The sequence below is a fragment of the Nocardioides sp. genome (genome assembly GCF_030149505.1).
Lineage (GTDB): Bacteria > Actinomycetota > Actinomycetes > Propionibacteriales > Nocardioidaceae > Nocardioides.
The window spans coordinates 1-108,802 of sequence record NZ_JASBRN010000082.1 but is presented as its reverse complement, the minus strand read 5'-3'; the positions used below and the strand labels follow the sequence as shown (position 1 = coordinate 108,802).

General features: G+C 72.7%; 101 protein-coding genes and 1 pseudogene. 61 read left to right on the top strand and 41 right to left on the bottom strand.

The genetic code is table 11. From position 1 onward, the window contains the following. Positions 1–124: 124 nt before the first annotated feature. On the bottom strand, positions 125–934 hold the full coding sequence (ddaH, locus tag Q1V71_RS19250; RefSeq protein ID WP_300645949.1) for a dimethylargininase: 810 nt from the start codon (positions 932–934) through the stop codon (positions 125–127). Then, complete coding sequence (locus tag Q1V71_RS19245) at positions 931–1,404, bottom strand: Lrp/AsnC family transcriptional regulator (RefSeq protein WP_300645948.1); 474 nt, start codon at positions 1,402–1,404, stop codon at positions 931–933. Before Q1V71_RS19245 ends, ddaH begins: the two co-directional genes overlap by 4 nt. 158 nt (positions 1,405–1,562) lie before the next feature. On the opposite strand from Q1V71_RS19245, the gene Q1V71_RS19240 reads away from it, so the two are divergent. From Q1V71_RS19240 to Q1V71_RS19215, 6 genes are read left to right on the top strand one after another with little or no spacing between them, the layout of a single operon-like run. Then, complete coding sequence (locus tag Q1V71_RS19240) at positions 1,563–2,762, top strand: spermidine/putrescine ABC transporter substrate-binding protein (RefSeq protein ID WP_300645947.1); 1,200 nt, start codon at positions 1,563–1,565, stop codon at positions 2,760–2,762. Further along, the gene (locus Q1V71_RS19235) at positions 2,746–3,951 is read left to right on the top strand and encodes an ABC transporter ATP-binding protein (RefSeq protein ID WP_300645945.1); all 1,206 of its coding nucleotides are present in this window, start codon (positions 2,746–2,748) and stop codon (positions 3,949–3,951) included. The genes Q1V71_RS19240 and Q1V71_RS19235 overlap by 17 nt, the downstream gene beginning before the upstream one ends. Continuing rightward, entirely contained in the window at positions 3,948–4,859 is a 912-nt protein-coding gene (locus Q1V71_RS19230; RefSeq protein WP_300645944.1) for an ABC transporter permease, read from the top strand. The genes Q1V71_RS19235 and Q1V71_RS19230 overlap by 4 nt, the downstream gene beginning before the upstream one ends. Continuing rightward, positions 4,856–5,656 (top strand): ABC transporter permease, encoded by an 801-nt coding sequence (locus tag Q1V71_RS19225; RefSeq protein WP_300645943.1) that lies wholly within the window; start codon positions 4,856–4,858, stop codon positions 5,654–5,656. The genes Q1V71_RS19230 and Q1V71_RS19225 overlap by 4 nt, the downstream gene beginning before the upstream one ends. Beyond that, positions 5,653–7,077 (top strand): FAD-binding oxidoreductase, encoded by a 1,425-nt coding sequence (locus tag Q1V71_RS19220; protein ID WP_300645942.1) that lies wholly within the window; start codon positions 5,653–5,655, stop codon positions 7,075–7,077. The genes Q1V71_RS19225 and Q1V71_RS19220 overlap by 4 nt, the downstream gene beginning before the upstream one ends. A gap of 43 nt (positions 7,078–7,120) precedes the next feature. Continuing rightward, a complete protein-coding gene (locus Q1V71_RS19215) occupies positions 7,121–8,617 on the top strand; it encodes a CoA-acylating methylmalonate-semialdehyde dehydrogenase (RefSeq protein WP_300645940.1) in 1,497 nt (498 codons plus the stop codon). Between the two features lie 94 nt (positions 8,618–8,711). On the opposite strand, the gene Q1V71_RS19210 is transcribed toward Q1V71_RS19215, so the two are convergent. Then, positions 8,712–10,097, bottom strand: coding sequence for an aspartate aminotransferase family protein (locus Q1V71_RS19210; protein WP_300645938.1), 1,386 nt, complete (start codon positions 10,095–10,097; stop codon positions 8,712–8,714). A gap of 125 nt (positions 10,098–10,222) precedes the next feature. Between Q1V71_RS19210 and Q1V71_RS19205 the strand changes: the two genes are divergently transcribed. The 9 genes from Q1V71_RS19205 to Q1V71_RS19165 all read left to right on the top strand — a co-directional run bounded on the left by Q1V71_RS19205 (position 10,223) and on the right by Q1V71_RS19165 (position 21,347). Further along, the gene (locus Q1V71_RS19205) at positions 10,223–11,851 is read left to right on the top strand and encodes an amidohydrolase (protein ID WP_300645937.1); all 1,629 of its coding nucleotides are present in this window, start codon (positions 10,223–10,225) and stop codon (positions 11,849–11,851) included. Between the two features lie 91 nt (positions 11,852–11,942). Further along, positions 11,943–13,379 carry a gamma-aminobutyraldehyde dehydrogenase gene (locus tag Q1V71_RS19200; RefSeq protein ID WP_300645935.1) on the top strand — a complete coding sequence of 479 codons (1,437 nt, stop codon included), beginning with the start codon at positions 11,943–11,945 and terminating at the stop codon, positions 13,377–13,379. A gap of 28 nt (positions 13,380–13,407) precedes the next feature. Then, complete coding sequence (locus Q1V71_RS19195; protein WP_300645934.1) at positions 13,408–14,622, top strand: saccharopine dehydrogenase C-terminal domain-containing protein; 1,215 nt, start codon at positions 13,408–13,410, stop codon at positions 14,620–14,622. Beyond that, on the top strand, positions 14,619–15,935 hold the full coding sequence (gene gabT / locus Q1V71_RS19190) for a 4-aminobutyrate--2-oxoglutarate transaminase (protein ID WP_300645932.1): 1,317 nt from the start codon (positions 14,619–14,621) through the stop codon (positions 15,933–15,935). Before Q1V71_RS19195 ends, gabT begins: the two co-directional genes overlap by 4 nt. A gap of 33 nt (positions 15,936–15,968) precedes the next feature. After that, on the top strand, positions 15,969–17,072 hold the full coding sequence (gene dxr, locus Q1V71_RS19185; protein WP_300645930.1) for a 1-deoxy-D-xylulose-5-phosphate reductoisomerase: 1,104 nt from the start codon (positions 15,969–15,971) through the stop codon (positions 17,070–17,072). 47 nt (positions 17,073–17,119) lie between these two features. Next, complete coding sequence (locus tag Q1V71_RS19180) at positions 17,120–18,481, top strand: RIP metalloprotease (protein ID WP_300645928.1); 1,362 nt, start codon at positions 17,120–17,122, stop codon at positions 18,479–18,481. A gap of 383 nt (positions 18,482–18,864) precedes the next feature. Beyond that, positions 18,865–20,016 carry a flavodoxin-dependent (E)-4-hydroxy-3-methylbut-2-enyl-diphosphate synthase gene (gene ispG / locus Q1V71_RS19175; RefSeq protein WP_300645927.1) on the top strand — a complete coding sequence of 384 codons (1,152 nt, stop codon included), beginning with the start codon at positions 18,865–18,867 and terminating at the stop codon, positions 20,014–20,016. Between the two features lie 86 nt (positions 20,017–20,102). Then, a complete protein-coding gene (locus Q1V71_RS19170; RefSeq protein WP_300645925.1) occupies positions 20,103–20,948 on the top strand; it encodes a GNAT family N-acetyltransferase in 846 nt (281 codons plus the stop codon). 33 nt (positions 20,949–20,981) lie between these two features. Beyond that, positions 20,982–21,347 (top strand): hypothetical protein, encoded by a 366-nt coding sequence (locus Q1V71_RS19165; RefSeq protein ID WP_300645924.1) that lies wholly within the window; start codon positions 20,982–20,984, stop codon positions 21,345–21,347. 16 nt (positions 21,348–21,363) lie between these two features. Here Q1V71_RS19165 and Q1V71_RS19160 read toward each other — a convergent pair whose 3' ends face one another. Together Q1V71_RS19160 and Q1V71_RS19155 are read right to left on the bottom strand one after the other, a co-directional pair. Next, positions 21,364–22,227 carry an LLM class flavin-dependent oxidoreductase gene (locus tag Q1V71_RS19160; RefSeq protein WP_300645923.1) on the bottom strand — a complete coding sequence of 288 codons (864 nt, stop codon included), beginning with the start codon at positions 22,225–22,227 and terminating at the stop codon, positions 21,364–21,366. 35 nt (positions 22,228–22,262) lie between these two features. Further along, positions 22,263–23,318 carry a hypothetical protein gene (locus tag Q1V71_RS19155; RefSeq protein ID WP_300645922.1) on the bottom strand — a complete coding sequence of 352 codons (1,056 nt, stop codon included), beginning with the start codon at positions 23,316–23,318 and terminating at the stop codon, positions 22,263–22,265. A 63-nt stretch (positions 23,319–23,381) separates the two neighbouring features. On the opposite strand from Q1V71_RS19155, the gene Q1V71_RS19150 reads away from it, so the two are divergent. Beyond that, complete coding sequence (locus Q1V71_RS19150) at positions 23,382–25,166, top strand: proline--tRNA ligase (RefSeq protein WP_300645920.1); 1,785 nt, start codon at positions 23,382–23,384, stop codon at positions 25,164–25,166. A 64-nt stretch (positions 25,167–25,230) separates the two neighbouring features. Here the strand turns inward: Q1V71_RS19150 and Q1V71_RS19145 are convergent, their stop codons facing one another. Together Q1V71_RS19145 and Q1V71_RS19140 are read right to left on the bottom strand one after the other, a co-directional pair. Continuing rightward, entirely contained in the window at positions 25,231–25,935 is a 705-nt protein-coding gene (locus tag Q1V71_RS19145; protein ID WP_300645918.1) for a TetR/AcrR family transcriptional regulator, read from the bottom strand. A 289-nt stretch (positions 25,936–26,224) separates the two neighbouring features. Next, the gene (locus tag Q1V71_RS19140; RefSeq protein WP_300645916.1) at positions 26,225–27,229 is read right to left on the bottom strand and encodes a DUF4439 domain-containing protein; all 1,005 of its coding nucleotides are present in this window, start codon (positions 27,227–27,229) and stop codon (positions 26,225–26,227) included. A 123-nt stretch (positions 27,230–27,352) separates the two neighbouring features. On the opposite strand from Q1V71_RS19140, the gene rimP reads away from it, so the two are divergent. The 10 genes from rimP to Q1V71_RS19090 all read left to right on the top strand — a co-directional run bounded on the left by rimP (position 27,353) and on the right by Q1V71_RS19090 (position 37,237). Next, positions 27,353–27,940, top strand: coding sequence for a ribosome maturation factor RimP (rimP, locus tag Q1V71_RS19135; protein ID WP_300645915.1), 588 nt, complete (start codon positions 27,353–27,355; stop codon positions 27,938–27,940). Next, on the top strand, positions 27,940–28,920 hold the full coding sequence (gene nusA, locus Q1V71_RS19130; RefSeq protein ID WP_300645914.1) for a transcription termination factor NusA: 981 nt from the start codon (positions 27,940–27,942) through the stop codon (positions 28,918–28,920). The genes rimP and nusA overlap by 1 nt, the downstream gene beginning before the upstream one ends. 9 nt (positions 28,921–28,929) lie before the next feature. Continuing rightward, positions 28,930–29,391: a YlxR family protein gene (locus Q1V71_RS19125; protein ID WP_367280166.1), complete on the top strand. Its 462-nt coding sequence runs from the start codon at positions 28,930–28,932 to the stop codon at positions 29,389–29,391. A 119-nt stretch (positions 29,392–29,510) separates the two neighbouring features. After that, positions 29,511–32,330, top strand: coding sequence for a translation initiation factor IF-2 (infB, locus tag Q1V71_RS19120; RefSeq protein ID WP_300645911.1), 2,820 nt, complete (start codon positions 29,511–29,513; stop codon positions 32,328–32,330). A 93-nt stretch (positions 32,331–32,423) separates the two neighbouring features. Continuing rightward, positions 32,424–32,915, top strand: a complete 492-nt coding sequence (gene rbfA / locus Q1V71_RS19115) for a 30S ribosome-binding factor RbfA (RefSeq protein WP_300645910.1) — start codon at positions 32,424–32,426, stop codon at positions 32,913–32,915. Next, entirely contained in the window at positions 32,912–33,784 is an 873-nt protein-coding gene (truB, locus tag Q1V71_RS19110) for a tRNA pseudouridine(55) synthase TruB (RefSeq protein ID WP_300645908.1), read from the top strand. The genes rbfA and truB overlap by 4 nt, the downstream gene beginning before the upstream one ends. Positions 33,785–33,988: 204 nt before the next feature. Continuing rightward, the gene (locus Q1V71_RS19105; protein WP_300645906.1) at positions 33,989–34,948 is read left to right on the top strand and encodes a sensor histidine kinase KdpD; all 960 of its coding nucleotides are present in this window, start codon (positions 33,989–33,991) and stop codon (positions 34,946–34,948) included. Next, positions 34,945–35,124, top strand: coding sequence for a DUF1059 domain-containing protein (locus tag Q1V71_RS19100; protein WP_300645905.1), 180 nt, complete (start codon positions 34,945–34,947; stop codon positions 35,122–35,124). Before Q1V71_RS19105 ends, Q1V71_RS19100 begins: the two co-directional genes overlap by 4 nt. A 71-nt stretch (positions 35,125–35,195) precedes the next feature. Further along, on the top strand, positions 35,196–36,167 hold the full coding sequence (locus Q1V71_RS19095) for a bifunctional riboflavin kinase/FAD synthetase (RefSeq protein ID WP_300645904.1): 972 nt from the start codon (positions 35,196–35,198) through the stop codon (positions 36,165–36,167). Between the two features lie 2 nt (positions 36,168–36,169). Beyond that, positions 36,170–37,237, top strand: a complete 1,068-nt coding sequence (locus Q1V71_RS19090) for a hypothetical protein (protein ID WP_300645903.1) — start codon at positions 36,170–36,172, stop codon at positions 37,235–37,237. Here the strand turns inward: Q1V71_RS19090 and Q1V71_RS19085 are convergent. Next, positions 37,170–39,389 carry a molybdopterin-dependent oxidoreductase gene (locus Q1V71_RS19085; RefSeq protein WP_300645901.1) on the bottom strand — a complete coding sequence of 740 codons (2,220 nt, stop codon included), beginning with the start codon at positions 39,387–39,389 and terminating at the stop codon, positions 37,170–37,172. The two genes, Q1V71_RS19090 and Q1V71_RS19085, sit on opposite strands and share 68 nt — an antisense overlap. A gap of 157 nt (positions 39,390–39,546) precedes the next feature. On the opposite strand from Q1V71_RS19085, the gene Q1V71_RS19080 reads away from it, so the two are divergent. The 4 genes from Q1V71_RS19080 to Q1V71_RS19065 all read left to right on the top strand — a co-directional run bounded on the left by Q1V71_RS19080 (position 39,547) and on the right by Q1V71_RS19065 (position 44,273). Next, entirely contained in the window at positions 39,547–39,792 is a 246-nt protein-coding gene (locus Q1V71_RS19080; RefSeq protein WP_300645898.1) for a DUF6458 family protein, read from the top strand. A 201-nt stretch (positions 39,793–39,993) separates the two neighbouring features. Continuing rightward, complete coding sequence (gene rpsO / locus Q1V71_RS19075; protein ID WP_300645896.1) at positions 39,994–40,269, top strand: 30S ribosomal protein S15; 276 nt, start codon at positions 39,994–39,996, stop codon at positions 40,267–40,269. A 258-nt stretch (positions 40,270–40,527) separates the two neighbouring features. After that, positions 40,528–42,774, top strand: coding sequence for a polyribonucleotide nucleotidyltransferase (locus Q1V71_RS19070; RefSeq protein ID WP_300645894.1), 2,247 nt, complete (start codon positions 40,528–40,530; stop codon positions 42,772–42,774). Positions 42,775–42,956: 182 nt separating this feature from the next. Then, a complete protein-coding gene (locus Q1V71_RS19065) occupies positions 42,957–44,273 on the top strand; it encodes a pitrilysin family protein (protein WP_300645892.1) in 1,317 nt (438 codons plus the stop codon). Between the two features lie 26 nt (positions 44,274–44,299). On the opposite strand, the gene Q1V71_RS19060 is transcribed toward Q1V71_RS19065, so the two are convergent. The 3 genes from Q1V71_RS19060 to Q1V71_RS19050 are packed head-to-tail and all read right to left on the bottom strand — an operon-like array spanning position 44,300 to position 46,082. Continuing rightward, positions 44,300–44,854, bottom strand: a complete 555-nt coding sequence (locus Q1V71_RS19060) for a hypothetical protein (RefSeq protein WP_300645890.1) — start codon at positions 44,852–44,854, stop codon at positions 44,300–44,302. Continuing rightward, positions 44,851–45,513, bottom strand: coding sequence for a transposase (locus Q1V71_RS19055; protein ID WP_300645888.1), 663 nt, complete (start codon positions 45,511–45,513; stop codon positions 44,851–44,853). Before Q1V71_RS19055 ends, Q1V71_RS19060 begins: the two co-directional genes overlap by 4 nt. 53 nt (positions 45,514–45,566) lie before the next feature. Further along, entirely contained in the window at positions 45,567–46,082 is a 516-nt protein-coding gene (locus Q1V71_RS19050) for a trans-aconitate 2-methyltransferase (protein WP_300645887.1), read from the bottom strand. Between the two features lie 139 nt (positions 46,083–46,221). Between Q1V71_RS19050 and dapB the strand changes: the two genes are divergently transcribed. Then, on the top strand, positions 46,222–46,989 hold the full coding sequence (gene dapB, locus Q1V71_RS19045) for a 4-hydroxy-tetrahydrodipicolinate reductase (RefSeq protein WP_300645961.1): 768 nt from the start codon (positions 46,222–46,224) through the stop codon (positions 46,987–46,989). A gap of 299 nt (positions 46,990–47,288) precedes the next feature. Here dapB and Q1V71_RS19040 read toward each other — a convergent pair whose 3' ends face one another. The 4 genes from Q1V71_RS19040 to Q1V71_RS19025 all read right to left on the bottom strand — a co-directional run bounded on the left by Q1V71_RS19040 (position 47,289) and on the right by Q1V71_RS19025 (position 49,760). After that, entirely contained in the window at positions 47,289–47,588 is a 300-nt protein-coding gene (locus Q1V71_RS19040) for an AzlD domain-containing protein (protein ID WP_300645885.1), read from the bottom strand. Further along, positions 47,585–48,289, bottom strand: a complete 705-nt coding sequence (locus Q1V71_RS19035; protein WP_300645883.1) for an AzlC family ABC transporter permease — start codon at positions 48,287–48,289, stop codon at positions 47,585–47,587. Before Q1V71_RS19035 ends, Q1V71_RS19040 begins: the two co-directional genes overlap by 4 nt. A gap of 263 nt (positions 48,290–48,552) precedes the next feature. Further along, positions 48,553–49,134, bottom strand: a complete 582-nt coding sequence (locus Q1V71_RS19030; RefSeq protein WP_300645882.1) for a GNAT family N-acetyltransferase — start codon at positions 49,132–49,134, stop codon at positions 48,553–48,555. Then, complete coding sequence (locus Q1V71_RS19025; RefSeq protein ID WP_300645881.1) at positions 49,131–49,760, bottom strand: DUF3043 domain-containing protein; 630 nt, start codon at positions 49,758–49,760, stop codon at positions 49,131–49,133. Before Q1V71_RS19025 ends, Q1V71_RS19030 begins: the two co-directional genes overlap by 4 nt. 155 nt (positions 49,761–49,915) lie before the next feature. Here Q1V71_RS19025 and Q1V71_RS19020 point away from each other — a divergent pair, with 155 nt between their 5' ends. The 4 genes from Q1V71_RS19020 to Q1V71_RS19005 all read left to right on the top strand — a co-directional run bounded on the left by Q1V71_RS19020 (position 49,916) and on the right by Q1V71_RS19005 (position 53,699). Next, the gene (locus Q1V71_RS19020) at positions 49,916–50,698 is read left to right on the top strand and encodes a PspA/IM30 family protein (protein WP_300645880.1); all 783 of its coding nucleotides are present in this window, start codon (positions 49,916–49,918) and stop codon (positions 50,696–50,698) included. A 143-nt stretch (positions 50,699–50,841) separates the two neighbouring features. Next, entirely contained in the window at positions 50,842–51,756 is a 915-nt protein-coding gene (gene htpX / locus Q1V71_RS19015; RefSeq protein ID WP_300645879.1) for a zinc metalloprotease HtpX, read from the top strand. Between the two features lie 10 nt (positions 51,757–51,766). Beyond that, positions 51,767–52,345 carry a hypothetical protein gene (locus Q1V71_RS19010; RefSeq protein ID WP_300645878.1) on the top strand — a complete coding sequence of 193 codons (579 nt, stop codon included), beginning with the start codon at positions 51,767–51,769 and terminating at the stop codon, positions 52,343–52,345. Positions 52,346–52,493: 148 nt separating this feature from the next. After that, a complete protein-coding gene (locus tag Q1V71_RS19005; protein WP_300645877.1) occupies positions 52,494–53,699 on the top strand; it encodes a GAF domain-containing sensor histidine kinase in 1,206 nt (401 codons plus the stop codon). A 2-nt stretch (positions 53,700–53,701) separates the two neighbouring features. On the opposite strand, the gene nadA is transcribed toward Q1V71_RS19005, so the two are convergent. Then, positions 53,702–54,877, bottom strand: a complete 1,176-nt coding sequence (gene nadA, locus Q1V71_RS19000) for a quinolinate synthase NadA (RefSeq protein WP_300645876.1) — start codon at positions 54,875–54,877, stop codon at positions 53,702–53,704. Positions 54,878–54,950: 73 nt separating this feature from the next. Beyond that, complete coding sequence (locus Q1V71_RS18995) at positions 54,951–56,699, bottom strand: VWA domain-containing protein (protein WP_300645875.1); 1,749 nt, start codon at positions 56,697–56,699, stop codon at positions 54,951–54,953. 423 nt (positions 56,700–57,122) lie between these two features. Between Q1V71_RS18995 and Q1V71_RS18990 the strand changes: the two genes are divergently transcribed. Further along, positions 57,123–60,017, top strand: coding sequence for a collagen binding domain-containing protein (locus tag Q1V71_RS18990; protein ID WP_300645873.1), 2,895 nt, complete (start codon positions 57,123–57,125; stop codon positions 60,015–60,017). On the opposite strand, the gene Q1V71_RS18985 is transcribed toward Q1V71_RS18990, so the two are convergent. Next, positions 60,018–60,956 (bottom strand): GNAT family N-acetyltransferase, encoded by a 939-nt coding sequence (locus Q1V71_RS18985; RefSeq protein WP_300645871.1) that lies wholly within the window; start codon positions 60,954–60,956, stop codon positions 60,018–60,020. It abuts the gene before it with no gap. Between the two features lie 34 nt (positions 60,957–60,990). Between Q1V71_RS18985 and Q1V71_RS18980 the strand changes: the two genes are divergently transcribed. Together Q1V71_RS18980 and erpA are read left to right on the top strand one after the other, a co-directional pair. Beyond that, positions 60,991–62,079, top strand: coding sequence for a glycerate kinase (locus tag Q1V71_RS18980; protein WP_300645869.1), 1,089 nt, complete (start codon positions 60,991–60,993; stop codon positions 62,077–62,079). 67 nt (positions 62,080–62,146) lie between these two features. Continuing rightward, positions 62,147–62,503, top strand: coding sequence for an iron-sulfur cluster insertion protein ErpA (erpA, locus tag Q1V71_RS18975; RefSeq protein WP_179531472.1), 357 nt, complete (start codon positions 62,147–62,149; stop codon positions 62,501–62,503). A gap of 172 nt (positions 62,504–62,675) precedes the next feature. On the opposite strand, the gene Q1V71_RS18970 is transcribed toward erpA, so the two are convergent. After that, positions 62,676–62,891, bottom strand: coding sequence for a hypothetical protein (locus Q1V71_RS18970; protein WP_300645868.1), 216 nt, complete (start codon positions 62,889–62,891; stop codon positions 62,676–62,678). A gap of 133 nt (positions 62,892–63,024) precedes the next feature. Between Q1V71_RS18970 and Q1V71_RS18965 the strand changes: the two genes are divergently transcribed. Next, the gene (locus Q1V71_RS18965; protein ID WP_300645960.1) at positions 63,025–63,957 is read left to right on the top strand and encodes a carbohydrate kinase family protein; all 933 of its coding nucleotides are present in this window, start codon (positions 63,025–63,027) and stop codon (positions 63,955–63,957) included. Between the two features lie 43 nt (positions 63,958–64,000). On the opposite strand, the gene Q1V71_RS18960 is transcribed toward Q1V71_RS18965, so the two are convergent. Both Q1V71_RS18960 and Q1V71_RS18955 read right to left on the bottom strand, forming a co-directional pair. Then, positions 64,001–64,252: a sulfurtransferase TusA family protein gene (locus Q1V71_RS18960; RefSeq protein ID WP_300645866.1), complete on the bottom strand. Its 252-nt coding sequence runs from the start codon at positions 64,250–64,252 to the stop codon at positions 64,001–64,003. Beyond that, positions 64,249–65,397 carry an aminotransferase class V-fold PLP-dependent enzyme gene (locus Q1V71_RS18955; protein WP_300645865.1) on the bottom strand — a complete coding sequence of 383 codons (1,149 nt, stop codon included), beginning with the start codon at positions 65,395–65,397 and terminating at the stop codon, positions 64,249–64,251. The genes Q1V71_RS18960 and Q1V71_RS18955 overlap by 4 nt, the downstream gene beginning before the upstream one ends. Before the next feature lie 109 nt (positions 65,398–65,506). Between Q1V71_RS18955 and coxB the strand changes: the two genes are divergently transcribed. The 4 genes from coxB to Q1V71_RS18935 all read left to right on the top strand — a co-directional run bounded on the left by coxB (position 65,507) and on the right by Q1V71_RS18935 (position 69,967). Then, entirely contained in the window at positions 65,507–66,433 is a 927-nt protein-coding gene (gene coxB / locus Q1V71_RS18950; protein ID WP_300645864.1) for a cytochrome c oxidase subunit II, read from the top strand. Then, positions 66,430–68,184 carry a cytochrome c oxidase subunit I gene (gene ctaD / locus Q1V71_RS18945; RefSeq protein ID WP_300645862.1) on the top strand — a complete coding sequence of 585 codons (1,755 nt, stop codon included), beginning with the start codon at positions 66,430–66,432 and terminating at the stop codon, positions 68,182–68,184. The genes coxB and ctaD overlap by 4 nt, the downstream gene beginning before the upstream one ends. Next, positions 68,181–68,597: a cytochrome c oxidase subunit 4 gene (locus Q1V71_RS18940; protein WP_300645861.1), complete on the top strand. Its 417-nt coding sequence runs from the start codon at positions 68,181–68,183 to the stop codon at positions 68,595–68,597. Before ctaD ends, Q1V71_RS18940 begins: the two co-directional genes overlap by 4 nt. Positions 68,598–68,758: 161 nt before the next feature. Further along, on the top strand, positions 68,759–69,967 hold the full coding sequence (locus Q1V71_RS18935) for an Ig-like domain-containing protein (RefSeq protein WP_300645860.1): 1,209 nt from the start codon (positions 68,759–68,761) through the stop codon (positions 69,965–69,967). A 167-nt stretch (positions 69,968–70,134) separates the two neighbouring features. Here Q1V71_RS18935 and Q1V71_RS18930 read toward each other — a convergent pair whose 3' ends face one another. From Q1V71_RS18930 to Q1V71_RS18915, 4 genes are all read right to left on the bottom strand, one after another. After that, on the bottom strand, positions 70,135–71,778 hold the full coding sequence (locus Q1V71_RS18930; RefSeq protein WP_300645959.1) for a ubiquinol-cytochrome c reductase cytochrome b subunit: 1,644 nt from the start codon (positions 71,776–71,778) through the stop codon (positions 70,135–70,137). 98 nt (positions 71,779–71,876) lie between these two features. Beyond that, a complete protein-coding gene (locus Q1V71_RS18925) occupies positions 71,877–72,992 on the bottom strand; it encodes a ubiquinol-cytochrome c reductase iron-sulfur subunit (protein WP_300645858.1) in 1,116 nt (371 codons plus the stop codon). Then, the gene (locus tag Q1V71_RS18920) at positions 72,989–73,861 is read right to left on the bottom strand and encodes a c-type cytochrome (protein ID WP_300645857.1); all 873 of its coding nucleotides are present in this window, start codon (positions 73,859–73,861) and stop codon (positions 72,989–72,991) included. The genes Q1V71_RS18925 and Q1V71_RS18920 overlap by 4 nt, the downstream gene beginning before the upstream one ends. A 58-nt stretch (positions 73,862–73,919) precedes the next feature. Next, positions 73,920–74,540 carry a heme-copper oxidase subunit III gene (locus tag Q1V71_RS18915; protein ID WP_300645957.1) on the bottom strand — a complete coding sequence of 207 codons (621 nt, stop codon included), beginning with the start codon at positions 74,538–74,540 and terminating at the stop codon, positions 73,920–73,922. A gap of 149 nt (positions 74,541–74,689) precedes the next feature. Between Q1V71_RS18915 and Q1V71_RS18910 the strand changes: the two genes are divergently transcribed. From Q1V71_RS18910 to trpD, 3 genes are read left to right on the top strand one after another with little or no spacing between them, the layout of a single operon-like run. Further along, the gene (locus Q1V71_RS18910; RefSeq protein WP_300645855.1) at positions 74,690–75,640 is read left to right on the top strand and encodes a cytochrome c oxidase assembly protein; all 951 of its coding nucleotides are present in this window, start codon (positions 74,690–74,692) and stop codon (positions 75,638–75,640) included. A gap of 35 nt (positions 75,641–75,675) precedes the next feature. Then, a complete protein-coding gene (locus Q1V71_RS18905) occupies positions 75,676–76,098 on the top strand; it encodes a hypothetical protein (protein ID WP_300645854.1) in 423 nt (140 codons plus the stop codon). 7 nt (positions 76,099–76,105) lie between these two features. Beyond that, complete coding sequence (gene trpD / locus Q1V71_RS18900; RefSeq protein ID WP_300645853.1) at positions 76,106–77,131, top strand: anthranilate phosphoribosyltransferase; 1,026 nt, start codon at positions 76,106–76,108, stop codon at positions 77,129–77,131. Between the two features lie 17 nt (positions 77,132–77,148). On the opposite strand, the gene Q1V71_RS18895 is transcribed toward trpD, so the two are convergent. From Q1V71_RS18895 to Q1V71_RS18885, 3 genes are read right to left on the bottom strand one after another with little or no spacing between them, the layout of a single operon-like run. Further along, positions 77,149–78,546: a hypothetical protein gene (locus Q1V71_RS18895; protein WP_300645852.1), complete on the bottom strand. Its 1,398-nt coding sequence runs from the start codon at positions 78,544–78,546 to the stop codon at positions 77,149–77,151. Positions 78,547–78,556: 10 nt separating this feature from the next. Next, positions 78,557–78,835 (bottom strand): Lrp/AsnC ligand binding domain-containing protein, encoded by a 279-nt coding sequence (locus tag Q1V71_RS18890; protein WP_300645851.1) that lies wholly within the window; start codon positions 78,833–78,835, stop codon positions 78,557–78,559. 37 nt (positions 78,836–78,872) lie between these two features. After that, the gene (locus Q1V71_RS18885) at positions 78,873–80,651 is read right to left on the bottom strand and encodes a DEDD exonuclease domain-containing protein (protein ID WP_300645849.1); all 1,779 of its coding nucleotides are present in this window, start codon (positions 80,649–80,651) and stop codon (positions 78,873–78,875) included. 146 nt (positions 80,652–80,797) lie between these two features. On the opposite strand from Q1V71_RS18885, the gene Q1V71_RS18880 reads away from it, so the two are divergent. Continuing rightward, entirely contained in the window at positions 80,798–82,090 is a 1,293-nt protein-coding gene (locus tag Q1V71_RS18880) for an NYN domain-containing protein (protein ID WP_300645847.1), read from the top strand. On the opposite strand, the gene Q1V71_RS18875 is transcribed toward Q1V71_RS18880, so the two are convergent. After that, complete coding sequence (locus Q1V71_RS18875; RefSeq protein ID WP_300645845.1) at positions 82,058–83,416, bottom strand: hypothetical protein; 1,359 nt, start codon at positions 83,414–83,416, stop codon at positions 82,058–82,060. The genes Q1V71_RS18880 and Q1V71_RS18875 overlap by 33 nt on opposite strands. A gap of 142 nt (positions 83,417–83,558) precedes the next feature. On the opposite strand from Q1V71_RS18875, the gene Q1V71_RS18870 reads away from it, so the two are divergent. The 4 genes from Q1V71_RS18870 to Q1V71_RS18855 all read left to right on the top strand — a co-directional run bounded on the left by Q1V71_RS18870 (position 83,559) and on the right by Q1V71_RS18855 (position 87,442). After that, positions 83,559–83,807: a hypothetical protein gene (locus Q1V71_RS18870; protein WP_300645844.1), complete on the top strand. Its 249-nt coding sequence runs from the start codon at positions 83,559–83,561 to the stop codon at positions 83,805–83,807. A 209-nt stretch (positions 83,808–84,016) separates the two neighbouring features. Beyond that, the gene (locus Q1V71_RS18865; RefSeq protein ID WP_300645843.1) at positions 84,017–85,012 is read left to right on the top strand and encodes an NlpC/P60 family protein; all 996 of its coding nucleotides are present in this window, start codon (positions 84,017–84,019) and stop codon (positions 85,010–85,012) included. A gap of 34 nt (positions 85,013–85,046) precedes the next feature. Further along, on the top strand, positions 85,047–86,246 hold the full coding sequence (locus Q1V71_RS18860; protein WP_300645841.1) for a hypothetical protein: 1,200 nt from the start codon (positions 85,047–85,049) through the stop codon (positions 86,244–86,246). Continuing rightward, positions 86,243–87,442 (top strand): M48 family metalloprotease, encoded by a 1,200-nt coding sequence (locus Q1V71_RS18855; protein WP_300645840.1) that lies wholly within the window; start codon positions 86,243–86,245, stop codon positions 87,440–87,442. The genes Q1V71_RS18860 and Q1V71_RS18855 overlap by 4 nt, the downstream gene beginning before the upstream one ends. 84 nt (positions 87,443–87,526) lie before the next feature. Here Q1V71_RS18855 and Q1V71_RS18850 read toward each other — a convergent pair whose 3' ends face one another. From Q1V71_RS18850 to Q1V71_RS18810, 9 genes are all read right to left on the bottom strand, one after another. Then, positions 87,527–87,742 carry a Flp family type IVb pilin gene (locus Q1V71_RS18850; protein WP_300645839.1) on the bottom strand — a complete coding sequence of 72 codons (216 nt, stop codon included), beginning with the start codon at positions 87,740–87,742 and terminating at the stop codon, positions 87,527–87,529. 151 nt (positions 87,743–87,893) lie between these two features. Next, positions 87,894–88,550 carry a response regulator transcription factor gene (locus tag Q1V71_RS18845; RefSeq protein ID WP_300645838.1) on the bottom strand — a complete coding sequence of 219 codons (657 nt, stop codon included), beginning with the start codon at positions 88,548–88,550 and terminating at the stop codon, positions 87,894–87,896. Further along, positions 88,547–90,130 (bottom strand): sensor histidine kinase, encoded by a 1,584-nt coding sequence (locus Q1V71_RS18840; RefSeq protein ID WP_300645837.1) that lies wholly within the window; start codon positions 90,128–90,130, stop codon positions 88,547–88,549. Before Q1V71_RS18840 ends, Q1V71_RS18845 begins: the two co-directional genes overlap by 4 nt. 16 nt (positions 90,131–90,146) lie before the next feature. Next, positions 90,147–91,067 carry a type II secretion system F family protein gene (locus tag Q1V71_RS18835; RefSeq protein ID WP_300645836.1) on the bottom strand — a complete coding sequence of 307 codons (921 nt, stop codon included), beginning with the start codon at positions 91,065–91,067 and terminating at the stop codon, positions 90,147–90,149. A gap of 1 nt (position 91,068) precedes the next feature. Further along, the gene (locus tag Q1V71_RS18830) at positions 91,069–92,985 is read right to left on the bottom strand and encodes a type II secretion system F family protein (RefSeq protein WP_300645835.1); all 1,917 of its coding nucleotides are present in this window, start codon (positions 92,983–92,985) and stop codon (positions 91,069–91,071) included. Next, positions 92,985–94,469, bottom strand: a complete 1,485-nt coding sequence (locus Q1V71_RS18825) for a CpaF family protein (RefSeq protein ID WP_300645834.1) — start codon at positions 94,467–94,469, stop codon at positions 92,985–92,987. Before Q1V71_RS18825 ends, Q1V71_RS18830 begins: the two co-directional genes overlap by 1 nt. 5 nt (positions 94,470–94,474) lie before the next feature. Then, positions 94,475–95,674 (bottom strand): AAA family ATPase, encoded by a 1,200-nt coding sequence (locus Q1V71_RS18820; RefSeq protein ID WP_300645832.1) that lies wholly within the window; start codon positions 95,672–95,674, stop codon positions 94,475–94,477. A gap of 5 nt (positions 95,675–95,679) precedes the next feature. Continuing rightward, a complete protein-coding gene (cpaB, locus tag Q1V71_RS18815) occupies positions 95,680–96,438 on the bottom strand; it encodes a Flp pilus assembly protein CpaB (RefSeq protein WP_300645830.1) in 759 nt (252 codons plus the stop codon). A gap of 188 nt (positions 96,439–96,626) precedes the next feature. Beyond that, positions 96,627–98,417, bottom strand: a complete 1,791-nt coding sequence (locus Q1V71_RS18810; protein WP_300645828.1) for a long-chain fatty acid--CoA ligase — start codon at positions 98,415–98,417, stop codon at positions 96,627–96,629. 184 nt (positions 98,418–98,601) lie between these two features. Between Q1V71_RS18810 and Q1V71_RS18805 the strand changes: the two genes are divergently transcribed. From Q1V71_RS18805 to Q1V71_RS18785, 5 genes are read left to right on the top strand one after another with little or no spacing between them, the layout of a single operon-like run. Next, positions 98,602–99,039 carry an SRPBCC family protein gene (locus tag Q1V71_RS18805; protein WP_300645826.1) on the top strand — a complete coding sequence of 146 codons (438 nt, stop codon included), beginning with the start codon at positions 98,602–98,604 and terminating at the stop codon, positions 99,037–99,039. 8 nt (positions 99,040–99,047) lie between these two features. Further along, entirely contained in the window at positions 99,048–100,274 is a 1,227-nt protein-coding gene (locus Q1V71_RS18800) for an ArsA family ATPase (protein WP_300645824.1), read from the top strand. Beyond that, entirely contained in the window at positions 100,271–100,750 is a 480-nt protein-coding gene (locus Q1V71_RS18795) for a hypothetical protein (protein WP_300645822.1), read from the top strand. The genes Q1V71_RS18800 and Q1V71_RS18795 overlap by 4 nt, the downstream gene beginning before the upstream one ends. Next, on the top strand, positions 100,747–101,688 hold the full coding sequence (locus Q1V71_RS18790; RefSeq protein WP_300645820.1) for an ROK family glucokinase: 942 nt from the start codon (positions 100,747–100,749) through the stop codon (positions 101,686–101,688). Before Q1V71_RS18795 ends, Q1V71_RS18790 begins: the two co-directional genes overlap by 4 nt. A 10-nt stretch (positions 101,689–101,698) precedes the next feature. Further along, positions 101,699–102,760: an ROK family protein gene (locus Q1V71_RS18785; protein WP_300645819.1), complete on the top strand. Its 1,062-nt coding sequence runs from the start codon at positions 101,699–101,701 to the stop codon at positions 102,758–102,760. A 107-nt stretch (positions 102,761–102,867) separates the two neighbouring features. Here the strand turns inward: Q1V71_RS18785 and Q1V71_RS18780 are convergent, their stop codons facing one another. Beyond that, a complete protein-coding gene (locus Q1V71_RS18780) occupies positions 102,868–103,305 on the bottom strand; it encodes a hypothetical protein (protein ID WP_300645817.1) in 438 nt (145 codons plus the stop codon). Between the two features lie 32 nt (positions 103,306–103,337). After that, a complete protein-coding gene (locus Q1V71_RS18775) occupies positions 103,338–104,123 on the bottom strand; it encodes an alpha/beta fold hydrolase (protein ID WP_300645815.1) in 786 nt (261 codons plus the stop codon). A gap of 92 nt (positions 104,124–104,215) precedes the next feature. Here Q1V71_RS18775 and Q1V71_RS18770 point away from each other — a divergent pair, with 92 nt between their 5' ends. From Q1V71_RS18770 to Q1V71_RS18750, 5 genes are read left to right on the top strand one after another with little or no spacing between them, the layout of a single operon-like run. Further along, positions 104,216–104,956, top strand: a complete 741-nt coding sequence (locus Q1V71_RS18770) for a 1-acyl-sn-glycerol-3-phosphate acyltransferase (RefSeq protein ID WP_300645814.1) — start codon at positions 104,216–104,218, stop codon at positions 104,954–104,956. After that, a complete protein-coding gene (macS, locus tag Q1V71_RS18765) occupies positions 104,953–106,146 on the top strand; it encodes a DUF5931 domain-containing protein (protein ID WP_300645954.1) in 1,194 nt (397 codons plus the stop codon). Before Q1V71_RS18770 ends, macS begins: the two co-directional genes overlap by 4 nt. Then, positions 106,143–106,676, top strand: a complete 534-nt coding sequence (locus tag Q1V71_RS18760) for a flavin reductase family protein (protein ID WP_300645813.1) — start codon at positions 106,143–106,145, stop codon at positions 106,674–106,676. Before macS ends, Q1V71_RS18760 begins: the two co-directional genes overlap by 4 nt. 20 nt (positions 106,677–106,696) lie before the next feature. After that, complete coding sequence (locus Q1V71_RS18755) at positions 106,697–107,326, top strand: response regulator transcription factor (RefSeq protein WP_300645952.1); 630 nt, start codon at positions 106,697–106,699, stop codon at positions 107,324–107,326. Next, positions 107,323–108,252 (top strand): hypothetical protein, encoded by a 930-nt coding sequence (locus Q1V71_RS18750; protein ID WP_300645812.1) that lies wholly within the window; start codon positions 107,323–107,325, stop codon positions 108,250–108,252. Before Q1V71_RS18755 ends, Q1V71_RS18750 begins: the two co-directional genes overlap by 4 nt. A gap of 123 nt (positions 108,253–108,375) precedes the next feature. Here Q1V71_RS18750 and Q1V71_RS18745 read toward each other — a convergent pair. Continuing rightward, positions 108,376–108,802 (bottom strand): annotated as a pseudogene (locus Q1V71_RS18745) (hypothetical protein); the annotation flags it as partial.

The window sequence follows — 108,802 nt, the reverse complement described above, 5'->3', positions numbered from 1 at the left end:
GCGCACCCGGGGGCGGGGCACCTGCGGGGGGCCCCGCGCGCCGGTGCGCCATCTATTTACCCGACACGGAGTCGCCGAGCCGGCGCGTCCTTCGGTAATGTTGCGCGGGCTCGGCGGGGGAGGGTCAGCCGCGCAGCCGCACCGACAGGCAGGTCACGCAGCCCTCGAGCTTCTCCAGCTCGGAGATGTCGACGGCCACCACGCGCAGGCCACGGGCCTCGAAGGAGCGGATCGTCTCCGGTGCCGCCGAGGACATCAGCACCGTCTGCTCGTCGAGGCAGACCACGTGGCAGCCAGGCTCCTCGGGCACCGGCTCGTAGCGCTCCCACACCGTCGGGTCGTCGACGACCGGGTCCCACCCGACCACGGTGCCGTCGGGGAGCGCGGTCACGGCCGACTTCAGGTGCAGCACCTTCGCCAGGGGTACGCCGACGACGACCGCCCCGAGCGGCGCGAGGTGCGTGCGGAGCTGCTCGACGGCACCGGGCGTCGTGCGTCCGCCGAGGCCGACCCAGACGGTCCCGTCGTGCTTGAGCACGTCGCCGCCGTCGAGGGTGTCGGGCGCCTGGATCCGCTCGACCCGGTAGCCCAGGTCGCGCAGCGCGGCCTCGGTGCCCGCGGTCTCGGGCTTGCGCTCGTCGGCGCCGGGGCGGCTGATGACCGCGACGTCACCGAGCACGACCACGGTGTCCTCGACGAAGACCGCGTCGGGGCAGTCGTCGGCGGGCTCGACCTCGACGGTGCGCCAGCCCTCGGCGTGCAGCGCGTCGACGTACCCCTGCCACTGCGCCAGCGCCAGGTCGGCGTCGACCGGGGATCGCCCGATGTGGGTCACCAGGCCCTCGGCGACACGGGGGCCGGGGCGGCGGACCAGCGCAAGCCTCCGGCCGGAGCCCAGGGCCCCGGCCAGCGCCCCGGAGCTGGCCCCGCTCACCGCACGCCCCAGGAGTAGGTCTGCTTGCGCAGCTGGAGGTACATGAAGGTCTCGGTGGCCACGACGCCCGGCACGGTGCGGATCTGGCTGGAGAGCAGCTCGAGCAGGTGCTCGTCGGACTCGCAGACCAGCTCCACGAGCAGGTCGAAGGAGCCGGCGGTGATGACGACGTAGTCGACGGCGTCGAGGGCGGCGAGCGCGTCGGCGACCGGCTCCAGCGGCCCGGTGGCCCGGATGCCGACCATGGCCTGGCGGGCGAAGCCGAGCTGCATGGGGTCGGTGACGGCCACGACCTGCATGACCCCGGCCTCGACGAGTCGCTGGACCCGCTGGCGCACCGCGGCCTCGGAGAGGCCCACGACCTTGCCGATGGCGGCGTAGGAGCGGCGGCCGTCCTGCTGCAGCTGCTCGATGATCGCCTTGGAGACCTCGTCGAGGTGGGGGAGCGCCCCCTCGCTCTTCCTGCTCATGGACGGACCGTACCGGTCGGCGAGCCTGCACGACGCCGATCCCACTCGGGAGTGCCAACGAGCGATTTCGTTGCCAACAGGTTTCGGTTCAACCGGATCCCTTGTCGGGGGCGGTCGTCAGTGGCACGATCCGAGGACCCGCTGACCGGAGGAGGCCCATGGCACCCGACGACCAGGCGCCTGCGCGCCGCTCGACCCTGTCCCGGCGCGGGCTGCTCCGCGGCGGTGGCGCGGTCGCCGCCGCCGGCCTGTCGGTGGCGGCGCTGAAGCTGCCGTTCTTCAGCGTGGCCGGTGCTGCCCAGGACCCCGCGTCCTGCCGGGCCACCGACCTGTCCGAGCGCGAGCGACGGTTGGTCATCTCCAACTGGACCGGCTACATCGACCCCCGGCGCAACCCGCGCGGGACCTACAACACCTTCCAGGACACGACCGGCATCACCGTCGAGTACAACGACGACGTCAACGACAACGCGGAGTTCTACGCGAAGGTCCGCAACCAGCTCGGCTCCTGCGAGCCGATCGACCGCGACATGATCGTGCTGACCGACTGGATGGCCGCCCGGATGATCGGCCTGGGCTGGATCCAGCCGCTGGAGCGCGAACGGGTCCCCCGGCTGCACGAGAACCTCATCGACTCCCTGCGCGACAAGGCCTGGGACCCCGACCGCACCTACAGCGCGCCGTGGCAGTCCGGCCTCACCGGGATCGCCTACAACGCGGCGTACGTCGACGAGGTGGGCAGCTTCTCCGAGCTGCTCACCCGCTCGGACCTCAAGGGCCGGATCACCCTGCTCACCGAGATGCGCGACACGATGGGGTTCATGCTCAAGGTCGTCGGGGCCGAGCCGGAGGACTTCACCGAGGACGAGTGGTACGACGCCATCGACGCGCTCAACCGGGCGGTCTCGGACGGGCAGCTGCGGCAGTTCGCCGGCAACAACTACCTCCAGCAGCTGGCCAACGGCGACATCGTGGCGTGCGAGGCCTGGTCGGGCGACGTCATCCAGGCGCAGTACGACAACCCCGACATCAAGTTCGTGGTGCCCGAGGAGGGGCTGTCGCTGTGGAGCGACAACATGCTGGTGCCCAACCTCGCCACGCACCAGGCCAACGCCGAGGCCTGGATCGACTACTACTACGAGCCCGAGGTCGCCGCCCGGCTGGCGGCCTGGGTCAACTACATCTGCCCCGTCGAGGGAGCCCGCGAGGCGATGGAGCAGGTCGACGCCTCGCTGGTCGACAACCCCCTGATCTTCCCCGACGAGGAGTTCCTCGCCGACACCTGGGACTTCATGCCGCTCGACGACCGGCAGTCCCAGCAGTACGAAGGAGACTGGTCCGATGCCACCGTCGGCTGACACCGCCGCGACCGGGGCGCCCGCGCCCGCCGCCCCCGGACCCGGCTCCGGCGCCCACGATGGCCCGGACGGGGGGCTGCGGCTGAGCAGCCTCACCAAGCGCTACGCCAACGGCTTCACCGCCGTGCACGACCTGGACCTCGACGTGCCACGGGGCTCCTTCATCGCCCTGCTCGGTCCCTCGGGCTGCGGCAAGACCACGACGCTCCGGATGGTCGCGGGCCTGGAGGTGCCGACGTCCGGGCGGATCACGCTGGCCGGCCAGGACATCACCGACCGGCGCGCCCACCAGCGCCCGGTCAACACCGTGTTCCAGAACTACGCGCTCTTCCCCCACCTGGACATCTACGAGAACGTCGCCTTCGGGCTGCGCCGGCGCAAGGTGCGCGACGTGGAGTCGAAGGTCCGCGCGATGCTCGAGCTGGTCGAGCTCGACAGCCAGGCCCGCAAGCGCCCGGCCCAGCTCTCCGGCGGGCAGCAGCAGCGCGTCGCGCTGGCCCGCGCGCTGATCAACGAGCCGGAGGTGCTGCTGCTCGACGAGCCGCTGGGAGCGCTGGACCTGAAGCTGCGGCGCTCGATGCAGATCGAGATCAAGCGGATCCAGGTGGAGGTCGGGCTGACCTTCATGCACGTCACCCACGACCAGGAGGAGGCCATGACGATGGCCGACACCGTGGCCGTGATGAACGGCGGGGTCATCGAGCAGCTCGGCGCACCCGCCGAGCTCTACGAGAACCCCCGCTCGACCTTCGTGGCCAACTTCCTCGGTCAGTCCAACCTGATCGAGGGGCGGGTGCTCTCGCGCTCGGCCGACGTCACGACCCTCGACATGCACGGCATCACCGTCTCGGTGCCGACCGCGCGCACCCACACCGACGGGGAGGGCGGCTGGATCGGCATTCGCCCGGAGAAGGTGCTCATCGGCGAGGAGGGCGCCGACCTCGACGCCCCGGGCAACACCGTCCCGGGCGGGGTGGTCAGCGACGTCTCCTTCGTGGGTGTCTCCACGCAGTACCTCGTGCGGATGCCCTGGGGCCAGGAGCTCCAGGTCTTCTCCCAGAACACCGGCCGCACCCGGATGTTCACAGTGGGGGAGAAGGTCGAGCTGTCGTGGCGTCCGGAGTACGCCTTCTGCCTCGACATCAACCAGGACGCCGCAGCCGGCGTCGACGACGGGGAGACCCGGTGACCCAGGCGGCGCAGGCGGTCCCGGAGACCGCCACGCTGGCGGCGGAGCCGTCCGGGTCGCGGCGCCGGCGGGGCCGCACGGGCTACCTGCTGATGCTGCCGGCCACCCTGTGGCTGCTGCTCTTCTTCGTCGTCCCGTTCTACTCCCTGGTGGCCACCAGCCTCTTCGACGCCTCGGGCTCGGACTTCCGCGGCTACGAGATGACCTACGCCTGGGGCAACTACGTCGACGTGGTCGAGGCCTACTGGCAACCCTTCCTGCGCTCGCTCTGGTACGCCGCCCTCGCGACCGGGATCTGCCTGGTGCTCGGCTACGTGCTGGCCTACGCGATCGCCTTCAAGGCCGGTCGCTGGAAGTGGCTGCTGCTGGTGCTGGTGATCGCGCCGTTCTTCACCAGCTTCCTCGTGCGCACGCTGTCGTGGCAGCTGATCCTCTCCGACGAGGGGTTCGTCGTGGACGCCCTGCAGTTCCTGCGGGTGCTCGGACCCGACGACCGGCTGCTCGCGACGCCGGTGGCGGTCGTGGCCGGCCTGGCCTACAACTTCCTGCCCTTCATGGTGCTGCCGCTCTTCGCGAGCCTGGACAAGATCGACCCCCGGCTCGTGGAGGCCTCCAGCGACCTCTACGCCCACCCGTTCGTCGGCTTCTGGAAGGTCACCTGGCCGCTCTCGCTGCCGGGCGTGGTCTCCGGGACGCTGCTCACCTTCATCCCGGCCGCCGGTGACTACATCAACGCCGAGTTCCTCGGCTCGACCAACCAGCGCGTCATCGGCAACGTCATCCAGGGCCAGTTCATCGACGCCAACAACTCCCCGGTGGCTGCGGCGCTGTCGGTGCTGCTGATGGTGCTCATCGTCGCGATGGTGCTGGTCTACGTCCGCCGCGCCGGGACGGAGGAGCTGCTGTGACCGCCTGGCTGCGCGAGCGAATGGTCCTCCTCCTGGGACTGGGCGTGCTCGCCTACACCTTCGTGCCGATCGCCGTCGTGGTGCTGATGAGCTTCAACGAGCCCGCGGCCCGCAACGTCTACTCCTTCGACGGCTTCACGCTGCACAACTGGGCCAACATCTGCGAGGACGCCGCCATGTGCGAGGCCCTCGGGCTCTCGTTGCGCATCGGGTTCCTGGCCACGCTCGTGGCCACGGTGCTGGGCACCCTCGCGGGCTTCGCCCTGGTGCGCCACGACTTCGCCGGGCGCTCCTCGGCCAACCTGCTGATCTTCCTGCCGATGGCCGCGCCCGAGATCGTGCTGGGCTCCTCGCTGCTGACCCTCTTCGTGGCCGCCGGCGCCTCGGGCCTGCTGGGCTTCTGGACGATCCTCATCGCGCACATCATGTTCTGCCTATCGTTCGTGGTCGTGACCGTGCGCTCGCGGCTGGCCGGGCTCGATGACACCCTGGAGCAGGCAGCCGCCGACCTCTACGCCACGCCGGCGCAGACCTTCTGGCGGGTCACGTTCCCGCTGGTGCTGCCCGGCATCCTCGGCGCGGCGCTGCTGAGCTTCTCGCTCTCCTTCGACGACTTCATCATCACCAACCTCAACTCCGGCAACGAGACGACCTTCCCGATGTACGTCTGGGGCGCCTACCGCGTGGGTGTCCCGATGCAGGTCAACGTCATCGGCACGCTCATGCTGCTGTTCTCGCTGGCGGTGGTCGTCACCGGCGAGCTGGTGAGCCGGCGCCGGCGCCGGGCCCTGGTGTGAGGCGGACCCGGAGCGACGCGGCGGCACGGGCGCTTGCCGACGCGGCGCCGCGCACGGCCTGGCTCGACGACCCCGACCGACCCGACCCGCTGCCGCCGCTCGTCGGGGACGTCGAGGCGGACCTGCTGGTCGTGGGCGGGGGCTACACCGGGCTCTGGGCCGCGCTGCTCGCCCGCGAGCGGCACCCCGGCCGCTCGGTCGTGCTGGTCGAGGCCGGGGAGTGCGGCGGTCAGGCCTCGGGGCGCAACGGCGGCTTCGCCTCGGCCTCGCTGACCCACGGGTTCGCCCACGGCCTGGACCGCTGGCCCGAGGAGCTGGCCGAGCTCGACCGGCTCGGGGCGCAGAACCTCGCGGCGATCGGGGAGGTGGTCGCCGACCGCGGGATCGACTGCGACTGGCGACCCACCGGCGAGCTCACGGTGGCCACCCGGCCGCACCACGTCGAGGAGCTCACGGAGCTCGCCGCCGAGATGGGGCGCCACGGCGCGGAGGTGGAGCTGCTCGACGAGGCAGCCGTCCGCGCGCGCGTCGACTCGCCGTCGTACGTCGGGGGGCTGCTGGACCGCCACGGCACGGCGCTCGTCGAGCCGGCCCGGCTGGCGTGGGGCCTGCGGCGGGCCTGCCTCGAGGACGGCGTGGCCATCCACGAGCAGACCCGGGCGGTCTCCCTGGAGCGGTCGGCCGGCGGCGTACGGGTGGGGACGCGGGGGCCGGACGGGCCCGGCTCGGTGCGAGCCGCGCAGGTGGTGCTGGCGACCAACGCGTTCCCGTCGCTGCTGCGGCGGCTGCGGCTGATGACGGTGCCGGTCTACGACCACGTGCTCATGACCGAGCCGCTCTCGCCGGAGCAGAGGGCGGCGATCGGGTGGGAGGGGCGCGAGGGCGTGGGCGACGCGGCCAACCTCTTCCACTACTACCGCCTGACCCGCGACGACCGGATCCTGTGGGGCGGCTACGACGCGGTGCACCACTTCGGCGGCCGGATCGACGCCTCGCTGGAGCAGCGCGACGCCACCCACGAGCTGCTGGCCGAGCACTTCCTGGAGACGTTCCCGCAGCTGGAGGGCATCCGCTTCACGCACCGCTGGGGCGGGGTGATCGACACCTGCACGCGCTTCGCCGCCTTCTTCGGTACGGCGCTGGGCGGCCGCGTCGGGTACGCGCTGGGCTACACCGGGCTCGGTGTCGCGGCCACCCGCTTCGGCGCCCAGGTCACCCTCGACCTGCTCGACGGCGCCGACACCGAGCGCACCCGGCTGCGGATGGTGCGCGAGCGGCCGCTGCCCTTCCCGCCCGAGCCGCTGCGCTCGGTCGGCATCAACCTGACCCGCTGGTCGCTGGCCAGCGCCGACCGGCACGGCGGCCGCCGCAACCTGTGGCTGCGCACGCTCGACCGGGCCGGCCTCGGCTTCGACTCCTGACCCCGTCCGACCCCACATCCATCCCAGAGCAGAGGACCCCATCGTGAGCACCCTGATCCCGCACTGGCGCAGCGGCGAGCGCTGGCCCGGCGCCGCGGCCCGCACCGGCGACGTGCACGACCCCGCGACGGGCCGGGTCGCCGCGCAGGTGTCGTTCGCCTCCGCCTCGGAGGTCGACGCGGTGGTGCGCGAGGCCCGCGCGGCGGGGCGGGAGTGGGCGGAGGCGTCGCTGACCCGGCGTACCTCGGTGCTGTTCGCGTTCCGCGAGGTCCTCGCCCGGCGGCGCGAGGAGGTCGCGGCGGCCATCACCGCCGAGCACGGCAAGGTCCTCGACGACGCGCTGGGGGAGGTGCAGCGGGGGCTGGAGGTCGCGGAGTTCGCGTGCGGCGCCCCGCACCTGCTCAAGGGCTCCTTCTCCGACGGGGTGTCGACGGGGGTCGACGTGCACTCGGTGCGCCAGGCCCTCGGCGTCGTGGCCGTCATCTCGCCGTTCAACTTCCCGGCGATGGTGCCGCTGTGGTTCGTGCCGGTGGCGATCGCCTGCGGCAACGCGGTGGTGCTCAAGCCGAGCGAGAAGGACCCGTCGGCGTCGCTGCTGCTGGCCGAGTGCTGGGCGGAGGCCGGCCTGCCGCCGGGCGTGCTCAACGTCGTGCACGGAGACAAGCAGGCGGTCGACGCGCTGCTGGAGCACCCGGAAGTCGCCGCGGTCTCGTTCGTCGGCTCCACGCCGATCGCCCGCTACGTCTACGAGAACGGCACCCGGCACGGCAAGCGGGTCCAGGCCCTCGGCGGCGCCAAGAACCACATGGTGGTGCTGCCCGACGCCGACCTCGACGAGGTGGCCGACGCCGCGGTCTCGGCGGGCTTCGGCTCGGCGGGGGAGCGGTGCATGGCGATCTCGGTCGTCGTCGCCGTCGACCCGGTCGCGGGCGAGCTCGTCCCGCGGATCGCCTCCCGGATGGCCGGCCTGCGCACGGGCGACGGGCGCCGCGGCTGCGACATGGGCCCGCTGGTCACCGGCGAGCACCGCGACAAGGTCGCGTCGTACGTCGCCGCCGGGGTCGCGGCCGGCGCGACCCTGGTCGTGGACGGCCGCGAGGTGGTGCCGGACGGCGAGGCCGGTGGCTTCTGGCTGGGTCCCACGCTCTTCGACCGGGTCGAGCCCGGCATGCCGGTCTACGACGAGGAGATCTTCGGGCCGGTCCTCTCGGTCGTGCGCGTGGCGTCGTACGACGAGGCGCTGGCGCTCGTGAACGCCAACCCCTACGGCAACGGCACCGCGATCTTCACCGGCGACGGCGGTGCGGCCCGGCGGTTCCAGCGCGAGGTCGAGGTCGGCATGGTCGGCGTCAACGTCCCCATCCCGGTCCCGATGGCCTACTACTCTTTCGGCGGCTGGAAGGCCTCGCTCTTCGGCGACACCCACGCCCACGGCATGGAGGGCGTGCACTTCTTCACCCGCGGCAAGGTGATCACCACGCGCTGGCCCGACCCGGCCTCCCGGCCCGGCATCGACCTGGGGTTCCCGCAGGGCCGCTGATCTGGAGGTCCTGCACGGAACCAGGTCGCGTGCAGGACCTCCAGATCGCCCGCGGGACGCAGGAGACCGGTGTCGAGGCACCCTCGCGGGTGGCTCAGAGCATCGAGGACGCCTTGTCCAGCACCACCCGCAGCACCTGCTCCATCTCGTCGAAGTGCGACTGGTCGCAGATGAGCGGCGGGGCCAGCTGCACGACCGGGTCGCCGCGGTCGTCGGCGCGGCAGTAGAGGCCCTCGGCGAAGAGCTGCTTGGAGACGAATCCGTAGAGGATCCGCTCGCACTCCTCGGCGGAGAACGACTCCTTGGTGGCCTTGTCCTTCACCAGCTCGATGCCGAAGAAGTAGCCCTCGCCGCGGACGTCGCCGACGATCGGCAGGTCCAGCAGCCGCTCGAGGGTGGCGCGGAAGGCGCCCTCGTTGGCACGGACGTGCTCGAGGACCTTCTCCTCCTCGAAGATCTGCAGGTTCTTCAGGCCCACCGCGGTGGAGACGGGGTGCCCGCCGAAGGTGTAGCCGTGGGCGAACATGCCGGTCCCGTGCAGGAACGGCTCCATCAGCTTGTCGCCGGCGATCATCGCGCCGAGCGGGGAGTAGCCCGAGGTCAGACCCTTGGCGCAGGTGATCATGTCGGGCTGGTAGTCGAAGCGCTCCGCGCCGAACATGTGCCCGAGCCGGCCGAAGGCGCAGATGACCTCGTCGGAGACCAGCAGCACGTCGTACTCGTCGCAGATCTCGCGCACGCGCTGCCAGTACGACGGCGGGGGCGGGAAGCACCCGCCGGCGTTCTGCACCGGCTCCAGAAAGACCGCGGCCACGGTGTCGGGCCCCTCGTCCTCGATCGCCACGGCGATCTGGTCCGCGGCCCACCGGCCGAACTCCTCCAGGCTGCCGCCGCCGAAGCCGGGGTGCTGGTCGGCGCGGTAGTAGTTGGTGTTGGGCACCCGGAAGGTCGAGGGCACCAGCGGCTCGAACTGCTGCTTGAGCAGCGGCAGCCCGGTGATCGACAGCGCGCCCTGGGTGGTGCCGTGGTAGGCGATGGCCCGCGAGATCACCTTGTGCTTCATCGGCTTGCCGACGAGCTTGAAGTAGTTCTTCGCCAGCTTCCAGGCGGTCTCCACGGCCTCCCCGCCACCGCTGGTGAAGAAGACCCGGTTGAGGTCGCCCGGCGCGTACGACGCGACCTTCTCGGCCAGCTCGATCGCGGTCGGGTGCGCGTAGGACCACAGCGGCATGAAGGCCAGCTCGGAGGCCTGCTTGGCCGCGGTCTCGGCCAGGTCCGTGCGACCGTGGCCGAGCTGGGAGACGAAGAGCCCGGCCAGCCCGTCGAGGTAGCGCCGTCCGTGGGAGTCGTAGAGGTAGGCGCCCTCGCCCCGGACCATCACCGGCACGTCGGCGTGCTCGTACTGCCCGTGGCGGGTGAAGTGCATCCACAGGTGGTCCTTGGCGGCCCGCTGCAGGTGGTCGTGGTCGAGGTGCTCCATGGCACCATGTTCACGCGCGAGGATGCAGAAAGGCAAGCGAATCCGTTGCGTCGAGGGGGCAACTGTCGCGGATTCCGTGGTGATGTCTCTCGCGGGACACCCGTCCCGCCTGGTAGCAAGAACCCATGACCTCCACGACGCTGCTGAGCGGCGGGAGCCTCTTCGACGGCGAGCGTCACCGCGGGCCGGGCGAGGTCCTGCTCCGGGACGGGCGCATCGCCGCGGTCGCCACCGGCGGCGAGCGTCTCGAGGCCCCGCCCGGGACGCGACGCGTCGACCTCGGCGGCGGGCTGCTGCTGCCGGGCTTCACCGACGCCCACGTCCACGCCGTCCAGGGCGGCCTCGAGCGGATCCGCTGCGACCTGAGCGGCGGGGAGACGCGCGAGGACTACCTCGCGCTGGTCGCGACGTACGCCGCCGGGCACGACGGCCCGTGGATCCTCGGCGGCGGCTGGGCGATGGCCGCCTTCCCCGGCGGCACCCCGACCGCCGCCGACCTCGACGCGGTCGTCCCGGACCGGCCTGTGCTGCTGCCCAACCGCGACCACCACGGCGCCTGGGTCAACAGTCGCGCCCTGGAGCTGGCCGGCATCACGCGCGAGACGCCCGACCCTCCGGACGGCCGGATCGAGCGCGACGCCACCGGGGCTCCGACCGGAACGCTGCACGAGGGCGCGATGGACCTCGTCGCCCGACTGCTGCCCCCGACCAGTCCCGCGGAGCTCGACCGAGCCCTGGCTGCCGGGCAGGCGCACCTGCACTCGCTGGGAGTGACCGGCTGGCAGGACGCGATCGTCGGTGCCTACGCCGGCATGGAGGACCCCGGCCCCGCCTACGTCCGAGCGGCCGCCTCCGGCACGCTGCGCTCCCACGTCGTGGGTGCGCTGTGGTGGGACCGCGACCGCGGCCTGGAGCAGGTGGCCGACCTGGTCGCGCGGCGCGCGGAGTACACCCACGGACGGTTCCGGGCCACGAGCACCAAGGTCATGCAGGACGGCGTGGCCGAGAACGGCACCGCCGCGCTGGGGTCGCCCTACCTCGACCGCTGCGGCCACCCCACCGACAACGCCGGGCACTCCTTCGTCGACCCGCACGTGCTGCGCGAGGCCGTGCGGCGGCTGGCCGCCGAGGGCTTCCAGGTGCACGTGCACGGCATCGGGGACCGCGGCGTGCGCGAGGCGCTGGACGCCTTCGAGGGCCTCGACGACGCCGGTCGCGCGCTGCGGCACCACGTGGCGCACCTCCAGCTGGTCGACCCGCGCGACGTGCCGCGCTTCGCTGCGCTCGGCGTCGCGGCCAACATCCAGGCGCTCTGGGCCTGCCACGACGAGCAGATGACCGAGCTGACCCTGCCGTTCCTGGGTCCGGAGCGCGCCCGCTGGCAGTACCCCTTCGGCGACCTCCACCGCACCGGCGCCCGCCTGGTCGCCGGCAGCGACTGGCCCGTGAGCAGCGCCGACCCGCTGCAGGCGGTCCACGTGGCCGTCAACCGCACCGAGCACGGTGCCGACGGGCCGGCCGGCCACGAGCCGTTCCTGCCGGAGCAGTCCCTGGCCGTCGAGACCGCGCTGGCGGCGTACACCTCGGGGAGCGCGTGGGTGAACGGTCGCGACGACGCGGGCAGGATCGGCCCCGGCGCGGTCGCGGACCTCGTGCTCCTCGACCGTGACGTCGTGACGGGCGACCCGGGAGAGATCGGTGCCGCGCGGGCGGTCGCCACCTGGATCGCTGGCGGGCTCGTGCACGAGTCGTGATCGTCGGACAATTGGCGGACTAGCGACGGATTTCGTCATCGATCGGGCCTACGGCCTACCGGATCCGTCGTCGGCTCACTACGCTCCCGCCATGGCCGACACCACGTTCCGCAACGTCATCAACGGCGAGCTCGTCGACGCCGCCTCCGGCGCGACGTACGACGTCATCGACCCGACCACCGGCGAGGTCTACGCGCAGGCACCCGCGTCGGGCGCGGAGGACGTCGACCGGGCGTACGCCGCCGCCGACGCCGCCTTCGAGGGCTGGGGCTGGGGGACGACGCCCCAGGACCGGGCTCGCGCGCTGCTGAGGCTGGCCGACGCCATCGAGGACCGGGTCGAGGAGATCGCCCGGGTCGAGTGCCGCGACACCGGCAAGCCGTTCGGACTGACCATGGACGAGGAGATGGGCTACGCCCACGACCACTTCCGGTTCTTCGCCGGAGCATCCCGGGTGCTCGAGGGCCGCTCAGCTGGGGAGTACATGGCCGACCACACCTCGTGGGTGCGCCGCGAGCCGATCGGCGTCGTGGGCCAGGTGACGCCCTGGAACTACCCGCTGCTGATGATGATCTGGAAGATCGCCCCGGCCCTGGCCGCCGGGAACACCGTCGTGCTCAAGCCCAGCGACACCACCCCGGCCAGCTCGACGCTGCTCGCCGAGATCGCGCAGGAGTTCCTGCCGCCCGGCGTGCTCAACGTCGTGTGCGGCGACCGCGACACCGGCCGGGCACTGGTGTCGCACCCGACCCCGCAGATGGTCGCCATCACCGGGTCGGTCCGCGCGGGCATGGAGGTCGCCGGCGCCGCCGCGACCGACCTCAAGAAGGTCCACCTGGAGCTGGGGGGCAAGGCGCCGGTGATCGTCTTCGACGACGCCGACCTGTCGGCTGCGGCCGAGGGGATCGCCGGCGCCGCTCTCTTCAACGCCGGGCAGGACTGCACCGCCGCCACCCGCGTGCTCGCCGCCCCCGGCATCCACGACGACCTGGTCGCCGCCCTCGCCGAGGCCGCGCGGGGCATGCCGACGGGCATGCCGGACGTCGAGGGCGTCTACTACGGCCCGCTCAACAACGAGAACCAGCTGGCGCACGTCTCCGGCATGGTCGACCGGCTCCCCGACCACGCCGAGGTCGTCACCGGTGGCACCCGCCATGGCGACCGCGGCTACTTCTACGAGCCGACCGTCCTCTCCGGCCTGCGCCAGGACGACGAGCAGGTGCAGACCGAGATCTTCGGTCCCGTCATGACCGTCCAGCGCTTCTCCGACGAGGCCGAGGCGCTGCGCTGGGCCAACGGCGTGAAGTACGGACTGGCCTCCAGCGTCTGGACGACCGACCACGCGCGGGCCATGCGGGTCTCGAGGCGCCTGGACTTCGGGGCGGTGTGGATCAACACCCACATCCCGTTCGTCTCCGAGATGCCGCACGGCGGCTTCAAGCACTCCGGCTACGGCAAGGACCTGTCGATGTACGGCCTCGAGGACTACACCCGCATCAAGCACGTGATGAGCGCGATCGGTGGTTGAGGTGCGAGCGGAGCGAGCCTCGAAGCCCATGAGGATCCTGCTGGTCGGCGCCGGCGGCGTGGGGGCGGCCTTCTGCTCCATCGCCGCCCGCCGCGACTTCTACGAGACGATCGTCGTCACCGACTACTCCCTCGAGCGCGCCGAGCGGGCCTCCGCCCAGGACGCGCGGTTCACCGCCGCGCAGGTCGACGCCTCCTCGGCCGAGGCTGTCACGGCCCTGTGTCGCGAGCACCGCATCACCCACGTCATGAACGCCGTGGACCCGGTCTTCGACATGCCGGTCTTCGAGGGCGCGCTGGCCGCGGGCGCGGACTACCTCGACATGGCGATGTCGCTGTCCAAGCCGCACCCCGAGCGCCCCCACGAGGTCCCCGGGGTGAAGCTCGGCGACGACCAGTTCGCCCGGGCGGCCGCCTGGGAGGAGGCCGGACGGCTCGCGCTGGTCGGCATCGGCGTGGAGCCGGGCCTCTCCGACGTCTTCGCCCGGTACGCCGCCGACCACCTCTTCAGCGAGATCGACGAGCTCGGCACCCGAGACGGCGCCAACCTCGTCGTCCGCGACGAGGACGGCAACGAGGTGTTCGCCCCGTCGTTCTCGATGTGGACCACGATCGAGGAGTGCCTCAACCCGCCCGTGGTCTGGCAGGACGGGGACTGGCACACCACCGCCCCGTTCTCCGAGCCGGAGGTCTTCGACTTCCCTGAGGGGATCGGCCCCGTCGAGTGCGTCAACGTCGAGCACGAGGAGGTGCTCCTCATGCCGCGCTGGGTCGACTGCCGCCGCGCGACCTTCAAGTACGGCCTGGGTGAGGAGATGATCACCATCCTCAAGGTCCTGCACCAGCTCGGCCTCGACTCCACCGAGAAGGTCCGCGTCAAGGGCGTCGAGGTGTCCCCGCGCGACGTCGTGGCAGCCGTGCTCCCCGACCCCGCCACGATCGGCCCCCGCATGACCGGCAAGACCTGCGCGGGCCTGTGGGTGACCGGCAAGGACAAGGAGGGGAGGCCGCGCTCGACGTACCTCTACCACGTGGTCGACAACGAGGAGACGATGCGCGAGTACGGCCACCAGTGCGTGGTCTGGCAGACCGCGATCAACCCGGTGGTGGCCCTCGAGCTGCTGGCCACGGGGGTCTGGCAAGGCGCCGGGGTGCTCGGGCCCGAGGCGTTCGACGCCGTCCCGTTCCTGGACCTCCTCACGGCGTACGGCAGTCCGTGGGGTGTGCGAGAGTTGACCCCATGACGCAGCAAGTCCGCCGGTTGGTGACCGATGTGCCAGGACCTCGTTCGCTGGAGATGCTCGAACGCAAGAAGTCCTACGTCGCCGACGGGGTCGGCACGACCCTCCCGGTCTTCGTCGTCGAGGCCGGGGGAGGGGTGCTCGTCGACGCCGACGGCAACCACCTCATCGACCTCGGCTCGGGCATCGCGGTGACCACCGTCGGCAACAGCGCCCCCGCGGTCGTGCGCAACGTGGCGGCCCAGCTCGAGGCCTTCACCCACACCTGCTTCATGGTCACGCCGTACGCCGGCTACGTCGACGTCGCCGAGAAGCTGGCGCAGCTGACTCCGGGCGACCACGCGAAGAAGTCCGCGCTGTTCAACTCCGGCGCCGAGGCGGTCGAGAACGCCGTGAAGATCGCCCGGGTCGCGACCGGCAAGGACGCGGTCGTCGTCTTCGACCACGCCTACCACGGCCGCACCAACCTCACGATGGCGATGACCGCCAAGAACATGCCGTACAAGCACGGGTTCGGGCCGTTCGCAGGCGAGGTCTACCGCGCCCCGATGTCCTACCCCCTGCGTGACGGGCTCTCCGGCGCCGAGGCCGCGGCCCGGGCCATCGACGTGATCGACAAGCAGGTCGGCGCGACCAACCTCGCGTGCGTGGTGATCGAGCCGATCCAGGGCGAGGGCGGCTTCGTCGTCCCCGCTGACGGCTTCCTGCCCGCGCTCGCCGCGTGGTGCCGCGACAACGACGTGGTGCTGATCGCCGACGAGATCCAGTCCGGCTTCTGCCGCACCGGTGACTGGTTCGCCAGCGACCACGAGGGTGTCGTGCCCGACCTGGTCACCACGGCCAAGGGCATCGCCGGCGGCCTGCCGCTCGCAGCCGTCACCGGCCGCGCCGAGCTGATGGACGCCGTCCACGTCGGAGGCCTCGGCGGCACGTACGGCGGCAACCCGCTCGCGTGCGCCGCGGCGCTCGGGGCCATCGAGGAGATGGAGACCCACGACCTGCTGGGTCGGGCCCGTGAGGTCGAGGCGCTGGTGCGCCGGCGGCTGGAGAAGATCGCCGCCGACCACCCGGTGGTCGCCGAGATCCGCGGACGCGGGGCGATGCTGGCGATCGAGCTGTGCCGACCCGGCACGCTCGAGCCCGACGCCGCCCGTGCGACGGCCGTCTCGGCGTACTGCCACCGGAGCGGCGTCGTCACGCTGACCTGCGGCACCTGGGGCAACGTCTTCCGCTTCCTGCCGCCGCTGTCGATCTCCGACGAGCTGCTCGAGGAGGCCTTCGACGTCGTCGCGGAGGCGTTCGCGGCGACCGCCTGAGACCGGCCACCGACCGGCTGGGAGACTCGCCGCGTGCAGCGTCGTGACGTCGTCATCCTCGGCTCGACCGGGTCCATCGGCACCCAGGCCCTCGACCTCGTGCGGGCCCACCCCGACCGGTTCCGGGTCGTCGGGCTGACCGCCGGCGGGTCCCACCCCGACCTGTTCGCCCAGCAGGTCGAGGAGTTCGCCCCTGCGGTCTCCGGGCTGGGGGAGGAGGCCTCGGTCGAGGCCGCCGCGCACCCCTGCGACGTGGTCCTCAACGGCATCACCGGCGCGGTCGGCCTGCGCCCCACGCTGGCGGCGCTGGAGGCCGGTACGACGCTGGCGCTGGCCAACAAGGAGTCGCTCATCATCGGCGGTCCCCTGGTCAAGGAGCGGGCGCGCCCCGACCAGATCGTCCCCGTCGACTCCGAGCACTCCGCCATCGCCCAGTCGCTTCGCGCCGGCCGCGCCGACGAGGTACGCCGTCTCGTGCTCACCGCGAGCGGGGGGCCGTTCCGCGGCCGGACCCGCGACCAGCTCGAGCAGGTCACCCCTGCCGAGGCGCTGGCCCACCCCAACTTCGCCATGGGCACGGTCATCACCACGAACTCCGCCACCTTGGTCAACAAGGGCCTGGAGGTGATCGAGGCGCACCTGCTCTTCGACGTGCCCTTCGACCGGATCGACGTGGTGGTCCACCCCCAGCAGCTGATCCACTCGATGGTGGAGTTCGTCGACGGCGCGGTCGTCGCCCAGCTGGGGCTGCCGACCATGCTGGTGCCGATCTCGCTCGGCATGGGCTGGCCCGACCGGGTGCCGGACGCCGAGACCCCGATCGACTGGACCAAGGCCGCCGACTGGCGCTTCGAGCCGCTGGACGACGAGGCGTTCCCGGCCGTCCGGTTGGCGCGGGAGGCGGGTGAACGCGGTGGCACGGCCCCGGCGGTCTACAACGCCGCCAACGAGGCGTGCGTCGCGGCCTTCCACGCCGGTGGTCTGGCCTTCCCCGCGATCGTCGACGTGATCGGCGAGGTCCTCGCGGCACACGACGTACCCTCTGAGAAGAGGGACCTCACCGTGGAGGACGTCCTCGGGGCCGACGCGTGGGCCCGCGAGGAGGCCGCACGGCTGATCGCCCGCTCCACCGCCTGACGCCACCGCCCGACGCCACCGCCGCCACTGCTCGACCGAGGGGACCCATGACCGCGCTGCTCTACCTGCTCGGGGTGGTGCTGTTCGTCCTGGCCATCCTGGTCTCGATCGGGCTGCACGAGCTGGGTCACATGATCCCGGCCAAGAAGTTCGGCGGGAAGGTGACGCAGTACTTCATCGGCTTCGGACCGACCGTGTGGAGCAAGCAGGTCGGCGAGACCGAGTACGGCCTCAAGGCGATCCCGCTCGGCGGCTACGTGAAGATCGTCGGGATGCTGCCGCCCGGCGCCGAGCAGCTCGGCGAGGTCACCGTCGACGAGCAGGGCAACCAGGTCACCCGGGTCCGCAAGTCCAACACCGGCATGTTCACCCAGCTGGTCTCCGACGCCCGCGCGGCGGAGTGGGAGCTGGTGCAGCCCGGCGACGAGGACCGGCTGTTCTACAAGCTGCCGTCGTGGAAGAAGATCGTGGTGATGGCGGGCGGACCCACCGTCAACATCGCGATCGCGTTCGTCCTGTTCTGGGGCATCTACGCCACCTACGGCAACGTCGTGGACGTCGAGGCCGAGGCCGGTCCGCCGGTGATCGACACGGTCTCGGAGTGCGTGATCCCCTTCGACGAGGAGGGTCGCGCCTGCACCGCGCAGGACCCGCCCGCCCCCGCCTTCGAGGCGGGCCTGCGGCCCGGTGACGTCGTCACCTCCTTCAACGGCACGCCGGTCACGGGCTGGGACCAGCTGCGCGAGCTGATCCGCGACAACGCCGACGGCGACGCGGTCATCGGCTACGAGCGCGACGGCGAGCAGCTCGTGGGGGAGACCTCGACCACGGTGCAGGCCCGACCCACCGACGACGCCGCCGAGACCCTGACCCAGGTCGGCTTCCTCGGCGTCACCCCGACCGTGCGGCTGGTCACCGAGACCGGCGGCCCGATCTACACCGCCGAGCGGATGGCGGTCATGACCAAGGACACCGTCGTCGCCCTCGGGGAGCTGCCGGTGAAGGTCTTCGGCGTCGCCAAAGCCATCGTCGGCGTCGAAGAGCGCGCGATCGACAGCCCGGTCTCCATCGTCGGCGGCGGCCGGATCGCCGGCGAGGTCTCGTCCACGGACTCCCTGGAGCTGGAGGAGAAGGCGGTCTCCCTCGCCGGACTGGTCGCCGGCTTCAACCTCTTCATCGGCCTGTTCAACTTCCTGCCGCTGCTGCCCCTCGACGGCGGCCACATCGCCTCCGCGACGTGGGAGTGGGTACGCCGCGGCTGGGCCCGCCTGCGCCGTCGGCCCGACCCCGGGTACGTCGACGCCGCCAAGCTGCTCCCCGTCGCGTACGTCGTCGCCTCGGCGCTGCTCGTGATGGGCGTCGTGCTCATCATCGGCGACCTCGTCGTGCCCGTGCAGTTCGACGCCTGACCCTCGGCCGGCGCCCCGCGCCGGCGGGACGTCATACGGCCGAGAGCGTCGTCGGCGACGCACTTCGCCAGAACGCCCTGACACTGCAGGGCGACCGGGTCCTCCGGCTGCCGCTGCTCGGCTTTCGGCTCGATCGGGAGGCGTTCCTCGACCAGGTCGAGCTGGCCATGGTGGCTGGAGGCCTCCGCCGCGCAGCGTGATGAGCCTGTGCCCGGCCCTTCTCCGACCCGCGGGACGTCATCCGGGCTACATCGACGGACCTCCCGCCCGTATGACGTCCCGCCGAGGAGGCGGCCCCTGCCCCGGGAGGTCATGCGTCCGACTGCAGTGGACCTCCCCTCCGTATGACGCCCCACCCACCTGGGCTGAGTAGCCTTGGGGGCATGACAGGGATCAGCCTCGGCATGCCCGCAGCACCCCCGCCGGTCCTGGCCCCGCGCCGCCGGACCCGGCAGATCCAGGTGGGCAAGGTGGGGGTCGGATCCGACCACCCCATCTCGGTGCAGTCGATGACCACCACGCTGACCTCCGACGTCAACGCCACGCTCCAGCAGATCGCCGAGCTGACCGCGTCCGGCTGCGACATCGTGCGGGTCGCCTGCCCCAGCCAGGACGACGCCGACGCCCTGCCGGCGATCGCGCAGAAGTCGCAAATCCCGGTCATCGCCGACATCCACTTCCAGCCGAAGTACGTCTACGCCGCCATCGAGGCCGGCTGTGCCGCGGTCCGGGTCAACCCGGGCAACATCCGCGCCTTCGACGACCAGGTCAAGCAGATCGCGAAGGAGGCCGCCGACCACGGCACCTCCATCCGGATCGGCGTCAACGCCGGCAGCCTCGACAAGCGCCTGCTGGAGAAGTACGGCAAGGCCACGCCCGAGGCCCTGGTCGAGAGCGCCAAGTGGGAGGCCAGCCTCTTCGAGGAGCACGGCTTCCGCGACTTCAAGATCTCGGTGAAGCACAACGACCCGGTCGTGATGGTCCGCGCCTACGAGATGCTCGCCGCCGAGGGCGACTGGCCGCTGCACCTGGGCGTGACCGAGGCCGGTCCGGCCTTCCAGGGCACCATCAAGTCCGCCACGGCGTTCGGTGCGCTGCTCTCCCAGGGCATCGGTGACACCATCCGCGTCAGCCTCTCCGCGCCGCCCGTGGAGGAGGTCAAGGTCGGCCTGCAGATCCTGGAGAGCCTCAACCTGCGCCCCCGCCGGCTCGAGATCGTCTCCTGCCCCAGCTGCGGCCGGGCCCAGGTCGACGTCTACAAGCTCGCCGACGAGGTGACCGCCGGGCTCGAGGGTCTCGAGGTCCCGCTGCGGGTCGCGGTCATGGGCTGCGTGGTCAACGGGCCGGGAGAGGCCCGTGAGGCCGACCTCGGCGTGGCCTCCGGCAACGGCAAGGGACAGATCTTCGTCAAGGGCGAGGTCATCAAGACCGTCCCCGAGAGCAAGATCGTGGAGACCCTCATCGAGGAGGCCATGCGGATCGCCGAGGGCATGGAGGCCGTCGACGGTGCCGGCGTCGAGGTCACGGCCGGCTGACGCGCAGCGGCGCCCGGCCTGCGACGGCCCGACCACGGCTGCGTGATCACCCTTCCTCGCTCCGGCCACGGGCATAGGCTTCCCGCGTGCTGACCACCCGCGACGGCGTGCGGCCCCTCGGGGTCGCCGACCTCCAGGACTTCCTGGAGCTCGCGGGGCGCGACCCGGTGGTCAACGTCTTCGCCGACTACCGCGCCCGCACCACGAGCCTCGAGCCGCGCTGGCTCGGCGGCGAGGTGTGGGGCAGGTTCGAGGAGGGCCGCCTCCGCGCGGCCTGCCACGTCGGCGCGAACCTCGTGCCGGTCCAGGCCGACGAGGACGACGCCCGCGCCTTCGCCGAGCGGGCCCTGGCCCGCGGCCGGACCGTCTCCACGATCGTCGGGCCGCACGCCGCGGTCCGGGCGTTCTGGGACGCGGTCTCGCCCGTGTGGGGCACTCCGCGCGAGCTGCGCTGGGAGCAGCCCCACCTCGAGATCGCCACGGACCCGCTGGTCGCCCCGGACGCCCTGGTGCGGCGTACGACGCGGGACGACATGGACCAGCTCTACCCCGCCTGCGTCGCGATGTACACCGAGGAGGTCGGGCTCTCCCCGGAGCTCGGCGGCGGCAGCGACCTCTACCGCGCCCGGGTGACCCAGCTGGTCGGCCGCGGCTGGTCCTTCGCCCGCTTCGACGAGGGCCGGCTGGTGTTCAAGGCCGAGGTCGCCTGCGCGTCGCCGTCCGCCGCGCAGGTGCAGGGCGTGTGGGTGCCGCCGGACCGTCGTGGCGAGGGCCTGGCAGCGGCGGGGATGGCCGCGGTGGTCGACCTCGTGCGCCGCGACATCGCACCGGTCGTCTCGCTCTACGTCAACGAGTGGAACCACGCCGCCCGCCGGGCCTACGAGCGCGTCGGCTTCGTGGAGACCGCGCGCTTCTCGACCATCATGTTCTAGGGGTCGGCTCCGCGCCTCTGGCAGGCTCTGCGCGTGGCCCTCTCCCGCACCGCGCGTCTCGTCGCCGGCGTCCTGACCGTCAACGGCGTGCTGCACGTCGTCAAGCCGTCGCTCTACGACCCGATCATGCCGCGCTGGGTGCCGGCGCCCCGCGAGGTCGTCGTGTGGAGCGGGTACGCCGAGCTGGCGATCGCGGCCGGCCTGGTGGCGCCCCCGACCCGGCGTGCGGCGGGCCTGGCCGGCGTCGGGCTGCTGCTGGGGGTCTACCCCGCCAACGTGCAGATGACCGTCGACGCCCTGCGCGGCGACAACCGCGCCCTCCAGGCGGTCAGCGTCGCCCGGCTGCCGCTGCAGTGGCCGATGGTCCGCGCCATGTGGCGCACCTGGCGCGAGGCCTGACGACAGCGCGCCCCGCTCACAGCTGCGGCAGGAGCGCCGCCACCTCCTCGAGCACCCGCTCCGACGCGGCGTACGGCGCCGTCGGCCGCGGCCAGTGGGTGACCGCGTCGGTGAACCCGAGCTCGCCCACCCGTCCCACGAGGTCGGTGAAGAACGACGCGCTCGACAGCGCGGTGCGACCCGCGCTCCCGTGCAGGGTGCCGGCCGAGTCGAGGAGGACGTAGCGGGGGAGCGACCGCCCGTCGAGCGCCTCGTCGAGCACGCGGCTGGACTCCGCCAGCCCCGCGAGCCAGTCCTCCAAGGAGTCGGTGGCCGGCCCGGTCGTGACCCAGCCGTCGCCGACCCGGGCGGCGTACCGCACCGAGCGCGGTCCGTTGCCCGCGACGACCAGTGGCGTGCGCACCAGGCCGGGCAGGGTGCGCGCCCCGGCGACCGAGAACCACCGGCCCTCGGAGTCGACGTGGTCGTCCTCGCGCAGCCGCACGAGCAGGTCCACGCTCTCCTGGAACCGGTCGACGCGCTCGCGCACCGTCAGCGGCGCCTCCCCGAGCACGCGCGAGTCGAGGTCACCGCCGGTGCCGACGCCGAGGATGAACCGCCCGTCGCTGAGGTCCTCCAGCGCCTGGGCGTCGCGGTGCAGCAGGTAGGGGTGGCGCAGGTTGGGGGAGGCGACGAGCGTCCCGAGCCCGATCCGTGACGTCGTCGCCGCCGCAGCCGCCAGCACCGGGATGCCCGAGCGCCACGGTGAGTCGGGCAGCCCGCCCCAGACCAGGTGGTCGTAGGTCCAGGCGTGGGCGAAGCCCATCTCCTCCGCGGCCCGCCAGCGCGGCGCCGCCTCCGCCCAGGGAAGGTCCGTCAGGAGCGTGATGCCGATCCGCATGGTCCGAGAGTCTGGCACCCCTCAGGCGTCCGGGCTCACAGGTAGGGCGACCCCTTCCCGAGCTCCGAGGCCAGCTCGCAGTCCGGCCCGTCGCAGCGCACCAGGCCCGAGGAGTCCTCGGTCGCGACCTCGAGCAGCGCGGTGTCGGCGTCCTCGAAGAGCAGCTGGCCGAGGAAGCCGTCGACCCGGTAGCGGCCGACCTCCGTGCCCTCGACCGTGCGCACCCGGGCCTCTCGGGGCCCGAGGCCGTCGGCCAGCTTGAAGACGGTCAGCACGTGGCTGCCGTCGGGCGAGAACTCCAGGACCGCCTCCTCGCACGAGCGCCACAGCTCCGCGCCCGGGTCGGACAGCGTGCTCACCACGGTGCAGCCGCCCTGGTAGGGATCCTTGGTGAAGACCGCGAGCCGGTCGCCGAGCAGGTCGGCGCGGTAGCCGTAGCGGCGCGAGACCCGGGTGTCCTCGTCGGTGGCGAGGTCCCAGGAGACGACGGGGCCGTTCTCGCCGGCGTGCACGACGGTCGTGGAGGACGCATCGAGCACGGTGGTGTAGCCCTGGCGCTTGCGCTGACCCAGCAGCTCGCCGGTGGTGGCGTCGTACGCGCGGAGCACGGTGTGCCGACGCGGCCGGCTGCGGAACCGCTCGGTCACCACGGTGGTGCCGTCGGTGCCCAGCAGCGCCGTCGCACCGCGGACGTCGTCGAGCAGCACCCGGCTCGAGCGGCCTCCCGGCGCGATCGTGCGCACCGAGTGGTCCTCGCCGCGGACGGCGAGCACGACGTAGCGACCGTCGGGGCGGGTGCCGAGCAGCTGGAACCAGTCGGCGCGCACCCGGGTGACGATGCCGTCCTCCACGATGCCCCTGCCGTCGAGCCCGGCGCGGTAGGGCACGCTCGCGTCGGGCCCACGCTCCAGGCGCTCGGGGTCGAGCCGGGTGGGCCGTTCCTGGGGGGCGTCAGCGCGTGCGACGTCGGCACGGGCGGCCTCCACCGCGACACCGGTGCTGGTGGCCGCGGCGAGGAGGGCGAGGGCCGCGAGAGCGGCGCGGGCGACCCGGCTGGGCCGGGCGGAGAGGGTGCGAGAGGGAGTGGTCATGCCTCTGTGACGCAGCGGATACCCGTTCGGTTGTCATCGGCGCGGCGCCGTACCCTGAGCGCCATGTCTGCCCGTCACCCCCGCGTCCTGCGGATGTCGTCCCTGTTCGTGCGCACGCTGCGAGAGGACCCCGCCGACGCCGAGGTGCCGAGCCACAGACTGCTGGTCCGCGCGGGCTACATCCGCCGCGCCGCCCCCGGCATCTACACCTGGCTGCCGCTGGGCCTGCGGGTCCTGCGCAAGATCGAGGGCATCATCCGCGAGGAGATGGACGCGATCGGTGCCCAGGAGCTCAGCTTCCCCGCGCTGCTGCCCCGCGAGCCCTACGAGGCGACCAACCGCTGGACCGAGTACGGCGACGGCATCTTCCGGCTCAAGGACCGCAAGGACGCCGACTACCTCCTCGGCCCCACGCACGAGGAGATGTTCACCCTCGTGGTGAAGGACCTCTACTCCTCCTACAAGGACCTCCCGCTCTCGATCTACCAGGTCCAGACGAAGTACCGCGACGAGGCGCGTCCCCGCGCCGGCCTGCTGCGCGGGCGCGAGTTCGTCATGAAGGACTCCTACTCCTTCGACATCGACGACGCGGGCCTGGAGGAGAGCTACCAGAAGCACCGCGACGCCTACGTCCGGATCTTCGACCGGCTCGGCTTCGAGTACGTCGTCGTCAAGGCCACCTCGGGCGCCATGGGCGGCTCCCGCTCCGAGGAGTTCCTCGCCAAGGCCGAGGTCGGCGAGGACACCTACGTCAGCTGCTCGACCTGCGACTACGCCGCCAACGTCGAGGCGGTCGAGGTCCGCGCACCCGCCGCGCTGACGTACGACGCCGCGCCGGCCGCGCACGCCGAGGCGACCCCCGGCACCCCCACGATCGACACCCTGGTCACCCACCTCAACGAGGCCTTCCCCCGCGAGGACCGTGCGTGGACGGCGGCCGACACCCTCAAGAACGTGCTCGTGCAGCTGGTGCACCCCACCGGCGAGAAGGAGCCCCTGGCGATCGGCGTGCCCGGTGACCGCGAGGTCGACCTCAAGCGCCTGGAGGGCCAGCTCGAGCCGATCCAGGTCGAGCCGATGGACGAGGCGGCCCTCAAGGAGCACCCCGCCCTGGTGAAGGGCTACATCGGTCCGGGGGGCATCGCCGCGGCCGGGATCCGTTACCTCGTCGACCCCCGGGTCGTGGAGGGCACGGCGTGGGTCACCGGCGCGGACGTCGAGGGCAGCCACGTGCTGGACCTCGTCGTGGGCCGTGACTTCACCCCCGACGGCACCATCGAGGCCGCCGAGGTCCGCGAGGGCGACCACTGCCCCCGCTGCGACGACGGCACCCTGCACGCCGCCCGCGGCATCGAGATGGGCCACGTCTTCCAGCTCGGTCGCAAGTACGCCGAGGCGCTGGACCTGCAGGTGCTGGACGAGAACGGCAAGCTCGTCACGGTCACCATGGGCTCCTACGGCGTGGGCGTCAGCCGGGCCGTGGCCGCGGTCGCCGAGGGCACCCTCGACGAGATCGGCCTGTGCTGGCCCCGCAACGTGGCGCCGGCCGACGTGCACCTGGTCGCCGCCGGGAAGGACGAGGCCGTCTTCAACGCGGCGGACCGGATCGCCCACGAGCTGGCGGAGCAGGGCGTCGAGGTGCTCTACGACGACCGCACCGGCAAGGTCAGCCCCGGGGTGAAGTTCAAGGACGCCGAGCTGATCGGCGTGCCGACGATCGTCGTGGTGGGCAAGTCCCTGGCCGAGTCCGGCACCGTCGAGGTCCGCGACCGGCGTACCGGCGAGAAGGCCGAGATGGCCGCTGACCACGTCGTCGACCACCTGGTGCGGCTGGTCAACGCCGGCTGACCCGCCCGCACCGAGCGCACCGGCCCCGGCCCCCTGTGGGTCCGGGGCCGGTCCGGCTCGTGGGTCAGGTCCGTCCGGACCGCCCGTCGGTCGCGCTGCCGGGCTCGCCGCCGGACCCGCGCCCGAGCCCCTCCAGCAGGCCGATGACGGCGCGGTGCGCCTCCTGGCGGGCCGCGGCCGGGTCCGCGGCGGCAGCGACGAAGAGCGCGGCCTCGCCCAGGGCGCCCATCAGCACGTGTGCCAGCGCCTCGACCGGGGCCCCCGCGGGCGCGTACGCCGCCACGGCCTGCTCGACCAGGCCCAGCCCGTGCCGGTGCCCGACCTCGCGCCACGCGCTCCAGCCGAGCGCCGCCGGACCCTCGACCAGGGTGATCCGGTGGATCGTGGGGTCGGCGCAGGCATCGAGGTAGGCGTCCAGCCCGGCCACGAGTCGCGCCGCGGGGTCCTCGGCGCCCTCCATCGCCTGCGCCACGCGGTCGACGACCTCGGCCTCGACGGCCTCGAGCACCGCCGCGAAGAGGCCCGCCTTGCCGTCGTACTGGTGGTAGAGCGCGCCGCGCGTCACCCCCGCGGCCCGGGCCAGCTCGTCGGTGGCCACCTCGGCGAAGCCCTTGGTGCTGAACAGCGCACGACCGGCCTCGACGAGGGCCGCGCGGGTCGTCGCGTTGCGCTCGGCCTGCGTACGCCGGCCGCCGGTGGACGCGGCGGGACGACCCTCCGACACCGTGGCGTCGGGGGTCGTGGGGAGGTCCGTGGGGGAGACGTTCATGCCGGGGCCCATGGTGCCCTCTCGCGCGTCAGGGCCGGTGCGGGCGTCCGACTGCACATTTCTGCATTGCAGAAATGTGGGGCAGTCGACAGGTGTGAGGAACCGGAGCCTGTGGGCAGGATGACGACCGGCTCGCCCCGACGACGTCCCTCGTCCGGCGCGGGCCACCGACCTGCACGCAGGTCGTCCGGCGCGCGGCTCCGGCCCCTCGGGGAAGATCTCGGGACTTCCCACGGGGGGCCGGTCCGCGTCACGCGCGTCACCGGTCCGCTCGACAGGTCGCGCCGGCTCACCTCGACAGGTCGCCAGCGCCGGGCAGCGGCTCGGAGTCGCCGCCCAGACCCACCGCCGAGACCGCGACCGAGGTCAGCACCTGGGCGGCCCACCGACGGGTGGCGCCCGTGCTCGAGGCGACCAGGAAGGCCCAGGCGGTCGCGCTCGACCGCTCCACGCGCACCGCGGCCTCGGCTGCGGTCCCCGGCGAGGACAGGTCCTCCGGCACGGCGTACGCCGCCTCGCTCTGCACCGGCTCGGCCCCCTGCGCCAGCAGCGCCGCGGCCAGCCGGTCGCGGCGGGAGCGGTGGGACTCGTGTGCCCCGGACAGGCGCTCGAACAGCTCGGGCGTCGCCGACATCGACGTCGCCGCCCCCGCGGATCCCAGGACCCAGACGGCAGCGTGCTCGAAGGCGAGCACCCGCTGCAGCGCGTCGAGGCCCTCCGGTCCCGCTGCCCGACCGGTGCCGTCCAGCCGTTCCACCCAGGCTCGGTCGGCGCCGTCCCCCGGGGCGAGCAGGGCCACCTGCTGGGCGCTCCCGGCGGCGACCGACGCGAGCAGCCGGGCCAGGGGACCGCTGTCCGCGGCCACGCACCACGTCACCATCCGGCGCTGCAGCCGCTCCTCCTCGCGCAGCAGCGAGGCCAGGGCAGCCGCCGGGTCCGCCCCGACCCGCGGCCGCCGCGCGGGTGGCGTAGCGGCCCCGTCGGGGTCGAGCTCCGCCAGCTGTGCCCGGTGGGTGCGCTGGAGGTCGGCGAGGCGTCCCCGGAGCGGGCGGTGCCGCCGTCTGGTCGCGGCCACCAGCAGGTCGAGGGCCAGCAGGTCGGTGCGGGCGCCGGCGACGACGGCCTCGTCGTCCGCGGCGACGGACGGGCCCCTCGACGACCTGCTCGACGACCCGGCGTGCGACCCACGGGGGTCGCCCTCGTCACGTCCGCACGACACGGTCGTGATCCCGGCCACCAGGCCCCCCGCGGCCAGCGCCGCCCGGCGGCTCGGAGCGGGTCGGACGGAGGGCACCGCACGACCCTAGGACATGCGCGATCGGGCTAGGGTGTGCGGACCGACGGGCCCGCCCGTCGCCCGGCAGGCAGCCGGCACCACCCCAGCACCGCCCCAAGTGAAGATCGAGAGGACCACCTCGTGGAGAACGCCAAGCAGGACGCGACGAGGGAGAAGGTCGAGGCCGCGCTCGTCGGCCCGCTCGCAGCCCTCGGTCTGGACGTCGAGGCGGTCGAGCTCACCCCCGCCGGCAAGCGACGGGTCCTGCGGGTCGCCGTCGACAAGGACGGCGGGGTGTCCCTGGACGACGTCGCCGAGGCCACCCGCGAGGTCGACCGGGTCCTGGAGGAGGGTGACGCCATGGGCGAGCACCCCTACACGCTCGAGGTCACCTCGCGCGGCGTGGACCGTCCCCTGGTCGCGCCGCGGCACTGGCGCCGCAACGCCGACCGCCTCGTCAAGGTGACCCTCGAGCCGCCGCTGAGCGGCGAGGTCACCGGGCGGATCATCGACTGCGACGAGGACGCGAACGGCGGCGGGGTGCGGCTCGACGTCGACGGCGAGGTGCGCCGCATCGCCTACGCCGACGTCAAGAAGGCCCTGGTGCAGATCGAGTTCAACCGCCGCCCCCAGGCCACCGAGCCGGGCGAGGACGGTCAGGGCGACGACGAGCCCGACGCGCTGGACGAGCACGACACCGAGATCGACGAGGACGGGGAGGACCACTGATGGACATCGACATGAGCATCCTGCGGATGCTGGAGCGCGAGAAGGAGATCTCCTTCGAGGTCCTGGTCGAGGCGATCGAGCAGGCCCTGCTCACCGCCTACCTCAAGACCCCGGGCGCCTACGAGCAGGCCCGGGTCGAGCTGGACCGCAAGACCGGTCACGTCACCGTGATGGCTGCCGAACTGGACGACGACGGCGAGAAGATCGGGGAGTTCGAGGACACCCCGGCCGGCTTCGGCCGGATCGCCGCCACGACGGCGAAGCAGATCATGCTGCAGCGCCTGCGCGAGGCCCAGGACGACATCACGTTCGGGGAGTTCTCCGGCCGCGAGGGCGACATCGTCTCCGGGGTCATCCAGCAGGGCCGCAACCCCGACGACGTGATGGTCGACCTCGGCAAGCTCGAGGCGCTGCTCCCGGTGAGCGAGCGCGTCCCGGGGGAGAGCTACGAGCACGGCACCCGGATCAAGTGCCTGGTCGTCTCGGTCCGCAAGGGGATGCGCGGCCCGCAGGTGACGCTGTCGCGGTCCCACCCCAACCTGGTCAAGAAGCTGTTCGCACTGGAGGTGCCCGAGATCGCCGACGGCTCGGTCGAGATCGCCGGCATCGCACGCGAGGCCGGGCACCGCACCAAGATCGCCGTCGCTCCCCGCGCGCAGGGCGTCAACGCGAAGGGCGCCTGCATCGGACCCATGGGCCAGCGGGTGCGCAACGTCATGGCAGAGCTGCACGGCGAGAAGATCGACATCGTGGACTGGTCCGACGACCCGGCCACCCTGGTCGCCAGCGCGCTCTCCCCGGCGCGGGTCACGTCGGTCGAGGTCGTCGACGCCGCGGCGCGCTCGGCGCGGGTGGTCGTGCCCGACTTCCAGCTGTCGCTGGCGATCGGCAAGGAGGGCCAGAACGCCCGGCTCGCCGCGAGGCTGACCGGCTGGCGCATCGACATCCGCTCCGACGAGGCACCGGCCCCGCAGGACTGACCGGGCGCCGTGCCCGACGTCGTACGACGTGGCGCCGGGCCGCCTGACGCCGGACACGCCCGACCGCGGGGGCGAGCTCCCCGGTTCGGCCGAGGAGCTGCCGAGGGGCTATGGTGTTCCGCGGTGGCCCACCAAGACACAACCCCTGCGCGCCCGGTTCTCCCGTCCTCGGACGGCCCGGTCCGGACGTGCATCGGATGTCGGCAGCGGGCCGCCAGACGCGAGCTGTTGCGCCTCGTCGTGGGCTCGGTGGACGACCGCCCGGTCGTCCTCCCCGATCCCACCGGCAGCGCGGCCGGCCGCGGGGCGCACCTGCACCCCACGACCGCGTGCTACGAGCTGGCCGTCAAGCGGAAGGCCTTCGCCCGAGCCCTGCGAGCAGCAGGTGGGCAGGGACTCCCGACCGACGCGGTCGCCCAGCACCTCGCCCGCGTCCCCGCACACCGCGACCGGACCGATCCGGACGCATGACCAGGAACTGGAGCAGCAGCTCATGAGCACTCGATGAGTACTTCCCGATGAGTTTGCACCACCACTAGACGGTCTCGAGCAGCACCCGGACACGGGTCTCGGGGCCAAAGAGGAGAATTGTGGCCAAGACCCGCGTTCACGAGCTCGCCAAGGAGTTCGGAGTCGAGAGCAAGTTCGTTCTCGAGAAGTTCAAGGAGATGGGTGAGTTCGTCAAGTCGGCGAGCTCGACCGTCGAGCTGCCCGCCGAGATGCGTTTCCGCAAGGAGATCGGCGAGAAGCTGAAGGCCGAGCAGGCCGGTGGCGGTGCCCCTGCCGAGAAGCCTGCTCCCGCCAAGAAGGCCGCTGCGAAGCCGGCCGCTCCCGCTGCCCCCGCCGCCGAGTCGGCCCCCGAGGCCCCTGCTGCTGCCGCGCCGGCCGCCCCGGCGCCCGCCAAGCCGGCCGCCACGCCGGGCCCTCGCCCTGGCCCCAAGCCCGCGCCCGCCGCGACCCCGGAGCCGCAGGCCCCCGAGGCCCCGGCCGCCGCTGCCCCGGCACCCGCTGCTCCCGAGGCGCCCGCCGCCTCGGCCGCCCCCAAGGCCCCGGCCCCGCGTCCGGTCGGACGTCCCGGCGCTCCGCGTCCGGGCAACAACCCCTTCGCGCCCAGCCAGGGCATGGGCCAGCGCCCCGCGCCCCGCCCCGGTGGCGGAGCCCCCGGCGCTCCCGGTGCCCCTGGCGCCGGTGCCGGTGACCAGCGTCCGCCGCGTCCGCCGGCCGGCCGCGACGGCGCGCCCGGTCGTCCGGGCATGCCGCGCCCCAACCCCGCGATGATGCCCAAGTCCCCGGCCGCGTTCGGCCAGGGCCCCGGCGGCCGTCCCGCCCCGGGTCGCCCCGGTCCCGGCGGTCGCCCCGGCGCCCCCGGCCGCGGCGGTGCTCCCGGTCGTCCGGGCGCCCCCGGTGGCGGTGCCCCCGGTCGTCCGGGCGGCGGCTTCGCCGGTCGCCCCGGCGGTGGCGGTCGTCCCGGCCAGCGCGGCCAGACCCAGGGTGCCTTCGGTCGCCCCGGTGGTCCGTCGCGTCGCGGTCGCAAGTCGAAGCGGGCACGTCGCCAGGAGTTCGAGGCCATGGAGGCCCCGACCCTGGGCGGCATGCGCGTCCGCAAGGGCAACGGCGAGGTCGTCCGGTTGGCGCGTGGCGCTTCGCTGACCGACTTCGCCGAGAAGGTCGGCGTCGACGCAGCCCAGCTCGTGCAGATGCTGTTCCACCTCGGCGAGATGGTGACCGCGACCGAGTCGGTCAACGACGAGACGCTGGAGCTGCTCGGCGAGGAGCTCAACTACGTCGTCCAGGTCATCTCCCCGGAGGACGAGGACCGCGAGCTCCTCGAGACCTTCGACCTCGAGTTCGGTGCCGACGAGGGCGACGAGGACGACCTGGTCGTCCGTCCGCCGGTCGTGACCGTCATGGGTCACGTCGACCACGGAAAGACCCGCCTGCTCGACGCGCTGCGCAACGCCAACGTCGTCGACAAGGAGGCCGGTGGCATCACCCAGCACATCGGCGCCTACCAGGTCACCGCGGACGTCGACGGCAACGAGCGCCGCATCACCTTCATCGACACCCCGGGTCACGAGGCGTTCACCGCCATGCGTGCTCGTGGTGCGCAGGCCACCGACATCGCGATCCTCGTGGTGGCGGCCAACGACGGCGTGATGCCGCAGACGGTCGAGGCGCTCAACCACGCCAAGGCCGCCGGCGTGCCGATCGTGGTCGCGGTCAACAAGATCGACCTCCCCGAGGCCGACCCGACCAAGGTCCGCGGCCAGATGGCCGAGTACGGCCTGGTGCCCGAGGAGTACGGCGGCGACACGATGTTCGTCGACGTCTCGGCCAAGTCCGAGCTCCACCTCGACAAGCTGCTCGAGGCCGTCGTCCTCACCGCCGACGCCTCGCTCGACCTGCGGGCCAACCCCACGCAGGACGCGCAGGGTCTCGTGGTCGAGGCGCACCTCGACCGTGGCCGCGGTCCCGTCGCCACCGTGCTGGTCCAGCGCGGCACGCTGCGGGTCGGCGACTCCCTGGTCGCCGGTCCGGCCTACGGTCGTGTCCGCGCGATGCTCGACGAGCACGGCGAGAACATCGACGAGGCCGACCCGTCGCGCCCCGCGATGGTCCTGGGCCTGACCGCCGTCCCCGGCGCCGGCCAGAACTTCATCGTGGTCGACGACGACCGGATGGCGCGCCAGATCGCCGAGAAGCGCGAGGCGCGCGAGCGTGCGGCCATGCAGGCCAAGCGTCGCGTCCGCCGCTCGCTCGAGGACTTCATGGCCTCCATGGAGAAGGGCGAGAGCCAGGAGCTCAACCTCATCCTCAAGGGCGACGTGTCCGGTTCGGTCGAGGCGCTCGAGGACGCCCTGTCGCAGATCGACGTCGGCGACGAGGTCAGCCTGCGGGTCATCGACCGCGGTGTCGGTGCGATCACCGAGACCAACGTCGACCTGGCCGCTGCCTCCGACGCGATCATCATCGGCTTCAACGTCCGCCCGCAGGGCAAGGCGACCGAGATGGCCGACCGCGAGGGCGTCGAGATCCGCTACTACTCGGTGATCTACCAGGCCATCGAGGAGATCGAGGCGGCGCTCAAGGGCATGCTCAAGCCGGAGTACGAGGAGGTCTCGCTCGGCCGCGCCGAGATCCGGGCCATCTTCCGCTCCAGCAAGATCGGCAACATCGCCGGCTGCATGGTCACCGAGGGCCTCATCCGCCGCAACGCCAAGGTGCGCCTCGTGCGCGACGGCGCCGTGGTGGCCGACAACCTCGACCTCGCCTCGCTCAAGCGCGAGCGTGACGACGCCTCCGAGGTCCGCGAGGGCTTCGAGTGCGGTCTGGTCCTGCGCAACTTCCAGGACATCAAGGAAGGCGACTTCGTCGAGGCCTTCGAGATGCGCGAGATCCCGCGCAGCTGATCACCACCTGCAGCACCTGACGCACCACGCCGGGTCGGCCCACGGGCCGGCCCGGCGTGGTGCGGTTCCAGCCGGAGGAGTAGGAAGAACACCATGAGCAGCCCCCGCGTCCGCAAGATCGCCGACCGGATCCAGGTCGTCGTCGCCGAGATGCTCGAGCGGCGGATCAAGGACCCGCGCCTCGGCTTCGTCACCCTCACCGACGTGCGGGTCTCCGGCGACAACCAGCAGGCCACGATCTTCTACACGGTCCTCGGCTCGCCCGAGGACCAGGAGGCGCAGCTGGCCTCCACGGCGGCCGCGCTGGAGTCGGCCAAGGGCCTGCTGCGCTCGGAGGTGGGCAAGCAGCTCGGCATGCGCCACGTGCCGACGCTGACGTTCGTCCCCGACGCGCTGCCGGAGACCGCCCGGCACCTCGAGGACGTCCTGGCCCGCGCGAAGGCCCAGGACGAGGCGGTCGCGGCCATCCGCCGCGAGGAGTACGCCGGCGACCCGGACCCCTACAAGAAGCCCCGTGCCGCGGACGAGGACGACCTGGACCTCGACGACCTCGACGACCTCGACGACGCGGACGAGCAGGCGTGACCCGGCCCGGGCTGGTCGTCGTCGACAAGCCCGCCGGCATCACCTCCCACGGCGTCGTCGCGCGGGTCCGCCGGCTGGTCGGCACCCGCAAGGTCGGCCACGCCGGGACCTTGGACCCCATGGCCACCGGCGTGCTGGTGCTCGGGGTGGACCGGGCGACCCGGCTCCTGGGACACCTGATGCTGACCGAGAAGGGGTACGACGCCACGATCCGCCTCGGCGTGGCCACCACGACCGATGACGCCGAGGGCGAGGTGACGGCGACAGCGGTCGCCTCGCACCTGGACGAGGCGACCGTGCGTGCGGCACTGGCCGAGTTCGTCGGCGACATCGAGCAGGTCCCGACGGCCGTCTCGGCGATCAAGGTCGACGGCAAGCGGGCCTACCAGCGGGTCCGCGACGGCGAGGAGGTCGCGCTCGTAGCCCGACCGGTGACCATCCACTCCCTCGACGTCCACGACGTGCGCCCCTCGGGGCAGCCGGGCGAGCACCTCGACGTCGACGTCTCCCTGCGCTGCTCCAGCGGCACCTACGTGCGCGCCGTCGCCCGTGACCTCGGTGCCGCACTGGGCGTCGGCGGGCACCTGACCGCCCTGCGCCGGACCGCCGTCGGCCCCTACGGGCTCGACGTGGCCCGGACGCTGGAGGAGCTCGAGGAGGACCCGTCGGTGCTGCCCCTGGCGGTCGCGGCACGAGCCGCGTTCCCGGCGCTCGACCTGGACGCTGCCGACGCCGGCCACGTGCGCGTGGGCCGGGCCCTGGAGGTGCCGCTGGCGGGTCTGACCGGTCTCTTCGACCCCGACGGGGAGTTCCTGGCGCTCTACGAGCCGCGCGACGGTCTCGCCCGGCCCGTGGCCGTCTTCGTCTGATCGAGGCCGAGCACGCGTCGCCACGGTGCGGCGCGTGCGGGGTCGCCAGGGCTTCCGGGACCCGGCGAGCGTGGCAGGTCCGCCCGGTCCCCCCTCGCTGGCCCGAACGGGCCATGCCGCGCGCCGAGCGTGCAGAAGTCGCATCCGGTCCTCGGAGTCGGGGGGCGCGGCGTACTAGCCTGGCGTGGACAGAGAGGGGTCGAGATGACACGCACGCGTTTCCGGGGCCCTCGCGTCGTCGCGGGGGGACGCCTGGGGGAGCAGACCGATGCCCGCGTGGCCGCCGTCCTGGACGTGCTGGCCGGTGAGCGCGTGGGTGCGGTCGCCGAGCGCCGTGACCTCGACCCTGCACTCCTGCACCGCTGGACCCAGTCCTTCGTCGACGCCGGCACGGCCCAGGTCACCCACCGGCCGCCGCCGGACCTGGCGCGGCAGCGCGACCGCTTCCTGTCGGTCTTCACCCACGGTCTCCGCTCGCCGCTGGCGGTCGCCCAGGCGTGGGTGGGCCTGTTGGGCGACATGTCCGGTGACCCGGGTGCGCGAGCGCAGGCGCTGGCCCGCCTCCAGTCCGCCCTCGACCTCCTCGACGAGCGCACCGCGGAGGTCGAGCTGCTCACGGCGGCGATGCTCGGGCGGGTCGAGCCGGAGCCGCACCCGGTGACGGTCGGGCAGCTGAGCGCCTCGCTCGTGCTGCCGGAGGAGATCGGTGGCGCGGGCGCCGACACCGTCCTGCACGTCGACCCCGACCTGGTCACCCGCGTCCTGCGGGACCTGTGGCGCGCGGCGACCGCGACCCGACCGGCCCCGCACCAGGTGGTGCTCGAGGTCGAGCGGGTCGAGCCCTGGACGGAGGTCCGGGTGGTCCGCGCAGGCGATCCGATCGACCCGGGCACCGCCAGGGCGCTCTTCGAGCCCTTCGACACCCCCGACGGCACCCACTCCGGCATCACCGTCGGGCTCTACCTCGCGCGGGCGCTCGTGGTGGTGCACGGTGGCACCCTCGGGATGGAGCAGGACGACGCCCAGGCCGTCCTGTGGGCGCGCTTCCCCGACCCGCCCCCGCTCGACGCCCCCCACGACCACCCGACCGACCACGACCCGACCGACCACCCGCACCACCACGACGACCCGGCCCCCGGGGGCCAGGACGAGGAGACCCGATGAAGTTCCAGCTCGCCTGCGGCGACGTCATGCCCGGCTGTCCCACCACCTTCAGCGAGAGCAGCCGCGACGCGCTCATGAGCGCCGTGGCCGGTCACGCCGCGCAGGAGCACGGGATCACCGAGATCACCCCGGAGGTCGCCGAGGCCGTCTCCGCGCAGGTCCGCCAGGTCGACTAGGACCGCTGGCGACCGACCTGCCGCCCGACCTGCCGACCGGCCGGGCGTGGGTGCGCCAGTAGGGTGCTGACGTGCAGATCTGGCGCTCCTGGGACGACGTCCCGGACGACCTCGGCCGCACCGCGGTCGTCATCGGCAACTTCGACGGTGTCCACCTCGGCCACCGCCGGGTGCTCTCACGCGCCCGTGCGGTCGCCGACGAGCGTGGCCTGCAGCTGGTCGCCGTCACCTTCGACCCGCACCCGATGGCGGTGCTGCGCCCCGAGCACGCACCGGTCTCGCTGACCTCGCTGGAGACCCGGGCGGCGCTGCTGGGCGACGCCGGGGCCGACGCGGTCCTCGCGCTGCCCTTCGACCGGGACGTGGCCGCCTGGACCCCGGAGCAGTTCGTCCAGCGGGTGCTCGTCGACTCCCTGCACGCCGACGCCGTCGTGGTCGGCGCCAACTTCCGCTTCGGCCACCGCGCCGCGGGCGACGTCGCCGCCCTCGCCGAGGCGGGGCAGCGGCTCGGCTTCAGCGCCGAGGGCATCGAGCTCGACGGCGGTCCCCAGGTCTGGTCGTCCACCTACGTCCGCACCTGCCTGGCGGCCGGCGACGTCACCGGCGCCGCGCAGGCCCTCGGCCGGCCCTACGTCGTCCGCGGCACCGTGGTCCAGGGCGACCAGCGCGGCCGCGAACTGGGCTACCCCACGGCCAACGTGCCCACGGACCCCCGCACCGCCGCCCCCGCCGACGGCGTGTACGCCGGCACGCTGACCCGCCTCGACATCGGCGAGACCCTTCCCGCCGCCATCAGCGTCGGGACCAACCCGACCTTCCACGGCGAGCGCGAGCGGCGCGTGGAGTCCTACGTCCTCGACCGCACCGACCTCGACCTCTACGGCGTCGAGGTCGAGGTCGCCTTCCTCGAGCGGCTGCGCGGGATGACCACCTTCGACTCGGTGGACGAGCTGCTGGTGCAGATGGCCGAGGACGTCGACCGCGCGCGTGCCCACCTGGCGCGACAGGGCCAGGCAGCCGACGAGCCGGGGCGGACGGACTAGGCGTGCCGCACCAGGGGCGCCCCGACCGCTCGGGTGAGCGGGTCGACCCGGTGGCCGCCGCGGACGCCTGGTTCCTGGCCAACGGGCTGTCCTACTTCGTGCCCGAGCGGCGCCGCGAGGCGCGCGCCGCGCTCTCGCCGCGCCGCACGGTGCCGACGCTCCTCCTGGTCGCGCTGCTCGCGGCGGTGGCCGGAGCAGCCCTGGCCTGGGCGACCGGCCAGGTTTCGGCTGCACCCGCGGTCGTCCTGACCCTCGTGCTGCTGGCGGTCGGGTGGTACGCCCTCACCGTCCTGCACGTGCGCCCGATCCTGTCCTGGGCGCTGGGCCGCACGGTCAGCTCGCTGCCCTCGCTGCTGCCGCAGATGACCCGGGCGCTGCCGCTGCTGCTGATCTTCGTGACCTTCCTCTTCATCAACGCCGAGGTCTGGGAGCTCGCGGCCTCCCTGCAGACCGGACAGCTGTGGCTGGTCGTCCTGCTCTTCGCCGGGCTGGCCGTCGCCTTCCTCCTGGCGCGGCTGCCGGAGGAGGTCGACCGGGCCGACGACGAGGTCGACGAGGAGTTCCTGCGCCGCGCCTGCCGTCGTACGCCGCTGGAGGCCGCGTGCGAGGAGGTGCTGGCCGACCCCGGGGCCGATCCCGCGGCGCACGCCACGGTGAGCGGCTTCGAGCGCGGCAACCTGGTGCTCTTCCTCGTGGTGGTGCAGTTCGTCCAGGTGGTGCTGCTGGCGACGACCGTCTTCGGCTTCTTCCTCCTCTTCGGTGCGCTGACGATGGGCCAGGAGGTCCAGGCGGGCTGGACGGGGATGGGCGAGGGCGAGATCCGCGCGCTGCCCTACCTCGGGCAGGTGTCGGTCCCGCTCGTCCAGGTCTCGCTCTTCCTGGGCGCCTTCTCGCTGCTCTACCTCACCGTCTCGACGGTGACCGACGAGGCGTACCGCGCCCAGTTCTTCGGGTTGGTGACGCGCGAGCTGGAGCGCGCCGTCGGCGTGCGCGCGGTCTACCTCACGTTGCGCGAGCAGCGCCGGCAGGGCCAGCAGCAGCCGCAGTCCCCGGAGCCGCCGCGATCCTGACCGGGGTGCCGTTGAGCGCTGCGTTCCCCGACAGGTCCAGCCGGTCGGGGTCGGTGAGGTCGTTGATGGAGACCCCCGGCACGCCCGTGGCGACCGAGAGGCGCACGCCCGGGAGCGCGTGCCCGTAGCCGTGGGGGAGCGAGACGACACCGCGCATGACGTCCTCGGTGGCCGTGCACTCGACCTCGACCGAGCCGACCCGGCTGGTGACCGTGAGCAGGTCGCCGTCGCGCAGGCCGCGGGCGGTGAGGTCCTCGGGGTGCACCATGAGGTGGTGCCGCGCCCGGCCGCGGGTCAGCCGCGTGGTGTTGTGCAGCCAGGAGTTGCAGTCCTGCTTGTGCCGACGCCCGATGAGGAGCAGCTCGTCGGGGTCGGGTGCGGGGCTGTCGTGCAGCGAGGCGCGCAGCCGCTCGAGGTCGGCGACGACGAGCGCGGGGGTCAGGTCGACCCGCTTGCCCTGCGTCTGGAGCCGTCCGGGCAGGCACGGGCGCAGCGGGCCGAGGTCGACGCCCTCGGGGGCGCCGCGCAGTCGTCGCCAGGTCAGGCCGTAGCGGTTGCCGCGCAGCAGCAGCGGCAGCAGCAGGCGCGGGCTGGCGGTGAGCCGGGCGCGCTGCTGGAGGCGGGCGCGCAGCGGCAGCCGGTCACCGGTGCGGGCCGCCAGCCGCAGCGCGAGGGCGCCGAAGACCTCCCAGTCGTGCTTGGTCCCCTTCTCCTTCGGCAGCAGCGCCGGCACGAAGCGGGCGGTGTTGCGCACAGCCAGGCCGTGGAAGACCAGGTCGTACTGGTCGCGCTCGAGCGCCGTGGTCACCGGCAGCACCACGTCGGCGTGCCGCGTGGTCTCGTTGAGGTAGATGTCGATGGAGACCATGAAGTCGAGCCTGTCCATGGCCGCGGCCAGCCCGCGCCCGTCGGGGGTGGACAGGACGGGGTTGCCCGCGATCGTCACGAGCGCGCGCACCTGTCCCTGGCCCGGGGTGGTGATCTCCTCCTGCAGCGCCGAGACCGGCAGCTCCCCGGCGAACTCCGGCAGCCCACGCACCCGGCTGCGCCACTTGTCGTGGTGGCCGGGGGAGACGATGCGTCGACCCACGGTGTCGATCGCGGGCTCGGGGAACATCACCCCGCCCTCGCGGTCGATGTTGCCGGTGAGGATGTTGAGCACGTTGACCGCCCACTGGCACACCGAGCCGAAGCCGTGCGTGGAGACCCCGAGGCGTCCGTAGACCGCGGCTCGGTCGGCGGCGGCCAGCTCCCGGGCCAGCCGCTCGACGTCGGCCGCCGCGACACCGGTCGCGCGCTCGGCCAGCTCCGGCGTGAAGTCGGCGACCAGCCCCGCGAGCTCGTCGAGGTGGTCGACGTACGCCGGCGGGGTGGCGAGGCCCTCGCGCAGCAGCACGTGCACCATTGCGAGCAGCAGCGCCGCGTCGCTGCCCGGCCGCACGAACAGGTGCTCGTCGGCGACCTTCGCGGTCTCGGTGCGCCGGGGGTCCACCACGACCATTCGGCCACCGCGCTCGCGCAGCGCCCGCGCCCGCGCGGGGAAGTCCGGGACGGTCATGAGCGAGCCGTTCGAGGCCATCGGGTTGCCCCCGACGACGAGGAACAGGTCGGTGCGGTCGATGTCGGGCACGGGGATGAGCAGCTGGTGGCCGAACATCTGCCAGGCGAGGAACTGGTGGGGCCACTGGTCGACCGAGGAGGCGCTGAACCGGTTGCGCGTGCGCAGGCTGCGCACGAGCGCCGTGCCGTGCGTCGCCGAGCCGAGGGAGTGCGCGTTGGGGTTGCCGAGGTAGACCGCCACCGCGTCGCGTCCGTGCTCCGTGGCCACCGCCGCCAGCCGGTCGGCCACGAGGTCGAGCGCCTCGTCCCAGTCCATCTCCTCCCACGTCGCCTCCGCGCCGGTGCCGACCCGGCGCACGGGGCGGCGCAGCCGGTCGGGGTCGGAGTAGACGTCGGCCAGGGAGGTGCCCTTCGGGCACACGTAGCCGCGGGAGAGCGGGTCCTCGGGGTTGCCGCGGATGCCGGTGACCTCACCGGCGGTGAAGGTCACCTGGAGCCCGCAGATGGCCTCGCACAGGTTGCACACCCCCACCCGCGTGCCGGTGAAGCCGGGAGGGACGGGGGAGTCGGCGAGCAGGCCCATACGGGGCATCGTGCCACCTCCTGCGCCGCAGGTGGGCGGGTCGGTTCGACACCCCTCTCACCTGGTCGGGTGAGAGGGTCGCGGTCCCAGGCGGGCACACGTCCTGCGGGCACCCCCACGCCCCCGGACGCGCCACCCGCGTCCGCTACCCCAGAAGGAGAACACCATGGGTTACGGAGCCGGAGGCTTTCTGATCGTCGTCGGGCTGGTCCTGGCGCTGGCGGTGCAGGACGCCGTCGAGGGCGTCGACCTGGTCATGATCGGCTGGATCATGACGATCGTCGGCGTCGTGCTGCTGCTGCTCACCGCGATGACCCTCAACCGTCGCGGCGGTGCGGGCTCGGTGCAGACCACGACCCATGCCGACGGCTCGGTCACCGAGCGTCGTACCACCACCCAGCACGACATCTGAGCGACACCTGAGCAGTGCCCGGGGTGGTCCCCAGGGCGACGGGCCCCGCGCCCCGCGGATTTCGATCCGCGGGTGCGGGGCCTTAGTCTTCTCCGGATGCCGTCCAACGGCCGCGGAACCAGAGTGCCCGGGTGAACAGGCCCCGGCGCGCCGCGCAGCGAACAGGCCAGCTGGGAGACCAGGGCCGGGAGGAGAACCCGTATGTCGATCGGTACCGACGCGGAGACCAAGAAGAAGATCATCGCCGAGTACGCCACGACCGAGGGCGACACCGGCTCGCCGGAGGTCCAGATCGCGCTGCTCTCGCACCGCATCGCCCACCTGACCGAGCACCTCAAGCAGCACAAGCACGACCACCACAGCCGTCGTGGCCTGCTGCTCCTCGTGGGTCAGCGCCGCCGGCTGCTGAACTACCTCAACAAGAGCGACATCGAGCGCTACCGCTCGATCATCGAGCGTCTCGGCCTGCGCCGCTGACGCACCCTGCACGCAGGGCGGAGCGGTCGCCCCGACCAGGGCGGCCGCTCCGACGCATTTCCCCCTCCGAGCACTAGGCTCGGAGCCGCACCACCGAAATAACCACACACCAGGAGCGACCCGCTCGCCTCGGCCCGGTCCTCGGTAGTGGCTCTCAGAACGTGACCCGCCCACGGCGGGACGTCGCTGCGGGCCTCGATCGAAGATCGGCACTGACGCGGGACGCAGCGGAGAGCTCCGCAAGCAGAAGGACCCCTCTTGACCGAGACCCACACCGAACCCGTGATCTCCGCCGTCGAGACCGTCATCGACAACGGCTCGTTCGGCACCCGCACCGTCAAGTTCGAGACCGGGCTGCTGGCCCGCCAGGCGGCCGGTTCCGTGACCGCCTACCTCGACGACGACACGATGCTGCTCTCGGCGACCACCGCCGGCAAGCAGCCCAAGGACCACTTCGACTTCTTCCCCCTGACGATCGACGTCGAGGAGCGGATGTACGCCGCGGGCAAGATCCCCGGCTCGTTCTTCCGCTCCGAGGGTCGTCCGGGCGAGGACGCGATCCTCACCTGCCGCCTCATCGACCGCCCGCTGCGCCCGACCTTCAAGAAGGGTCTGCGCAACGAGGTCCAGGTCGTCATCACCGTGCTGGCCCTCGAGCCCGACACCCCCTACGACGTGCTGGCGATCAACGCCGCGTCCATGTCCACCCAGCTCTCCGGCCTGCCGTTCTCCGGCCCCGTCGGCGGCGTGCGCGTGGCCCTCATCGACGGCCAGTGGGTCGCGTTCCCGACCCACTCCCAGCTCGAGGACGCCGTCTTCGACATGGTCGTGGCCGGCCGCGTCACCGACAGCGGCGACGTCGCGATCATGATGGTCGAGGCGGAGGCGACCGAGACCGCCTTCGGCAAGATCCAGTCCGGCGCGCAGGCGCCCGACGAGACCGTCGTGGCCCAGGGGCTCGACGCCTCCAAGCCCTTCATCAAGCAGCTCTGCGAGGCCCAGTCCGAGCTCGCCGCCGTCGCGGCCAAGCCGGTCCAGGACTTCCCGGTCTTCCTCGACTACCAGGACGACGTCTACGCCGCCGTCGAGGCCGCTGCGCGCGAGGACCTCGCCGCCGCGATGAAGATCGCCGACAAGCAGGAGCGCGAGGAGCGCACCAACGAGCTCAAGGACGCCCTGCTCGACCGTCTCGCCGGCCAGTTCGAGGGCCGCGAGAAGGAGCTCGGTGCCGCGTTCCGCTCGCTCAACAAGTCGCTCGTGCGGGAGTCGATCCTGCGCGACAAGGTCCGCATCGACGGTCGCGGCCTCGCCGACATCCGTCCCCTGCACGCCGAGGTCGGCCTGATCCCGCGCGTGCACGGCTCGGCGCTGTTCGAGCGTGGCGAGACCCAGATCCTGGGCGTGACCACCCTCGACATGCTCAAGATGGAGCAGCAGCTCGACACGCTGTCCCCGGAGAAGCACCGCCGCTACATGCACAAGTACGTCTTCCCGCCGTTCTCCACCGGCGAGACCGGTCGCGTAGGCTCGCCCAAGCGCCGCGAGGTCGGCCACGGGGCGCTCGCGCGCCGCGCGCTGCTGCCGGTGCTCCCGGACCGCGAGGAGTTCCCCTACGCCATCCGCCAGCTCTCGGAGGCCATGGGCTCCAACGGCTCGACCTCGATGGGCTCGGTCTGCGCCTCGACCCTGTCGCTGCTGCAGGCCGGCGTGCCGCTGAAGGCCTCCGTCGCGGGCATCGCGATGGGCCTGGTCTCCGGTGAGGTCGACGGCCAGACGACGTACGTCGCGCTGACCGACATCCTCGGCGCCGAGGACGCCTTCGGCGACATGGACTTCAAGGTCGCCGGCACCCGCGAGTTCGTCACCGCCCTGCAGCTGGACACCAAGCTCGACGGCATCCCCGCCGAGGTGCTCGGTGCCGCGCTGAAGCAGGCCCGGGACGCCCGCCTGACCATCCTCGACGTCATGGCCGAGGCCATCGACGCCCCGGACGAGATGTCGGAGACCGCGCCGCGGATCATCACCATCAAGATCCCGGTCGACAAGATCGGCGAGGTGATCGGTCCCAAGGGCAAGATCATCAACCAGATCCAGGACGACACCGGCGCCTCGATCTCCATCGAGGACGACGGCACCATCTACATCGGTGCCACCGTCGGCTCGGCCGCGGAGGCCGCCCGGTCGGCGATCAACGCGATCGCCAACCCGACGATGCCCGAGGTCGGCGAGCGCTACCTCGGCACCGTCGTCAAGACGACCAACTTCGGTGCGTTCGTCTCGCTCATGCCGGGCAAGGACGGGCTGCTGCACATCAGCAAGCTCCGCTCCCTGGCCGGTGGCAAGCGCGTCGACGCGGTCGAGGACGTCGTCTCGGTCGGCCAGAAGCTGCAGGTCGAGATCGCCGAGATCGACGACCGCGGCAAGCTCTCCCTGGCCCCCGTGGTCGAGGAGGACGGCGCCGAGGCCGACACCGCCCCTGCCGAGGAGACCGCCACCGAGGAGTGATCCTCCGCGTCCCGGCCGCACGCGCGCCACGGACGCACCCACGCGCCGACCCGTCCGAGCACCTCGGGCGGGTCGGCCGCGTCAGGGGCCCGGTCATCCGGGTCCGCCACCGGCACCCGGCAGCCACCACCCCCGGCCGCCGGGCCGCACCGCACCTCACGTCACCGCCGAGGAGGCCACCCGTGCTGCACGACCGCACCGAGCCCGTCACCACCACCCTCTCCGAGACCGCCGACGACGACGGCCTCGTCACCTCCACCGTGCGACGCACGGTGCTGCCCTCGGGCCTGCGCGTGGTCACCGAGCAGATGGCCGGGGTCCGCTCGGCCAGCATCGGGGTGTGGGTCGGGGTCGGCTCGGCGGACGAGGACGAGACCCTGCACGGCTGCTCGCACTTCCTCGAGCACGTGCTCTTCAAGGGCACCGGCAGCCGCACCGCCCTGGACATCTCCGTGGCGCTGGACGCGGTGGGCGGGGAGTTCAACGCCTTCACCGCCAAGGAGTACACCTGCTTCCACGCTCGGGTGCTGGACCAGGACCTGCCGCTGGCCGTGGACGTGCTCGGCGACATGATCACCGACCCGCTCATCACGCCCGAGGACGTCGAGGCCGAGCGCGACGTGATCCTCGACGAGATCGCCATGCACGACGACGACCCCGAGGACGTCGTGCACAACCTCTTCGCCGCGCAGGCGTTCGGCGCCGACACCCCCTGGGGACGGCCGATCGCCGGCACGGAGGACTCCATCGCGGCGCTCACCCGCGACCAGGTCGCGGCCTTCCACCGCGACCACTACCGACCCGCGACCATCGTCGTGGCGGTGGCCGGAAACCTCGAGCACGACCGGGTCGTGGCGATGGTCGAGGAGTCCTTCGCCCGCAACGGCTTCCTCGACCGGGTCGAGGCGCCCGTCTCACGGCTGGGCGGCGGCACGCTGGTCCCGGTCCACGGGGGTACGGCGCAGGCCACCCGCCCCTTCGAGCAGGTCAACCTGGTGCTGGGCATGGAGGGCATCGGCCGCAACGACCCCCGTCGCTTCGCCCTCTCCATCCTCAACACCGCGCTGGGCGGCGGCACGTCCTCCCGGCTCTTCCAGGAGGTGCGCGAGCACCGCGGTCTGGCCTACTCCGTCTACTCCTTCGCCGCCCACCACGCCGACACCGGACTGGTCGGTGTCTCGGTCGGCTGCCTGCCCGCCAAGGCCGAGGAGGTGCTGCAGGTCGTGCGCGCTGAGCTGGCGCTGGTCGCGCGTGACGGCATCACCGCCGAGGAGCTGGCCAGGGGCCAGGGGCAGCTGCGCGGGGGACTGGTGCTCGGCCTGGAGGACTCCGGCTCGCGGATGTCGCGGCTGGGCAAGTCCGAGCTGGTCCACGACACCCTGCTGACGATGGACGAGGTGCTCCAGCACATCGAGGACGTCACCGTGGAGGAGGTCCGTGCGGTCGCGGCGGAGGTCCTCACGCGTCCCGAGGTGCTCGCGGTGGTCGGTCCGGCCTGACCTGGTCCCGCGGCCGGCGTCTCGGCTCAGGCCAGGACGACGCACGCGGCGCAGGCCGCGGCCCACAGGACGCTGGAGAACGTGCCGATGATGAACCGCTCGGCGACCGCCCCGGTGCCGGCGTTGCGCAGCTCGGGGTAGCGACCCAGCCCCTTGAGAGCCAGCACGGCCGCGGTGCCCTCCGGCCACCCCGCGACGAGCGCGGCCACCACGCCGGCCCGCTCGAGGGCGCCGATCCAGGCTCCGCCGCGCAGCAGCTCGCCCGCGTTCTCCAGCGAGTCGTCCTCGTCACCGCCCGTGGTGTCGCCCTGGTCGACGACGTCGAAGAGGGCCGCGGTCACCGGTCCGCCGCCGACGACGGCCAACGCCCCGGCCAGCGCGACCAGCAGGGTGCGGGGAGCATCGCCCGCCAGCTGCAGGTCCGCGGCCCCGGCCCAGGCCAGCGAGACCAGCAGCAGGAGCAGCGAGATCGGGGTCCAGGTGCGACCGCCCGCTCGGGTCCAGGCCCAGCAGGACGACAGCAGACCTGCACCCAGGAGCACCAGCAGCATGGCTCCCGCGGGGTCGACGTCCCACGTCACTGCTGCTCCTCGCCCCCGGCGTCGACCTCGGCGTCTGCCTCGGACCGGGCGGCCTCCAGCGCCAGGGCGGCGAGGTGGGCGACCAGCTCGCGGGCACGCCTGCCCTCGGCGAGGCCGGCGGCTGCGGCGCGTTGGCTCACCGCGCTGGGGGAGATGCCCAGCTGGTGCGCGGCCTGGTCGTAGGTCGCTCCGGAGTCGACGAGGTCCACGACCTCCCACCCGCGCCGGGTCCGGCGCTCCAGCAGCGAGGCCCACAGCCACAGCGCGCTCTCCAGGGCCCTGGCCGGCGTCTCGGCCTGCTCCGGCGCGTGCACCCGCAGCCCGGCGGGCGAGGTGCGGGCCGCCTCGACGCCCGCGCGGGCTCGGACGAACGCGGGACCGCGCGCCTCCCGCACGTCCGCCGGGAGCGGCGCCTGGACCGCGCCGAGGCCCAGGCCCAGCCGCCAGTCGCCGCTGCGCAGCACCCGCTCGACCAGGGCGGGCAGGTGCCCGGCCTCGGTGACCAGGGCCTGCACCTCGTCGCCCGCGGTGCGCTGGAAGGCCAGGCGCGTGGGCGCGTCGGCGAGGGCGGCCAGCAGCTCGCCCACCCGGTCGGGGGCGCGCCGGCTGCCGCGCTGGTCCACGGTGAGCACGAGGCCGACCAGTGAGGGCACCGCCATCACGCACCTCCTCCAGGTCCTGGCCTAATGTAGACCTACCTGAAGGTCATGGCCTAACGCTTGCCGATGATGCCGACGACGGCAGGGACCTTGCGCTGCACCACCGAGACCCGGAAGCCGGCGTCGGCGAGGGCCTTGGAGGCGCCCTCGACGATCTGCGGGACCTGGTCGGGGCGGGCCACCTCGAAGAAGAGGTAGACCGCGCCGCCGGGCAGGACCCGCTCGTGCAGCAGCGCCACCTCGTCGGCGCAGTCGCGCACCCAGAAGAGGTTCACGTTGAAGGCGTAGACCTTGTGCAGCCGCTTGACGGGGACCCGCAGCGTGGCCAGGTCGATCTGGCGCACGGTCAGCCGGCCGGACTCGAGGTACTTCGCGCAGCGGCGCTTGGTGCGGTCCACCCCCGACTCCGAGCGGTCGATGGCGAAGAGCTTCCCGGTCTCCAGACGGCTGCAGATCAGCTCGGCGCTGTAGCCGGGCCCGCACCCGATCTCGAGCACGTGGTCACCCGGCTGGACGTCCATGAGGTCGACCGACCAGCGGATCCGGGCCGGGATGGTCTGCAGCACCATGGGGGCAAGACTGCCAGAAAGCAGACCGCCGTGGTCGGCGGGCCGGTCGTGGCGACCACCACGCGCGACCCCGGTCACCTCCCGGGCCCGGGTGTGGAACGCTGGGCGCGTGGGCGAGACACGGCACGGGCACGGACGGATGAGGGTGGGCGTCCTGGGCGCTCGGGGGAAGGTGGGACGCGAGGTCTGCCGCGCGGTGCTGGAGGCCCCGGACCTCGAGCTGGTGGCCCAGGTCGACGTGGCCGCGGACACCGACGACCAGGACGCCGACGACCTCGACGCGCTGGTGCCCGCCGGGGTCTCCGCCGTCGTCGACTTCACCCATCCCGACGTGGTGATGGACAACCTGCGCCACTGCATCAGCCACGGGATCCACGCGGTGGTCGGCACCACCGGCTTCGACGAGGCACGCCTCGACACGTTGCGCGGCTGGCTCGCCGACTCCCCGGGCACCGGGGTGCTCATCGCGCCCAACTTCTCCATCGGGGCGGTGCTGATGATGCGCTTCGCCGCAGAGGCCGCCCGCTTCTACGAGTCGGTCGAGATCATCGAGCTGCACCACCCCGACAAGGCCGACGCGCCGAGCGGCACGGCCCGTCGCACCGCCGAGCTGGTCGCGGCCGCCCGCCGCGAGGCCGGGCTGGGGCCGGTTCCCGACGCGACGAGCACGTCCCTGGACGGCGCCCGCGGGGCGGACGTCGACGGCGTACGCGTCCACGGGCTGCGGATCCGGGGGATGGTCGCCCACCAGGAGGTCGTGCTCGGCGGCACGGGGGAGACCCTCACCATCCGCCACGACTCGATGGACCGGGCCTCCTTCACCCCCGGTGTCCTCGCCGCCCTGCGGGCGATCGAGGGGCGTCCCGGCCTGACCGTCGGGCTCGAGCAGCTGCTCGACCTGGGCTGAGGCCCCTCCGTCCGGCGCAGGGTCCCGCACCCGCGCGCCCTCCCGGGCGCGTGCGCCGGCTCGGGCTTGCACCTTTTCGCAGTGCAGGAACCTGCAGCACCCCGGTGGTTCCCCTGGTCCCGAGCACGCGTCACGCTGGGCGCGTGACCGGGCCGCACCGCGGCCCGCGCCCGTGCCGGACGGAACGGCACGGACCCCTCCGGGCGTCGGTGGTCCTCCGTGGGGGAGGGAACGCGGACGCCCGCGGCCCCGCCCCTGACCCGGGGCGGGGCCACCGGGTCGGTTCGATCGGAGCCGCGTCAGAGCCGGAGGAGCGCTGCGGTGAGCGCCGCTCCGACGACGACCACGAGGAACGGCGCGCGCAGCAGGAGCAGGACGACCGCGGCCCCGAGACCCGCGGCGCGGGCGTCGAGGACCAGGTCCTGGTCGTTCCCGAGCACCTGGACCGCCACGAGCCCGGCGAGCAGCGCCACCGGCAGCCGGTCGGCGACCGCCCGGACCGCCGGCCGCTCCAGCACCCGGTGCGGGACCGAGAGACCGGCGAGCTTGAGCGCGTAGCAGGCCAGACCCGCCGCGAGCACCGCCCACCACGTGCTCATGCCGTCCCTCCGGGCCGCGACCGGTCGCGGGCCAGCAGCCCCACGAGCAGCGCCGTCCCGCCCGCGGCCAGCACGGGTACGCCGGCAGGCGCGAGCGGCACGACCAGCAGCGCCACCGCGGCAGCGGCGAGGGCGAGCGCCAGGCCCCCCGGCTCACGCAGGCGCGGCCAGAGCAGGGCGAGGAAGGCGGCGCCGACGGCCGCGTCGAGGCCGTAGGTGCGCGGGTCGCCGAGCACCGTGCCGCCGATCGCGCCGAGGAGGGTGAAGAGGTTCCAGAGGACGAAGACGCTCACCCCGGTCCAGGTGAAGCCCGTGCGGGCCGCGGCGGTGCTGCCGCGGGTCACCGCCATGGCCGTGGACTCGTCGATCACCAGGTGGGCCGCGCCCAGGCGTCGTGCTCCTCGCCAGGCGAGCAGGGGTGCCAGCCGCAAGCCGTAGAGCGTGTTGCGGGTGCCGAGGAGGGCCGCAGTGAGGACGGCCGAGACCGCGGAGCCCCCGGCGCCCAGCACCCCGACCAGCGCGAACTGCGAGGCCCCCGTGAACACCAGCAGGGACAGGGCGCAGGTCTGGGCCACGTCGAGGCCGGAGGCGACGGACACGGCGCCGAAGGAGGTGCCGTAGAGCCCGGTGGCGATCCCGACGCCGAGGCTGTCGCGGACGATCGGTCCCCTCTCGTCCGGGGAGAGGGCCGGCTCGCTCACGCGCGCCAGGCTAGGTGACGTCCGCCTTCCAGCGGCCCCCGGGCTGCCGGGGGCCCGCCGGTGCTCAGCCGCCGAGGGTGCCCGACGGGCCGACGAGGACGAGGAGCAGGAAGAGCCCCGTGATCGAGGTGAGGAGCCAGGTGACGACCAGGCGGTGCAGACGGGGGAGCGGACCGAGCATGGCTGGTTCGTGCCCCGGCCGGTCGGGTCGCACACCGCCCAGGAGGGTGAAGGTAAAGAGAGGTGCTCGGTCGACGCGGTGCTCAGCCGAGGTCGGTGTGCAGCCGCACCTGCTTGACGCGCACCGCCCCGGTGCCGTCCAGGTCCAGCTCGCGGTGCGCTCCGTCGGGCGCCCACCCGGCCCCGTCCAGGAAGCCCCGCAGGGCGTCGTCGGAGGCCACCACCCAGGTGACGGCGCGCTGGAACCGGTCCGCGCGCAGCGTGTCGGCCGCCGCCTGGAGCAGCCGGCTGCCGTGGCCCAGGCGTCGCTCGGCGGGGTCCAGCACCAGCTCGGAGAGCTCGCCGTCGGCGACGGGGTCGCGGTCGGGGTCGGTGCTGGGGCCGGTGAGGGCGAAGCCGACCACCCGGTTGCGCTCGAGCGCGACCAGGGCCCGGCTCCGGGCGTCGCGCGGTCGGGCCAGCGAGTCGCGCCACGCCGCGGTCGCGGCCTCGACCGCGTCCGGGCCGCTGGGGAAGGCCTCGGCAGGCACCAGGCCGGCGTACATCTCCGGCCAGGCGCGCAGCTGCAGGGAGGCGATGGCGGGGGCGTCCTCAGCCCAGGCGACGCGGACCGAGACGTCGGCGGAGGGGCGGCGTCCCTGCGAGGACGTGTGGTCGCCGCTCACCGGTAGTGCTCGGGGAGCTTCTGGCCGATCTTGACCTGGGCCTTGGGCATCCGCATGAACTTCATCTGCATGGCCCGGCTGATGGCGTACCAGGTGGTGCCCTTGGTCGCGGTGCTGTCGTCGGGGAACCGGCGGCCGAGCTCGCGGCGCACGCGGAACCGCAGCTGGACCATGTCGATGACCACCAGCAGCACGGTGAGCAGGAGCACGGTGCTGCCGATGCCGGCCAGCGTCGGGTTGCCGGAGTAGCTCAGGACCATCGTGACCAGCAGCACCGGGATGATCACGTCGATGAAGGAGAAGCGCGAGTCCACGAAGTCGCGCACGAACCGGCGGACCGGGCCCTTGTCGCGGGGCAGCAGGAAGCGCTCGTCGCCGGACTTCATGCCCGCGCGCACGCGGGCGGAGTTGTCGGCCCGGGCCGCGCGAGCGGCAGCCGCCTGCTCCTTGCGGGTCCGCGGGACCTTGGCGCGCGCCCGAGCGGCGGCCTCGGCCTCCTTGCGGGTCGGCGTCGGCCGGCCCTTCTTGCCCGGCGCCGCCGTCGTGGACGTCCCCCCGGCGTCGGCGCCGGTGGTGAGGGTGCCGGCGGGGTCGGTGGCCTGGTCGGACTTGCTGCGACGGAACAACGTGGGCCTTCTCGCGAGGGGGCGGGGCGTCGGCGCGACGCCGGCGGACGGGGTCAGGGTACCGGGGGTGCCGGGACCCCTGCCCATGCGTTGCCCCTGCGCCGTAGGGTGAGCGCGTACCGACCTGCCACCGTGCGAGAGGGATCCCCACCACCATGAGTCTCTGGAAGCGCTTCACCCTGATCTTCAAGTCGAAGGCCAGCAAGGCGCTGGACCGTGCCGAGGACCCCCGCGAGACCCTGGACTACAGCTACCAGCGCCAGCTGGAGCTGCTCACCAAGGTCCGCCGCGGCGTGGCGGACGTGGCGACCAGCCGCAAGCGCGTGGAGCTGCAGATCAACCAGCTCGAGCAGCAGGCGGCCAAGCTGACCGACCAGGCCCAGAAGGCAATCGACATGGGCCGCGAGGACCTCGCCCGCGAGGCGCTGACCCGCAAGTCGGCCCTCACCGGCCAGATCTCCGACCTCCAGGTGCAGCTCTCGCAGCTGCAGGGCGAGGAGGAGAAGCTCGTGCTGGCGCAGCAGAAGCTCCAGGCCAAGGTCGAGAGCTTCCGCACGCGCAAGGAGACGATCAAGGCGACCTACACCGCCGCCGAGGCGCAGACCCGGATCAACGAGGCCGTCTCCGGCATCGGCGACGAGTTCGGCGACGTGGGCGCCGCGATCGCCCGCGCCGAGGACAAGACCGCCCAGATGCAGGCGCGTGCGGGTGCCATCGACGAGCTCATCGCCTCCGGCGCGCTCGACGACGCCTCCTCGCTCAACGCCGGCGACGACATCGCCCGCGAGCTCGCGGCGATGAGCAGCCAGTCCGACGTCGAGGCCGAGCTGGCCCGGATGAAGGGCGCCTCGGCTCCCGAGGCGATCGAGGCTGCCGACAGCGGCCCGATCCTCGAGGCCTCCCCGGAGAAGGCGGAGCAGCCCGAGGACCGCGCCTGAGCCTCGATCCACCGACCTGCTGACCGAGGCCCCCGCCTGCTGCTGCCGGCGGGGGCCTCGGTGCGTTCCGAGCACCGCACGGTCTCGGACGAGTCTCGGCGCCCTCTTGGCCGAATCTTGGCTCGGGCAGGGAGGATGGCCCCATGGCTCGCACGCGCTTCATCGGTGACCCCGGGCTGACCGCCCGGATGACCACCGTCATGTTCCTGCTCGGTGGGCTCTTCGTCGTCCTCATCGTCTCGTTGATGGCGGTGGGCGGTCGCGGGCTCGCCCCGATCATCGGCATCGTCGGGATCGGCATCGCCGTCTACCAGTGGTGGCGCAGCGACACGGTGGCCATGAAGGCGATGCGGGCCCGGGAGGTGACTCCCGAGCAGGCGCCCGAGCTGCACGCGATGGTCGACCGGCTCTGCGTCCTGGCCGACATGCCCAAGCCGCGGGTGGGGGTCGCGGACACCCCGATGCCCAACGCCTTCGCGACCGGCCGCTCCCCGGACCGCGCGGTGGTCGTGGTCACTACGGGCATCCTGAAGACCCTCACCGCCGAGGAGCTGGAGGGGGTGCTGGCGCACGAGCTCGCGCACGTCGCCCATCGCGACGTCCTGGTGATGACCGTGGCGTCGTCGGCAGGCATCGTCGCGGGCATGGTGACCCAGGGGGCGCAGTACGGGGCGATGTTCGGCGGCAACCGCCGCGAGGGCAACAGCGCACTGCCCGTCTGGCTGATGATGCTGCTGGTCAGCATCGTGGTGTACGCCGTCAGCTTCGTCCTCCTCAAGCTGCTCTCGCGCTACCGCGAGCTCTCGGCGGACCGGGCGGGCGCGTACCTCACCATGAAGCCCCAGGCCCTGGCCTCGGCGCTGCAGAAGATCTCCGGGGAGATGGACGCCGTCCCCGACCGCGACCTGCGCGCCAGCCAGCCGATGAACGCCTTCTTCATCGCCCCGGCGGTGAAGGGCCTCTCGATGCGGACCCTGACCTCCACCCACCCCACCCTCGAGCAGCGCCTCGAGCAGCTCGCGCGCATCCAGGCCGAGCTCGGCCGGCCGACGGGCTGAGGCGGGCACCGTGGGACTCCTCGACTCCATCCTGGGCCGCAGCAAGCCCAAGCAGGCCAACCTCGACGCGCTCTTCGCCGTGCCGGCCGCGGCGATCAGCCTGCAGGCCGGCGCCGGGCTGCGCCCCACCGGTCTGGGGGCGGTCTGCTACCGCCCGGCCGGGGGAGCGGCCTTCGCCCAGGCGGAGCAGGAGATCCTCGAGCTGCTCCGCGGCGCCGCCGACGCGCCCGAGGTGCGCCTGGAGCACGACGAGTTCGGCTTCACCTGGCTGGTCGTCGACGACGACCCCGAGGACGTCGAGGGCCTGGTGACCGACCTGCACGCCGTGAACACGACACTGGAGGCCCACGGCTTCGGGCCGGGCCTGCTCTGCTCCCTGCTGCCCTTCACCGACGGCGCCGGTCGCACGGTGGGCCTGCTCTACCTCTACAAGCAGGGGACCTTCTACCCGTTCGCCCCGCGCCCGCAGGGCGGCAAGCAGCGTGACACGCTGTTGGAGATCACCCTGCGCGACCTGCTCGAGGGCGAGCTCCCGGTCGAGGTGGAGCGCTCGCGCTGGTTGGCCGTCTGGGGCGCCCCGGGCCTGTGACCGCCGGTCGTCCCCGAGGGTGACAGCCGCCTGCCACGTCGACCGCCGTCGTACGACGGGTCGACCGGTTCCGGACACCAACGACCCTGCGGCTCCTACGATGGGCGCGAGCCCGAGACTGTCGGGACGTCCCACGGAGGAGCTGGTGGTGTCCACCACGGAGTTCGACGCGGAGCGCGTCGTCGAGATCGACCGCTACCGCGTGCTGGTGGAGCCGCCGCGCAAGGACCTCACCGCGCTCGTCGACGTCGCCGCGCAGGTGGCCCAGGTGCCGCTGGCGACGATCAACCTGATCACCGACACCGAGCAGCACCAGATCGCGACGACCGGGTTCGAGCCGTCGATCTGCGCACGCGAGGACTCGATGTGCAACCTGGTGCTGCACGAGAAGGCGCCGGTGATCGTGCCCGACGCCAGCCAGGACCCGCGCTTCAAGGACAACCCGTTCGTCACGGGTGAGATCGGGAACGTGCGGTTCTACGCCACCCACCAGCTGAAGACCCCTGGCGGCGTGGTCATCGGGACCCTCTGCGTCTTCGACGAGGAGCCTCGAGAGCTCAGCGACGAGCAGGAGGAGGGTCTGGTCAAGCTCGCCGACCGGGTCGTCGACCTGCTCGAGCTCGAGCTGCGCACCCGCGAGCTGACCACCGCCGTCGAGCAGGTCGAGCGGGCCCGGACCGAGCTGGAGCGCTCCAACCAGATGCTCACCGCCTTCGCGGGCCAGGTGGCACACGACCTGCGCAACCCGCTGTCGGCGGTGAAGATGTCGCTGGAGCTCCTCGAGGACCAGATGGCCTCCCCCGAGCTGGACGCGGACACGCTGGCCTACGTGGCGGCTCGGGCCAACAGCGGCGCCGAGCGCATGCAGAGCCTCATCGACGACCTGCTGGCCTACGCGAGGGTCGGTGGCCAGATGAAGCGGGAGCCGGTGGACCTCGGTGCCCTGGTCGCCGACGTACGGGCGGACCTGGCCGTGCAGCTCTCCGAGGCCGACCTCGTCGTCGAGGACCTGCCGACGGTGGAGGGGGACCCGGTGCAGCTGCGGGCCGTGCTGCAGAACCTCATCGCCAACAGCGCCAAGTTCGTCCCGCACGGTCAGCGACCTCGGATCGAGGTGCGGGGACGCGCGGCCGGTGCCGTGTGGCGCATCGAAGTGGTCGACCACGGGCTCGGTGTGCCGGCGGAGGACCGCGAACGTGTCTTCGCCCCGCTGGCGCGCGCCCACGAGGACGTCGACGGGCACGGCATCGGGCTGGCCACGGTGCGCCGGATCCTCGACGCCCACCGCGGCCGGATCGGGATCGAGGAGACCCCCGGTGGTGGCGCGACGGTGTGGGTCGAGCTGCCCCGCTGAGCTCAGTCCTTGGCGGTGCGCCCCGGCAGGGCCAGCATCCGCTCGAGCGCGACCAGCGCCCACCGCTCGGTCTCGGCGTCGACCTCGATCCGGTTGACCACCACGCCGTCGACGAGTGACTCCAACGCCCACACCAGGTGCGGCAGGTCGATGCGGTTCATCGTCGAGCAGTAGCAGACGTTGCGGTCCAGGAACGCGATCCGCTTGTCGGGGTGGGAGTCGGCGAGCCGCTTCACGAGGTTGAGCTCGGTGCCGATGGCCCACGAGGAGCCGGCCGGAGCGGCCTCGATCGTCTTGATGATGAACTCCGTGGACCCGACGAGGTCGGCCTTGAGGACGACGTCGTGCGAGCACTCGGGGTGCACCAGGATGTTGATCTCGGGGTCGGCCTCGCGCAGTGCGTCGACGACGTCGGCGGAGAAGCGGCCGTGCACCGAGCAGTGGCCCTTCCACAGGATCATCCGGGCGTCCTGCAGCTGCTGCGGGGTCAGGCCGCCGTCGGGGCGGTGCGGGTCCCAGACGACGCAGTCGTCGAGGGAGAGGCCCAGCTGCAGGACCGCGGTGTTGCGACCGAGGTGCTGGTCGGGCAGGAAGAGGACCTTGGTGTCGGGGCCGTGCTGCTCGTAGGCCCACTCCAGCGCGGTCTGGGCGTTGCTGGAGGTGCACACGACGCCGCCGTTGCGGCCGCAGAAGGCCTTGATGTCGGCGCTGGAGTTCATGTACGTCACCGGGACGACCTGACCCTGTACGCCGGCGGCGGCCATGGCCTCCCACGCGGTCTCGACCTGGGTCAGGCGGGCCATGTCGGCCATCGAGCAGCCGGCGGCGAGGTCGGGCAGCACGACCTGCTGCTCGGGGCCGGTCAGGATGTCGGCGGACTCGGCCATGAAGTGCACGCCGCAGAACACGATGAACTCCGCGTCGGGGCGGGCCGCGGCGTCGCGCGCCAGCTTGAAGGAGTCACCGGTGACGTCGGCGAACTGGATGACCTCGTCGCGCTGGTAGTGGTGGCCCAGCACGAAGACGCGGTCGCCCAGCGCGGCCTTGGCCGCCTCGGCGCGCGCCACCAGGTCGGGGTCGGAGGCCGCGGGCAGGTCGCCCGGGCACTCGACGCCCCGCTCGGCGGAGAGGTCGCGCCCGCGTCCGAGAGGCAGCAGCGGCAGGTCCACGGTGGTCATGGCTCCAGCGTAGGCCGCTCCGGGTGAGTCCCCAGCACCGGCGGGTGGGGTCACCCGTGCGTGCGGTCGTGCGTCAGGGCGTGCGTCGGCGGCGTACGACGAGGGCGAGCGCGGCCAGCAGCACCAGGGCACCGGCGCCGACGGCCGCCGGCACGAGCCAGCCCGGCGCACCCGATGCCCCGTCGTCACCCTCCGCCGCCTCGGCCTCCTCCGCGGGGTCCGGTGTGGTCCCTGCGTCGGCCTCGTCGGACGGGGTGGCCTCGGTGGCGGTGAGGGGCTCGCCGGTGGTGATCAGCTCGCCGGGGCTCGCGTAGGCGGGCTCCCCGGACTCCTCGCCCTGGACCTCGACGGTGATCGTGTAGGGCAGCTCCACCGAGGTCGCGCTGTCGACGTCGGCGCCGTAGAGGACGTAGTAGTCCCCGGCGAGGAAGTGCGCGTCGTCGCGCTCCCGGTTGGTCCACGCCACGGACGAGATGCCGGTCATCTGGACCGTCGGCCCGGTGTCGACGCGGCTGGTGCTCTCCGCCGCGTCGAGGTCGTCGCCGAGGGAGGCACGCAGCGGGCTCATCAGCTGCAGGTCGAAGAACGAGGAGTAGCTGGAGATGGCCTCGTCCTGGGCGGGGGTCAGACCCGGGCGGTCCACCCGGACGGCCAGGCTCTGCCCCCAGCCGACCGGCACACGGAAGGCGTTGACCTCTCCCGGGACGATCGTGGCGGCGTACGTGGTCCCCGGCTCCAGGGCGGGTGCGTCCTCGAAGGAGGTGCCGGCGATGACCGGCTCGGCCCGACCGCGCGCTCGAGCCGGCTCGGTGAGGACGGAGCTGTCGACCTCCGAGGGCAACGAGTCGAAGTTCTCGACCGGCGGCTCCTCGACGATCGAGAGGCCGAAGGGCAACGGGCCGGTCTCGTCACCGAGCCGCGTGACCCGGACGTGCACGGGGTCACCGCAGGAGAAGCCTCCCTCGGCGGGGGCCAGGTCGCTCTTGCCGGTGAACAGCGGCACGATCGTCGAGAAGGTGCTGGTGCCGCAGCCGCCGCCGTCCGGCTCGACCACGTCGACCTGGAGGTCGCTCAGGCCACCGGGCTGGAGCTCGTAGGAGCTGGCGATGACCGTGGAGCCCGGCACCTGGCGCTCGTAGACGTACCAGCGCTCCTGCTCCCTCCCCGCGAGGCGGTCCGCGTAGCGTCCGGCGCCCAGGGGCAGCGCCTCGGCCTGGCTCGGCCCGCCGACGACCGGCTCACCATCGATCTCGAAGGGGCGCAGGGCACGCTCGGTGGCCGTCGACAGGCTGGTCACGATCTCCTCGGCGGACGAGGCGTCGTAGTAGCGGCCCTCGGCCACGCCCGCGATGCAGCGCAGCTGTGCCCGAGCCTCTCCGTCCACGGCCAGCCCGACGACGTCGATGCGCAGGTCGACGCCCTGCTCCGTGAGCTCCTGGGCCACCTCGCACGGGTCGGGCTCGCACGTGGCGACCCCGTCGGAGACCAGCACGATGCTGCGGACCGTGTCGGGGTCGAGGTCCTCGGCGGCCTGGCGCAGCGCGTAGCCGATCGGTGTCTCGCCGTAGGGCCGGTAGCGCTCGATCTCGCGCAGCAGCGCGTCGCGGTTGTCGGTGCCGGCTGCGACGACCTGCTGGCTGTCGGTGCAGGCGCCGGGCTGGTCGCGGGAGAAGACCTCCGCACCGAAGACCCGCATCCCCACCGCGGCGTCGTCGGGCAGAGCGCCCACGACGTCGCGCAGCGCCTGCTTGGCCGCCTGGATCTTGGTCTCGCCGCCACCGGCCGGCTCGGCCATCGAGCCGCTGGAGTCGAGCACCAGCATCGTGGAGGTGTCCGGCTCGGCGGAGCCAACTGGACGCTCTTGCGCTCTGGCCGTCGACGCGACTGGCGCCAGCGCGGCGAGAACCAGCAGTAGGAGAAGTCTGACGGCAGACAGGCCCAGACGGGCGGTCAGCGAACGCACGCGCTCACTCTTCCCCCAGGTCGTCCATCCATGCCTCGTTCGCGGCCTTCTGCCTGTCAAGCGTTGGTGTGCCTGCAGTGAGACCTCCTCAGTTCACGCTGCACCCGTCCGAACTGACGGGTCGACTGGTCTGGTCCACCGTTCGGGTTTGTCCGGGAGGGTGCGGCCGCCGTGTTCGGACTCGTTCGGAGAGGTGCCGCGCAGCCGCGGATTGCCGCCTCAAGGTGCTCTGCTTCGCGCACCCCGGTCGCCGAGGCCGGTGGACGAAGACATGGGGATCAGATGCGCAGGATCACGAAGACACAGAACAGGAGGGCGGCAGCATTCGTCGCCATTCTGGTCGTTGGGGCAGTGGCAGTGCTGGGGGCCCCCTCGCCAGCCGCTTTGGCAGCTCCCAGCGCAGCGATAAGTGAGCCCGTCACAACTGACGGGTTTGCGAAGCGGGCCGCAGGTGACCTGGAGATCTCAGATGATTCACCGGCTTCTGGGGACACGATCAAGTTGACTGGCGTTCTGGGGGAACAGAAGCGTCCCGTCATTCTTCGCGAGTATCGAAACGCATCCTGGCGGGACGTGCAGGAGAAGAATTCCCGCCCGAACGGCTCGTTTGTCTTCCGCGTCGTGGTCCCCGATCGTGAGGCAGTCCGATATCGCGTCGTAGCGCCCCCTGTTCGTCGAGGTGGCGTCGCGCTGCCGGGTCTCTACAGCGGGTCGACGCGAGTCGAGGTGGCCCCGGAGCCGGTGGAGACACCGATGCCGACGCCGTCGCCCACCGCTTCGCCCACTTCAGGTGTCCCGACGACCGCCCCGACTCCCACGGCGACCTCGACTCCGACGGCGACCTCGACTCCCACGCCGACCCCGACTCCCACGCCGACCCCGACCCCCACGCCCGGAGGAATTGATGGGTTCGTCGGAGGACCTGAAGGTGGCGATGGAGTCTCGATCCTTGTCATCGGAGCATCAGCACGACAGGAGGTGCTGGCGGACGAGGACGGGTTCTGGTCGGTAGAGGACCTGACGCCCGGCACCTACGCGGTGTGCTTTGAGGACGCCCTCGGCCGATACGTGGCGGAATGCTTTGACGACCAACCCTTCAGCTCCGACGGCGCTCTGGCGACTCCCGTGGTCGTGGAGGAGGGGGACTTCCCCTATATCTCTGCTCAGCTCGCGCGTGTAGCCGCGGAGCCCGTGCAGGTGAGCGGCACCGTCACGGACGGCGCAGGTGACCCGGTGGAGGGTGTTTCCGTCGTGCTGTGGGGAGACGACCTGCGGCGAGCCGTGTCCGTCACCTCGACTGCCGGCGACGGGACCTACGGCTTCGAAGAACTCGACGGTCACCAGGACTATGTCGTGTGTTTCGAAGCCTCGGGCACGGGATTCCGCAACGAGTGCTTTGACGACGAGCCGTACTCCGCAGAGCCAGACGACCTCCCGCGCAACGAGGTGGACGAGGAGGGTCTCAGGATGGATGCCGTGCTCTCGGCGTCCATCGAGTCCAGGGGTTCGGTCACCGGAAGAGTCACGGACGAGGACGGACGGCCGGTCGAGGGCTACGTCTACGTGCTCGACGCAGAGACGGGCCTGGCGGACTCGTACATCAGCCTCACCGCAGCCGACGGTTCGTATGTTGTCGGAGGAATCGAAGACGCCGACTACCACGTGTGCGTCGACACGAACCTGTACGACCTTCCCGAGGGGCAGACCGGCTACGCCCCTGAATGCCTCGACGATGTCCCCAACTTCACTGTGAGCCGGGGAGCCGGCCGCGCGATAGATGTTGCGGGTGACCGTCACCCGGCAACAGATTTCACCCTCGGCGCAGGCGCCGCCCTCGTCATCAAGACCGTCGATGCCCAGGGTGAGCCTGTCTCGACGTACTTCTCCGTTGGGTGGGATCGCGTAATCGAGGGCGCGTACGTCGACACGGAGGAGACGAACGGCTTCCTCCGCGACGAGCCTGGAGTCGGCAAGCTGAGCGACCTGCCTGCTGGCTCGTACTACGTGTGCGCAGGTGACGGTCGCTGGTACATCGAGGACTCCGAGTACGAAGACGCCTGCTTTGTCGACGCGCCTGCGCCCCCGCCGTTCCACTGGGTCACCAACGGAGGTACCGAAGCGGCTCAGGCGGCAGGAGCGACCCTCGTCGAGCTCGCTCCCGGTGAAGAGCAGGTCGTCGTCATCACGTTGGACGCGAAGCCGGTGGCTGCGCCTGTCACTGGGGAGGTCACGGACAGCGGTGGAGACCCAGTGCCTGCTGTCGCTGTCTTCGTGCGCCGAGTAGGAGAAGGCATCCCCCGAGCCATCGTGCTGACGGACGCGCTCGGCCGCTACTCGACCGAGCCGCTGGGACCTGGGGAGTACACCGTGTGTTTCCAGGCGCAAGGGACCGGGAAGGTCAGCGAGTGCCATGACAACCAGCCCTACCGCACTAGCTCAGCGGGCCTTGACCCCCTGCAATCAGAGGATGAGGGGATCGTGGCAGACGCCGTGCTGGCGGACGATCCGGAGCCGCAGCTGAACTCGGTCGTCGGTAGCCTGCGCGACGAGACCGGTGCCTCCATCGTTGGCTTCGTCGACCTGTGGGACGGGTCCGACAACCAGGCAAAGACGGCGGTCAGCGCAAGGAACGGCGTCTTCTTCGTATCGGACGTGCCGGACGGCAGCTACAGGGTCTGTGCTCAGGGACTCGGCTCTTCGACGGGAGATGTCGGTTATGGATTCGAGTGCTGGGACGGAGTGCCCTCTTTCGGCGGTCCCGGGATCGGCGCTCAGCCGTTCGACCTGTCCTCAGGCGAACGTGTCGATGGCCTCGATTTCGAGCTTGCCAGAGGCGCGCTCGTGACCATCAGGGCGGAGGCGGCTGACGGCCAGCCGATCGAGGGAGCCGACGCATTCCTGACGGGGCTGGAGTTCTCCGGGCCGACGAAGGTGTCCTCACGCCGCTCCACCACCAACACGGACGGAGAGTTCATGGTTGGAAATCTCGCGCCAGGCCGCTACTACGTCTGCGTGGAGATGACCTGCGACGGCACCGCCGGTCCTGTGCCCCGCCCTGTCGAGCAGCCTGTCTTCACGCAGGAGCAAGCTGAGCAGCAGGGCATCCGGGTGCTGACCTTGACGCCCGGCGACGAGGTAATGGTGACCATCACCTCGCCCGACCCCGGAACAGGGTGATCAGAGCAGCGCGCCGTTGTGGAGGTACGGCGCGGGCGGCTTCATCCCGCGGACCCCGAGGTAGCCCTCGGTGCGGACGGTCAGCCCGGCGTCGAGCCCGACCCGCAGCGCCCACTGGTTGGCGCCGGTGACGTGCGGGACCTCGACCTCCCCGTCGGTGCGGGTCAGCGCGGCCCACAGGAGCCGGCTCGCCGTGCGCCGGTCGGTGGCGGCCAGGGCCAGGACGTGGCCTCCGTCCCCGACGTAGACGTAGCCGCTGCTCGCGCGGTCGGTGACGACCAGCGGTCGCCCCATCTGTGCCAGGAGCAGGTGGTCGTGGCCGCGTCCGGCGCCGCGGACGCGGCGGTCGAGCGAGTCGAGCTCGTCGAGGTCGCCGGGGGTCGCCTCGCGGACGCCGCGCAGCGACGGCGCCGCGGTCCGGTCGACGCGACCGCTCATGACCATCTGCGGGTGCAGGTCGAAGCCGGCCGCGAGGTAGCGCCGCACCGCCCGCGGGTCGGAGGAGGACGAGAGCATGCCGCGCAGGCAGCCGCGCGAGTGCAGGAGCGCGGCGTCCAGCAGCGGGCGACCCAGCCCGCCCTGGTGGCCCGGCAGCACGGCGAAGGTGGCCAGCACCCACAGCGTCTCGCGGCGCAGCGAGGTCACCATCCCGACGGTCCGCCCGTCGACGTCGGCCACCCAGCAGCCGGGGGCGTCGGTGTCGAGCAGCGAACGGGTGCGGTCGATCCAGCGCTGGGAGCGCGCGGCCGGTCGTCTCGAGGGTTCCGGGTCGCCGGGCCGCCGACCGGCCAGGTCGACCTGCAGGAACGCCTCGGCGCTGATCTGCTCGGCCGTCTCGACGTCCTCGGGTCGCATCGGCCGCACGACGAGGCCGCCGACCCCGCCGCCGACCCCGGCGTCCGCCCTGCCGCTCCCGTGCCCACCCGAGCCTGCCGCCACATCCGGCAACCTACCCGTGCAGGAGGATGGGGGCATGCGCGTCCTCATCGCCCCCGACAAGTTCGCGGGGACCCTGACGGCCGTCGAGGCGGCCGAGGCGATGGCCGAGGGCTGGCGGCGCCGCTCGTCCGGCGACCACCTCGACCTCGCCCCCATGTCCGACGGCGGACCCGGCTTCGTCGGGGTCCTGCACACGGCCCTGGGTGGCGACCTGGAGGTCGTCACCGTCCCCGGCCCGCACGGGGAGCCGACCCCGGCGACGCTGCTGCTGGTCGACGGCACGGCGTACGTCGAGAGCGCGCAGGCGTGCGGGATCGAGCTCACCGGCGGCGAGGGCGTCGAGGTGGCCTCCACCGTCGGCGTCGGGCGGCTGGTCGAGGTCGCCGTCGAGGCGGGTGCCCGCACGGTCGTGGTCGGGCTCGGCGGCAGCGGCACGAACGACGGGGGCGCCGGGCTGCTGCACGCGCTCGGGGCCACCGCGGACGGACGTCTGGACGCCGGGCCGCTGCGCCTCTCCGACGTCACCGGCGTCGACCTCGGTCCGGCGCGGGAGCGGGTCGCCGGCGTGCGCCTGGTCGCGGCCAGCGACGTCGACGTCCCGCTCACCGGGCTCTTCGGCGCCACCAAGTCCTTCGGCCCGCAGAAGGGCGTGGCCGAGGAGCGGATCGCCCTGCTCGACGGCCTGCTCGAGCAGCTGGCCGTCGCCACCGACCGCCGGCTGTCGCTGGAGAAGGGCGCGGGCGCCGCGGGCGGGCTGGGCTTCGCCCTCATGCTCCTGGGTGCCGAGCGCTGCCCGGGCATCGACCTGGTCAGCGAGGCCGTCGACCTGCCCGGCCGAGCCGCCGCCGCCGACGTCGTGCTCACCGGCGAGGGCGCCTTCGACTTCTCCAGCCGGTCCGGCAAGGTCCCGTACGGCGTGGCGCAGGTCGCGGCCGAGGCACTGCGCCCCTGCGTGGCCCTGGCCGGCCAGGTGCTGGTCGGGTCGCGGGAGATGCGCGCGCTGGGCGTCGAGGCGGCGTACTCCCTGGTGGAGCTGGTGGGGGAGGAGCGTGCACTCGGCGACCCCGCCGGGGCGCTGGCCGAGCTCGCGGAGCGGGTGGCGCGCACCTGGTCGAGGGAATAGGCGGGCCTCGCCTACCATTGACCAGGTACCACCGAGACTTCACCCGCACCTAGTTGGGAGCACCAGAATGACCGAGCAGGTCGAGACCGAGCGCCGCACCGACAGCATCAACCTCAGCTCCGTCGCGGCGGCGAAGGTGAAGAGCCTGCTGGAGCAGGAGGGTCGCGACGACCTCCAGCTGCGGATCTCCGTGCAGCCCGGCGGCTGCTCGGGTCTGCGCTACCAGCTGTTCTTCGACGAGCGCACCCTCGACGGTGACGTCGTCACCGACTTCGACGGCGTGGCCGTCGTGGTCGACCGGATGAGCGTGCCCTACCTCAACGGCGCGATGATCGACTTCGTCGACAGCATCGAGAAGCAGGGCTTCACCATCGACAACCCGAACGCCACGGGTTCCTGCGCGTGCGGGGATTCCTTTCACTGACGAAGTCTGTGAAAGGAATCCGTTGCTGGTCGAGCAAGCGGCGCGACTGAGGCACGAAGTCGCGACCCGCGTGTCGAGACCCAGTCAGGAATCCTGAGGCAGAAGCCACGCAGACACCACAGCCCCCGACCGGTGCCGGTCGGGGGCTGTCGTCTGTGTGCCGCGTCCTCGATCAATCCAGGTGGAGCGACAGCGCGTTGGCGATTCGCTGGGCGGCCTCGCCGACCTCGATGTCGCGCTTCTTGACCTCGCGGGGGTAGTCGGCGAAGAGGATGGAGGGCGCGGGACGGGCCGCGGCGCGGGCCAGGTGGCGCTCGAGGGTGGCGCGCGTGCGGGTGCAGTCCTCGTGCATCTGCGCGAGCGGGCTCAGGTCGTCGTAGGAGGCCATGTCCCCGACGCTAGGGGCTACTGGGGGGTACTCCCAGTCGTACCGATCGGTAGTGTTCCGCGGCGTGCCCCCCACCGCTGACCAGGCCCCCGGCTCGCTGCTGATCGCCGGCTCCATCGCCACCGACCACCTCATGAGCTTCGCCGGCAGGTTCGAGGACTCCCTCGTCGTCGAGCAGCTGCACAAGCTCTCGGTCTCCTTCCTGGTCGACGACCTGGAGATCCGGCGCGGGGGAGTGGCCCCCAACATGTGCTTCGGCCTCGCCGCCCTGGGTCTGCGCCCGGTGCTCGTGGGCTCGGCCGGCGAGGACTTCGCCGACTACCGCTCGTGGCTGGAGCGCCACGGCGTCGACTGCGCCAGCGTGCACATCTCCGACTCCAAGCACACCGCGCGCTTCGTGTGCACCACCGACTCGACCATGGCGCAGTTCGCCTCCTTCTACCCCGGGGCGATGAGCGAGGCGCGGCTGATCGAGCTCGCCCCGATCGTGCAGCGGGTCGGCGCCCCGGCGTACGTCCTCATCGGCGCCGACGACCCCGACGGGATGCTGCGCCACACCGAGGAGTGCCGCCAGCGCGGCTACCCCTTCATCGCCGACCCCAGCCAACAGCTCGCCTTCGGTGAGGGCGAGCTGATCCGGCAGCTCATCGAGGGCGCGGCGATCCTGTTCTCCAACGAGTACGAGTCGCACATGATCGAGCAGAAGACCGGCTGGAGCGCCGAGGAGGTGCTCTCCCGCGTCGGCATCCAGGTCACCACCCTGGGCGCGGACGGCGTGCGGATCCGCCGCACCGGGCACGAGGACGTCGTGGTGCCGGCCGCCAAGGACGTCGCCGCGGTCGAGCCGACCGGCGTCGGCGACGCCTTCCGTGCCGGCTACCTCGCGGCCACGGCCTGGGGGCTCTCGCTGGAGCGGTCCGCCCAGGTGGGCTGCGTGCTGGCGGCGTACGTCGTGGAGACGGTGGGCACCCAGGAGTACACCTTCACCCACCAGCAGTTCCTGGACCGGTTCGAGGCGTCGTACGGCGCCGAGGCCGCCTCCGAGCTGCGGCCGTTCCTGGTCTGAGCCACCGGCCGTCGGGGCGTCCGGGCGGCAGCGGAGTGACCGCTCAGCCCACGCGCCGCACCAGGTACCGCGCGACCCCGTCGGCGGCGGAGTCCTCCCCGAGGTACTCCTGGCCGCGCATCCGGCACCACGCCGGGACGTCGGTGCGCGCGGCCGGGTCCTCGGTGACCACCGCGACGACGGCCCCGACGGGGACCTCGACGTGCCGGCGACCCAGCTCGATGACCGGCAGCGGGCAGAGCATGCCCCGGCAGTCCAGCTCCAGGGCGACCGGCTCCTGCTCGTCCCCGGTCACAGGCCGACCTCCGTCCTGAGCCGCCCGACGAGGTCGGGCAGGGCCGCGACGAAGCGCTCCACCTGCTCCTCGGTGGTGTCTCGACCCAACGAGACCCGGACGTTGCCGTGCGTGAGCGCGCCCATCGCCGCCAGCACGTGGCTGGGCTCGAGGGTCGAGGCCGTGCATGCCGAGCCGCTGGCGACCCCGAAGCCGAGCCGGTCCAGCTCGCGCACGAGGGTCTCGCCGCTGAGGTAGAGGCAGGAGAACGTCACCAGGTGCGGCAGCCGGTCCACCGGGTCGCCGACCACCTCGGTGTCGGGCAGGGTCGCCGCGACGGCACGGATCCGGTCGACCAGGCGCCGGCGCCGCGCGTCGACCTCGGCCCGTTCGGCCGCCGTGGCCTGCAGCGCGGCCGCGGCGGCCAGCGCTCCGGCGACGTCCGGCAGGCCGCCGCCGGCGTCCTGCGGCTCGGGGTCGCCCGGGAAGGGGTTGGCCCAGCGGGCACCGCGGCGCACGAGCAGGAGACCGACCCCCGGAGGTCCCGACCACGAGGTCGCGTGCCCGGCCGCGGCAGCCCAGCCGCTGCCGGGCAGGTCGAGCAGGCCGAGGGAGGCGGAGGCGTCGAGGAACAGTGGTACGCCGGCAGGCAGGTCGAGCCCGGCGACCGGCTGCACGGTGCCGACCTCGTGGTTGGCCAGCTGCAGCGCCGCCACCGCCACACCGGGGGCGCCGGCGGCGTCGCGGAACGCGGCAGCGTCGACCCGGCCGGCCGCGTCGACACCCACCTCGACCGGCACGACGTCGCGCCGACGTGCGTGCCAGCCCAGCGCGTGGCGCACCGCCGCGTGCTCGACGGCCGACAGCACGGCGTCGTCCCCGGCGCGCGGGTTGCCCGCGACCAGCCCCAGCACGCCCCGCTGCACGGCGTCGGAGGGTGAGGTGAACCACACCTCGTCCCGGGTCAGCCCCAGGCACTCCGCGACCACCTCGCGGGCGTTGTCGAGGAGCAGCCGCGCGTCCCGTCCCGGCCCGTGCAGCGCCCGCGGATCGGCGTACCCCCGCGTGAGAGCCGCCTCCAGCACCGCGCGTGCGGCGGGGTGCAGGGCAGCGCCTGCCGCGGCGTCGAGGTGCGCGTGCGCGGGAGGACTAGGGTCAGGTGCCACGACCCGACCCTATGACGGGCTGTCCGAACCCCCACCCTGGTCCGCCTGGCCTCCCTGGATGCCGGTAGTGTGGCCGTACTCGTGATCGCTTGAGAGGAAGGCTCCACCGTTGAGTCTGCAGCACCCTTGGGGAGCGCCGCGTCGGCGCGGCAGGACCGCGCGTGCGGGTCTGGCCGTCGTCACGAGCGCCATCGTCATGCTGCTCACCGGCTGCTCTGCGGAGTCGCGTGGTGAGTGGGAGCGTCTGGCCATGCCGGAGCCGGGCACCGTCGAGGGCACCAGCACGCTGGCCCTGTGGCAGGGCGCCTGGATCGCGGCACTGGTCACCGGCGCCATCGTGTGGGGCCTGATCGGCTTCGCCGTCGTGCGCTACCGCCGTCGCAGCGACGACGAGATCCCGGTGCAGACGCGCTACAACCTGCCGCTGGAGATCTTCTACACCATCGCCCCCGTGATGATGGTCGTCGTCTTCTTCGTCAACACCGTGCGTGTGCAGAACATCGTCCTGGACGACTCCACGCCCGACAACATCGTCGAGGTCACCGGCCAGCAGTGGTCGTGGACCTTCAACCACGGCGTCGGTGCCATCGACACCGCCGCCGACGACGACAACACCGACATGGAGTTCCCGTTCGACCAGTACGCCTACGAAGTGGGGACGGCCTCCTACATCCCCACGCTGTGGCTGCCGGTCGACGAGACCACCCGGTTCAACCTCCACTCGCCCGACGTCATCCACGACTTCGGCGTGCCGGGCTTCCTCATCAAGATGGACGTCATCCCCGGCCGCGTGAACGCCTACCAGGTCACGCCCACCGAGGAGGGCGAGTACCTCGGCAAGTGCTACGAGCTCTGCGGTGTCTACCACTCGCGGATGCTCTTCAAGGTCAAGGTCGTCAGCCGCGAGGAGTACGACGACTACGTCGCCGGGCTCGTCGAGGCCGGCAACGCCTCTGATCTGCCGCTCATCGGCGGCGACGACGCCCGGACCCAGGCGGGTCTGGACACCGACGAGACCGAGGGAGAGGGCGAATGACCGCCACTGCCACCCCCCCGACCCAGGCGAGCGGCCCCGTGCGCAAGCCGCTGGGCGAGCTGACGGTCCGGATGCTGACCACGACCGATCACAAGCTGATCGGCAAGATGTACCTCGTCACGTCTTTCGCATGGTTCCTCATCGGTGGCGTCATGGCACTGCTGATCCGCGCCGAGCTGTTCGCACCCGGCTCGCAGGTGGTCAACGACGAGGTCTACAACCAGCTCTTCACCATGCACGGCACGATCATGCTGCTGCTCTTCGCGACGCCGCTGTTCTTCGGCTTCGCGAACGTCATCATGCCGATCCAGATCGGCTCCCCGGACGTGGCTTTCCCGCGCCTGAACATGTTCAGCTACTGGCTGTTCCTGTTCGGCGGCCTCATTGCCGCCTCCGGTTTCCTCACGCCCCAGGGCGCGGCCGACTTCGGCTGGTTCGCCTACACCCCGCTCTCCGACGCGGTCCGCTCGCCGGGCGTCGGCGGTGACCTGTGGATCATGGGCCTGTGGATGGCCGGCCTCGGCTCGATCCTCGGTGCGGTCAACTTCATCACCACGATCATCTGCATGCGCGCGCCCGGCATGACGATGTTCCGGATGCCGATGTTCGTCTGGAACGTGCTGATCACCAGCCTGCTGGTGCTCATCGCCTTCCCGATCCTCGCGGGCGCCCTGCTGATGCTGGAGGCCGACCGGAGCCTCGGTGCCCACGTCTTCGACACCGCCCACGGCGGGGCGATCCTGTGGCAGCACCTGTTCTGGTTCTTCGGGCACCCGGAGGTCTACATCATCGCGCTGCCGTTCTTCGGCATCGTGACCGAGATCCTCCCCGTCTTCAGCCGCAAGCCGATCTTCGGCTACGTCGGCCTGGTCGGGGCGACCCTCGGCATCGCGATCCTCTCGGTCGCGGTGTGGGCCCACCACATGTTCGTCACCGGTGCGGTCGACCTGCCCTTCTTCTCCGGCATGACCTTCCTCATCGCGGTGCCGACCGGCGTGAAGTTCTTCAACTGGATCGGCACGATGTGGGGCGGCTCGCTGTCCTTCGACACCCCGATGCTGTGGTCGATCGGCTTCCTCACGACCTTCCTCTTCGGTGGCCTGACCGGTGTCATCCTGGCCAGCCCGCCGCTGGACTTCGCCGTCTCCGACTCCTACTTCGTGGTGGCGCACTTCCACTACGTCGTCTTCGGCACCGTGGTCTTCGCGATGTTCGCCGGCTTCTACTTCTGGTGGCCCAAGTTCACCGGCCGGATGCTCGACGAGCGCCTCGGCAAGCTGCACTTCTGGATGCTCTTCGTCAGCTTCCACCTGACCTTCCTCGTCCAGCACTGGCTGGGCGTGGAGGGCATGCCGCGGCGCTACGCCGACTACCTGCCCGAGGACGGCTTCACCTTCCTCAACCAGGTCTCGACCGTCGGTGCCTTCCTGCTCTCGCTGTCGATGCTGCCGTTCTTCTACAACCTCTACGTCTCGCGCAACGCTCCGCTCGTGGAGGTCGACGACCCGTGGGGTTGGGGCCGGTCGCTGGAGTGGGCCACCTCGTGCCCGCCGCCGCGCCACAACTTCCACACCATCCCGCGCATCCGCTCGGAGTCGCCGGCCTTCGACCTGCACCACCCGGAGATCGCGGCGCTCGACCTGGACCAGAACCAGGCTGCCGCCAACGGTGACTTCGCCGATGCTCCGGACATGACGGGCCGCGAGGACATCGTGCGGGGCGAGCACACGAAGGGGGATGAGTCCCGATGAAGGCCGAAGCCTGGATCTTCGCGATCGCCACCATCTTCATGGTGCTGGTGACCCCGGCCTACTGGTTCATCACGGGCGCCGGCGAGACCGGAGCCGACTGGACCGGGACCTCCGCGCTCACGATGACGGCGCTGCTGACCCTCATGGTCACCATCTACCTCGGCTTCCACGCCCGGAAGATGGAGCCCCGTCCCGAGGACCGCGAGGACGCCGAGATTGCCGACGGTGCCGGCGAGCTGGGCTTCTTCCCGCCCTACTCCTGGTGGCCCCTGTGGGCGGCCCTGACGCTCGGCGTCATGGTCTTCGCGCTGGCGATGACCGCCTGGTGGCTGTTCATCATCGGCTCCGTGCTCGGTGCCCTGGCCACCTGCGGCCTGGTCTTCGAGTACTACCGGGGTGAGCACGCCCACTGAGGCTCCTCGCAACCTTTCCGTCGCACTCCGCGTCCTCCCTGCAAGGGACGGCGCGGAGTTCGTCGTTGTAGGCCCGTGCTGCCTACCCAGGGACGGTCCCGCGCCACCGTGCGTCCGGACCGTCACCGCCACCACAGCAGACCTGTCTGGAGAACCTGACGATGACAGCCCACCGCCGCCCCCGGACCCTGCTGGCCTCGGTCAGCCTCATGGCGCTGGTCGCCACGGGGTTGAGCGCGTGCGAGGGCCCGGCAATGCCGGGTGCCGCCGACGGTGCTGCTCGAGACGCGGCCGGGGCGCCGGCGCAGGAGCCTGCGCGCCTGGTGCTCAACGTGCGCCGCGGGGAGCGTGACGTCAGCGTCGACACCCTCCTGGACGTGCAGGCCCGGTCCGCCGTGCTGGAGACGGTTAGGGTCAGCTCTCCCGCCGGTGGCGTGCCCGGCGAGCTTGCCGAGGACGGCACGTCCTGGACGGCCCTCGAGCGGCTGGAGCCGGGGGCGGCGTACACCGTGCGCGCCGTGGGACGCGACGCCTCGGGCGAGGTGCTGCGCTCGGTGGCACGGTTCAGCACGCAGGACCTCACGCTCGCCGAGCAGACCTTTGCCTCCGTGGCGCCGTTGGACGGCGAGACCGTGGGGATCGGGATGCCCGTGGTGGTCTCCTTCGACGTGCCCGTCACCGACCGGGCGTCCATGGAGCGCCAGATGCGGGTCGAGTCGGTCCCGCAGCAGCCCGGCACCTGGCACTGGATCAGCGACACCGAGGCGCACTGGCGCCCCCGGCGCTACTGGCAGGCCGGCAGCGAGGTGCGTGTCGACCTCGACGTCAACGGGGTCTCGGCCGGCGGTGGTGTCTACGGCCAGCACGACCGGGAGATCTCCTTCACCGTCGGGGACGCCCACGTCTACCGGGTCGATGCCCGGACCCACCAGATGCGCGTCTTCTCCAATGGCCGGCTGCTGCGCACGATCCCCATCACCACGGGCAAGCCCGGTTTCGAGACCCGCAACGGGACCAAGGTCATCATGGAGAAGTTCGACGTGCGGCGGATGAACTCCGAGACCGTGGGCATCCCGGCTGGCTCGGCGGAGTCCTACGACATCGACGACGTGCAGTGGGCGATGCGCCTGACCCACTCCGGTGAGTTCATCCACGCGGCACCGTGGTCGGTCGGCAGCCAGGGGAGCGCGAACGTCTCCCACGGTTGCACCGGCATGTCGACGGCCGACGCGGGTTGGCTCTACGCGATGACGCGCCGTGGTGACGTGGTGGAGACCGTCGGGACGGCGGGGGAGGACATGACCCTCACCAACGGGTGGGGGGACTGGAACGTGCCGTTCGCAACGTACCGGGAGGGTTCGGCCCTGTAGGAGCGAAGCGACGCGCAGACGACTCAGCCCCCGGTCCGATCGGACCGGGGGCTGATGTCTTGGGCTGGGGTCTCAGCTCATCGACTGGGTCTCGACACGCGGGTCACGGCTTCGCAGGCTCAGCCGTGCCGCTTGCTCGACCAGCATCGTCGTAGCCGCTGGCGCGTCTACGACCCGCGGAGCGACTCACCCTCGACGGCGTGGTGGCCGTCGAACTGGTGCCCGTCGGCGGCGACGCCGTCGAGCGCAGCGGTGAGCGCGTGCTCGTGCTCGGCGTGGTGCCGGGCCTCCTCGAGCTCCTGTGCGGTGGGCTTCTGCACGTTGTCGGCGAACCAGAGCGTCGAGAGCTTGGCGCGCAGACCGTCGAGCCGGCCACCCGGGGCTGCCACACCGCTCTCGTCGGTCTCGGACCCCGGGGTCCAGACGACGTCGCGGTCGCGAGCGGTGAGGGTGTAGGCGGCGTTCTCGCTGATCGGCAGGTGCCGCTCGGAGTAACCACCCTCGGGCGAGCGCATGATGACGCCCGTCTCGTAGCCGTGCAGGAGCTTGGCCTCGTCGTGCCGCTGGAGCGAGATGCACCAGCGACGCGTGACCCAGAAGGCGATCGCCGGTCCGACGAACACGGCCACCCGTATGAAGTAGGTGATCTGGTTGATGTCGGAGTTCAGCGTGATCGCGATGATGTCGTTGCCGCCCGCGGCCCACATGAGGCCGTAGAAGGTCATGAGCGAGACCATCAGCGCGGTCCGGGTCGGGGCGTTGCGCGGGCGCTCCAGCAGGTGGTGCTCACGCTTGTCGCCGGTGATCCAGGACTCGATGAACGGCAGCAGCAGCAGGATCGTGAACATCAGACCCGGCAGCACGATGATCGGCAGGAAGACGTTCAGCGCGAAGGAGTAGCCACCGAGGTGGAACTCCCAGCCGGGCATGATGCGCAGCGCGCCGTCGGGCCAGCCCATGTACCAGTCGGGCTGGGAGCCGGCCGTGACCTTGGTCGGGTCGTAGGGGCCGTACTTCCAGATCGGGTTGATGCTCAGGAGGCCACCCATGATCGCGGTGACGCCGAAGACGATGAAGAAGAAGCCACCGGCCTTGGCGGCGTACACCGGGAGCATCGGGAAGCCGACGACGTTCTCCTCGGTGCGGCCGGGGCCAGGCCACTGGGTGTGCTTGTGGTAGACGAGCAGCAGCATGTGCGCTGCGATCAGCGCCAGCAGGATGCCCGGGATGAGCAGCACGTGGATCATGTAGAGCCGGGGGATGATCTGATCGCCGGGGAACTCGCCACCGAAGAGGAAGAAGCTGAGGTAGGTGCCCACCACGGGGATCGACTTCATGAAGCCGTCCGCCGCGCGGATGCCGGTGCCCGAGAGCAGGTCGTCGGGCAGGGAGTAGCCCGTGAAGCCCTCCAGCGTGCCCAGGAGCAGCAGCAGGCAGCCGATGACCCAGTTGAGCTCACGGGGCTTGCGGTAGGCGCCGGTGAAGTAGACGCGCAGCAGGTGGACCATCATCGAGGCGATGAAGATCATCGCCGCCCAGTGGTGCATCTGGCGCATCAGCACGCCACCGCGCACGTCGAAGGAGATGTGCAGGGTGGATGCCATCGCATCCGACATCAGCACGCCGCGCAGCGGGTCGTAGGAGCCCTCGTAGACCACCTCGGCCATGCTCGGGTGGTACCACAGCGTCAGGAAGACGCCGGTGAGCAGGAGGACGACGAAGCTCCACAGGGCGATCTCGCCCAGCATGAAAGACCAGTGGTCGGGGAAGACCTTGCGCAGGTTCTTCTTCATGGCCGTGCCGAGGCCCAGTCGCTCGTCGGCCCAGTTGGCGACGGCGCCGGCCTTGCCCGGCTTCTTGGCGGTGGCGGCCGAGCTGTTGCTCGTGGCCACCTTGCTGGTGTCGATGCTCACAGGTCAGCCTCTCCCTGGTCGCCGATGTCCTTGTGATCGCGCTCCCAGTACGTCGGCCCCACCGGCTCGGTGAAGTCGGACTGGGCCACGAGGAACCCCTCCTCGTCAACGGCGAGAGGGAGCTGTGGGAGGTGTCGACCAGCCGGCCCGAAGACCACCCGACCGGAGTCGGAGAGGTCGAAGGTGGACTGGTGGCACGGGCACAGGAGGTGGTGGGTGGTCCGCTCGTAGAGCGAGATCGGGCAACCCACGTGGGTACAGATCTTGGAGTAGCAGACGATGCCGTCGACCGACCAGTTGTCCCGACCCTCACCGGGGATGATGGTCTCGGGCTCCATCCGCACGACGATGACGGCAGCCTTGGACTTGGCGATGAGCAGCTCGGCCCCGTGGAGCTCGGGCAGGCCGCTCTCCTCGGACGGGAAGATCGCCTCGGGCTGGGCGTTGACCAGGTCACCGATCTCGAGGTCGGAGGCCCGGATCGGGGTGCCCACGACGTCGCGGACGACACGCATGCCGGGGGTCCACACGGTCTTCTCGAGCCCGGCGCCCGGGTAGTCGGCCTCGGCGGCCTGTCCCGGGGTGGGACCCAGGTCGCGCAGCAGGACCACGGCGGGGACGCCTAGCATGCCGACGGAGGCGAGCAGGGTGTTGCGGATCAGGGGGCGCCGGGCGATGCCGGAGTCCTCGGCACCGGAGGAGAGCGCCTGCAGCGTGGCCTCGCGGTCCTCGTCGGAGGACCGCGCTGGGTGACGCATCTCGACCATCTCGACGTCGCTCATGAGCTTGCGGGCCCACTGGATGGTGGCCGCGCCGATGAGCAGGAGCGCCAGGCCGAGGAAGACGCCCAAGCCGACGGTGGAGGCACCGAGGCCGAGGATCGTGTCCCAGTTGTCGCCGACGTCGGCGACGAAGTAGGTGACGACGAAGCCGAGGACGCAGAGCATCGACAGCAGGTACATCGAGGCGATCTGGCGCTCGGCACGTCGGGCGGCAGCCTCGTCGATGTCGGTCGGGCGCCACGTGTGGCTGGGCAGGCCCGGGTTGGGGATGGGCTCCTCGGCCGGAAGGTTGTCCGAGCCGGTGTCGGGGCCGGTCGGCTCCTTGCTCACGCCTCCACCTTCTTCTTGTTCGAGCGCGTGGTGTGCGCGGCGATCCAGACAGCGAAGCCGACGAGGGCGCCGATGCCCACGATCCAGGCGAACAGGCCCTCAGCCACCGGGCCCAGGCTGCCCATCCCGAAGCCACCGACGCCGGCGGACTCGTTGAGGCTGTTGATGTAGGCGATGATGTCGCGCTTCTGGTCCGGGGTGAGGTTGCCGTTGCTGAAGGACGGCATGTTCTGCGGACCGGTCAGCAGAGCCTCGTAGATGTACTTGGCGTCGACCCCGCGCACGGTGGGCGCGTAGCCGCCGTTGGGCATGGCGCCGCCGGAACCCTCGAAGTTGTGGCAGGCGGTGCAGTTGGTGAGGAAGAGCTGGCCACCGCGGACGATGGCGGCCTCCTGCGCCTCGCTGTCCAGGCCCTCGATGCTGTAGTCGCTCTCGTCCGGGATGGCCGGACCGGGGCCGAGCGTGGCGACGTACGCCGCGAGCGCAGCGGTCTCCTCCTCGCTGTAGACCACGTCCTTGCGGGGGGCCTGCGCGCCGGGCTGGGCCATCGGCATGCGGCCGGTGCTCACCTGGAAGTCCACGGCGGCGGCGCCGACGCCGACCAGCGAGGGCCCGAGGTTGTTGCCGCGGTCGGTGAGGATGCCCTCGCCGTTGGTGCCGTGGCAGGTGGAGCAGCCCACGAGGAAGAGCTTGCGGCCCTCCTCGACCTGGCTGGCCAGGTCCTGGGTCTTCTCCGCCGAGGCAGGGGTCATCACCGCGGTGTAGAGACCGCCGGCGGCCACGAGCCCGACCAGCAGGAGGAGGGCGCCCGCCAGTCGCCCGCGACGGTGGCGTGACAGGCGGCCGGCAGTTGAGTTCAGGATGCGCACGTCAGAGAGTCCTTGTTCCGGTGTCAGTCTAGGAGGCGCTCAAAAGCGGTACTGGTCGTCACTGGACGAGGTAGATGGTCGCGAACAGACCGATCCACACGACGTCGACGAAGTGCCAGTAGTAGGAGACGACGATCGCGCTGACCGCCTGCTCGTGGGTGAACTTGCGTGCGAGGTAGGTGCGGCCCAGCACCAGCAGGAAGGCGATCAGGCCGCCGGTGACGTGGATGCCGTGGAACCCCGTGGTGAGGTAGAACATCGAGCCGTACGCCGAGTCCTGGATGGTCACGCCCTCCTGGACGAGCGTGGCGTACTCCACCGCCTGGCCGCCGATGAAGATGGCGCCCATGACGAAGGTGAGGATGAACCACTCGCGCAGGCCCCAGCCCTTGATCTGGAAGACCGAGCCGCTGCGCCCCACCTGACCGCGCTCCGCGGCAAAGACGCCGAGTTGGCAGGTCAGCGAGGACAGCACCAGGATCGTGGTGTTGACCGCCGCGAAGGGCACGTCGAGCAGCACGGTGTTCTGCGCCCACAGCTCGGGGCTCACCGAGCGGATCGTGAAGTACGCAGCGAACAGCGCTGCGAAGAACATCAGCTCGCTCGCGAGCCAGATGATCGTCCCGACGCTGACCATGCTGGGTCGGTCGTGGTGCCCGTGGAGCCGGGATGCTGGGATGGTTGCCGCTGTCGCCACGGGAGCATTATGTCCGGCCGGGCCTAGAGAGTCACTCCGACCCCCCGATCTCGGACGGCTCCCGCGGCGGTTGTGACGCACGCCCCTCTGCGGCAGGTCTGCGGTCGCCGGGGACGACCTAGACTCGACCCGTGCCTCGGACCCCCCTGGCGGACGCGTCCACCGCCTCGACGTACCTCCCGCCCCTGGACTTCTGGGGCGTGCTGTCGACCTGGGTCTTCGAGCCGGTGCCGATCGTCCTCACCGCCTGGATCGGGGGGCTCTACCTCCTCGGCGTCCGCACGCTGCGGGCCCGGGGGGACGCCTGGCCGGTCGCGCGGACGATCTCCTTCGTCGTGCTGGGGCTGGGGTCCTTCGTCTTCGCGACGAGCTCGGGCCTGGGCGCCTACGACACGACCCTGCTCAGCGTGCACATGGTCCAGCACATGGTGCTCTCGATGGTCGTGCCGCTGGCGCTCGCGCTCGGGGCGCCGGTCACGCTGGCGCTGCGGACCCTGCCCGCCGCGCCGCGACGCTGGCTGCTGGTGGTGCTGCACTCGCGGCTGGCGCGAGTCCTCACCTTCCCGCCGCTGGTGCTCGCCCTCTACATCGTCTCGCCGTGGGCGCTCTACTACTCCGACTGGTACCCGCTCACGCTGGAGTCGACGTACTGGCACGAGGCGATGCACCTGCACCTGGTGCTGGTCGGCTCGATGTTCTTCTGGCCGCTCATGGGCATCGACCCGGTGCCGGGGCGCGTGGGCTACCCGTTCCGTGTGCTCATCACGGTGCTGACGCTGCCGTTCCACGCCTTCCTGGGCGTCACGATCATGGGGCAGGAGACGCTCATCGCTGAGGAGCACTACCTTGCGCTGCGCGAGGGTCCGATGGGGGCCTGGCTGCCCGACGCCCTCGACGACCAGCACCTCGCCGGCGGCATCCTGTGGGGCTCCGGCGACCTGATCGGCCTGGTCTTCTTCGGCGTGCTGTTCGTCCAGTGGGTGCGCTCGTCGATGGCCGAGGCCAAGCGGGAGGACCGTCGGCTGGACCGCATCGAGGCCCGCGAGGCGGCGCGCGGGGCGAGGGTCCCCGCCGACCAGTGATCCTGCGCGCTGCGACAGACCCCTACGATGGCCCCGTGAGCGACACCACTGCCTCCCGCAAGCCGTTGAAGGTGCTCGTCTACAGCGACGACGTCAACACCCGCCAGCAGGTCATCCTGGCCCTGGGTCGGCGGCCGCACCCGGACCTGCCGGAGGTGGAGTACGTCGAGGTCGCCACGGAGCCGGTGGTGATCCAGAACATGGACGCGGGCCACATCGACCTGGCGATCCTCGACGGCGAGGCCGTCCCCGCCGGGGGCATGGGCATCGCCAAGCAACTCAAGGACGAGATCTACCAGTGCCCGCCGGTGCTGGTGCTGACCGGGCGCCCGCAGGACGCCTGGCTGGCCACCTGGTCGCGGGCCGAGGCGGCACTGCCGCACCCGCTGGACCCGATCCGGCTCGCCGAGACCGTCGTGGCGCTGCTGCGCTCGCGGGTCCCGGCGCCCACCTCCTGAGCTGCGTGTGAGCAGCTGGGCGGAGGTCCTCGGCGACCTGGTCGCCGGGAAGGACCTCACCGAGGCGCAGACCGCCTGGGCGATGGGCGAGGTGCTCGCTGGCCAGGCCACGGACGCCCAGGTCGCCGGCCTCGCGGTGGCGCTGCGGGCCAAGGGCGAAACGGTCGCCGAGGTCGAGGGCCTGGTCGCCGCGATGTACGCCGTCGCCACGCCGCTCCCGGTCGCCGGCCGCACGCTCGACGTCGTCGGCACCGGCGGTGACCGCTCCATGTCGGTCAACATCTCCACGATGTCGGCCATCGTGGCCGCGGGCGCGGGTGCGCGCGTGGTCAAGCACGGCAACCGCTCCGCCTCCTCCCAGGCCGGCACGGCCGACGTCCTGGAGCAGCTCGGGGTGCGGCTGGACCTGCCCGTGGCACGCGTGGCCGAGGTCGCGGAGGAGGCGGGGATCACCTTCTGCTTCGCCGCCGCCTTCCACCCCGCACTGCGGCACGCGGCCGCGGCGCGGCGCGACCTCGGGATCGGCACCACCTTCAACCTGCTCGGCCCGCTGGCCAACCCGTCGCGGCCTGCCGCACAGGCGATCGGGTGCGCCTACGAGGGCAAGACCGAGCTGATGGCCGGCGTCTTCGCCCGCCGCGGGGTCGACGCCTGGGTGTTCCGCGGCGACGACGGGCTGGACGAGCTCACGACGACCACCACCTCCTCGGTGTGGCGCGTCCACGACGGTGTGGTCACCCCGGGCCGGGTCGACCCCCGCGACCACGGGCTCTCGCTCGTCACGCCCGACGACCTCCGCGGTGGTGACGCCGTCCACAACGCCGAGGTCGTGCGGCGGGTGCTGGCCGGGGAGCAGGGGCCGGTCCGCGAGGCGGTGCTGCTCAACGCCGGCGCTGCCCTCGCGGTCCACGGTGACCCGGGCGCGGACGTCGGCGCGGCGCTGGACGCCGGCATCACCCGGGCGCGCGAGGCGATCGACTCCGGTGCGGCCGCCGCGCTGCTCGAGCGCTGGGTGGCGGCCACCGCCTCCTGACTCCCGCCGGTCGCCGGTCAGCCCGCGTCCCACCCGGTGGGCGCGGTGAGCAGCTCGACCTCCTCGGAGGTCTCCTCGACGATCCAGCCGGCGTCCTCGAGGGCCGCGGTGAGCGGGTGGTCGGTGCGCAGGAACGCGACCTCGGCCCCGGTGCCGCGCACCAGGTCCTGCCAGCCGCGCTCGAGGTCGAGGATGTCGCTGTTGCGCTCCAGCTCCTCGGTGGTGAAGGTGTCGCCGTAGCCGTGCATCACCAGGTGCAGCTGCGGGTGGGCCCACATCACCAGGCCGCCGTCGCCCCAGTCGTTGAGGACCACGGTGCCGTCCGGGAGTGCGCCCAGCTCGCGGTCGACCCAGCTCGGCTGGGTCGGCGGCTCGTCCGCGGTCCGGGTCACCACGAGGGCCAGCACGACGAGCGTGGCGACGGCGGAGCCGAGGGCGATCTGGGCCTCGCGGGGAGCGAGGGGTCGTCGCGGCTCGGTCACGAGCGACTGCAGCGCCGCCGCAGCGAGCGGGGCCAGGGTCACGGCGGCCAGCGGCATGGTGCGGTTGGAGTAGAGGGCCAGCCCGAGCCCCAGGCCGAGGAACAGCACCGTCGGCCAGTCCGCGCCGCGGCGCAGCCAGACGAGCAGGGCGACCGCCGCGAGCAGCATCAGGGCCGCACCGTTGGCGCTGGTGAAGTCCGGGGCGGCCCACTCGGCGAAGAACCGGCCGCGCCCGGCCACGACGAGGACCGCCGGGTACAGCGCCGGCCCTACCGGGGTCACGGCCGCCGCGAGCGCGCACGACCCCAGGACGGCCAGCTGGCGGCGTACCTCCCGGGCGGGGGGACGGCGGTGCAGCACGGCGGCCAGGACACCGACGGCGCCGACGACGAGGGCGAAGGGCCACATGCCGTGCCACATCGCCCAGAACCAGGTGAGTGGCACCAGCAGCCAGGGGCGGGCGCCGGTGTGCGCGGCCACCCACCAGGCGTGGACGGTGAGTGCCATGAAGGCGTAGCTGAGGACCTGCGGGCGCGCGGACAGCGCGGGGGCACAGGCGACGACGGTCACGGCGACGACGACGGCGACCACCAGCAGGTCGGCCCGGCGGCGACAGGTCCAGGTCACGGCGAGCACGAACAGGACCAGCTGGAGGCCGGAGAACCAGGCCACGCCGGGCAGCCCCGCGAGGCCCTCGGCCCAGGCCATGACGACCTGGGGGAGCCACTGCGTGGGCACCCAGTCACGCGTCGCGAGCGGGGTGACGCTGCCCGGATCCGTCAACGACCAGCCCGAGAGGAACTCGCTGCCGAAGCGCAGGTGGAAGTAGGTGTCGGTGTTGGTCAGGGGGCGCGCCGCCCGGCGCGCGACGGCCACGAGGACGCCGAGCAGCAGGAGGGCGGGCAGCCAGGTGCGCGCGAGCCGCGAGACCACGCCGGCGGGCTCAGTCCAGGCCGAGGGAGAAGGCCGACTCCAGGTCGTGGCGGGAGTAGGCCCGGAAGGCGATGTGGGTCTCGGTGTCGGTCACGCCCGGCACCTTGTTGAGCCGGTCGGCCACGACTGCAGCCACGTCGTCGTGGTGGCGCACCCGGACCAGGGCGATGAGGTCGATCTGGCCGGTCACGGAGTAGACCTCCGAGACGCCGTCGATGGCGGCGATCGCCTCGGCGACCTCGGGGATCCGGGCGACGTCGGCCTTGACGAAGACGATGGCGGTGATCACCGGCTCACCGTACCGGCGCCGAGCGGTGCGGTCGGTGTCATCGCGCCGGACGGTGGGTGGGTCGCAGGCCGCGCCGCTCCGTGGGATCGGCCAGGGCGCGCCGGGAGTCGCGCACCCGGTCGTGCACGCCCAGCTCGCGGACGGCGCCGGCGACCGGGCACACCCACTCGCCGGTGACGTCGACCAGCCGGATGCCGGGCTGCTCGAGCCAGGCGAGGATCTTCTCGGTCTCCTCGACGGTCGCCGCCGGCACCGGGCCGGGAGCCGTGCGCACGGTCTCGGCGCCAGCCCGGAGCTGCTCGACGTAGGCCCCGGCGTCGGCGCCGGAGGGGATGACCCCGGCGGCGGCCAGCCGCCCGAAGCGGACCACGTGGACCGCCCAGCGGCCGTCGTCCTCGCGGCGGGCCGCGACCACCTCGTGGCAGCCGCTGAGCGCACCGACGCGCTGGGTGCGCGCGGCCGCGCGCACGAACGCCGCCAGCCGGTCGCGGTGGACCCCCGCCTCCTCGAAGCGCTCGTCGTCGGCCAGGCCGGCCATCCGGTGGTTGATCTGCTCGACGACCAGGTCGGGGCGGCGCAGCAGGGTGTCGCGCAGCTGTCGGACGACGGCGGCGTACGTCGCCTCGTCGGCGGATCCGTCGCAGGGCGACAGGCAGCGGCCCATCTCGGCCAGGACGCAGGGGGTGCGGGTGGTGCGCGGGCCGATGCGGTCGGCGCACTGGCGCACCGGGAAGGTCTCGTGGAGAGCCTCGAGGCAGGACTGGGCAGCCTTCCGCGAACCGAACGGGCCGAGGTAGTCCGCGTCGTCGTCGAGCACGCGCGGCACCAGCGAGAGCCGCGGCCAGGGCTCGCGGGTGAGCTTGACGAAGTGGGTCTTCTCCGGGTGCCGGGAGCGGCGGTTGTAGCGCGGCTTGTGCTCGGCGATCAGCCGCAGCTCGCGCACGGCTGCCTCCAGCGGCGTGGCGCACTCGATCGCGGTGACCGAGGAGGCCAGCCCGACCATCTCGCCCATGCGTGACCGGGTCTCGGAGGCGGTGAAGTAGGAGCGGACGCGGGTGCGGAGGTCCTTGCTGGTGCCGACGTACAGCACCCGCTCGGCCTGGTCGCGGAAGAGGTAGACGCCGGGGGAGTGCGGCAGGCCCTCGGCCAGGTGGCGCTTCTTGCGCTGCGCGGTGGTGACGCGCGAGGTGAAGGTCTGCAGCTCCTCGAGCGTGTGCACCCCCAGGCCGCCGAGCCGCTCCATCAGCCCGTGCAGCACGTCGACGGTGGCCCGCGCGTCGGCCAGCGCGCGGTGGTTGGGCGTCGTGGCGGCCCCGAAGAGCCGGGCGAGGGAGGAGAGCTTGCAGTTGGGCGCGTCGTCGCGGGTGATGACCCGTCGGGCCAGGCGGGCGGTGTCGACCACCTCGAACCGGGGCCAGGGGCGCTGCTGCTGTGCGGCGAAGTGCTGCAGGAAGCCGACGTCGAAGGGCGCGTTGTGGGCGACCAGCACCGTGCCGGTCGCGAACTCCAGGAAGGCCGGGAGCGCACTGTCGATCGTGGGGGCCCCGGCGACCATGCCGTTGGTGATGCCGGTGAGCACCGCGATGAAGGGCGGGATCGCGGTGCCGGGGTCGACCAGGGTCTGGAACTCGCCGAGCACCTCGCCGCCCCGGACCTTGACCGCGCCGATCTCCGTGATCATCGAGCCGGAGGTGGGGGAGCCGCCGGTGGTCTCCAGGTCCACCACGCAGAAGGTGAGGTCGCGCAGGGGGCGGCCGAGCTCGTCGAAGGTCCGCTGGCTCTCCCAGGAGACCTGGGCCCCGGCACGACTGCTCACGTCGAGGACGCTAGATCGGGGCACCGACAACGGTGCGGCGGCGCGCGGTCGGGCCAGGTCCTAGGCTGGAGGCGCGGCACGCCCCAGGCGTGCCGGCCGGGTGCCGCTACGGCCCTCGTGGCAGCGCTCGGCGGGAGGAGGCAGTGGTGGAGGACGGGACGATCCGGCTCGAGGAGCTGCCGGTCGCGGTGCGGACGCGGGTCCTGACCCTGGTCGCGGACGTGCTGCCGGACGTAGCGCAGCTCCCGGCGCCGCTGCGGAAGGTGGCCGCCTTCGCCCCCGCCCGCAGGGCGCGGCTCGGCGCGGCCGCCATCACGGCGGGGCTCGACGACGCGGCGCTGCGAGACCGGGTGGCCCACCAGGTCTCGGTACGCCGGCAGGACGAGCTGCGCGCCCTGCGCGACGGCACCATGCACGACGCGCTCGAGGCCGCGGCCCTCGACTGGCTGGTGCGGCCGCAGGGGTGGACCCGTCGGCTCGACGACTCGGTCAGCGTCGTGGAGCAGCAGGCCGCCCAGCAGGCGCAGGTCGTCGCGGCCGCCCGGGACGAGCGGTGGCAGCAGCGCGCCGAGCAGGCCGAGGCAGAGCTGCGAGAGGTGCGGGCGTCGTACAAGCAGCAGGTAGAGGGGTACAAGGCCGAGGTCACCCAGCTGCGCCGCAAGCTGGGGGAGGCACGGGCCAAGGGGCGCGACGTCGACCAGGAGGCCGTGCGCGCCGCACGCGAGGCGGAGGAGGCGCGGGCCGCGGCTGAAGTAGCCCTGGCCGCGCGGGAGAAGGAGGTGCGCAGGCTGCGCGCCGAGGTGGAGCGGTTGGAGGCCGAGGCGCTGGAAGGGCGTCGCGGGACGCGCAGCGAGCGCGAGCACGCGACCGCGCGGACGCGGGTGCTGCTCGACACGATCCTGGAGGCCACTGCCGGGCTGCGCCGAGAGCTGGCCCTGCCCCCGAGCACCTCGACCCCCGGCGAGCGGGTCGAGGAGACCCTGGCCGCCACGCTCGCGGCCGTCGGTGCGCGCGCGGTGCCCGAGGTGGGGCCGGCGCTGCTGGAGCAGTACCTCGCGCTGCCGCGCGCCCGGCTCGTGGTCGACGGCTACAACGTCTCGATGAGCACCTGGTCGTCCTCCTCGCTGGAGGCGCAGCGGACGCGGCTGCTCGGCGCGATGGGGCCGCTCGTCGCCCGCACCGGTGCCGAGACCACGGTCGTCTTCGACGGCGCCGACGCCGAGACCCGGCCGCCCACCGCGGCACCCCGCGGGGTCAAGGTGCTCTTCAGCCCCCAGGGCGTCATCGCCGACCAGGTTATCGGCGAGCTGGTCGAGGCCGAGCCGCGCGGGCGCGTGGTGCTTGTGGTCAGCGACGACCGCGAGGTGCAGGCGCGGGCCCAGCGGGCCGGCGCCCGGGCGGTGCCGTCAGCCGCGCTGGTGGGCCTGCTCCGGGGCTGAGTCGACGGCCTCCGCAGTCGAGGGCCTGCTCGCTTGCCCGGTACCGTCCGCCAGGACTCGGACGACCAGCACGCCGAGGAACCCGCAGAGCAGCCACGGGCCGACCAGCACCGGCGCCCCGACGAGGATCTCGAGGAAGGCGTTGCCGGTCCAGGCGCGCTCCAGCGGGAGGCCGGGGCTGTCGAACACGGCGCCGACGGCGGTCGCGCCGACCTGGAGCCCGGCGACGAACGGCAGCGCGGACCGGGCCAGCCGGCCCGCGTGCGGCACGGCGAGGGCGAGGGCCGGGGTGAGGCTGAGCAGCAGTTCGAGGGTCAGCCGGTAGCCGTAGAAGGCCGAGCCGCCGGCGAAGTGGTTCATCAGGCCCTGGACGACGGTGTAGACCAGCCCGCCCAGGACCATGACCCGCGCCCAGTCCGGCTGGTGCCGCCAGGACCGGACCAGGGCAGGAAGCAGCAGGACGGCCACGGGTGTCCACACCAGGAAGCCCCGGTCGAGCGAGACCCAGAGCCCGGCCTCGTTGGCGAGCGTGTCGAGCAGGGACTGCGAGGTCGCCCGCTCCGCGTAGGCGTCGGCCTGCGGGTAGCCGCCGGCGGGGTCCCACTCGCCGTACAGCCAGCGGCTCCAGCCCGCGGCCAGGGCCAGGAAGGGCAGGCTCCCGGCCGCGACCAGGAGGACGGGGCGCCAGCTGCGCCGGGCGAGACCGACGCCGGTGCCCAGCACGGCCACGGCCAACGAGAGGTGGAGGCGGCCGGTGAGGCCGACCCCGCCGAGCACCCCGGCCAGCAGCCACCGGTCGCGGCTGGCGGCCCAGGCCATGCCCGCGAGGCCGAACACGGTCAGCGTGTGCGGCCACATGGCGTCGGCGGCGACGCTCCACAACGGCGTACCCAGGGCCAGGACAGCGGCCACGCCTCCGGCGAGCCGGGCCCCCAGCCTCGGCCGCAGCGCGCTGAAGATGAGGAGCACCGCGAGCCAGACGATCACGGCCGCGACCACGCCGGCCGGGCGGATGCGGAAGTCGGCGGGGTCCGAGCCGGCGCCGAGGTAGGCCGGGACCGAGGCCGCCGTGATGCCCGGGGAGCGGAAGACGACCTCGTGGCCGTGCTCGCTGGGCCCGGTCCAGTAGGGCGGGGAGTCGTAGTCGTACGGCGTCGCGTCGAGGTCGACGTCCTCCAGCCACGGCTCGCCGGACGTCGCGATGCGCCACCCCTGGAGGCTGGCCGAGGCGGCGTCGACGGACGGCGACGAGGCCGTCGTGCCCACGAGCACGGCCAGCAGCGCGGCTGCCAGCAGTGCGCCCAGCCAGCGTCGATGCCCGGTCATCGTGCCTCCCACCGGCAGACGTTCTCACGTGCTCGTGCCGGCGCGCAGCGGAACGGGGCCGGGCGGGTGCGCGGCACACTTCACGACTCGCTGCGACACGCCCGGGCCCACACTGTCGGTGGGCCCTGCCACCGTCACGGACATGACGACGAGGATCGACTGCGACACCTGCGTGGTGCGCGGACTGGCCTGCCACGACTGCGTGGTCACGGTGCTGCTCGGGCCACCCCCCGAGCTCTCCTTCGACGAGGAGGACCGCGAGCTGCTCGGGGCCCTCGCCGCGGGAGGGCTGGTGCCGCCGCTGCGGCTGGTGACGGCCAGCGACGGCCCGGGGGAGGGGGCGCACGACCCGCACACCGACGGACGGCACCCGGGAGCGGCGACCGCCTGACCGGCAGCCGTGCAGCCGCGCTGTGACGGGTGGGACCTCCGTGACTGGAGTGACGAGATGCTGCCGGTTCCGGCCGGGATTGCGGTGAAATCCCCGCGCGACGTGCGGTGAAACTTGGTCGGCCGCGAGACGAACGGCTACCGTCGCGCGGGGTGCTCGTGGGAGCGGACCGGGGACGGGTCCGCGCGGGTGCCGCGTGACTCCAAGGAGTGCCCTCGCTCGTGCTGCAGCGTCGTACGCGAATCACCAGCCTGATCTCGGGCGCCCTGCTGGCCGGTCTGGTGGGCCTGGTCCCCTCGACCCCCGCCCAGGCGGAGCCCGACATCGCCGACGTCGAGGCCCGGGTCGACCGGCTCTACCACGAGGCCGAGCAGGCCTCCGAGCGCTACAACGACGCCCGGTTGGAGCTGGAGGAGCTCGAGCGCGACCTCGCCGCCGTGAGCTCCGACCAGTCCCGCCAGGACCGGCGCCTGCGCGCGGTGCGCGAGCAGGTCCGCGACGCCGTCATCCGCACCTACGAGGGGCACACGCTCTCCGCCGTCGGCCAGGTCGCCCTGTCCGGTGACCCCTCGGACTTCCTCTCGCAGCTGTCCACGATGACGGCCTACGACGACCTCACCGACCAGCTCTTCGACACCTACGCGGGCGAGGTCAAGGCGCTGGACATCCGGCACCAGGCCACCTCGCAGCGCACCAACGAGGTCGCGCAGCTCGAGGAGCGGCTCGCCGAGGAGAAGGCGACCATCGAGGAGAAGCTGGAGGAGGCCGAGGGCCTCCTCGCGCGGCTCGAGGCCGACGAGCGCGAGGAGATCGTCTCCCGCGACAGCGAGCGGCTCCCCACCGACGTGCCCGCCTCCGGCCGGGCCGGCGCGGCGATCCAGTACGCCATGGCCCAGGTCGGCAAGGCCTACGTCTACGGTGCCGCCGGGCCCAGCGCCTTCGACTGCTCGGGGCTCACGATGATGGCCTACCGCGCGGCCGGCATCAGCCTGCCGCACTCCTCGAGCGCGCAGTTCTCCTCGGGCACGCGGATCGCCGAGAGCGCCCTCCAGCCCGGTGACCTGGTCTTCTACTACAGCCCGATCAGCCACGTCGGGATCTACCTCGGCAACGGGATGATCGTCGACGCGGCCAATCCCAGCTCGGGTGTGCGGGTCGCCCCGCTGAACTCCATGCCGTACGTCGGGGCCGTCCGCCCTGGCTGAGCCCGTCGGTCCGCCCCGCCGCTCCTGGCGGCGGGTGCTGGCCACGCTGCTGGTGGCCACCGTCGCGGTGGTCACGGCAGTCGTGCTGCTGAGCGACGACCGGTACGTCGCTCCGCCCGCGCCGCCCGCCGCCGCGGGCGTCGACGCCGCTGGTGCCTCCGCCGCCCTGTCCGCGCTCGCGCAGGCGCTCTCGCGGGGCGACGAGGAGACCAGTGCCGCGCTCGCGCCGGACGGCGACTCCGCCGCCCGCGACCTCCTCGCCGCGCTCGCCGGGAACGCCGCCGACCTGCGGGTCGAGGGCGTGGTGCTCCGCTTCGTCGACCAGGTCGGGGTCCTGCGCGAGGACGGCAGTTGGACGGCGCGTGCCGACCTGACGTGGGAGCTGCGTGGCCAGCCCTCCGGACCGGCGCGGACCGAGGTCGAGGTGGGGCTGCGCCAAGGTGAGGGGCGCGTCGCGGTCACCGGCTTCACCGGGGGACGTGTCCCGCTGTGGCTGCGCGGGCCGGCGCTCGTCGAGCGGGCCGGAGACACGCTCGTGGTGACCGCGGGGCAGGACCCGGCGCCGTACACCGCCCTGGCGGCGCGGGCACTGCCGCAGGTGCGTCGCGTGCTCCCCGACCTGCGCGGCGGCCTGGTCGTCGAGGTCCCCGGCAGCAGCACGGAGCTCGACGCGGTGCTGGGTGTGCCCGAGGGGACGTACAGCGGGGTGGCGGCGGTCACCGCCTCGGTCGACGGCCGCACCGTCGGGTCCGCTCCGGTCCACGTGTTCGTCAACCCCGAGGAGCTCGGCCGGCTGCGACGGACCGGCGCCCAGGTGGTGATGACCCACGAGGCGGTGCACGCACTGACGGGGGCGCCCACGAGCCGCGCACCCGTGTGGCTGGTGGAGGGCTTCGCCGACTACGTGGCGCTGCGCGACGTCGACCTGCCGCTGTCGCAGACCGCCGCCCAGGTGCTGGCGCAGGTGCGGCGCGAGGGTGCGCCGGACCGGCTGCCCGGGGAGGCGGAGTTCGACGTGACCGCGCCCCACCTGGGGGCGGCGTACGAGGCGGCCTGGCTGGCCTCCCGGGCCTTGGTGGAGCTGGCAGGGGAGGACGCGCTCCTCGAGGTCTACGCGAGTGCGGGCGCCGGGACCGACATCGAGGCAGCGCTCCAGCAGGAGGCGGGCCTGGACCTCGCGACCCTGACCGACCGGTGGCAGGAGCTGCTGCTCGACGCGGCGAGGTCGGCATGAGCACCCGCCGGGTGTCGCTGGTCGTCCTGCTGGTGGCCGGGGCCGCCTTCGCGGTGCTGGCCGCGGTGCTGGTGCCGTGGTCACCGGTGCCGGGAGGTACCCCCGCTCCGGTGTCGGTCGAGGAGGTCTTCACCAGCACCGAGGTGGCCCGCGCGGAGGACTTCGCGGGGACCCTGCGCACCTGGTCGGCCCTGTCGATGGCCGTGAACCTGCTGGTGCTGGGCCTGCTGGCCGCCTCCGCCCGCGTGCGTCGTCTCGTCGCGCGGCTGCCGGGGCCGTGGTGGGTGCAGGCCCTCCTGGCGGTGCTGGCGGTGGAGCTGGTGTCGCGGGCGGCGACCCTGACGTTCTCGGTGCTCCAGCGACGGCACGTCCTGGACGCCGGTCTCTCGGACCAGTCCTGGGCCGGGTTCGCCCGGGACGCCGTGGTCTCGGAGGCGGTCGACGTGGCGGTGACGGGGCTGCTGGTCGTGGTGCTCGTCGGGGTCGCGCGCCGCTGGCGCACCGCCTGGCCGGCGGTGGTGGGGGTCTCCGTGGCCGTCCTCGTCGCGCTGGGGAGCTTCGCCTACCCGGTCGTGGTGGAGCCGCTCTTCAACCGCTTCACCCCGCTGCCGGACGGCGAGCTGCGCTCCGGCGTGCTCGCCCTGGCCGAGGCCGAGGGCGTCCCCGTGGACGAGGTGCTGGTCGCCGATGCCTCTCGTCGCACCACCACGCTGAACGCCTACGTCTCCGGCTTCGGCGGCACCCGACGGGTCGTGCTCTACGACAACCTGGTCGAGGACGTGCCGACCCCGGAGGCGCTGAGCGTGGTGGCGCACGAGCTCGCCCACGCCCGCAACGACGACGTGCTGGTGGGCACCGCGCTCGGGGCGCTCGGGGCCGCGACCGCCGTGGGTCTTCTCGGCGTGGCCCTGGGCCGCCGGCGGCTCGGCGACCCGCGTGTCGTGCCGGTGCTGCTGGTGCTGCTCGCCGCCGGCACGCTGGTGACGGCGCCGGTGCAGAGCGGCCTCAGCCGCCGGATCGAGCTGCGGGCCGATGGCGAGTCGCTGCGGTTCACGGGCGACCCGGAGGGCTTCGTGGCGCTCCAGCGACGGCTCTCGCTCCGCTCGCTCTCGGACCCGACGCCGCCCGCGCTGTGGCACTGGGCCTTCGGCACGCACCCGACCGTGCTCGTGCGTGTGGCCCTCGCCCGGTCCTGACGGACGGGAGAGGGCCACACGGGTCGTCTTCTCGGGAGCCTCTTGGTCAGGCCCAGGTCGGGCTTCGCCAAGCGAAGCTCAGCGTCAGGGGCGCGAGCAGCCGGTGCCGGTGCCGCTGGTGGCGATGCAGTTCTCCGTCTTGTCGAAGAGGCCCGTGATGGTGCCGTTGAAGGCGAAGACGACGGCGACGATGAGCGCCGCGATGCCCGCGATGAGCAGGCCGTACTCCACGGCGGAGGCGCCGCGCTCGTCACGGGCGGCGAAGCGGGCGTCCAGCATGATGCGCAGGAACTCGAGCATGGTGTGTTCTCCCCTGGTGGTCGGGGTTCCCGACGGGGAACCTCATGTGCCCATCCTCCGCCGGGAAGGTGCTCAGGCTCATCGGGAGAGCGGCCGAGCCGCGGTAGTCACTTCGGACTACGCCTGTGGCACGACCGCGGACGCCGCGGAATCAAGATGTGGTCGGGCCAGGGTTCACGCTGGAGAGCAGCCCGATGCGCATCGCGGTGACCAGGGCCTGGGCGCGGTTCGCGGCGCCCAGCTTCTGGTAGATCCGGGCGATGTGGGATTTCGCCGTCGACTCGCTCATGTAGAGCTGCGCGCCGATCTGCGCAGCGCCCAGGCCGTCGGCCAGGAGCACCAGCACCTCGTGCTCGCGGTCGGTGAGGCGGGAGGACTCGGTCGCTCCGCGGCGCATCATCGCACCGACCAGTCCGCTGCAGATGAACGAGCGGGGCGAGACGTGGGCGTGCCGGGCCGCCTTGACCACCTCCGTGGACGGGGCGTCCTTGCCCACGAAGCCGGAGGCGCCGGCCTCCATCGCGGCGAAGATCTGGTCGTCCCCGGAGTGCATGGTCAGCACGATGAGGCCCACGTCGTCGTGGTCGCGGCGCAGGGCGCGCACGATGTCGAGGCCGGTGCCGTCGCCGAGCTGGAGGTCGGTGACGACCACGTCGGGGCGCACCTCGGCGAAGCGCGCCAGCGCCTCACGGACCGAGCCGGCCTGGCCGGCCACGTGCATGTCGGGCTGGAGGTCGAAGACGCCGGCGAGCCCGGTGCGGATCAGCTCGTGGTCGTCGACCAGCATCACGGAGATGGACTCGCTCATCGAGGAGAGGTCACCTGCTTCGGTCGGGGGGTGGAGGGAGCGGTAGCGCCGGCCGGCTCGGGGGAGAGCCGCACCGTCACGTCCAGGCCGCCGTCGGGGGGCTCGGTGATGCTGAGCTCGGCGTCGATGAGGCGTGCGCGCTCCCTCATGATGCCCATCCCGTAGGAGTCTGTCCGCGCCTCGCCCAAGCCGCGGCCGTCATCGCGCACCGAGATGGCGGCGTACGGTGCCGCCACCTGGCAGTGGACCCGGATGACCCTGGCGTGCGCGTGCTTGACCGCGTTGTTGAGCGCCTCCTGGGCGATCCGGAACAGCTCGGCCTCGACCTCGGGGCGCAGCCGCTGCGGCTGCTCGTCGAGCGTGACCTCGATCGGCACGCCCGAGGTCTGGCTGAGGTTGCGCGTGACGCCGATGATGGCGCTGCCGAGCGACTCGCTGGTGCCCACCGTGGTGCGCAGGGTCGTGACCGAGCGCCGCACCTCGGCGACGATCGCCGTGACCCGCTCGCGCAGCATCATCAGCTGCGCCTCGAGCTCGGGCGTGGGTGCGGCGGCGGCGAGGGCATCGACGACGTACCCCAGGGACGCGATGTCCTGGGCGACACCGTCGTGCATCTCCCGAGAGAGGCGCTGGCGCTCGTCGGCGGTGGCGATGTCGCGGAACCCCTCGAAGAGCAGCCCCGTCTGCAGCGGCACTGAGCGCTCGACCAGCACCTCCTGCAGGTGGGCGACCCGGCGGCGCAGCTGCGCGTCGTCCACCGTCGTCCCCGGCGGCAGGGTGCCGCTGACGACGGCGACCGTGCCGCGGTGCCCCTCGAGGGGGAACGCGAAGCAGCCGTGTTCCACCAGCAGCTGTTCCCGCGACCAGGCACGGGCGGCGATCTCTGCACACCGGTCCGGGTCGCCGCCAGCGAACGACTTCGCGGCGAGGGTGGCGAGGTGGTCGTCCAGGGGCACGTGGATGCCCACGGTCGAGACGGGCACCTCGTCGAGCACCGCGTCCAGGATGAGCCCGCCGAGGCTGCGTGGATCCAGCCCCGCGGAGAGCCCGATGCTGAGGCTGTTCAGCTCGCGCAACAGGTCGGTGGCGTGCCGGTACGGCGCCAACGGGTCGTCGTCACGCAGGGCGCCGCGGACGAAGGTGGCCACCATGCCCAGGGCGAGTCCCATGGTCGCCCACGTGAAGATGCCCAGCGCCTGCTCATTGGTCAGCGTGCCTTCTGTCGCCAGTGAGACGAAGACAACGGTCACCAACTGGGCGGAGAGGGCGAGCAGCACCCCTTCGAACCCGCGCCAGAGACCGGCGATGAAGGGCGGGACGGCGAGGGCCCCGAGCACGGCCAGGGAGTCGATCGTGAGGGCTGCCACAAGCCCGACGACGGCGGCGTCGATGATGGTGACCGGCCCGCGGGCTCGGAGCGAGCGTCGCTCGACCAGCGCTGCGGTCGCCCAGTGCGTGCTGAGCACGGCCAGGGCGATGACCGAGGCGACGTCGCGGTCCCACAGGATCGGTCCACCGAGAGCCAGCAACACGAAGCCGCGCGCCGCCGCTGAGATCCGCAGGTCCGGACCGGTCCTCATGGTTTCCTCCGCCGCCTCAGAAGCTGTCCAGGATGGTGATGACAGCCGGTCCGAGGACGGCGATGAAGAGGGTCGGGAGGATGCAGAAGATCAGGGGCACCGTGATCTTCACCGGCACCTGCTGCGCCTTCGCCTCGGCCCGCTGCCGGCGCTTGACCCGCATCTCGCTGGACTGGACGCGGAGCACCTGTCCGACCGGGACGCCGAAGGAGTCGGCCTGGACCATCGAGCTGACGAAGGTCTTGAGGTCGGCGACGTTGGTGCGGTCCGACATGGCGCGCAGCGCGGCGGCCCGCCCTTGGCCGATCTGCATCTCCCGCAACACGCGCGAGAACTCCTCGGCGAGCGGACCGTTGGTGTTGCGGGCGACCTGCTGGACGGCGGCGTCGAAGCCGAGGCCCGACTCGACACTGATGGTCATCAGGTCGACGGCATCGGGGAGGTCGCGCTGGATCTCCATCGAGCGGTCGTAGGCCTTCTGATAGAGGTAGAGGCTGGGAGCGAAGAAGCCGAACACCAGCCCACCCAGCAGCGCCGCAATCCGCACGGAGCCGCCAACACCCAGGAGCAGGCTGAGCAGCAGGGCGACCACCACACCGAGGACGGCCCCGATGACTTTTCCGGCGGTCACCCGGTCCACGGTCAGACCGGCGGGGTTGCCCGCGAGGTCGAGCTTGCGACGGATCCGCTCCGCGGAGTCCGCGCCGGACAGTCGGCGCCCGAGGCCCAGGGCTCGGGCCTGGAGCGGCTCCCACACCCGCTCACTGAAGGGTCGGTCGACCTCGTCGGTGAGCGCCTTGGGCGCCGCCGTCATCGCCTGCAGCATCGCCAGCGACTTGCCGATCCCCGAAGCCTCGGCGTCGCTGGTGGTCGCGGAGGCCACGAGCAGGATCGAGGTGAGCACGAGCAGCACTCCGAGCACGAGCAGCAGGGTCATCTCACACCTCCACCTTCACCAGGCGGCTCATCCAGAACACTCCCACACCGAGCCACAGCGTGGCACCGATGAGCATCACCCATCCGCGAGGATCGGTGAACAGGACGCCGACGTAGTCGTAGTTCGTCAGCACGAGGTAGAGCAGGAACAGCGGCGGCAGCAGGCCCAACACCCACGCCGACAGCTTGCCCTCGGCGGCGAGCGCGGCGACCTGGCGCCGGACGTACTCCCGCTCCCGCATCGTGCCGGCGACCGTGTCGAGGAGCTCGGCGAGGTTGCCGCCCACCTGGCGCTGGATCCGGATGGCCATGACCACCCACTCGAAGTCCTTGCTGTCGAACCGCTCGGCCAGTCCCTCCAGCGCGTCCTCGATCGTGACGCCGAGCCGGGTCTCGACCAGGACACGGCGGAACTCCGTGGCGATCGGCTCCGGCCCTTCTCGTACGACGGTGTCGACCGACTGCGCGAGCGAGAGCCCGGCCGACAGCGACCCGCTGATGAGCTGCAGCGTGTCGGGCAGCCCCGCGTTGAACGCCTTGCGCCGCCGCGACTGCCGGATGCCGAGATAGACCCAGGGCCCCACGACCCCGAGACCGATGAAGAGCAGCCCGAGCAGGATGTTCCCGGCGCCCAGCAGCAGGCCGAGCACGCCGGCGACGACCACGACGCCGGTGTGCACCAGCAGCCACTCGGCCGGCTTGAGCTCGCTGCCGGCGCCGTCGAGCCGGGCCGCGATCTTCGCCTCGAGCCCCTTGTTGCGCTTCAGCACGTTGGCCGCGGCGTCCTTGGCCTGGGCGATCGCCTGCTCGGTGTCGATCCGCGGCCCCTCTGGCTCCGTCGCCCCTCCTGCCTTCGCGGTGTAGGACGCCACGCGGTCGGCCGCCGTGGGCGCGGGTGCCGGGGTGGGCACCAGCAGCACCAGCAGCACGACCAGCCCGACGCCGAGCAGGGTGATCCCGGCGTACATCGCCCACGAGGGGAGGGCCCAGCCGCTGCTGCGGACGAGCTGGTCGTCGACGCCGGTGCCGCCGGCGATCGACGAGGCCACCGTGGCGAAGGCCTCGGCGCTCAGCTCGCCGGCGCTGGTCGTGAGCGTGACGGCGACCTGCTGCTCCACGCTCTGCAGGTCGGCGGGCAGCTCCGCCGTCACGAGCACCTGGCGGGTCAGGGCGTCTGCCTCGGCGGCGAAGGTCCCGCTCAGCGCCTCGCTCGTGGCGGGGATGACCTCGCCACCGCCGGCCTCGGCCAGGGTGGTGAGGTCGCCGCCGGGACTTTGCTCGAGGGAGACGACGTCGAGGGTCACCTCGGCGGTCGAGACCGCGGCGGTCACCGACTCCAGGGTCGTCTCCGTGGTGTCTGCGCCGTCGGACAGCACGACGAGGGTGCGCTGCCCCTCGGTGCCGGCCATGTCGACGGCGCTCAGCACACCGTCGTACAGCGCGGTCTGGCCCGACAGCGAGAGCTCGCCGATGACGGCGCGGGCGGCGTCGCGGTCGGTGGTCGGCGCCAGGGGTTGGGCGACCTCCCGTGCGAAGGTGACGATGCCCAGCGAGACGTCGGCGGGCAGACCGTCGACGTAGGCGAGGGCAGCGGACTGGGCGGCGGCGAAGCGCTCGCCCTCCATCGAGTTGCTGGTGTCCATGACCAGCACGGCGGTGCGCTGCACCGCGCCCGAGGTGCCGGCCGGCTCGGCGGTGGCCTCCACGTCGGTGCCGCCGACGCTCACAGCCACTGAGTCGAGGTCGGGATCGGCCGAGGGCGGGAGCGAGACGACCAGCTGGACCCGGCCGTCGTCGGTGGGCTCGACGTAGGAGATCGCCGCCGCCTCGCCGGCGGCGCCGGACGTGCCGGATCCCCACGCGGCCGTGGGCAGCAGCCCCAGCAGCGCGGCGACCAGGAGCAGGGCGACCCGACGCATCACATCCGGTCCGTCGCGAAGATCATCGGGTCGACGGTGACGTTGGAGTGCGCCATCTTCTCCAGGAACTTCGGCCGCAGGCCGGTCGGGCGCAGCCGGCCCAGCGAGCGGCCGTTGGCGTCGAAGCCCAGGGAGTTGTCGTAGACGAAGATGTCCTGCAGCGTGATGACGTCGCCCTCCATCCGCTCCACCTCGGTGATGTGGGTGATGCGGCGCGAGCCGTCCTTGAGCCGTGACTGGTGCACGATGAGGTCCACCGCGCTGGCGACCTGCTCGCGGATGGCGCGCATCGGCAGGTCCATGCCGGCCATGAGCACCATCGTCTCCATGCGCGAGAGCGTGTCGCGCGGGCCGTTGGAGTGCAGGGTGCAGATCGAGCCGTCGTGGCCGGTGTTCATCGCCTGGAGCATGTCGAGCGCGGAGGCGTCTCGGACCTCGCCGACGATGACGCGGTCGGGCCGCATGCGCAGGCTGTTCTTGACCAGGTCGCGGATGGAGACGGCGCCCTTGCCCTCGATGTTGGCCGGGCGAGACTCCAGCCGCACCACGTGGTCCTGCTTGAGCTGCAGCTCGGCGGCGTCCTCGATGGTGACGATCCGCTCGTCGCCGGGGATGAAGGACGACAGCACGTTGAGGGTGGTCGTCTTGCCGGCGCCGGTGCCGCCGGAGACGATCACGTTGAGCCGACCACGGATGCACGCCTCGAGGAAGTCGCAGGTCTGCGGCGTCAGCGAGCCGAAGGAGATCAGGTCCAGCGCGGTCAGCGGGTCCGCGGCGAACTTGCGGATCGTCAGCGCCGAGCCGTCCACGGCCAGCGGCGGCACGACCGCGTTGACGCGCGAGCCGTCGGGCAGTCGGGCGTCGACCATGGGGGAGGACTCGTCGACGCGGCGGCCGATGCGGGAGACGATCTTGTCGATCGTGCGGCGCAGGTGGGCCTCGTCGGCGAAGTGCGCGTCGGCGGGCACGAGCTTGCCCTTGCGCTCCAGCCAGATGTCCTTGTGGCCGTTGACCATGACCTCGGAGACGTCGGGGTCGCGCAGGAACGGCTCGATGGGCCCGTAGCCCAGGATGTCGTCGCTGATCTCCTGGGTCACCCGCTGCCGGTCGCTGCTCGACAGCGGTCGGTCCTGCGCGCTGAGCACGTCGGCGAGCACCGCGCGGACCCGCTGGTCGAGCTCGTCGGAGTCCATGTCCGCGTCGTACAGGTGGGGGCCCAGCTGCTTGAGCAGCTCGCTGTGGACGCTGCTCTTCAGCTCCTCGATCCGGTCGCCCGCCTGGGCGGAGAGCCGACGCCGCGGCTCCGCCGCAGGGGTACGACGGTTGGCGGCGACGGCCGCGGCACTGCTGGCACCCGGGGCGGGTGTGCCGGGCTCGCCCTGGGCAGGAACGGCGCCGTCGGCGGCCCCCGGGGCGGTGGGGTCGGCGGCGGCGTCCCCGGAGCCCTGACGGGCGGCGGCGAGGCGGTCGGCGAGACTGCTCATGGGTGCTACCTCCTGAGCCGGAAGCGGGTGCGGCTGCGGGCTGCCTCGTCACCCGCGGCGTCGGTGGGTGCGGGAGCCGCCGGCTCGCCGAGACCGGCGAGCGGGACCCCGGCGATCTCGGAGGCGAGGGCGCGGACGGCCTGGCTGGTCTGGTGGCCGGGGGTGGCCACGACGATCGGGTTGCCGGAGTTGGTGGCGGCGGCGACGTCGACCGAGGAGGACACCGAGGCCGCGACCGGCATCCCGAGGATGCCCTCGACCTTGTCGGGGGTGATGCCGACGGCGTCGTCGGCGCGGTTGAGCAGCAGGTGCCGGTGACCCCGGGCGATGTCGAGCATGTCGAGGGTCTCCAGGGCGACCTTGACGTTCTTCAGCGTCGGCACGTCGAGAGTGGCGACGATGACGCACTCGTCGGTCTCGTCCAGCGCCGTGAGGACCTGCTCGTCGAAGGAGGGGGCCGTGTCGACGACGACGAAGTCGAAGCCCTCGCGCAGCGTGCGCAGCACCTTGCCCACGAGGGCGGGGGAGACCCGCTCCCGCACGTCGGGGTGGGCGGGAGCGGCCAGGACCATCATCGAATCGGCGTGCCGCGTCAGCAGGGTGTCGAGCTGCGCGGCGTCGAGGGTCTCCTCGGAGCCGATGGCGTGCTCGATGGAGTGGGTCGGGAAGAGCTGCATGGTGATCGCGACGTCGCCGAAGGCCAGGTCGAGGTCGACCAGGCAGACCCGCCGGGCTCCGCGCTCGGTCAGGGCCAGCGCGAGGTTGACCGCCATGGTGGTCTTGCCGACACCGCCCTTGGGGGAGAAGACGGTGATGACCCGGCCGAGCTGCTGGGCTCCGCTGGGCCCGCGCAGGGCGGTCCACAGCTCACGGGCGCGCTCGACCGCGCTGCTCAGCGAGACGGTGTCCTCGACGTCGACGACGTCGCGCGCCCCGGCCTTCATCGCGTTGGCCAGCACGGTGGTGTCGAGCTTGTCGCGCACCAGCACCACGCTCACGGTCGGGCGGGAGGTGCGCAGGTCCCCGCAGACCTTGAGGCAGTCGTCGAGGTCGAGGTGCGGGCCGAGCACGGCCACGAACTCGTCGGGGTGCTGGTCCAGCCAGGCGCGCATGCGGTCGAGGGAGTCGACCCCCTGGCTCCCCGGGGGCAGGCTGGACAGCAGCGCGGTGACCGCGCTGGTCTCGGAGTCGACGGCGACAGGCATGGGCGCTAGTTCTGCAGCAGGTTGTCGACGGTGGTGGCCGGGGCGAGGGTGACCTTGGAGTCCTCGGTGAGCAGCGCGAAGGAGAGCTCGCCCTGCTGCTGGGCGAGCAGCACGCGCTGCATCTGGGCCTGGCTCACCGAGAGCGTGATGAGGGTGCGGGGGAGCGACTCGACGACCTGCTGGCCGCCCTCCTGGCCCTGGCCCTCGGTGGTGGTGGTCGTCGTGGTCACCGGGGTGGTGGAGCCGACCGCGATCACCGTCACCCGGGTCAGCAGCACGCTGGAGAAGGGCGCTCCCGTCGTCGGGTTCGAGCCGGTGAGGAAGATCGCGACCTCGGAGCCGGGGTTGACGAAGCCGGCGACGCGGGCGGGGTCGGTGAGGTTGATCGACATCGCCATGTCCCCCTCCTCGGGGATGTTCAGGCGGGTCTCCTCGACGGCAGTGTCACCGAGCTTCTGGGGCACGACCTGCTCGCCGGGGTAGATCACCGTCAGCGCGATCTGCTCGGCGACGTCCCCGGTGGTGACCAGCGCACCCGGCAGCACCTGACCGCGCGGCACGGCCTGCAGCGCCAGCTTGCCGGCGGCCGCGGCGTCGGCGATGCGCTCGCCGCGCTCGATCTGGGCGGTGGCCACCAGGACCTCGGTCGTCTCGAACCGCTCCTCGGCGCGGTTGTCGGCGCCGCGGACGTACAGGAAGACCAGCACCGTCCCCAGTGCGGCGACCACGGCGGCCGCGACCAGGAGAACCCTGCGTCGGTCCATCGGTGAGCCTCTCGTTCGTGGGGGCGAGGGGCCCCCACCCCCATGTCCCCATGTCATGCCGGGACGCCGAGGCGTCCCCCTCCGCGGTTCATGCTAGGGACCGACGACCCTGGCGAGGGGGGTTTTCAACCAATTGCCGACGGCACCGGTCCGAGCGCTCCGGACGAGGGTGCAAGGGCGGCGGTGGCTCAGCGGTAGAGCGCGTCGACGTGCGCCCGGGACTCCCGCACCACGACCGAGCGGCGCAGCTTCAGGCTGGGCGTGAGCTGCCCGCCCTCCTCGGTCCACTCCTCGGCCAGGACGGTGAACTTGCGGATCGACTCGGCCTTCGAGACGGCCTTGTTGGCCTCCTCGACGGCTTCCTCCACCGCGGCCCGCACCTCGGGGCCGTCGAGGAGCTTCTCCGGGGAGCCGGACAGGCCGTGGGTCTGCGCCCAGACCGCGAGGGCCTCCCGGTCGATGGTGACCAGGGCGCCGATGAAGGGCTGGCCGTCGCCGACCACCAGGCACTGGTCGACCAGCGGGTGGGCGCGGACCCGGTCCTCCAGCACCGCAGGGGCCACGTTCTTGCCGCCGGCGGTCACCAGGATCTCCTTCTTGCGACCGGTGATCCGCACGAAGCCCTCGTCGTCGACCTCGCCGACGTCGCCGGTGTGGAACCAGCCGTCGCGCTCGAGGGCCTCGGCCGTGGCCTCCTCGTTGCCCCAGTAGCCGGCGAAGACCTGGCCGCCGCGGAAGAGCAGCTCGCCGTCCTCGGCCACCCGGACAACGGTGCCCGGCAGCGGGCGTCCGACGGTCCCGATGCGGTGGGCCCCGGGCAGGTTGACGGTGAGGGCGGCGGTGGTTTCGGTGAGCCCGTAGCCCTCGAGGATCGTCAGCCCCACGCCGCGGTAGAAGTGGCCGAGCCGCTCGCCCAGGGGAGCGCCCCCGGAGACGGCGAAGGTGCACCCGCCGCCGAGGGCGGCCAGCAGCTTGCCGTAGACCAGCCGCTGGAAGAGCGCGTGCTCGGCGCGCACCCGCACGGGGACCCGGCCCCGGTCCTGGGCCCGCGACCAGGCGATCGCGGTCTCGGCGGCGCGGTCGAAGACCTTCCCGCGGCCCTCGGCGGCGGCCTTCTGCGAGGCGGTGTTGAAGACCTTCTCGAAGACCCGGGGCACGGCGAGGATGAAGGTCGGCTGGAACGACTGCAGGTCCGGCAGCAGGTTCTTGACGTCCGGGCTGTGGCCGAGGCGGGTGCGCGACATGACGCTGCCCACCTGGATGATCCGGGCGAAGACGTGGGCGAGCGGGAGGAAGAGCAGCGTCGAGGCGCCCTCGGTGTCGAAGAGCGACTCCAGCTCCTCGGTGGCCACGCCCAGCTCGAAGAGGAAGTTGCCGTGCGTGAGCATGCAGCCCTTGGGGCGGCCGGTCGTCCCGGAGGTGTAGATGATCGTGGCCAGGTCCAACGGGGTGGTCCCGGTGCGTCGCTGCTCGAGCACCTCGTCGGTCACGTCCTCGCCGAGGCGGCGCAGCACGTCGACGCCGTTGTCGGCGAAGGACCACACGTGCCGCAGGTCCTCCAGCCCGGCGCGGGCGGCGGAGACCCGCGCGGTGTGGTCGGGGCCCTCGGTGACGACCGCGACGGCGGCGGAGTCGGCGAGGATCCACGCGACCTGCTCCTCGGAGGAGGTCTCGTAGACGGGCACGGTCACCGCGCCGGCCCACCAGATGGCGTAGTCGAGCAGCGTCCACTCGTAGCGGGTCTTGGACATGAGGGCGACCCGGTCGCCCGCCTCCACGCCGGCGGCCACCAGGCCCTTGGCCACGGCGCGCACCTCGGCGGCGAACTGCGCAGCCGTGACGTCGCTCCAGCCGCCGCTGCCGTCGGGGCGGGCCATCACGACGGCGTCCGGGGCCTCGGCCTCGTTGCGGACGACGGCGTCGGTGAGGTTGCCGGTGGTGGGGACCTCGACGGTCATGGGCGTCGAGTACTCGCGCACAGCGGGCTCCTCGTTCCTGGTCTGGTGGACGTGCCCGGGCACGTTACCGCCGTCGGCGCCGTCCGCCTCATCCGGTACGCTCGCGCAGCCGGACCGGGCCCGTCCCGGCCGCACCGCTGTGGCCGCGGTCACGGTCCGGGACGAGGCTGGACGAGGGCTCGACGAGCCGAACGAGGGAGTCGCAGTGGCTGAGCAGACCACGTCGTCGATCGTGATCGACGCCGCACCGTCGGACGTGATGGCCGTGATCGCCGACTTCCCGGCGTACCCCGCCTGGGCGAAGGGCGTGACCGTCGCCGACGTGCGGGCCACCGGCCCCGACGGTCGGGCCGAGCAGGTCTTCTTCGCCCTCGACGTCTCCCCGATCAAGGACGAGTACACCCTCGCCTACACCTGGGACGGCGACCGCGAGGTCACCTGGACCCTGGTGGAGGGCAAGATGCTGCGCGCCCTCGACGGCGCCTACGTCCTGCGCGACAAGGGCGGCTCGACCGAGGTCACCTACCGCCTGGCCCTGGACGTCTCGATCCCGCTGATCGGGATGCTCAAGCGCAAGGGCGAGAAGATCCTCATCGACACCGCGCTCAAGGGGCTCAAGAAGCGCGTCGAGCAGCTGGGCTGAGCCTGCTGGTGCGCATCCTCCTCTTCACCGGCAAGGGCGGCGTCGGCAAGTCCACCGTGGCCTCCGGCACGGCCGCGCTCGCCGCTGCCGACGGTCACCGCACGCTGGTGCTCTCGACCGACGCGGCGCACTCGTTGGCCGACGCCTTCGGTGCGCCGGTCGGGCCGGAGCCGACCGAGGTGGCGCCCCGGCTGTTCGTCCAGCAGGTCGACGCCCAGCTGCGGTTCCAGCAGTCCTGGGCCGACATCCAGCGCTACCTCCTCTCCGTCCTCGACGTGGCCGGGGTCGATCCTGTCGCCGCCGAGGAGCTCACCGTCATCCCCGGTGCCGAGGAGGTCCTCGCGCTGCTGGAGCTGCGCCTGCAGGTGCTCTCGGGCGCCTGGGACGTCGTCGTCGTCGACTGCGCCCCGACGGCCGAGACCCTGCGGCTGCTCGCGCTGCCCGAGGCGCTGGGGTGGTACATGCAGCGCGTCCTGCCCGCCGAGCGGCGCATCGTCAAGGCGCTCAAGCCGGTCCTGCAGCGCGCCGCCGGCGTCCCCATGCCCGGCGACGACGTCTTCGACGCGATCGAGCGCCTGCACGGCGAGCTCGACGAGGTGCACGCCCTGCTCTCCGGCCCCGACGCCTCCGTGCGGCTCGTGCTGACCCCGGAGACCGTCGTGCTGGCCGAGGCGCGCCGCAGCTACACCAACCTCTCGCTCTTCGGCTACCGCGTCGACGGCGTCGTGGCCAACCGGGTCTTCCCCGCCGGTGGTGACGCGTGGCGCGAGGGCTGGGTCGCGGCCCAGGACGCCGTGCTCGGCCAGGTGGCGCAGTCCTTCGCCGGGCTGCCGGTGTGGCGCTCGGAGTACCGCCCCCTCGAGCCCGTGGGAGTCGACGCGCTGCGCACCCTCGCCGCCGAGGTGTACGCCGGTTCCGACCCCCTCGCCCCGCCTCGCGGTGAGGGGCCGTTCCAGGTGACCCGCACGGACGCCGGTGCCGTGCTGAGCCTCGCGCTGCCCTTCGTGACGCGCGCCGAGGTCGACCTGGCGCGCAACGGCGACGAGCTGGTCGTCACCGTCGGGTCCTACCGCCGGCTGCTGACCCTGCCCTCCGGGCTCTCCCGGCTGCGGGTCGCGGGCGCGCGGTTCGAGGACGGTCGGCTGCAGGTCCGCTTCACCGACCCCGCGGCGACGGCCCCCGGACAGGCCGCGCCCGCCCCCGCCGTACGCCGTCAGCGGGCGGCCCGCCGATGAACCAGCCGCCGCCCACCGGCCCCGGAGGCCCCACCCCGCCCGGGGGACCCGGCGACCCCGAGGACCTCGGCACCGTGGCCGAGGAGGCCGCCAAGCTGCTCGGCGCCCTCGGCGACTGGGCGCGCGACCAGGGCACCGACTGGGCCCAGGGTGCCGCCGGGCTCGCCGACCACGCCGCCACGACCGCCCGCCAGGTGCGCGACCACCTCGACGACAACCTCGCCAACGGCAGCGAGGAGTGCCGCTACTGCCCGGTCTGCCGCACCATCCACGCGGTGCGCCAGATGAGCCCCGAGGTCAAGGCGCACCTCACCACGGCGGCGACCTCGCTGCTCCAGGCGGCCGCCGGCGTCATGGCCACCCAGGTGCCCTCCGGCTCCGCGGGCGGTCAGGCCGGCCGGTCGGGCGTGGAGCACATCGACCTCGACGACGACACCGACGACCAGACCGACCCCGATCCGGAGACCCACGCGTGAGCCTGACCTGCGGCATCGACATCGGCGGCACCAAGATCCTCGGTGGGGTCGTCGACGAGGACGGCGCGATCCTCGCCGAGCTCCGGGTGGAGTCCCCGGCCAGCGACGAGGAGGCCATCGAGCGCGCCGTCTGCGACCTGGTGCGCCGACTCTCGGCCGAGCACCCGGTGGAGGCGGTCGGCGTCGGCGCCGCCGGCTACGTCGACAAGTCGCGTTCGACGGTGATGTTCGCGCCCAACATCGCGTGGCGCGACGTGCCGCTGCGTGCCGAGCTGGAGCGCGACCTCGGCCTGCCGGTCGTGGTGGAGAACGACGCCAACGTCGCGGCCTGGGGCGAGTTCCGCTTCGGCGCGGGCGCCGACGTCGACGACCTGCTGCTGGTCACGGTCGGCACCGGTGTGGGCGGTGGGCTCGTGCTCGACGGCTCGCTCTACCGCGGGGCCTTCGGCGTCGGCGCGGAGATCGGCCACATGCGCGTGGTCCCCGGCGGCATCCTGTGCGGCTGCGGCAACCACGGCTGCTGGGAGCAGTACGCCTCCGGCTCGGCGATGGTGCGCGAGGCCCGCTCCGAGGCCCGGGGCGGGTCGCTGCTGGCCCGGCACCTGCTCGACCTGGCCGGCGGCGACGCCGACCGGATCAGCGGGCCGCTCATCACCGAGGCCGCCCGCGGCGGCGACCCGTTCTCGACCGAGCAGCTGGCCACCCTCGGCCGCTGGCTCGGTGAGGGGATCGCCTCCCTCACGGCGGTCCTGGACCCCGCCGTCTGCGTCATCGGCGGCGGCGTGAGCGAGGCCGGCGACCTGCTGCTCCAGCCGATCCGCCAGGCCTTCGCCGGCCAGCTGACCGGTCGCGGTCACCGCCCGAACCTCGAGATCCGCAAGGCCCGCCTGGGCAACCGCGCCGGCCTGATCGGCGCCGCCGACCTGGCCCGGCGCTGAGCGGCCGACGGTGAGCGGTCCGACCGTGTCGCTGGTCCAGGCCGCCGGGGCGGCCCTCCGCGCGCCCGTCGGCGGCGCCCCGGTCGTGGGGGTGGACGTGGGCGGCACCAAGGTGATGGCAGCCGAGGTCGGGCCCGACGGCACCGTCCTGCGCGTCGCCCACCGCGCCACGCCCGGTCGCCGGGTCGACGTCGCGCTGCTCGAGGACGCGCTGACCGAGGCCGTCCGCGAGGTCGCCGCGGGTCGTCGCCTCGCCGGCGTCGGCCTGGCCGCAGCCGGCTTCGTCGACGCCGCGGGGGAGCGGGTCATGTTCGCCCCGCACCTGCCCTGGCGGGGCCAGCAGGTGCGGGCCCGGCTGGCCGAGCGCTGGCAGGTGCCGGTCCTGCTCGACAACGACGCCAACTGCGCGGCCCGGGCCGAGGCGGCGTACGGCGCCGCGGTCGGCGCGCGCGACGCGCTGGTCGTCACGCTCGGCACCGGCATCGGCGGCGCGGTCGTCCTCGACGGCGAGCTGCACCGCGGACGCAACGGCATGGCCGGGGAGTTCGGGCACATGCAGGTCGTGCCCGACGGGCGTGAGTGCGAGTGCGGGGGACGGGGCTGCTGGGAGCAGTACTCCTCCGGCAACGCCCTGGTCCGGCATGCCCGGGCGGGCCTGGCCGAGCCGGGCGCCGCGGGTCCGCTGCTCGACCTCGCCGAGGGCGACCCCGCCCTCGTCGACGGCCCCATGGTCACCGAGGCCGCCCGGGCTGGTGACAGCGTGGCGCTGGCGGCCTTCGCGAGCGTCGGCGGCTGGCTCGGCACGGGTCTGGCCAACCTGGTCGCGGCCCTCGACCCCGAGGTCGTGGTGGTCGGCGGTGGCGTCTCGGCCGCCGACGACCTGCTCCTCGAGCCCGCGCGCCGCGCCTTGGTCGCCTCGCTCGTCGGCGCCGAGGACCGCGTCGTTCCGCCGGTGCTGCGTGCCGCCCACGGCCCGGAAGCCGGTGCCGTCGGCGCGGCCAGCATGGTCCGCGACGCGCTCGGTCGCGGCCTGCGCCCGCGGCGGGCCCGGCGCTCGCGTCGGCGGCGATAGAGCGTCGTCACTGGCATCGACCGGGTCTCGACACGCCGGTCGCGACCTCGTCCCTCGGCCGCGCGGCTCGCTCGACCACCATCAGCGCGCCCGCTGGCGCGTGCGCGCTACACCCGCGAGCCGTCGTCCCAGGGGTCCCGCGGCTCCTTGGGCATCCGGGCGACGAGGTAGCAGAACCCACCCACGAACCAGGCGATCATCAGGTAGCCCACCCAGTCCGGCAGGTCGAGGCCCAGCACGAGCGAGACCAGCAGGAGGATCGGGGAGCCGATGACGCCCATCCAGGCGATGCCGCGGTCCGGCTCGGGGATGGGCAGCGGCGGCGGGGGCGGGGGCACGTAGGAGTCGGCGTCCTCGGCGTACGCCGGGGTCGGCTCGTCCGGCTCCTCCTCGACCCACGCGGCCGGGTCGTCGCGGCGCGCGGCCGCCGGGGGAGCGCTGGGGGGGACGGCAGGAGGAGTGGCCGGGTCGTCGTCGAGCTCGGCGCGCTCGCCGAAGTTCTCCACGATCGCGCGCCAGGCGTCGTCCTCTCCCTCGCGCTGCACCCGGCCAGCCTAACGAGGGACGGCCAGCCGACCTACGCCGAGCCCTCGATGCCGGCCACCCGCCGGGCGAAGGCCGCGGACTCCTCGACGATGGTGTCGAGGTCGTGGTCGAGCGTGGCGACGTGGTAGCTCTCGGGCAGCCGCACGACGCGGACCTCCCCGGACACGCCCGAGGTGATGAGCGGCTCGGAGGAGTCGTCGACGACGTGGTCGACGGTGGAGCGCAGGTAGAGCACCGGTACCCGCACCTTCGGCAGGTCGGCGACCAGCGGGCCCCAGGCCTGCATCATCGAGTGCACCGCCTTGAGCGGGGTGCGGGTGTAGCCGTGCTCCTCGACACCCGGCTTCTTGATGTCGTTGGCGATGCCGGGGAAGGACGGCACCACGTGCTTGAGCACCGGCAGCAGCTTGACGTCGAGCCGCTTGGTCGAGACGGCCGGGTTCACGACGACCACGCCGGCGATGGAGGGCTCGTCGGCGGCCAGGCGGAGCACGAGGGCTCCGCCCATCGACAGCCCGGCGGCGACCACCACGTCGGTGCGCGCGGCGAGGCGGCGGTGGGCGGCCCGGAGCTCGGCGTACCAGTCCGACCAGCGCTTGGTGTTGAGCTCCTGCCACGTGGTGCCGTGCCCGGGCAGGCGCGGCACCTCCACGGCGTACCCCTGCGCGGCCAGCGCCTCGGCCCACGGCTTCATCGAGGCCGGCTGGCCGGTGAAGCCGTGGGAGAGCAGCACCCCGATCCGGCGTCCGCCGGTGGCGTCGGGGTCGGCGTCGGTGGCGAGGGGCTCGGCGAGGGGGTGCAGCGGCAGCGCGGTCATGGCGCGATCCTGCCGCACGTCGGGGGTCGGCGTGGCGCGACCCGGCAACCTCCGCGTATCTCGATCGGCCGGATCTGCCCTAGGGTGGCCGGGTGTTCTACTGGTTCCTCAAGTGGGTCGCCATCGGGCCGCTGCTGCGCGTGGTCTTCCGTCCCCAGACCGAGGGCGCCGAGCACGTCCCCGAGGAGGGGCCGGCGATCCTGGCGAGCAACCACCTCTCGTACGCCGACTGGTTGTTCATGCCGCTCACGCTGAACCGTCGCGTCACCTTCGTGGCGAAGGCGGAGTACTTCACCGGCAAGGGCGTCAAGGGCTGGCTGCAGCGCACCTTCTTCTCCGGCTCCGGCCAGGTGCCGATCGACCGCGCGGGCGCCGATGCCGCCGCCGGGGCGCTGCTCTCGGCCAAGCGCGTCCTCGGCGAGGGCGGGCTCTTCGGGATCTACCCCGAGGGCACCCGCTCGCACGACGGCAAGCTCTACCGCGGCAAGACCGGCGTGGCCCGGCTCGCGCTCGAGACCGGCGTGCCGGTCATCCCGGTGGCCGTCGTCGGCACCGACGTCGTGGCGCCCCCGGGCAAGAAGTTCGGCTCGTTCACCCGGCCGGTGGTGCGCTTCGGCCCGCCGCTGGACTTCTCGCGCTACGAGGGCCTGGAGAACGACCGCTACATCCTGCGTTCGATCACCGACGAGATCATGTACGAGATCATGCGGCTCTCCGGCCAGGAGTACGTCGACATGTACGCCACCCGCGCCAAGGAGCTCTCCAAGGCCGAGGCGGCCGAGGCCGCCGCGGCGGGCTCCACCGGTCCCGCTGGGGAGCGGAAGGCGTCCTGACGCCGCACCAGGCGCCCCGCCCGGGCGGCGAGCCCGCCGCCCTCGTCGTCGAGGACCGGATCTTCCGGGCGCTCGCTGTCCTGCGGGCGGTCCTGGTGCTCAACACCGTCGGGGTCGGGGTGTGGACCGCTGACGAGCTCGACCGGCCGTGGGTCGGCGCGCTGGCGATCAGCGCGATCGTGCTGTGGTCGGTGGCCGTCACCGCGGCGTACGCCGACGCGGCCCGCCGCACGCCGCTGCTGCTGGCCGCCGACCTGGCCGTCGCCCTGGCGGCCCTGCTCGCGACGCCGCAGGTCAAGGCCGACGGCTTCGACGCGACGCTCGCGGGCTACTGGGTCATGTCGCCGATGTTCGCCTGGGCCGCTCGCTGGGGCTGGCGGGGCGGGCTCGCCGCTGGGCTGTCCGTCGGTGCCGCCGACCTGCTCATCCGCGACGAGCTGACCCAGGTCACCTACGGCAACGTCTTCCTGCTCGCCATCGGTGGGCCGGTCGTGGGCTACCTCGTGGAGTCATTGCAGCGCTCGGCCGTGCAGCGCGACCGGGCCGAGCGCGAGGCGGCCGCCGCGGCCGAGCGCGCGCGGCTGGCACGGGCCGTCCACGACGGGGTGCTGCAGGTCCTGGCGCTGGTGCAGCGCCGCGGCGGCGAGGTGGCCGCGACCGACCCGCGGCTCGCCGAGCTGGGCCGGCTCGCCGGGGAGCAGGAGGAGGCGTTGCGCGCGCTGATCCGGGCCCAGGACCGCGTGGTGCCACCGGCTGCTGGCGGCGGTGCCACCGTGGCCGACCTGGCCGCCGCGCTCGCGACCCTGGAGTCGCCGCGGGTCGTCGTGTCCCTGCCCGGCGGGACCGTCCCGCTGCCCGAGGCGCAGGTCGCCGAGGTGCTGGCCGCGGTCGCGGCGTGCCTGGACAACGTGGAGCGCCACGCCGGCCCCGACGCGCGCGCCTGGGTGCTCCTGGAGTCGCTGCCGGGGGCCGTGACGGTCTCGGTGCGCGACGACGGGCCCGGCATCCCCGACGGTCGCCTCGCGCGCGCCGGTGCCGAAGGACGGCTCGGCGTGACCGGGTCCATCGAGGGCCGGCTGCGCGACCTCGGCGGCCGCGCCGACCTCGCCACCGGGTCGTGGGGCACCGAGTGGACCCTCACCCTGCCCGTCGCCCCGGCCGTCGCCCCTGCAGGAGGTCCCGCACCGTGACCATCCACACCGAGCACCCCTTCGCCGACCCCGACCCCGATCCCGTACGCCGCTTCCGCGGCCGGCTCGGGGGCGCCGTCACCGTGTGGACCGCGGGTTCCGGGGCCGACCGCGCCGGTCTGACCGTCTCCTCCCTCGTCGTCGCCCTGGGGCGGCCGGCCCACGTGGTCGGGCTGCTCGACCCGGACGCCGACCTCACCGAGGCGCTGCGCGACACCGGGCGCGTGGTCGTCCAGGTGCTCTCCTGGGCCGACCGCTCGCTGGCCGAGGTCTTCGCCGGCCAGGCGCCGCTGCCCGGGGGGCCCTTCCGGGCCGTGGAGTGGGAGGAGACGCCCTGGGGGCCTCGGCTCGTGACGGCCAGCACCTGGCTCGGCGCCGAGCTGGTGGAGGAACGCGAGCTGGGCTGGTCCGCGCAGGTGACCTGCCGCATCGCCCACGTCGAGGTCGCCGACGACCCGCCGACCGGGGCGCTGGGCCACCGCCGGGGTCGCTGGCTGCCGCTCGGGCATGGCCTAGGGTCCGACGCGTGAGCGAGCAGCCGCTGCGGGTCATGGTGGTCGACGACCACCCGATGTGGCGCGACGCGGTGGAGCGGGACCTGGCCGGTGCCGGTTTCGACGTGGTCGCGGTCGCGGCCGACGGGGACCAGGCGATCGCCCGGTTCCCCGCCGCCCGGCCGCAGGTCGTCGTGCTGGACCTGCAGATCCCCGGTCCCAGCGGAGTCGAGGTGGCCGAGCGGGTGCTGCGCCACGACCCCTCGGCACGGGTGCTGATCCTCTCGGCCAGCGGGGAGCAGGACGACGTGCTGGCCGCGGTCAAGGCCGGCGCGACCGGCTACCTCGTGAAGTCGGCCTCCCGCGAGGAGCTGATCGACGCCGTGCGCCGGACCGCCGCGGGCGACCCCGTCTTCACGCCCGGGCTGGCCGGGCTGGTGCTGGGGGAGTACCGCCGGCTCTCCGACCCGACCCCCTCGGGCCCTGAGGTCCCGCAGCTGACCGAGCGGGAGACCGAGGTGCTGCGGATGGTCGCCACCGGCATGTCCTACAAGCAGATCGCCGAGCGACTGGTGCTCTCCCACCGCACGGTGCAGAACCACGTGCAGAACACGCTGCGCAAGCTCCAGCTGCACAACCGGGTCGAGCTGACCCGCTGGGCGATCGAGCAGGGGCTGGAGGAGTGAGCCCGGACCCCGCCGGGGACGGCTCCGACGAGGAGACCGAGCAGCTGCTCGCCCTCGCCGAGCGGCTCTACGGACTCCCGCTCCCGGACTTCACCCCCGCGCGCGACGAGCTGGCCAAGCGGCACAAGGGGACGCCGCTGGCGGCGCGGCTCAAGGCGCTGCGCAAGCCCGCGACCGCTGCCTGGGTCGTCGACCTGCTGGTGCGGCACGAGACCGAGCAGGTGGAGCAGGTGCTGGCCGTCGGCGCGGCGCTGCGCTCGGCCCAGGAGTCCATGTCGGCCGACGACCTGCGTGCGCTCACCAAGCAGCGCCGCCAGCTGACGGCCGCCGTCACGACGACGGCACGCGGACTGGCCCGTGAGCACGGCCTCAAGGTGACTGCCTCCGTCGCCGACCAGGTCGAGGCGACGCTCACGGCCGCCATGGTCGACGCGGAGTGCGCCCGTGCCGTCCGCAGCGGGCTGCTCGTCGCGCCGCTGGCCAGCACGGGCGTGGACGAGGTCGACGTGGCGGCCGCGGTCGCCCTGGCCGAGGCGCTGGGGTTCGAGGCGGCGCCCGCTCCGCAGGCCGAGCCGGCCGGTCGGCCCGCGCTCACCGTCGTACCCGACCCCGAGGCGGACGCCAAGGCCCGTCGGGCCGCCGAGGACGCCCTCGCCGAGGCCGACTCGGGACTGGCCGATGCCGAGGAGTCCTTAGCCGAGGTGCAGTCCGAGGTCGGTGAGCTCGAGGCCCGCGCGCTCGAGCTGCAGGCCGAGATCGACGAGCTCAAGCGCCGGCTGGCCGAGCTGGAGTCCGACGCCGACGACGTCGACGACGCGCTCGAGGAGGCCGAGGCCGCTCGCGACGAGGCGCAGGCCGCCCGGGACGAGGCCCGCGCGGCCCGGGACGAGGCGGCGCGGGCGATGGAGCGGCTGTCGGCTCGCTGAGGGTCCGCGGCCCGGGTGATGGGGGCAGCCGAAAGACTCAGCTCTCGAGGGCACGCTCCACGGACCGTGTCGAGGGAGTCGACCCGCTGCCGCAGGTGTGAGCGCCAGCAGTCCGAGGGGCCGTCAGGCGGCCGGGGTGCGCCATCCCGTCGCGGCGAGGTCACCGGCGAGCTCCAGGCGGCGACTGGGGTACAGCTCGACGACGCGCACAGGGCTGGGGGACGGGCGTTCTGCTCCGGACGCATCCGGGCCGCTTCCGGAGTTGGGCAGGGTGCGGGTGCCGGTGGCGTCGCGGAGGTAGGTGTGGCCGTGGGGGTCGCGCCAGAGGTGGATGCCGGGGAAGGGTTCGCGGACCTGCCAGCCGCCGTGGGTCTTGAGGCGGTGGTGGAAGGTGTGGAGGGGGCCGAGGTTGTCGACGCGGGTCTGTCCCTGGGGGTGTTCGGCTCCGGGTGGCTGTTCGTGCCGGGGTGGTTGCCAGGGTTCCTCGTGGTCGATCTGGGTGTGGCTGCTGGTGGAGTTCGCGGTGCCCCAGGGGAAGGTCTCGACGGGG

What these genes read in the sequence shown, in the direction of transcription:
- Q1V71_RS19245 (WP_300645948.1), bottom strand. Translation starts at nt 1,404, where the DNA reads ATGAGCAGGAAGAGCGAGGGGGCGCTCCCCCACCTCGACGAGGTCTCC.
- Q1V71_RS19240 (WP_300645947.1), top strand. Translation starts at nt 1,563, where the DNA reads ATGGCACCCGACGACCAGGCGCCTGCGCGCCGCTCGACCCTGTCCCGG.
- Q1V71_RS19235 (WP_300645945.1), top strand. Translation starts at nt 2,746, where the DNA reads ATGCCACCGTCGGCTGACACCGCCGCGACCGGGGCGCCCGCGCCCGCC.
- Q1V71_RS19210 (WP_300645938.1), bottom strand. Translation starts at nt 10,097, where the DNA reads ATGGAGCACCTCGACCACGACCACCTGCAGCGGGCCGCCAAGGACCAC.
- Q1V71_RS19205 (WP_300645937.1), top strand. Translation starts at nt 10,223, where the DNA reads ATGACCTCCACGACGCTGCTGAGCGGCGGGAGCCTCTTCGACGGCGAG.
- Q1V71_RS19200 (WP_300645935.1), top strand. Translation starts at nt 11,943, where the DNA reads ATGGCCGACACCACGTTCCGCAACGTCATCAACGGCGAGCTCGTCGAC.
- Q1V71_RS19195 (WP_300645934.1), top strand. Translation starts at nt 13,408, where the DNA reads ATGAGGATCCTGCTGGTCGGCGCCGGCGGCGTGGGGGCGGCCTTCTGC.
- gabT (WP_300645932.1), top strand. Translation starts at nt 14,619, where the DNA reads ATGACGCAGCAAGTCCGCCGGTTGGTGACCGATGTGCCAGGACCTCGT.
- Q1V71_RS19180 (WP_300645928.1), top strand. Translation starts at nt 17,120, where the DNA reads ATGACCGCGCTGCTCTACCTGCTCGGGGTGGTGCTGTTCGTCCTGGCC.
- ispG (WP_300645927.1), top strand. Translation starts at nt 18,865, where the DNA reads ATGACAGGGATCAGCCTCGGCATGCCCGCAGCACCCCCGCCGGTCCTG.
- Q1V71_RS19160 (WP_300645923.1), bottom strand. Translation starts at nt 22,227, where the DNA reads ATGCGGATCGGCATCACGCTCCTGACGGACCTTCCCTGGGCGGAGGCG.
- Q1V71_RS19155 (WP_300645922.1), bottom strand. Translation starts at nt 23,318, where the DNA reads ATGACCACTCCCTCTCGCACCCTCTCCGCCCGGCCCAGCCGGGTCGCC.
- Q1V71_RS19150 (WP_300645920.1), top strand. Translation starts at nt 23,382, where the DNA reads ATGTCTGCCCGTCACCCCCGCGTCCTGCGGATGTCGTCCCTGTTCGTG.
- Q1V71_RS19145 (WP_300645918.1), bottom strand. Translation starts at nt 25,935, where the DNA reads ATGAACGTCTCCCCCACGGACCTCCCCACGACCCCCGACGCCACGGTG.
- nusA (WP_300645914.1), top strand. Translation starts at nt 27,940, where the DNA reads ATGGACATCGACATGAGCATCCTGCGGATGCTGGAGCGCGAGAAGGAG.
- rbfA (WP_300645910.1), top strand. Translation starts at nt 32,424, where the DNA reads ATGAGCAGCCCCCGCGTCCGCAAGATCGCCGACCGGATCCAGGTCGTC.
- Q1V71_RS19105 (WP_300645906.1), top strand. Translation starts at nt 33,989, where the DNA reads ATGACACGCACGCGTTTCCGGGGCCCTCGCGTCGTCGCGGGGGGACGC.
- Q1V71_RS19100 (WP_300645905.1), top strand. Translation starts at nt 34,945, where the DNA reads ATGAAGTTCCAGCTCGCCTGCGGCGACGTCATGCCCGGCTGTCCCACC.
- Q1V71_RS19085 (WP_300645901.1), bottom strand. Translation starts at nt 39,389, where the DNA reads ATGCCCCGTATGGGCCTGCTCGCCGACTCCCCCGTCCCTCCCGGCTTC.
- Q1V71_RS19080 (WP_300645898.1), top strand. Translation starts at nt 39,547, where the DNA reads ATGGGTTACGGAGCCGGAGGCTTTCTGATCGTCGTCGGGCTGGTCCTG.
- rpsO (WP_300645896.1), top strand. Translation starts at nt 39,994, where the DNA reads ATGTCGATCGGTACCGACGCGGAGACCAAGAAGAAGATCATCGCCGAG.
- Q1V71_RS19055 (WP_300645888.1), bottom strand. Translation starts at nt 45,513, where the DNA reads ATGGCGGTGCCCTCACTGGTCGGCCTCGTGCTCACCGTGGACCAGCGC.
- Q1V71_RS19050 (WP_300645887.1), bottom strand. Translation starts at nt 46,082, where the DNA reads ATGGTGCTGCAGACCATCCCGGCCCGGATCCGCTGGTCGGTCGACCTC.
- dapB (WP_300645961.1), top strand. Translation starts at nt 46,222, where the DNA reads ATGAGGGTGGGCGTCCTGGGCGCTCGGGGGAAGGTGGGACGCGAGGTC.
- Q1V71_RS19040 (WP_300645885.1), bottom strand. Translation starts at nt 47,588, where the DNA reads ATGAGCACGTGGTGGGCGGTGCTCGCGGCGGGTCTGGCCTGCTACGCG.
- Q1V71_RS19020 (WP_300645880.1), top strand. Translation starts at nt 49,916, where the DNA reads ATGAGTCTCTGGAAGCGCTTCACCCTGATCTTCAAGTCGAAGGCCAGC.
- htpX (WP_300645879.1), top strand. Translation starts at nt 50,842, where the DNA reads ATGGCTCGCACGCGCTTCATCGGTGACCCCGGGCTGACCGCCCGGATG.
- nadA (WP_300645876.1), bottom strand. Translation starts at nt 54,877, where the DNA reads ATGACCACCGTGGACCTGCCGCTGCTGCCTCTCGGACGCGGGCGCGAC.
- Q1V71_RS18995 (WP_300645875.1), bottom strand. Translation starts at nt 56,699, where the DNA reads ATGCTGGTGCTCGACTCCAGCGGCTCGATGGCCGAGCCGGCCGGTGGC.
- Q1V71_RS18990 (WP_300645873.1), top strand. Translation starts at nt 57,123, where the DNA reads ATGCGCAGGATCACGAAGACACAGAACAGGAGGGCGGCAGCATTCGTC.
- Q1V71_RS18980 (WP_300645869.1), top strand. Translation starts at nt 60,991, where the DNA reads ATGCGCGTCCTCATCGCCCCCGACAAGTTCGCGGGGACCCTGACGGCC.
- erpA (WP_179531472.1), top strand. Translation starts at nt 62,147, where the DNA reads ATGACCGAGCAGGTCGAGACCGAGCGCCGCACCGACAGCATCAACCTC.
- Q1V71_RS18970 (WP_300645868.1), bottom strand. Translation starts at nt 62,891, where the DNA reads ATGGCCTCCTACGACGACCTGAGCCCGCTCGCGCAGATGCACGAGGAC.
- Q1V71_RS18965 (WP_300645960.1), top strand. Translation starts at nt 63,025, where the DNA reads ATGAGCTTCGCCGGCAGGTTCGAGGACTCCCTCGTCGTCGAGCAGCTG.
- ctaD (WP_300645862.1), top strand. Translation starts at nt 66,430, where the DNA reads ATGACCGCCACTGCCACCCCCCCGACCCAGGCGAGCGGCCCCGTGCGC.
- Q1V71_RS18940 (WP_300645861.1), top strand. Translation starts at nt 68,181, where the DNA reads ATGAAGGCCGAAGCCTGGATCTTCGCGATCGCCACCATCTTCATGGTG.
- Q1V71_RS18935 (WP_300645860.1), top strand. Translation starts at nt 68,759, where the DNA reads ATGACAGCCCACCGCCGCCCCCGGACCCTGCTGGCCTCGGTCAGCCTC.
- Q1V71_RS18875 (WP_300645845.1), bottom strand. Translation starts at nt 83,416, where the DNA reads ATGACCGGGCATCGACGCTGGCTGGGCGCACTGCTGGCAGCCGCGCTG.
- Q1V71_RS18870 (WP_300645844.1), top strand. Translation starts at nt 83,559, where the DNA reads ATGACGACGAGGATCGACTGCGACACCTGCGTGGTGCGCGGACTGGCC.
- Q1V71_RS18855 (WP_300645840.1), top strand. Translation starts at nt 86,243, where the DNA reads ATGAGCACCCGCCGGGTGTCGCTGGTCGTCCTGCTGGTGGCCGGGGCC.
- Q1V71_RS18850 (WP_300645839.1), bottom strand. Translation starts at nt 87,742, where the DNA reads ATGCTCGAGTTCCTGCGCATCATGCTGGACGCCCGCTTCGCCGCCCGT.
- Q1V71_RS18845 (WP_300645838.1), bottom strand. Translation starts at nt 88,550, where the DNA reads ATGAGCGAGTCCATCTCCGTGATGCTGGTCGACGACCACGAGCTGATC.
- Q1V71_RS18840 (WP_300645837.1), bottom strand. Translation starts at nt 90,130, where the DNA reads ATGAGGACCGGTCCGGACCTGCGGATCTCAGCGGCGGCGCGCGGCTTC.
- Q1V71_RS18835 (WP_300645836.1), bottom strand. Translation starts at nt 91,067, where the DNA reads ATGACCCTGCTGCTCGTGCTCGGAGTGCTGCTCGTGCTCACCTCGATC.
- Q1V71_RS18830 (WP_300645835.1), bottom strand. Translation starts at nt 92,985, where the DNA reads ATGCGTCGGGTCGCCCTGCTCCTGGTCGCCGCGCTGCTGGGGCTGCTG.
- Q1V71_RS18825 (WP_300645834.1), bottom strand. Translation starts at nt 94,469, where the DNA reads ATGAGCAGTCTCGCCGACCGCCTCGCCGCCGCCCGTCAGGGCTCCGGG.
- Q1V71_RS18820 (WP_300645832.1), bottom strand. Translation starts at nt 95,674, where the DNA reads ATGCCTGTCGCCGTCGACTCCGAGACCAGCGCGGTCACCGCGCTGCTG.
- cpaB (WP_300645830.1), bottom strand. Translation starts at nt 96,438, where the DNA reads ATGGACCGACGCAGGGTTCTCCTGGTCGCGGCCGCCGTGGTCGCCGCA.
- Q1V71_RS18795 (WP_300645822.1), top strand. Translation starts at nt 100,271, where the DNA reads ATGAACCAGCCGCCGCCCACCGGCCCCGGAGGCCCCACCCCGCCCGGG.
- Q1V71_RS18775 (WP_300645815.1), bottom strand. Translation starts at nt 104,123, where the DNA reads ATGACCGCGCTGCCGCTGCACCCCCTCGCCGAGCCCCTCGCCACCGAC.
- Q1V71_RS18755 (WP_300645952.1), top strand. Translation starts at nt 106,697, where the DNA reads ATGGTGGTCGACGACCACCCGATGTGGCGCGACGCGGTGGAGCGGGAC.